Raw genomic sequence first — 106,028 nt, 5'->3', positions numbered from 1 at the left:
CCGTGCGCGCAGGCCGCCAATGTCCACGCCGTGTCCGGCCGCGCAGGCGATCGCGCGGCGGTCCGGCGGCTCGCCCACGTGCCAGTCGCCCGTACCGGCCGAATCGACCTGCACCCGCCCGGCCAGCGGCGAGGCATCCAGGCGTGCGCGCAGCGCCCCTTCGGCCATCGGCGAACGGCAGATGTTGCCGAGGCAGACGACCAGCAGCCTCATCGCGCGGCCATCGCCTGCAGCAGCCCCTCGGCGCGCTCCAGGTCCTCGGGCGTATCGATGCCCGGCGGGAACGGCTCGGGCGAGATCGCCACGCTGATCGGGTAGCCCGCTTCCAGCACGCGCAGCTGCTCCAGCGATTCGACCTGCTCCAGCTGGCCCGGCGGCATCGCCGCGAACTGCTGCAGGAAGCCGGCGCGATAGCCATAGATGCCGATGTGGCGCAGCCAGTGGTGGCCGTCCGGCAGCGTGTCGCGGCTGCGTGCGAAGCCGTCGCGGTGCCAGGCGATCGGCGCGCGGCTGAAGTACATCGCCTCGTTGCGCACGTTGCGCACCAGCTTCACGACGTTCGCGTCGAACAGGGTGTGCGCGTCCTCGACGGTCGTGGCGAGAGTCGACATCGGCGCAGTGCCAGCGACCAACGCATCTGCCACCGCGCGAATGCCGGTCGCCGGCGCGAACGGTTCGTCGCCCTGCAGGTTGACCACCACCGTGTCATCGGCCCAGCCGGCAATGCGTGCGCACTCGGCCAGGCGATCGGTGCCCGAGGCATGCGTGGTCGCGGTCATCGCCACCTTCACCTCGGCCAACCCGGACAGTGCATCGGAAATGCGTGGGTCGTCGGTCGCCACCCAGACCTCGCGGGCACCGGCCTGCAGCGCGCGGCGCGCCACATGCAGCACCAGCGGCTCACCGCCCAGCGGGCGCAACGGCTTGCCCGGCAGCCGCGAGGCGGCAAAGCGGGCCGGAATGGCGACGACGAATTCGGTCATGCGGGCGGTTCTCGGCAGGCTCGTTACAACGGGAATGCGGCCAGCGGCGCGTGAATGCAAGCGCCGCGGCGCCGCTCAGTTCGGTCGCAGCTTGTCCAGGCGATCGGTCAGCGCCACCCAGAACGCGGCGGGCAACTCGGCGCGCAGCGGAACCGCGTAGTGCCAGTCGTTGCCGAACGCCCGGCATTTCACCGCATCCTTTTCGGTCATCAGTACCGGCAGCTGGCTGCCGAAGGACAAGTCCTGCGGCTGGTAGGCCTGGTGGTCGGCGAATGCATGCGGCACCACGCCGATCCCGCGCGCGCGCAGCATGTCGAAGAAGCGCTGTGGATGGGCGATGCCGGCCACCGCGTGCACGCGCTGGCCCTTGAAGTACGCCAGCGGGCGCGCGCGGCCACCGGCCAGCGGCTGCGCACTGTCGATGTGCAGGGCCATTGGCCACTGGCCGAAGCCACAGGCCTGCGCCGCAGTCTCCTCATCGGCCTGGCCGAGGTTGACCACGCGGAAATCGCACTCGCTGGCGCGGCTGACCGGCTCGCGCAACGGCCCGGCCGGAATCATCCGGCCATTGCCATAGCGACGCTGGGCATCGACCACTTCGATCTCGATGTCGCGCGCCAGCCGGTAGTGCTGCAAACCGTCGTCGCAGACGATCACATCGCAGCCGGCCTCGATCAGCGCCTTGCCCGCAGCAACCCGATCACTGTCCACGCGCACCGGTACGCCGGTCTTCCAGGCGATCAGCACCGGTTCGTCACCGCCCTTCGCGGTTGGCGTATCGGCCTGCACCCACAGCGGCTTGTCGGCGTCTTCGCGACCATAGCCGCGGCTGGCCACGCCCGGCTTCCAGCCGGCCGCACGCAGGCGTTCGACCAGCGCAATGGTCAGCGGCGTCTTGCCGGTACCGCCAGCCGTGATATTGCCGACCACGATGACCGGCACCGGCAGCGAATGGCGCTTGCGCCAGCCACGGCGATAGGCGCGCCGGCGCAGCGCGGTGACACCTGCGTACAGCGGCGCCAGCAGGCGCATCGCCCACGGAACCGGGGTGCCGTCATACCAGTACGGCGGGGTCTGGGTGCCCTTGCCGGCCATCAGTCCTGCCTTTCGCGGAACTGCATGCTGTGCAGATGCTGGTACAGACCGCCCAGTTCGAGCAGCTCCTTGTGCGTGCCGCGTTCAACGATGCGGCCATGATCCATGACCAGTACCTGGTCGGCATGCTCGATGGTCGACAGCCGGTGCGCAATGACCAGCGTGGTGCGTTCGGGCATCAGGCGCTGCAGCGCGTCCTGCACCAGGCGCTCGGATTCGTTGTCCAGCGCCGCAGTGGCTTCGTCGAGGATCAGGATCGGGGCGTCGCGCAGGATCGCGCGGGCAATGGCCAGGCGCTGGCGCTGGCCACCGGACAGCAGCGCGCCGTTCTCGCCCACCGGCGTCTGCAGCTGCTGCGGCATGCGTGCGATGAACTCCCACGCGTTGGCGGCTTCGGCCGCCGCGCGGATCTGCTCGTCGGTCGCTTCCATGCCATAGGCGATGTTGGCAGCGATGGTGTCATCGAACAGCATGACCTTCTGCCCGACCATTGCCACCTGCCGGCGCAGGTCGGCCAGCGGGTAGTCGTCCAGTGCCACGCCGTCGAGGGTGATGACACCGCCGCTGGGCTCGTAGAAGCGTGGCACCAGCCGGATCAGGCTGGTCTTGCCACTGCCGGAACGGCCGACAATGGCCGTCACCGTGCCTGGCCTGGCAGCGAAGCTGATGTCGTCCAGGGCGATGCCGCTGTCCTCGCGGTAACGCAGCATGACGTGGTCGAACGCCAGTTCGCCCCGCACGCGCTGCACGCGTCGCTGCCCCTGGTCGCGCTCCACTGGCATGTCGAGGATGCCGAACAGGCGCTCGGCAGCGGACACACCGCGCGAAATCGAGGTTTGTACGCTGGTCAGGCGGCGCAGCGATGGAATGATGGCCATCATCGATGTCATCAGGCCCATGAACTGGCCGGCATTGAGCCGGCCGGCCAGGGCTTCGCGGGTCGACACCCAGACGATCACCGCCAGCGCCAGTGCGGCCAGGAACTGCACCACGCTGGAGGCGGCGGCGCGGGTGACCTCGACCTTCATGTTCAGCGCCAGCATGCGGTTGGCCAGGCGCGAGTAGCGCGAGATCTCATGTTGCTGGGTGCCGTGCACCTTCACTTCCTGCTGCGCGGCCAGCGACTGCTCGGCAGTCTGCGCCATGGTGCCCATGCCGTCCTGGATGCCACGGCTGATGCGGCGGTAGCGCTTGCCCACGTAGGACACGATGCCACCGATCAGCGGCACCACCAGCAGCATCGCCAGCGTGACCTTGACACTCATCTGCAGCATCACCGCCAGCATCGCGACGATGGTGAGGGTATCGGCCACCACGGTCTTCAGCGCGTCGGCGCTGGCCTGGGTGACCTGCTCGGTATCGAAGTTCAGGCGGCTGACCATCACCGGCGTCGCTTCGGTATCGAAGTGCGACGACGGCAGGTGCAGGTACTTCTGCAGCACCTGCTCACGCAGGTCGCGGACCACGCTGCGGCCGGTCTTGGCCAGCGTGTAGTCACTGACCCAGGTGGCCACGCTGCGCATCAGGAACAGTCCGAGGATGGTGAGCGGCAGCACCACGGCCGCGCGCGGCTGCGGGTCGACGAAACCTTCGTTGACCAGCGGCTCCATCAGCTTGGTGAAGTGGTAGCCGGCCAGGGCCTCGACCACCATGGCGATGACCGCGCCCACCATGAACACCCAGTAGGTGCGGGTGTAGCCCAGCAGACGTTTGTAGATCGGCCACACCGGCGCGTGATGGGAACTCATGGACGCACCTCTGGCGCAGTTGCAATGGCGATACGACGGAAACCGAGTTGACCGAGCGCGTCCTGCGCGGTCACCACGGCCTGGTAGGGAGTGCGTGCGTCGGCGCGCAGCAGCACGGGCTGGCTGCGGTCACTGCCGGCCACGGACGCGATGGTCTGCTTGACCGACTCGACGTCGCTGCGCAGCACTTCCTGGTCATTGATGAAATAACGGCCTTCGGCGTTGATCAGCACGCTGAGCGAACGCGGCGGCTCGTTGTTGGGCTGCTGGCTGGCGGTAGGCAGCTGCACCTGCAGCGTCGAGCGCGCATCGAAAGTGGTGGTGACCACGAAGAAGATGATCAGCACCAGGATGACGTCGATCAGCGGGACCAGATCGATATGCGGTTCATCCTGGGAGCGGTCATTGCCGATACGCATCGATCAGGCCTTCGCCGCAGCGGCGTTGGCCGGTCGCGCCGGCGCGACCGGGTTCATCACCCCGGGGCGACCGTCGAGCGTGTCCAGCAGGGCACTGGCTTCCTGCTCCATTTCCACCACGTAGCCGTGGATGCGGCCCTTGAAGTAGCGATGGAACATCAGTGCCGGAATGGCCACGATCATGCCCGTGGCGGTGCACACCAGCGCCTTGCCGATACCGCCGGCCAGCTGGTTCACGTCGCCCACCCCATGGTCGAGGATGCCCAGGAACATCTGGATCATGCCGATCACGGTGCCCAGCAGGCCCAGCAGCGGGCCGGCCGAGGCAATGGTGCCCAGCGCGTTGAGGAAACGTTCCATGCGGTGCACCAGGTGGCGGCCGGTGTCCTCGATGCGCTCGCGGATCTGGTCGCGCGGACGATTGCGGGCTTCCAGCGCGGCCGCCAGCAATGCCCCCAGCGGCGAGTTGGCACGCAGGGTCTGCAGGTGCGCCGGGTCAAGCTTGCCGCGTGCGGCCCAGTTGCGCACTTCCTGGCCGAGGCCGGGCGGCAGCACTTCAGTCCGCCGCAGGGACCAGAAACGCTCCAGGATGATCGCCAAAGCCAGTACGCCCAACAGCAGCAGCGGCACCATCGGCCAGCCACCGGCCTTGACCAGTTCCCACACGTTTCAACCCTCCGGCCCAACGGCCGCTTGTTTGATCGGCGATAGGATAACAGCCGACCGCGCCCGCCCAGCGGCATCCCACCACCGGGATGCATGGATACGCTGTTCACGCAGCTGCAGCCCTTGTGCGCCAAGCCATACGCGGATCGCCCCGGACTCCGCAGTGGACACCACCTCGGCTCCCTGCGCCTGCCAGCGCCGGACCACGTCCCGGCGCGGGTGGCCGAAGCGGTTCTGGTGCCCTGCCGAAACCAGCGCCAGCCGGGCTGACACCGCCGCCACCCAGGGCGCGCTGGAGCTGCCGCCGCTGCCATGGTGCGGCACCAGCACCACATCCGCCTTCAGCGCCGCCGGAGACGCCCGCAGCAGCGCCTGTTCGGCCGGGCGGCCGATGTCCCCGGGCAACAGGACCCCACCATGCGCGCTGGCCACGCGCAGCACGCAGCTGTCCTCGTTTCCAGCCCGCTGGCTGCCGGCATCGGGGTGCAGCACCTGGAAGTCGACGCCGTCCCAGCGCCAGCGCAGGCCGCGCTGGCAGCGCCCGGCCCCGGCGATCGCGCTGCCCGGCGGCGCCAACAGGGGCAGCTCCGGCAACTGAAGGCGCAGGCTCGGCAGGTTGCCGGCATGATCGAGATCGTCGTGACTGATCAGCACGCGGTCGGGCCGTGCCTGCCCCAGCGCGCGCAATGACGGAACCAGGACCCGCTCACTGCCCTCACCCCCGATCGGCGGTCCCACGTCGTACCAGAGCGCATGCCGCGCGGTGCGCAGCAACACCGCCGTGCCCTGCCCGACGTCGTGTACCAGCAGTTCCAGCTCCCCCTCGGCCGGCCGCTCGCGCAATGGCCACAGCAGCGGCAGGCACAGCAGGAGGCCAGCCAGCCCGCCCCCGGCACCACGTGGCAGCAGCCACCAGAACACGCCCAGCAGCGCCGCCGGCACTGCCCAGGCCGGTGCCTCGGCCAACCACCACATCGCCTGTGGATGCGCCGCCAGTGGCTGCAGGGCCTGCCAGCTGGTTTCGAACAACCACGCCGCTGCACGCCACGCCCAGCACCCGGCGCCGTCATGCAGCACCTGCAGGGCGGTGCCCAGCAGCGACAAGGGCACCACCAGCAATGTCCACCACGGGATGACCGGCAGGTTCACCAGCGGCCCCAGCCAGGCGGTGCCACCGAACAAAGCGATGCCCAGCGGCAACAGGCCGACGCTGGCCACCCCCTGTGCGGCCAGGAACCCGCGCAGGTTGGCGACCACCCCACGCGGACGTCCCTGCGGCAGGCACCAGACCAGCCACAGGACGCCGCCGAAGCTGAGCCAGAAGCCCGCGGACAGCACTGACAGGGGCGCCGGCAGCAGCAGCGCCAGCGCCGCCAGGGCAAGCCCCTGCACGAGACCCAGTGGGCGCCGCCCGCTACGCGCCAGCGCCACCAGCCCGATCATCAGTGCGGTGCGCACGGTCGGCAATTCACCGCCGGCCAGCACCGCATAGCCCGCTGCGGACAGGGCGGCAGCGCAGGCCGCCGCCTGGGGGCGTGGCCAATGCCGGGCCAGCAGCGGACACAGCCACCACAGCCCTCGGCACAGCAACGCCCCCAGTCCCGCCACCACCCCGACATGGAACCCGGAAATGGCCACCAGATGGGTCAGGCCCAGCGCCCGCAACTGATCCCAATCGGCGTCGGACAGGCCACGCGTATCGCCCAGGGCAAGCGCCTGCACGAAGCGCGCAGCTGGATGGGCCACCTGCGCGGCGATGGCGGCGCTGGTGCGTTCACGCCATGCCGGCAGGCCATGCGCGGCCTGAAGCTCACGCGCGCTAGCCGGCGCCCGCACCGTGCCGTTGCCGGACACGCCGCGCAGCAGCGCATGGCGTTCACCGTCGAAACCACCGGGATTGATCCGCGAACGCGGCGCACGCACGCGCAGGGCCAGATGCCACTGCGCGCCGGCCAGGACCTGATGGCGCCCACGCCCGGCGTCGGTGCCATCAGCGGCACGCCAGGCATCGTTCCACGTGACCTGCAGGCGCTTGCCGCGCAGCGATGGCAGTTCGCTGCTTTCGCTGACCTGCAGCAGGAAGCGGGTGTGCGCGGCTCCATGGTCCGGCAGATCGATGACCCGTCCACTGACCACCACATCCCGTGCTGGCTGGCCTGGCGGTAGCTGTTCCTGCATTGCCCAGTGCCCGTGCATCGCCGTCCATCCGGCGCCCAGCAGCACGACCGCGGGCAGGCGCCCCCGCCAACGCAGGCCCCACCCCGCCATGCCAAGCACGATCATCACCATGCAGCCCCACAGCGGCGGCAGCTGTGGCAGCTGCACGCAGGCCAGCGCCCCCAGTGTCAGCGCCGCAGCGGCGCCACTGCCCAGCAAGGGAGAAGGGGAACGCTCGACGGCCATGGGTCCAGCCTGCCGCTACCGGCGGCAGGTTGCCTATCGGGACTTGCCCCGCAAACGCGTCAGCGCCGGACGCTGCCGCGATGGAAATTGACCCGGAAGCTTGCGCCGCCTCCCGCAGCCTCACCGACACTGACCGAGCCACCGTGGTGCTGCACGATCTCCTTCACCAGGTGCAGGCCCAGGCCACTGCCGCTGCCCGCCGCGCGCAGGCGATGGAACGGCTCGAAGATCGCCTCGCGGTCGCCCACTGGAATGCCCGCGCCCTGATCGCTGACCTCCAGCAAGCCGCGCGCATCCAACCGCACGCAGATGGTGCCACGGCCACCACCATGCACGATCGCGTTGTGCACCAGGTTGGCAATCACCCGCCCCAGCGCCAGACTGTCGCCGTGGATCCACACCGGCGATTCCGGCGCGTCCACTTCGAATCCATAGCCGGCGCCGACCACCAACGGCGCCAGGTCCGCGGCGGCCTCACGCACCAGCAGCGCCAGGTCCAGCTGCTGCAATGCGCCGACATTGCGGTCAAGGCGCTGCAGATCGAGCAGGTGCTCGGCAACATTGCCCAGCCGCGCCACGTCGGTCAGCAACTGCGATTTCAACTCACCCTGTGGCAGCTGCGCCAGGCGCGCCTGCACCACGGCGATCGGCACGCGCAGCTCGTGCGCCGCGTCGGCGAGGAACTTGTCGCGCGCGGCGTAGCCCTGCTGCACCTTGTCGATGGCATCGTTGAACGCTTCCACCAGCGGCGCCACTTCCGTGGAGACCAGCCGCGCATCCAGCCGAGCACCGGGCTGGCCGATGTCCAGTTCCTTGGCCTGCTGCGCAGAACGGCGCACACCGCGCATGGCACGGTGGATCACAGTCGGCATCACCAGCAGGGTGACCACGATCAGTGGCAGGAAGAACCACAGGCCGATCAGGCGCAGCACCATCAGCGCGCCATCCAGCAGCCCGCCCTTGGGCGCGCCACCGACCATCACGGTGATGCGGCGCCCGTCCTCGTTGCGGATCATCACCCGCGCCACGTCCAGGTAAGGGGGCACCAGCGAGCCCAGTTCCGTGGCGCCCACGGTCGGCAGCCGCGCCAGCATCGGCGCGTGGATCGCTGGGATGGTGCCGCGCTCCAGCCACATGCCCTTGTCATCCACCGCGGCGAACCAGAGATTTCCCCCGGCGTTGGCATCGAGCTTGTCCCAGCGCGCCTGGTCCAGCACCAGGCGGCCGCCTTCGCTGTGCACCGCCTTGGCCACCGCCTCGGCAACGAACATGTCCATGCCCCAGGAGTCCTTGTCACCCCAGGTCAGGATCAACGCGACCACCGCGAACAGTACGGTGAAGGCCTGTGCCAGGAACAGGCGCCAAGCCAGGCCAAGGGTGATCGAACGGATCGGACGGGCCATCTCAGGCCTCCGCCAGCAGGTAGCCGACGCCGCGGATCACGTGGATCTCCACCCCCGCCCCGGCCTGCTGCAGCGCTTTGCGCAGCTTGGAGATATGCGCATCGAGCGCATTGGACTGGATCTCATCATCGAACCCGTACACTGCAGCCTCCAGGGCACTGCGGGTCACCGTGCGGCCCTGCCGCATCGCCAACGCCTGCAGCACCAGCACCTGCCGACGTGGCAATGCCAGGGGCTGGCCCTCCACCTGTGCCTGCAGCGATTCGAAATCGAACTCGAGCCGCCCCAGCCGCAGGCTCGGCGTCACCATCGCCGAAGGCCTGCGCGATACCGCGCGGATGCGTGCCATCAGTTCCTCGATCGCCACCGGCTTGACCAGATAGTCATCGGCGCCGACGTCCAGGCCTTCGACCTTGTCCGACAGCGTCCCCTTGGCGGTGAGCATGATCACCGCCAGGTTCGGCCGCAGCGCACGCGCCGACGCGACGAATCCAGCACCATCGCCATCGGGCAACTGTCGATCGAGCAGCAGCAGCTGGTGCACCGGTTCGCGCAACGCGAGCGCGGCCTCGGCCAGGCTGCCGACCACGTCGGCGACCACGCCCTGCCGCTCCAGGCCCGATTGCAGGGCGCGGGACAGATCAGGATCGTCTTCGACCAGGAGGATGCGCATCAGGGACTCGTCAACCGGAAACGCTGCCGATCATAGTGCCTGGGGCATGGTTTTGCGCCCATGCATGCCAGCGGTTGCAGGCGCAATGTTCTGACAATGTTGCCCCTTCAGCATGCGCAGCCATCACCCGCAATGTGGCCGAACGATGCTGTCGCTGCCCCTGACAAGGACCCCCATGGCCTCCGTCTCCCCCACCGCAGAAGCCCACGCGATCCTGCGTGCACCGGACCTGGACAGCGCAGAACGCGCCTATCTGGGACTGATGCCCGACCTTGAACATGTGAATGCACTGGCCCGCCGTGCAGTGAGCCTGTCACGCGTTGCCGACGCGGCACGCGGCTATGCGTTGTCGATGACTCTGGTCGGACTGCGCCTGCAGGAGCTGGAAATGGGCGAGCCAACGGCCAGGGAACATCGCCAGGCCACCCTGCGCAGCCTGCGCCAGGCCTTCAGCGCCTGACAGCACCCGCACAGGCACTGCCGCCGCACCGGCGGCAGCGGGAGTGATCGGGTCAGCAGGACCCGCCACCCGGCAGGCCTGGCGCGGCAGCGTCATTCAGCGCAGCGTGGTCCACGCCAGCAGCGCGCTCAGGATTGCGACCCAGATCACTGCCTTGAACGTGCCTTCCAGCATGTTGCCGCCGAACAGGCGTTCCAGGAGCGGATTGGGCCTGGACACCGGGACGTGATCACTCATGCGGCAGCTCCTTGCAGTAATGGCGCGTTTGCGCAGCAGCGCCGAGTCTACGCCTGCGCGGCCCGGATTCATCGCCATCTGCCTGCCTTTGGCGGCCCAATTCCCGCCTTCGTCGCAGGCCGGCTGCGATGCCCGGCCGACCCTGCCAGCCTGCACGCACTTTCCCGCTGGAGCACCGTGCCATGCCGATGCTTGCCCTGATCCTGCTGTTCTCCAGCCTGTTCGGCGACGGCTGCGGGCCCACCGAGGATGCCCTGCGCAGCCAGATCCTGCGCACCGAGAATCGGCAGGCCATGCATGAAGCGCAGCCCCTTCAGCTCTATCACCTGCGCCAGGACCGCGTGCTGCGGCTGGGCAGCCAGCAATCGCCAGACGACACTGGCGCCAGCCCTCATCCGGCACGGGCCCCGGTACGTGTGGCGCAGCTGTGGGAACGCGTCGACGGCCAGTGGCGCATCCAGCGTTCGATCAGCATTACCCACTGATTTCATGCCAATGAACCGGCACGGATGCAGCTTCGCGGGAACGCCAGGCTCGCCGGAACGAAAAAAGCCGGCCCCGGGGCCGGCTTTCATCGTTTCCACCGCTTCACCGGCAACGCCGGGAGCAGGTGGTGGGCGGTACAGGGTTCGAACCTGTGACCCCTACCATGTCAAGGTAGTGCTCTACCGCTGAGCTAACCGCCCATCTTGTTCTTGCCGCCCGAAGGCTGGCCTTGCTACGTAAAAACCCGGCGCCAGGGCCGGGCTTTGCAGTTCACGACAACCCTCTTCCGAGGGTTTCGTGGTGGGCGGTACAGGGTTCGAACCTGTGACCCCTACCATGTCAAGGTAGTGCTCTACCGCTGAGCTAACCGCCCGTTTTGCTTCTGCATTTCTGCGATTGCGTCGGTGCAGGCCGCGTATATTACGGATGCGGGCCGTGAAGCGCAATACTTTTGTGAAGATGATGCTGCACTGCCACGTTCAGCCCAGGCTGGCTTCCTTCAGCTGCCGGATCTGGTCACGCACCCGTGCGGCATCCTCGAATTCCAGGTCCTTGGCGTGCTGGTACATCTGCTGTTCCAGCGCCTTGAGACGGGTCGCCAGCTGCGCCGGAGACAGCGAACGATAGTCGGCCGCTTCTTCGGCCACACCCGCCCGGCCCTTGCCCTTACCCTTCTTGGCTTCCTTCTCGGCGGCATCCGAACGCGCGCCTTCAAGGACATCGACGATCGGGCGCGCCACCGAGCGCGGCACGATGCCATGTTCTTCGTTGTACTCGACCTGCTTGGCACGGCGCCGGTCGGTCTCATCGATCGCCGCCTGCATCGAGCGGGTGATCTTGTCGGCGTACAGGATCGCCTTGCCGCGCACGTTGCGTGCGGCGCGGCCGATGGTCTGGATCAGCGAGCCGGTGGAGCGCAGGAAGCCTTCCTTGTCGGCATCGAGGATCGCCACCAGCGATACCTCGGGCATGTCCAGGCCCTCGCGCAGCAGGTTGATGCCGACCAGCACGTCGAACTTGCCCAGGCGCAGGTCGCGGATGATCTCCACGCGCTCGACCGTATCCACGTCCGAGTGCAGGTAGCGCACGCGGATACCGTGTTCGGTGAGGTACTCGGTGAGGTTTTCAGCCATGCGCTTGGTCAGCGTGGTGACCAGCACGCGGTCGCCCGCCTTGATGCGCGCGTTGGCCTCGCTCATCAGGTCGTCGACCTGGGTGCCGACCGGCCGGATCTCCACCACCGGGTCGATCAGGCCAGTCGGGCGCACCACCAGTTCGGTGATCTCGTCACCGGCTTCACGCAGTTCATAGGGCCCGGGCGTGGCCGACACGTAGATGCTGCGCGGGCACCGCTCCTCCCATTCCTCGAAGCGCAGCGGGCGGTTGTCCAGCGCCGACGGCAGGCGGAAACCGAACTCAACCAGGGTTTCCTTGCGCGAGCGGTCACCCTTGAACATGGCGCCGATCTGCGGAATGGTCACATGCGATTCGTCGATCACCAGCAGCGCATCCGGCGGCAGGTAGTCGAACAGGGTCGGTGGCGGCTCGCCGGCATTCTTGCCGGTCAGGTGCCGGGAGTAGTTCTCGATGCCGTTGCAGTAACCGACCTCGGCCATCATTTCCAGGTCGAACTGCGTGCGCTGCGCCAGGCGCTGCGCCTCCACCAGCTTGTTCTGCGCGTAGAGCTGCTCCAGCCGCTCCTTCAGCTCTACCTTGATCGTCTCGATCGCCGCCAGCACGCGCTCGCGCGTGGTCGCATAGTGGGTCTTCGGGTAGACCGTGAAGCGCTGCATGTTGCGCAGCGTCTCGCCGGTGAGCGGATCGAACAGGGTGATCTTCTCGACCTCGCCATCGAACAGTTCAAGGCGCAGTGCTTCGCTGTCCGACTCGGCCGGGAACACGTCGATCACTTCGCCGCGCACGCGGAAGGTACCGCGCTGCAGCTCGTACTCATTGCGCGTGTACTGCAGCTGGGTCAGGTGGTTGATCAGGTCGCGCTGGTCGATGCGCTCGCCCTTGGACAGGATCAGGCGCAGTGAAAGGTAGTCTTCCGGCGCACCCAGGCCATAGATCGCGGACACCGTGGCCACCACGATCGCGTCCGGGCGCGACAGCAGGGTCTTGGTCGCGGCCAGCCGCATCTGCTCGATGTGTTCGTTGATCGAACTGTCCTTCTCGATGAAGGTGTCCGACGACGGCACGTAGGCTTCGGGCTGGTAGTAGTCGTAATAGCTGACGAAATACTCCACCGCGTTGTGCGGGAAGAACGCCTTGAATTCGCCATACAGCTGCGCCGCCAGCGTCTTGTTCGGCGCCATGATCAGCGTCGGCTTCTGAATGTTCTGGATGACGTTGGCGATGGTGTAGGTCTTGCCCGAGCCGGTCACGCCCAGCAGGGTCTGCTTGGCGATGCCGGCCTCGAAGTTGCTGGTCAGCTTCGCGATGGCGTTGGGCTGGTCGCCCGCCGGCGAATACGGCGAGACAAGTTCAAAACTGTCGCTCATGGTGTTGCCAGTTCCCGGGAAGGGTGAGTATACGGGGCGAGGAGTGACGGCCGGCTGAGGGGTTGCCGGGCAGACCGCTACGGGGATTCCCGATGGCGGCCGCACAGCCGGGCGCGGAGGCTGGATGCATGCGCACTCACCGCTCTTCCGGTTGCGCCGCGTCGCGCGGCATGCACCTGATCGAAATCCTGGTCGTCACGGCGGTACTGGCCGTGCTGCTGGCCGCCGGCTGGCCCTCGCTGCAGGCGCTGCTGCTGCACCAGCGCGCGGAAGCCACCCGGTTCAGCCTGCAGGCCGCCCTGGCAACGGCACGCACCCAGGCCATCATGCGTCGCGAACTGATCGGCCTCTGCGCCAGCGCGGACGGCCAGCGCTGCGGGGACGACTGGAGCCAGGGCTGGATTGCCTACCGGGCCGCAGGCGCATGGCAGCCCCCATCCACGGCCGATGCCATTGTCCTGCATCAGGGCGGCCGTCCGGACGTCACGATCAATGCCGCCAGCAACAGCGGGCGACCGCAACTCTATTTCCAGCCGGATGGCCGCAGCCCCGGCAGCAACCTGACGCTGCGCGTCTGCGTGAGGGGGCGCGAGCACGCGCGGATCATTGTCAGCAACAGTGGGCGGATGCGTTCGTCCACCACGCGGACTGGACAAGCCTGTTGAAACGACGCCCCTGCGCTCTCAAGCAGGCAACAAAAAAGACCTGCGAAAGTCCGCAAGCCTTTGATGTGTAACGTCTGGCGCCCGAAGTTGGACTCGAACCAACGACCCCCTGATTAACAGTCAAGTGCTCTAACCGGCTGAGCTATTCGGGCGGGGACGCGCATTGTAATCACGTCGAACAGGGAGTGCAACACTCCCGTTCACATGCTTGCATTCTCTGTTTGCGGCAGTGTCACCAGCACTCGGACAGCGTCGTCTTGGCGGTCTTCACGTTGGCCTGGTTGAGCGTCAGGTTTCCACACTTGTCCTTCGCCTGCGCGTTGACCGCGGTGGCGGTGAAGGTGAATGTCGACTGCGCGGTCTGCATGGACAGAGTGTAGGCCGCCGTGCCGCCCTCGCGCGGGGAGTTGATCGAATCGGCGTTGCCCGGGAACTTGAAACCGACATAGGTGTTGTTGACCGTGTGGAAGCGCTCGGCCAACTGTGCGTATTCGACCAGGTCGGCCTTAGCCTGGGCCCGTCGCGACTTGCGCACATGTTCGCTGTAGTTCGGGTAGGCGATCGCGGCGAGGATTGCCACGACCGCCACCACGATCATCAGCTCGATCAGGGTGAAACCGCGGGCCAGGCGACCCGCCGCGAAAGATTGGCGCATTGCACGGGCTCCTGCTGCCGGGGAAGGATGGACGCCGGTCACTGGATCTGCCTCCAGGACTGGCGGCCACAGGGGTATGGCAGGTACATCGGATCAGCACCGGCCACCGAGATCTGCATCAGGCACGCCTCACCGGGCGGCTGCGGCGGCGGATTGCCGGGAGTGCTGTCCGGCGGCGCCAAGCGCGGCACCACCGACGTCGTCACGTCCCTCACCGGCGCGTTGCCGCCCGTGTTGAGAGCAACGCCGGCCGTACCCGCCCCCGGCGATCGGCCGTCGGGGGCTCCGAAGCGCACCTGCGACATCGCGGCCTGGCCGGTGCTGGCCTGCAGGCCGAGCAGCCAGTTCGCACCGTCCACCGAGCAACCCTGAGCGTCGGACGGAATATAGGTCGGGAAGAACACCACGCCGGACACGATCCTCGGATTACCGACCGCACGCTCCTTGTTGGCCAGCACCACGGTCCAGCCGCGGCTGACCGTAGGCACGGTCCCGCCACGCAATGTCCGCACGCCGGAACCAATCTCGGCCGTATACGAGCTCAGGTTTGCCGAGGTCAGCGTCGTCGTCGGCTGGCCCGCTGCGGTGTCGTTGATACCGTACAACGCCTGCACCGCCGTATCGTTCTCGTCACCGTAGTAGGAGAAGCTGCCGGTGCCGAAGATCAGCATCACGCCACCGGACGGCCCGGTGGTCACCGTCATGCCACCGGTGATCGGCTGGCGGTAGGTCCGGCGGTCGGCGGGATCGACATGGGTATTGGTGGTGAACAACGGTACGGTTGGCGCGGTAGTCCCGCGCAGGTCGAACTTCCAGATAACGCCACGCTTGTCGGCGCCATAGACCGTATCGGCCAGGCCATCGCGCACCCGCGCGTTCTGCCCGGTTCCACCCCAGCGATCAACCACCACGATGTTGCCCAGCCCGTTGCTGCCCGACGGCAGGTTGGTACCCGACTCGATCGCCTCGATCATGCGGATGGTCGGCGTGCGGCCTGCCACCATGTCAACCACGAACAGTACCGCCTTGCCACTCCTACTCTCGTAGCCGTTACCGAAGATCGCCTTGAAGCCCACCGAACCGTCGGCGTTCTTCACCGGCACGATCACCGGCTTGCCCAGCACATGGCCGATGTTGGCGCGCACAGCATCGTCAAGCGAAGCGTCGAGGTCACTGATCTCCCACAGCAGGGAGCCGGTGGCGCCGAAGTTGCCCGGATCGGACACATTCAGCGCGAACACACTGCGGCCGCCGGCACCGGCCGTGCCCACCAGTGACGTGGTCCACCCGTTGCTGCCGTAGGTGTCGCTGATCGTCACCGGGCCATCGACGTAGTAACGGTGCTGGAAACGCTGGGCGTTCTGGTTGGTGGGGTCGTTAGGCAGCAACAGGTTGCCCATGTGGCCCAACGCGGTCGAGGGAATGTAGGCGAACCGCTCCTTGCCACCGTCGGCGTCCATCTGGCCGTCGGCGCCCATGCCACCATCGAAGGCATGCAACATGCCGTCGTTGGCGCCGGCGTAGACCATGTAGCGGCGACCATTGCGCTTGGTGGTCATGTAGGCGGCGTAACTGCTGCCCATCGTGCCCGGAAGGCGGCCAAACCCATAGTCATCCAGAGGCGAACTCAGCACCGGGGTGGAGGTGATGATGTCGCCAAGTACCGTGCTGCGATCACGCAGCTTGCCGCCGTTGCGCTTCTCGCTGGAGGTTTCACCACGCAGGTAGGCCACGGCCGTGGCGGAATCGGTGGCTAGGCCAGCCAGCTCGGACGCGCTGCAGATCAGGATGCCCGGATACAGCGTCGACGACTTGGTGCACAGATTGGCCAGGCTGACATTGCTGCCGGTGAAGTCTTCCAGCGCGCCGTTGCGCCAGAACCGGATGCGGCGTGATGCAGGCGCCGGCATCTTCGCAGATGCTTCCCAGGCCTCTTCCGAAACGATCTTGCGGGTGGACGGCTCGACGCTCAGCTTGAAGGCGCGCAACTTGCTGTACCAGTCGGTGCCGTTGTTGGTGGCCTCGTAGAACGGCTCCACCGACAACGAGCCGACGCCGATGCGTGCGCCGGTCAGCGAACGCGAGCCGGACGGCGTGGCGCCCTGGGCGACGTTGCTGATGATACGGCGCATGGCTGCGGTGATTTCGGCCGGGCGCGTGGCGTTGACCATTTCGCCACGGGTGTCATAGACCGCGTTCCACAGCTCATCAACGGCCTCGGGCTTGAGGTCCTGCGTCGTCGTCGGGAAGTTGGGCTTGACGACGTACGGGTCCGGGCTGAGCACCCACGGGCGCAGTGGATCCGGCAGGTACCGGACGCCGAACTCCTTGCCCTGCGTGCCCAGCGTCACGCCGTAGAAATTCATGTGCAGGTGGGTCTTGCAATCCAGCGACGGATTTGGATTCGGCCCCTTGCACTCGGCCGGCACCGGCACGGAATTGGTCTCCTTGCCCGGCACGAGAGAACTGTTGTAGTACGGCGCTACGAGATCCTTCATCAGCGTCGTGTTGCCGGACTCATTGATATAGCCATCGGTGAACAGCATGCCCGCATTCTTCTGGCATGACAGGAGCACCGGCGCGTTCTGATCCGTGCGCTGGAATTGTTCGCCAAGGTACTGTGCGGCGGAACGATTGGGCGTACTGCTGCTGGCACGCATTTCGCCGATGATCTGGCTGAGCAGCTGCTGCTTCTCCGGCTCGTTGGTCATGTTGAACATGGTCACCGCGCGGCGGCCATTGATACGGAACCAGCCCACGCGCAGATTAGTCGTGTCGTACAGCGCATTCGTAGCCGCACCGATCAGCGCTTCGCGTCGCGTCCGGTACAGGCTGAACCAGTTGGCGAAGCTCTGCATGGCAGCGTTGTACTTCGCTTGATTGTTGCCGAAGTTCGCAAGCTTGATTTCGTACTTGTACAACGTACCCGGCCGGCCGCCCGGAGGATTTGCAACGGCAACAGGAGCCGCGGTGTACCCATATTCCGCCGGCAGCGTAGACGGATCTGCCAGGAAGAACGTAGCCGGATAGAAGCCGACGGCAGCATCGCAGCTTGAGCTGCTGATGGTAGTCTGGCGCGTCACGTTGTCGAACGAGCCTTCCTGCCGGACAGCCCCCCCGCTCAGGTTGCATCGCCCACGCTCAATACGGGTTCCGACCGGCAGCGTCATGCCGGAACGGAAGCGGAAGCGCCAGTTCGCGCCGGTCCGCCCGCCGGTGTCCATGCTGGTCAGCAGCGAGTCCACAGTCAGGTCCAGCGCGCCAGCGATCTTGTTCGGTGCATTGCCCGGACGCGGGTCCAGCGGCGCGCTGGACGCCCTGATGTCCAGATAGTTGGCAAGGGCTGTATCGGACAAGCCGGTCTTCCAGCCAGGATAGATCTCACGCGGGTCGTAGTAGGACGGGTTGACGTCCGGTGATCGGGCGAAACCGAAGCTGTCGAGCGGCGGGATGGCCGCCTGGTCGTCGCGTCCATAGCTGGGGAAGACGTACAGGTAGCGCTGCCCAGACCCATCGTAGCCGTTGACGGCACCCTGGTTGTAGAAGCCACTGCCATCCCAGCGGTACACGCCATCGCGCGTGTTGTTCAATGTTTCCCACAGCATCGAGCCGGAATCATCCAGCGCCATCAGGAAGGCCGGCGGCGTCTGCACCTGGATGTTCAGCGGCGCCTGCGCCAGCGTGCCCTGGGCCTGGGCCGCCATCAGGCTGTAGATGACATAGCCGCCCCCGAGCGCCAGTGCGGCGCCGCCTGCGGCCATGAAACGGAATTTGCGCGAAGCCATGGCCTGCGTCCTCAGAGTTTGAATACGGTATCGATGACCACCGACGACGAGCTCGCATCGGCATCGTCGGTCGCGAAGCCGGTGATCTGGTAGATCGGCGTGACGTCTTCCAGCGGACGGCCCATGTCGAGCGACGATTCGCCCATCACACAGCTGTCAATCTGGCGGACATTGACCGCAGGACGCGTCTGGTTGCGGCGGCTTTCGGCCCAGATGGCCGGATCGAAGCCGTCATCGCAGACCCGCGACAGAGTGCTGGACTGCACCAGGCTGTCGTTCCCCACATCCTGACGGTTGGCGATTTTCTCCACCGAGCGTTCGGCCGCACGCACCACGCCCTCCGAGTTCTGGAAGGCCCGGTTGGCGGCGCGGTAGTTCGCTGCCATCTTCTCCTGCATGCCGGCCACCTGCATGCCCGCAATGCCGAGCAGCGCCAGCAGGATGAGCATGATCAACGCGACATAGAGCACGGCGCCGCGCTGGGTGCGAGCGGAGGCGGGCCTGAACGAACGTGAGAAGGTCGTCATGATCAGTTCCCGAACAGGCGATTGCGCAGTGCAATCGAGACTTCATAGCTGGAGCGGTAGCGGCCGTCAGGCTTGTCACTGCTGGCAAAGCCAACGCCGAGTACCGACAGCGGGTTGGCCGGCGTGCTCGAAGACGACGGCGTCGGGCTGCGTGCCAGCAGCCCCACCTGCACCTGCCCCACCCGCAGCCACTGCGCGGCACCGGCAGCGTTAGCGTTGCTGCTGACGCCAGTCGCGGCGGCCAGGCGGGTGATGTTGCCGGCCGGCGGCGTGCCCAGGCTGATGTTGGCGGTACTGTCCAGGCCATACAGCAGCTGCAGGCTTTCGATGCCTTCCACAAGTTCTTCATTGACCGCATAGGCGCCAGCGCTGTTGGCGCGCGCACGACGCAGGCCCGGCTGACCGGTCTCCGGATTGATGCCGACGTAATAGACCATCGACTCGGCGCGATAGAGCATCGTCTGCCCGGTCGGCTGCGCGGCATAGCGCGACAGGTCCAGCGAGGGCGCGGTCACACGTGCCGCACTCAACGTACCGGCGAAGATGTCCGCATGGGCACAGTCGGCGATGCCGAACAAGGTCGGTGCCGCCACGCCCCCCGAGGTGAGCCTGGCCACCCGGGTGCTGTCCATGTCCAGTAGCGCATTGCCGCCGCTGGACGAAATGCCGGTCACCGGCACCCCCTCAGGGGCCAGGTAGCGCAGTACCAGCACATCGCTTCCGCCTGCCGGCGCAGGGCTGAGCCGGGTGATCGCTGCCGGCAACGCTGACGGTGCGGACCATGTCGCCCCGAGTGCGAGCCTCCCGCCCGGCGCGGTTCCCGGTGCATCGAAGCCCTGGATGGAAACGCTGAAATCAAGCGGGCTGCCATCGCCCGAGGATGCACCCAGATGCGATACCGGATCGCCTTGGTTCTTCACCACGTGGGCCTGGTCGTTCACGCAGCCCATGTGCCCGGCCATGCGGATGTCTCGCTCAAGGAAATCCAGCGCGAAACGGGCGTTCTCCTGCACGCGCGAGGCCCCCTCGGACAGTCGCGAGGCAGCCTGCGAGGCCATGAAGACCTGCACCACCCCCAGCATCAGCACCAGGCTGATTACCAGGGCGATCATCAGTTCCACCAGCGACAGGCCGGCCATGGTGGCACGTCGGTTCAGGCGCATGCTCACAGCTCCGTAGCCAATGCAAAGGTGGTGGCCTTGTCCGGGTCATCCGGATCCCAGCGCTGGTCGCCCCAGGTGATCGCCACATTGACCACGCCGCCATTGAAGGTGACATTGGCGCCTGCATCGTCGCCCAGCGCCTTCACCACCTGGCATTGCCAGCGCGCGATCTTCTTTTCAATGGAGACGTCGCCGGTATCGCTGGTGCACGCGGTGGCGGCGGTCTTGCTGCCTGCCGCGAACGACGCGCCGGTGTACCAGGCCGCCTGGAAGCGGTTGCTGCGCATCTGCTCGGTCAGGTCGTACGCAAGGTTGGTGGCCTGGGTTCGATAATTGGCGCTCTGCACGAATCGGACGTTCATGGTCTGCAAGAGAGCAAAACCCAGCAGGCCGAACGCCAACACGATGATGGCGATCAGTACTTCAAGCAGGGTGAAGCCCCCGGCCTGGCGCGCACGGAAGGTACGGGTGGTCATGGACAGGCTTCCTTGGTGCTGCGGATCTGCCCGGAGGCGTTCACCGTCAGTGTGCGCTTGTGCAGTGCGCCCTTGCTGCAGACGTCCGGCTCCAGCCGTACATCCTGCTCGGCGCTGGCGCGGCGACGGCCGCGCCCGTCAAAGGCGATCTCCGTGGCCGGCCCAGTGATCTTCAGCTTGGGATTGCCACTGACGAAGCGCAGGACGGTTTCACCTGCCGACAGCGCACCGTCGCCATTGGCATCGGCAAAGGCCAGCATGCCGCCCGACCAGCCACCATCACAGCTGGCACCGTCGCTGCTTCCACAGACGCCGCCACCGCGGTTGCTGCGGATCGCCTCGCTGCGGGCAAGACTGAGCAGGCCCAGGACCTCGTTGTTGGTCGAGCTCACCCGGCTCGAACGGATCGTGCTCTGGAAACTTGGAAAGGCGATCGCAGCCAGGATCGCCACCACGGCGATGGTGATCATCAGTTCAACCAGCGTGAAGCCGTTTTGCCGGCGCAAAGACATTGGACGCTCCCCAGCGTGTTGGTGGCCACGATGGGCCATCGCCCCGCCACCGGCAAGCGGCGGCAGGATGAACGGTCAATCCGGGGCGACGGGCGTCAAAGGCTTGACGACCCGCCCTTCCCTGCCAGTGCCGGCGCGATCCCCATCGCGCCGGCCCGGGTTCAGGCCAGCACCTGGTAGCAGGGCTGGTACTCGCCGGAGATCTTCATCCGGCGCTGTTCGACGAAAGCGCGCAGCAGCGCATCCAGCGCCTGCATCATGTCCGGGTCGCCGTGAATCTGGAACGGCCCGAACTGCTCGATGCGGCGCATGCCGTCTTCCTTCACGTTGCCGGCGACGATGCCCGAGAACGCGCGGCGCAGGTCGGCCGCCAGCGCGTGCGGGGCACGCCCGTGGTGCAGGTCCAACGCCGCCATCGCTTCGTGGGTGGGTACGAACGGCTGCTGGTACTCCCACGGAATCTCGATCGACCAGTTGAAGAAGAACGAGTCCTTCTGCGCCAGGCGGTGCTCGCGCACGCGCTTGATGCCAGTGGCCATCTTCTTCGCAACCGCCACCGGGTCGCCGATGATGATCTCGTAGCGCTCGGCAGCCGCATCGCCCAGGGTCAGGCGGATGAAGCGATCAATCTGCTCGAAGTACGGTGCCGCTACCGTCGGGCCGGTCAGGATCAGCGGGAACGGCAGGTCCTTGTTCTCCTCGCGCAGCAGGATGCCGAGCAGGTACAGGATCTCTTCGGCGGTACCGACGCCACCGGCGAACACGATGATGCCGTGGCCGATGCGGACGAAGGCCTCAAGGCGCTTCTCGATGTCCGGCATGATCACCAGGTGGTTGACGATCGGGTTCGGCGACTCGGCGGCGATGATGCCCGGCTCGGTCAGGCCGATGTAACGCGTCACGGTACGGCGCTGCTTGGCGTGGGCGATGGTGGCACCCTTCATCGGGCCCTTCATCGCACCCGGGCCACAGCCGGTGCAGATGTCCAGGCCGCGCAGGCCCAGTTCATAGCCCACCTGCTTGGTGTACAGGTATTCGTCGCGCGAGATCGAGTGTCCGCCCCAGCACACCACCAGGTTCGGATCACCCGGATTGAGGATGCGCGCGTTGCGCAGCAGGCCGAACACCGCGTTGGTGATGCCCTCGGATGACTCCAGCTCGGCCGCGTAGGCCGGGCCCATTTCGATGGCCATGTAGGCCAGGTCGCGCACGACGGCGAACAGCAGTTCGGCGACACCGCGGATGATCTCGCCGTCGACGAAGGCCATCGCCGGTGCGTTGACCAGATCGATGCGCACGCCGCGATCCTGCTGCGCTACCTGGATGTCGAAATCAGGGTAGAGATCGCGCGCGGCGCGCGGATCGTCCGAGGCGCTGCCGCTGGTCAGCACGGCCAGCGCGCAGCGGCGCAGCAGCTCATGCATGCCGCCGGCGGAGGCATCGCGCAGGCGTGCCACCTCGGCCCGCGACAGCACATCCAGCCCACCGCGCGGGTAGATCCGGGCATCCTGCACCGGCAGTGCACGGGCCGATTTTTCGTTCGTGGTCATATCCAATTTTTCGCTTCCTTCAAGGTTTCCGACTGTACTGCCGCCCCCTTAAAAAGCAAAACGGCCGGGAAGCCCGACCGTTGGATGTGTGCCGCCCGCGTCCGCCATTCCGGGACCGCATCGGCGGCGTTGGCACCGCGCACATTTCTGGATGCTACGCCGTTGCCCCACGCCCTGCAAGGACTTTCGCCTGAACGGAAAACGGCCGGGTTTCCCCGGCCGTTTCCACTTACCACTTCAAGCGCTGATGGATCAGAACTTGTACTTCAGGGTCAGCTGCATCGACCAACGCGACACGGCGGTGTTGCCCTTGTCGTTGTTGTTTTCCTGCACCGACGGGTTGTCGGTCGAACCAGTGAAGGAGTACACGTACTTGCCGGTGGCCGGATCGATACCTGCGTAGTTGGCAACGCGACGGGTCGAGTAGAAGCCGTAGTCGTCGATCAGGCCCCACTTCTTGTTCAGCAGGTTGCCGACATTCATGATGTCCAGAGCGACTTCACCCTTGTGCCCCTTCATGAAGCCCGGGAATTCCTGGCTGACGCGGACGTCGAAGCTGTTGACCCACGAGGCGCGGTGGCGGTTGGCCGGGACCACGCTGCCACGGTAGGCATCGAGTTCCGGGTTCTGCGCCAGCCAGTCGAAGAACTGCTTCTCCATCGCGGCACCGCCGGTGAACAGCACGTCGCCCGGACCCTTCGGCACGTAGAACAGGTCGTTGGTGGTAGCACCGTCGCCGTTGGCATCGTTGTAGAAGATGTAGCTGTACGGACGGCCCGAACGGCCTTCGTAGAACAGGCCGACGCGGGTAGCGTTGTCACCGAAGAAGTTGTGCTTCCACTCCAGGGTGCCGGTGACGCGGTCCTTCATCGCATAACGCGAGTTGTAGGCCACGTTCTCGTTGGCATTGAAGATCAGCGTGTTGTTCCAGTTCGAGGTGTTCTGCGAGCTGGACAGCGGGCTGACTTCGGTGGACTTGGTGTAGGTGTAACCCAGCGACCAGCCCCAGTTCTCGGTCAACGGCTTGGCCAGCGAGAAGGTGGCCTGGGTGCCGCGGCCCTTGTCGGTGTTGCGCAGGACCAGAACGTCGCCGATGTCCTTCGGACGGTTGAAACGATCAACTGCATTTTTGGTACCGGTGGAGATGCCGTAGTCGACACCCTTATCGATGCGAGTGTTCGCCGAGTTGCGTCCAGCATCGTTCCAGTAGATCGCGCGGCCGTCCTGACCGAAGGCGGTCGGCGCCGACACGTCCAGGCGGTCGAAGTAGATGCCGTCCTTGACCTTGGTGAACAGCACTTCGGCCGACGCCACGATGCCGTACCACGGCAGCTCATGGTCGAACGCCAGGTTGGCCTTCCACACCGACGGCAGGCGGGTGCCCGGCGCGATGATGTCAACGTTCTGACGGGCCGAAGCCGGGCCACCGGCCGGGATGTACGGGTTGTTGCCGTCCGGGGTGAAGGCACCGGCCGGGATGCTGCGCTCGTCGTACTCGATGTAGTTCAGGCCGGTGTTCTGGTAGGCACCTGCCAGCCACACGTTCGGGGCGGCGCCGCCGAACAGGCCCACGCCACCGCGCAGCTGGGTCGGGCGATCGCTGTCGAAGGTGTAGTTGAAGCCGACGCGCGGCTGCACCAGGTTCTTGTCGACCAGCTTGGTGTTGTTGAAGCCGTACAGCTGCTCGATGCGCGGGTTGTACAGGCGCTGGGTGCTGAAGTCAGGCATGTCGATGCGCACGCCGAACATCAGGTTCAGGTTGTAGTTGATCGCCCAGGTGTCCTGCACGAACACGCCGGTGTTCTTCAGGGTGAAGTCGGCCGGGATGTCGCTGCGGCTGCCATCGGCGCGCGGAGCACGCAGCTGGTAGCGCGAAGCCTTGCCCGCCAGGAAATCGTTGACGCTGTTGAATTCGTACACGCCGTTGAGGTTGCGGCCGTAGAAGTTCATCAGGTCATTCTTCGAGTAATCGAAGCCGAACTTGACGGTGTGGTCACCGATGTACCAGGTACCGGCACCAAAGGCGCTCAGTTCCTTCGACTCGACGATGTTGACGTGGGTGTTCTGTTCGGTACCGACGTACAGCGAATCGTTGCCCGACTTGATGCGGATCTGCGGCATGTCGACCAGCGGGACGCGGTTGGCCGAGTAATCCTTGTGCGAGACCTTGAACTCGGTCGAGAAGTTCTCGGACCAGTCACTGAACAGTTCGCCCATCCAGGTTTCGTACTGGGTCGGCTGCTGGTACCAGAAGTTGCTCAGCGAGATGGCGCTGCTGCTGACCTGCGGGAAGCGAACGACGTTCTGCTCCATCTTGTTGTAGCGCAGGGCCGCACGGTGGTTCTCGTTGATGTTCCAGTCCAGCTTGACCGCATACTCTTCGATCTCGGTCTTGCTGTTCGGCGCCGTCAGGCTGCCCGGGTCGTAGCCCAGCTTGCCCAGGAAGTTCTGGACGTCGGTGATCTGCTGCTGGGTGATGGTGCCACGGCCGATCGGCGTGTCGCTCAGGGCGACGCCGGCAGCCGAGCGCTCGTACTTTTCATAGTTGGTGAAGAAGAACAGCTTGTCCTTGACGATCGGGCCGCCGAAGGTCATGCCGTAGGTCTTCTCGTCCTCGAAGCCGTTGAAGTCCTGCTTGTCACCTTCCAGGCGCGAGCGGACCATGTCCTTGTCGCGGTACGAACCGTACACGGTGCCGTGGAATTCATTGGTACCCGACTTGGTCACGGCGTTGATCACCGCGCCGGTGCCACCGGCGATGGTGGTGTCGTAGTTGGCCAGGTCGATATTGATTTCCTGGATGGCGTCCATCGACACCGGCTGACGCTCGGTCGGCAGGTTGTTGGAACCCAGGCCGAACGGATCGGAGGCGCTGATGCCGTCGATGCGGATGGCGTTGTAACGGGTGTTCTGGCCGCCAGCCGAGATCGCGCCGTCCGCCTTGCTGACCTGCGAGATGCGCGGGTCGAGACGGACGTAGTCCTGGATGTTGCGGCTGGCCGACGGCAGCGCATCCATCGTTTCGCGGGTCACGTTGGTGCCGGTGCCCATCTTGTTGGCACTGAACAGGTCCAGGCCGCCGGCGGTGGCAACAACGTTCACCGCGTCCAGGTTGGTCGCAGCCAGATCACCGCCCAGGTTGGCGTTGACGGTGTTGACCTGGTTCAGGTTCAGGTAGACACCTTCCTCGGTCTTGGTGCCTTCACCGGACTTGGTGATGGTGATGGTGTACGGACCACCCACGCGCAGGCCGCGCGCGTTGTATCGGCCCGACGCATCGGTGGTGGCACGCGAAACAGTGCCCGACTCGGTGTGCGTGATGGTGACTTCAGCGCCGGCGACAGGCTGGCCTGCAGCGGACATCACCTGGCCGCCGACACCGGCGGAGGTGCTGCTCTGGGCGAAGGCGGGAGCGGCAGCAAGTGCAGCCACGAGACCAAGGGTAAGCTTGGACATCCGGAGTGGGTGGGTCATTTTTCGGTAGCCTCGATGCGAGTTGGCGATGGCGGAAAAAAAGCGCATCCAAGCAGCCCTGCGGGTGGCTGATCGGAGAGTTATCTGGGGTTCCCTACCGCTCGGCTGAAGGCAGCCCTAACGGTTAACACTAGATTAACACGCTACGCCATCGATGTGACGGTTGTGCGACAAACGGCACCGGTTCGCAACGCAATCGTGACGGGTTCTTCACTCCGTCTTCCCACGGGGCTCACCTTTCCCGAGGCGTCTCACTGGCATCGAGAATCTGCCCGCGCCAGGCGCTCCCAGCGGCGGACAGCAGGGTCACCGCAGCGGCCGCCGCGGCTTCCGGGCCTTGCGCAGCCGGGTCCTGGTCCACGGAATAGGCGCGGGCCCGAAGCGCCGTGCGCAGGGGGCCGGGGTACAGGCCGCTGACCCGGATGGGACTGCGGCGCAGTTCATCGTGCAGGCTGGCGATCAGGCCACGCAGGCCGTGCTGGGCCACGCCATACCCCCCCCAGTAGGCCTGTCCGACCCGTTCGGGAGCATCGACCGCGAACACCAGAGCGGCATCCTCGCGTTGCCGCAGCAGCGGCAGGCAGGCCTGGGCCAGCCAGGCCGGCGCGGTCAGGGTGACATGGACCGCACGGGCGAAACTGGCCGGGTCAGCCAGTTCAAACGGAGTCAGCCCGGGGAAATGCGCGGCGCAGACGAGTAGTCCATCCAGCCGCCCCAGCTCGCGCTGCAGGGCCTGGGCCAGTTCGGCATAGTCATCGGGGCTGGCGCCTTCCAGGTCCAACGGGTACAGAAGCGGTTCCGGACCGACCGCCTGGACCTGGGCATAGACCCGGTCCAGCCGGCGCGGCTTGCGTCCCAGCAGGACCACGGTGGCACCGGCTGCGGCTGCGGCGACCGCCGCGGCACTGCCCAGCCCTCCCCCGGCGCCGGCGACCAGTACGACGCGATCCTGCAACGGGCGGCCATCGATCGCCCCGTCAGTCGGTGACGTCGACGGCCAGGCACTCATCCCTGGGTCGCCTCTTCGACGATGCGCTTGAGCTCGCCGGATTCAAACAGTTCCATGACGATGTCGCAGCCGCCGATCAACTCACCGTTGATGAACAGCTGCGGGAAGGTCGGCAGATTGGAAAAGCGCGGCAGGTTCGCGCGGATCTCCGGCTCTTCGAGCACGTTGACAGTGCGCAGGGTGACGGCGCCGGCTGCCATCAACGCCTGCACGGCGCGACTGGAAAAGCCGCACATCGGGTATTGCGGGGTGCCCTTCATGAACAGCACGAGCGGGTAACGATCGACCTCGGCCTGGATTTGCTGCATTACCGCCACAACCACACTCCTTGCTTCGCCGGACAAACCGACCGTGATGGTCGGCTAGACTGCCCACGGTAGCCGCCATTGTAAGCAGATGGAACAGGCTACCGCCGTCCCCTGGCCACGAACCTGTCCATGCCCGTCGAATTGCCTGCCCTGCCCTACCTCCCCGGCTCCCTGCAGCCCCACCTGTCCGCGCAGACCGTTGAGTTGCATCACGGCCGCCACCACCGCGCCTACGTTGACGCGGTCAACGCCGGCACTCTCGGCACCGAGTGGGAGGAGGCGTCACTGGAAGAGATCGTGCGCCATGCCCAGGGCACGCTGTTCGATGCGGCCGCCCAGGCCTGGAACCACGGCTTCTATTGGCAGTGCCTGCGCCCGCGCGGCGGCGGCGAGCCGCAGGGCCGGCTGGGCGAGCTGGTCAAGCGCCAGTTCGGTGATGCGCAGCGCCTGCGTGAGGAATTCAACCGCACCGCGCTGGGCCTGTTCGGCTCGGGCTGGGTGTGGCTGGTGCAGCACCCCGGTGGCCAGCTCGGCATCCAGGCCACCCGCAACGCCGGCACGCCACTGACCGGCGAAAGCACCCCGCTGCTGTGCTGCGATGTCTGGGAGCACGCCTACTACACCGATTACCAGAATGATCGCGCGCGTTACCTGGATGCCTTCTGGCAGATGGTCAACTGGGAATTCGCAGAAAGCCAGCTGCGCTGAGGCAGCGGCTCGGTCACGGGGTAGTGCCGGCCGCTGGCCGGCGACCCACTGGATGTACAAGGATGCCGGGGTTGCCGGCCAGCGGCCGGCACTACCGAAATGCAGAGCGGAGCGTCACGCGTTCTCGTGCGCAGCCACCGCGTCCATCACCCGCGCCGAGTACACCAGCGCCGCGCCGGCATTGAGCGACACCGCCACGCCCAGTGCTTCGGCGATTTCCTCGCGACTGGCGCCCTGCTTCAGCGCAGCGTCCACGTGCACGGTGATGCAGCCGTCGCAGCGGGTGGTCACCGCCACCGCCAATGCGATCAGCTCACGGGTCTTGGCATCCAGGTGGTTGGTCTGGGCACCGGCATTGGCCAGGGTGGCGTAGCCCTTGACCGTGTCCGGCGAGAGCTTGCCGATCTCGCCGATGCGGCCCTTCAGTTCCTTGCGGTAGGCATTCCAGTCAAGCATGGTCGTGACTCCTGTGAAAGGAGCTCCACGCTACCACCGGCAATAGTGCGCCGATGCCTGCACCGGCGCGCCACACCGTTGCAGGCATACAGGGTTGTGCCGGCCATTGGCCGGCACGCCCGGGCTCAGCGGTTGCGCAGCGCGTGCACTGCCGGCGCCACCTGGGCCTGGCGGTCCAGCTCCAGGCCGACCTGGTCCAGCGCATCGGCCAATGCAGCGGCATCATCGTCGCGCAACGTGGCGTGGCCGACCTTGCGACCTTCGCGCGGCTCCTTGCCGTAATCGTGCCAATGGCCACTGGCCTGACCCAGCACCGGCGCCGGATCGGGCATCGCGCCCAGCCAGTTCAGCATGCAGGCATGGCCGAGCATGCGGGTGCTGCCCAGTGGCAGGCCCAGCACGGCACGCAGGTGGTTCTCGAACTGCGAGGTCTCGCTGCCTTCGATGGTCCAGTGCCCGGAGTTGTGCACGCGCGGTGCCATCTCGTTGGCCAGCAGTTCGCCGTCGCGACAGAACAGCTCCAGTGCGAACACGCCCACATACTGCAGGTGCTCGGCGACGCGGCGGGCATAGCCGATCGCTGCCTGCCGCTCGGCGTCGGACAGCACCGCTGGTGCCACGCTGGCCGACAGCACGCCGTCGACATGCCAGTTGCCGGTGACCGGCCAGGCTTCGAAGCTGCCATCGCGGCCACGCACGGCCACCACGCTGACCTCGCGTTGGAAGGCCACGAAGCCCTCCAGGATCAGTCCGGTGCGCTCCACCTGGGCACCGAGCGCATCCCATGCGGCGTCGATGTCGGCTTCGCTGCGCAGGCGGAACTGACCCTTGCCGTCGTAGCCGAGGCGGCGGGTCTTGAGGATGCACGGCAGGCCGAACTCAGCCGCCTTCGCCGCCAGCTCGTCGCGGTTACGGATGTCGGCGAAGGCCGGCAGCGGAATACCCAGCTGCTGGAACAGGGTCTTCTCGCTCAACCGGTCCTGGGCCACCGCCAGCGCGGCCGGCGGCGGATAGACCGGCACGCGGTCGGCCAGGAACTGTGCACTGTCGGCAGGTACGTTCTCGAAATCGAAGGTGACCACATCGACCTTGGCGGCGAAGTCCGCCAGGGCCTGGCGGTCATCGAAGGCGCCCACGGTGAGCGGCGCCAGCGGGCCGCTGCAGGCGTCGGCGGCCGGGTCGTACAGTTCGAAGCGAAGCCCCAGCGGCGCACCGGCCAGGACCATCATGCGGGCGAGCTGGCCGCCGCCCAGGATGCCGACGGTCAGGCTCATTGGCGCGGATCGTCGTGGGCCATCACGTCTTCGGTCTGGCGTGCACGGAAGGCATCGAGCGCCTGGCCGATCGCCGGCTGGTCGCTGGCCAGCATCGCCGCCGCGAACAGCGCGGCGTTGGAGGCGCCGGCGTTGCCGATGGCGAAGGTGGCGACCGGGATGCCGGCCGGCATCTGCACGATCGACAGCAGGGAATCCATGCCGTTGAGGGCTTTGGACTGCACCGGCACACCCAGCACCGGTACGGCGGTCTTGGCCGCGATCATGCCTGGCAGGTGCGCGGCCCCGCCGGCACCGGCGATGATCGCGCGCAGGCCACGCGGGCCCGCCTGCTCGGCGTAACTGAACAACACATCCGGCGTCCGATGCGCGGACACCACCTTCACTTCGAACGGAACACCCAGGGCTTCAAGCTTCTGGGCGGCGTGCTGCATGGTTTCCCAGTCGGAACGGGAACCCATGACGATGCCGACAAGCGGCGCGATCGGGTTGGGGGTCATTGGCCGTCACCTGCCTTAAAGACGTATTCTAGCCGTCTTCCACGCAAGACGAAGAACCATGGATCGCAAGCTGCTCGACCTGCTGGTGTCCCCGGACACCCGCCAGCCCCTGTCCCTGCTGGATGGCAAGGGCCTGGAAGCCCTCAACAAGGCCATTTCCGCCGGTACGTTGACCAAGGCCGATGGCAACCCGCTGGCGCAGCCGCTGCGCGAGGCGCTGGTCACCCGTGACCGCAAGCAGGTGTTCCGCGTCGACGACGGCATCCCGGTGCTGCTGGCCGAGGAAGCCATTCCGACCGCCCAGATCGCCGACTTCCCGACCGCATGAGCACGCTGCCGACGCCGGATGCGGCCGTTGTCGCCGCCGATGTCGCGCGCGCGCTGGCCGAGGACCTGGGCAGCGGTGACGTCACCGCCGCCCTGCTCCCCGACCAGGCCGACAGCGCCTACCTGCTGTGCAAGCAGGATGCGGTGATCGCCGGGCGCCCCTGGTTCGACGCCACCCATCGCGCGCTCGACCCTGAAGTGCGCATTGAATGGCACATCGCCGAAGGCGATGCCGTCACCGCCGGCACCGTGCTGGCCCTGCTGCACGGGCGCAGCCGCAGCCTGGTCAGTGCCGAGCGCACATCGCTGAACTTCCTGCAGACGCTGTCCGGCACCGCGACCACCACTGCCCGCTACGTGGCTGCGGTGGCCGGTACCGGTACCCGCATCCTCGACACCCGCAAGACCCTGCCCGGCCTGCGCCTGGCACAGAAGTACGCGGTGCGCTGCGGCGGCGGCGAGAACCATCGCTTCGGCCTGTACGACACGGTGATGCTGAAGGAGAACCACATCCGTGCTGCCGGTTCGCTGGCCGCGGCGGTGGCCGCCGCACGCCGGCAGTGGCCTGCGCTGCCACTGGTGGTCGAGGTCGAAGACCTGGCACAGCTGCGCCAGGCGCTCGAAGCCGGTTGCGAACGCATCCTGCTGGATGACTTCAGTCCCGACCTGCGCCGCGAGGCGGTGCGCATCACGGCCGGGCGCATTCCGCTGGAAGTCTCCGGCAGCGTCGGCCTGGGCGGCCTGCGTTCGATCGCCGAGGATGGCGTCGATTGCATCTCCATCGGCGGGCTGACCAAGCATGTGCAGGCCATCGATCTGTCGTTGAAGCTGGGCCCGCCGCCGGCTTGAGGCCTACGCGACCTTGTGGAGCCGAGCGTAGGCTCGCCTCTACACGACCCGGGCGCCTTCACGGCTCGGCTACGCCAGCCTCTGCGACGCTGCGGGCATCCCCCCCACAGGAGCCGCGCATGCGCCGGATGCTCTTGCCTGCCTGTCTGCTGCTCGCGGCAGCCCCCTTGTCCGCCGCAGCCGCTGAAGCCTGCGATGTCCCTCCCCGCTTCGGCCTGAGCCCATTGGCGGTGGCCATCCGCAATACCGCCTGCAATGAACACCGGCTCTGGTTCCGGCCCTTCATCGATCGCGATGGCCGCGCGGCGAGTCTGAGTGTCACCGAGGCCGAGAACGAACACCTGGCCGACAACGGGCTGATTGCCTGGCAGCGCGTGGCCGGCTACTGGCGCAACAGCGGCACGCTCAACGCGATGGGCAGCATCGCCGGTGCCAGCAGCTGCGTGGCACCGCTGGGTACGCGCTACACCGACAGCGACTGCCGCGCCTTCCTGATCGACAATCCGTGGTCGGCCGCTTTCATTTCCTGGGTGATGGTGCAGGCCGGCGTTCCCGGCTTCAACACGTCGCCGCGCCACATCGACTACATCCGTGCCGCGTACCAGGGCGGCCCCTCGGGCGTGCCGTACCGGCTGGTCGATCCCGCGACCGCAAAGCCCGCACCGGGCGATCTGTTGTGCTTCCTGCGCGACCGCAGCACGACGCTCAGCTACAGCGGGCTGGTGCAGGCGCTGGGCAACGGTTCGGTAGGCCACTGGAAATCGCATTGCGAAGTGGTGGTGGCTGCCAACCTGGGGGGCGACCAGACCCTGTACCTGGTCGGTGGCAACGTGATGAACACCGTGGCAATGCGCCTGCTGCCGCTGGACCGTACCGGATTGATCAAGCTGCCCCCGGCACGCGAACGCAACAGCACCGGCATCGAACCCAGCTGCACGCCGGGCCGCGAGGACGAATGCAGCTTCAACCGCCAGGACTGGGCGGCCCTGCTGCAGTTGACCGCGACCGCGCCATTGGTGATGCCGTCACCCTCCGCAGCGCCGATGCAGGCCGTACCGGCCAACGCGCCCGCAGCACCGATGACGGGCCAGCCACCGCCGAGCCGGTGATACCCGTGCTTGATCCAGCGCGCGTTCGCCGCCATCTTTGCCGGATCGACCTCTGACGGCTGACGCCATGCCTACCCTGCTGCTGTTGCTGATTGCCGGCGGAATCATCTACTTCTTCTGGAACGCCGCACGCTCGGCCGCCGAGCGCGCGGTCGAGCTGGGACGCAATGCCTGCCGCGCCGCCGACGTGCAGTGGCTGGACCAGGCGGTGCACGCCACCGGCCTGCGACTGTCGCGTGGCGAGGATGGCCGGCTCGGTTTCGAGCGCACCTTCAAGTTCGAGTATTCCTACGATGGCATCGATCGCCACGTGGGCCGCATGGTGCTGCGTGGCGACCAGCTGATTTCGTTCACCGGCCCCGGTGCCGCGCGGATCAGCCAGATCCGGCCGGATGCGGAGGATGCCGAGGATGCCTAGGGTTTGAAGATGTGCCGGCCAACGGTCGGCACCCACCGCCAAACGGGCAAAGAAAAACGCCGCCCATCGGGCGGCGTCAGAATGGTTACTTGACCACGCGCAGGTTCGGGCGGCCCTTCGGTGGCGGACTGGCCGGCGGCGTGTCGTCCGGCGGCGTGCCTTCCTCGTGCAGCAGCTCATCGCTGGTCGGTGCGGTTTCGTTGCCCGGAATGTCATCCGGCAATGCCATGCCCTGCCCGGTCTCGCGGGCGTAGACCGCCAGCACGGCGCTGATCGGCACCTGCACCGGGTAGCTGGTTCCGGAGAAGCGGGCCGAGAAGCTCACCATTTCGTTGTCGATCATCAGCCGCACGACAGCACGTTCGGCGATGTTGAGCACGACCCGGCCATCCTTGACCGCCGAAGGCGGGACCTGCACGCCGGGGACGCCGGCGTCGACCAGGATGTGCGGGGTCAGCTGGTTGTCGTTGATCCATTCCACCAGCGCCCGCAGCAGGTACGGGCGGTGGCTGGTCATGTGGAAGAAGTCTTCGGTCATGCGTGAAGTGTACGCGCCCGGCGCCCCGCCGGGGCGGATCGTCTGCACGCCGGTCGGCCTGCAGACGGGTAACGCGGGGACGGATCAGACCGGCAGATCGCGCAGTTTCTTTTCCTGCTCGGTCAGGCTGCGGACAAATCCGGGATGGCGGAAGATGCGGTTGCCGTAGTCCTCGATCGCCTTGCCATCCTTCGGCAGCGGCACATCCAGCGACTGCAGGCGCCAGATGATCGGCGCCATCGCGCAGTCGGCCAGGCTCATTTCCGGATTGAGGAAGAATTTGCTGGCCTTGAACAGCGGCAGCGAGGCGGTCAGCAGTTCCTTCAGGCGCTTGCGCCCGGCCTCGGCCTGGGTCTTGTTGCCCAGCTGGATGGCCTGCACCTGCGGCACCCAGTCGTGCTCGATGCGCAGCATGGCCAGGCGGATGCGCGCACGCGACAGCGGGTCGACCGGCATCAGTGGCGGATGCGGGTAGCGCTCATCCAGGTATTCGCTGACCACCGATGCGGCGTACAGCACCAGCTCGCGTTCGACCAGGGTCGGCACCGAGTGGTACGGATTGAGGTCGATCAGGTCTTCAGGCGGGTTCTGCGGATCGACCGGAACGAAGTCGAAGGTGACGCCCTTGGCCGCCAGGACCAGGCGTACACGGTGGCACAGTACGTCGTCGTTCGAGGAAAACAGCGTCAGTGTATTGCGCATGCGTACGCTCGCCGCCATCAAAGGCTCTCCCACGACAGGAGACCGCCTGCCGCATCGGCGCCGCCGGCACCGTGCCAGCGGTCGACTCCTCCCCGAGTGTGCAACCGACCATCACAAAAGCCAATAGGCCCACGCGATGGCCGGCGCCAGAATCAGTGAACGTCCTTCCAGTATTCCTTCTTCAGCAGATACAGCAGGAAGGTCAGCAGGGCCAGGAACAGGATCACCCACACGCCCAGCTGCTGGCGCTTGAGTGCGGCCGGTTCGCCGGCGTATTCGAGGAAGTTGGTGATGTCCCGCACGGCCTGGTCGTACTGCCCGGCATCGACCGATCCCGGCGTTTCAATCTTCAGGCCGGTCACCGGCGGGTCCATGCCGGGCGCTTCCGCCTTGCCGTGCACCGCATGCTGCAGCCCCTGCATCTCCCACAGCGGGTTGGGCATGGAGGCGTTGGCGAACAGCGCGTTGTTCCAGCCCAGCGGGCGGCTGCTGTCCAGATAGAACGACTTGAGATAGGTGTAAACCCAGTCACTGCCCCGCACGCGCGAGATCAGGCTGAGATCGGGCGGCATCTTGCCGAACCACTTCTCCGCGTTCTCCTTGGGCATCGCCACCGGGATCGGGTCGCCGATCGCCGAGCCGGTGAAGTTGAGGTTGTTCATCACCTCTTCTTCGGTCAGGCCCAGGTCCTGCGCCATCCGCGAGTAGCGCAGGTACTTCAGCGCATGGCAGCCGGAGCAGTAGTTCATGTACAGCTGCGCACCCCGCTGCAGCGAGGCGCGGTCACCGAGGTCGTTGCCGGCCTGCAGCAGCTTGGTGCCGCCCTCGGCGGCGGAGGCCAGGAAACTGCCCAGCATCAGGGTGGCCGTCAGGGCCAGCCGGACAATCCAGCGCTCAGTCATGCGTGGTCACCCTCTCCGGTACCGGCTTGGTCTTGTCCAACCTTGTCCATAGCGGCATGGTGATGAAGAACGCGAAGTACAGGAAGGTCAGCACCCGCCCGATGTAGGTTTCATGCACGTCGGTGCCCGGGCCGGAGCCGATCACGCCCAGCCACACGAAGCACACCGCCAGCACGCCCAGCATCACCTTCGAGATCCAGCCGCGGTAGCGCACCGACTTTACCCTGGCCTTGTCCAGCCACGGCACCAGGAACAGGATCGCAATGGCCGAGAACATGACCAGCACGCCACCGAGCTTGTTCGGTACCACGCGCAACATCGCGTAGTACGGCGTGTAGTACCAGACCGGCTTGATGTGTTCGGGGGTCACCAGGCGGTTGGCCTCGGTGAAGTTGTCGTGTTCCAGGAACAGGCCGCCGAAGCCCGGTGCGAAGAAGATGATGAAGGCGGCGATGATCAGCAGGAAGCCGGCGCCGACACCATCCTTGAGCGTGTAGTACGGGTGGAACGGAATACCGTCGGCCGGCGCATTCGGCGACCAGCGGTTGCCCTTCGGTCCTTTCTTGATCTCCACGCCATCGGGGTTGTTCGACCCCACTTCGTGCAGCGCGCCCAGATGCAGCACCACCAGCAACAGCAGCACCAGCGGCAGTGCGATGACGTGCAATGCGAAGAAGCGGTTGAGCGTGGCGTCACTGGGCAGGTAATCGCCCATGATCCATTCGGTCAGGCCGTTGCCGATCACCGGTATCGCGCCGAACAGCGAGATGATCACCTTGGCGCCCCAGAACGACATCTGGCCCCACGGCAGCACATAGCCCATGAAGGCTTCGGCCATCAGCACCAGGTAGATCAGCATGCCCAGGATCCACACCAGCTCGCGCGGCTTCTGGTAGCTGCCGTACAGCAGGCCGCGGAACATGTGCAGGTAGACCACGATGAAGAACAGCGAGGCGCCGGTGGAGTGCATGTAGCGGATCAGCCAGCCCCACTCCACATCACGCATGATGTATTCGATGGAGCCGAACGCCTCCGCGGCGCTGGTCTTGTAGTGCATCGTCAGGAAGATGCCGGTGACGATCTGGTTGACCAGCACCAGCAGTGCCAGCGAGCCGAAGTAGTACCAGATGTTGAAGTTCTTCGGCGCGTAGTACTCGCTGACGTGCTTGCGATAGACCGGCATCAGGCCCGGCGCGCGGGCATTGACCCAGTCGGCGACGCCGCTGGCGGTACGGCTGAGGATATTGGCCATCAGGCAGCCCCCTGCGGATCGACACCGATGATGATGGTGTTGTCGTCCTGGTAGTGGTGCGCGGGCACCTTCAGGTTGATCGGCGCCGGCACATCCTTGAAGACGCGGCCGGACATGTCGAAGCGCGACTTGTGGCAGGGGCAGAAGTAGCCCCCCTTCCACTGCGGGTCATAGGGCTCGGGCCGGATCTCGGCGACCATTTCCGGCGAGCAGCCCAGGTGCGTGCACAGGCCGACCAGCACGGAGATGTCCGGCTTGATCGAGCGCAGCTCGGGGTTCTGCTTCAGCACGTAGTCCGGCTGCTGGTCCTTCTCGCCGGACTCGGGGTCCTTGAGGCGGCCATCCAGCCCGTGCAGTGCATCCAGGATCGCCTTGGACCGCTTGACGATCCAGATCGGCTGGCCACGCCACTCCACGATCAGGCGTTGGCCTTCCTGCAGGGCGCTGATGTCGGCCACGACCGGTGCACCGGCAAGCTTGGCGCGGGCACTGGGGTTCCAGGATTTGATGAAAGGAACGGCGGTGAATCCGACGCCGACGGCGCCAACCACAGCAGTGGTGGCAGAAAGAAAACGCCGACGTCCGGTGTTGACTGGATCGTGTACCCCATCGTTGGCCATCCGGCACTCCGATATTGATTAGGTAGCTTTAAGGCTGCCAGCGGATCCGGTGGGGGCCAGAGCCGCATTGAATCATGGGCGAGTGTAGCGGAACCGTCGCGCGCCACACAACGCATTGCAACAACATTGATTACGGGGTTGCCGGCCAGCGGCCGGCACTACCTTTCAAAGGAGTGCCGACCAACGGTCGGCACCTACTGGTGACTCAGGGCGGTGCGGTAACGCTCGGCCAGCTGCCCAACCCGGCGCACGTAGTACTGGGTCTCGCTGTAGGGCGGCACGCCACCGTGGCGGTCGACCGCGCCTTCGCCGGCGTTGTAGCCGGCCGCGGCCAGGGTCAGGTCGCCATTGAAGCGCTTCAGCAACCACGCAAGATACTGCACGCCACCACGGATGTTCTGCCCCGCATCATAGGAATCGCTGACCCCGAAGCGCGCGGCTGTCGGCGGCATCAGCTGCATCAGCCCCTGCGCGCCGGCGCGGCTGAGCGCGGTCGGGTTGTAGGCCGATTCGGCGTGGATGATGGCACGCACCACGGCCTCCTCGACGCCGAACTCGCGTGCCGCCGAGGTGATCTCGGCCTGGAACGCGGTGGTGTTCAGGCGCACCGAACCGAAGTCCACGCGCGGGTTGACGCCGCACGCGTAGCAGCGCTCCATGAAACTGTAGCGGATGGTGCGCACCGGACCGAGGTTGGCCACCTGGGTCGGCCGCGCACTGGTGTAGTGGCGCACCCCATCCTTCATGAAGGAATAGACGTGGCCGCTGACCATCCGCCCGGCCCGCGAGGCCGTCGGTGCCGCGGCAGGCGCGGGTGCAGCAGGCGTCGGCGCGACCGCAGCGGGCGCAGCAGCGCTGGCCGCCACAGCGACCGGATTGCGTTCGATGCTGGCCACCGAGGTCGGCGCAGGCTTCGGTGCGGCCACCACGGGGCGCGGTGCCGGGCGGGTATCGCGGCTGTAGCTGATGCTGCTGCAGCGCGCGCCGGCCACTCGCTTGCTCACGTAGCTGGTGACCCCGTCGGCGCCCTGGCACTTGTACAGGGTGCCGGCGCTGGCCGGCGCAGCGGTCAGCGCAGCGATGATGATCGCCGTTGTCCCCAGTATCCCCTTCATGCCGCGAGTGTCCCAGCTTCGCCGGGGCTTGCCAAGCGACGCGGCTCAGCCTGTGACCGGCGGCACAGCCAGCACCTGGCCCAATCCGGCCAAACGCTGTGCCAGCTCATCGCGCAGGCCCGGCGGTGTGGTCCACAACGCCACCGGCACCCGGTCCAGGCTGAGGATCTGCGCCAGCATCATGCCGCCGCTCTCGGCGCCCATGCGCAACAGGCAATGGTCGGCGCCATCAGCCTCCAGCACCCCACACCACGGCGGGATGCGCCCTTCCAGCTCGGTGCGGCTGCCGGCCAGGCGGACGATGGCCTGCAGCGCGAAGGGCGCCTGGCTGACCGCCTGCCGCACCATCACGTCCGGGGGCGCGGGCGTGCGTCGATGCATGCCCGGCCCGGCGCATTCGCGCACCGCGCCCATCCGGTCCACGCGCAGGGTGCGCCAGTCCTGCCGGCCCAGATCCCAGGCCAGCAGGTACCAGCGCCGCCCATAGTTGACCAGGTGCTGCGCCTCGACCTCGCGCTGGGTCACCGCCTCCTGCGCACTGCGGTACTCGAAGGCCAGCCGTGACGCCTGCCGGCAATGCTGGGCCAGCCGTCCCAGCAGGCGTGCGTCGGTGGAGGGAAGGTCGGACAGGGTGGCCGTCGCCGCATGCACCTCGCCGGCCTGCTGGCGGCGACGGGTCGGCACCAGCGGGTCGAGCTTGGACAACAGGCCCCGGGCGGTGTCGTCGATGCCAGCGACGGTCGCGGACGCGGCCCGCAGCGCGATCGCCAGGGTGGTCGCCTCTTCCTCGTCCAGCAGCATCGGCAGTACCGGTGCCCCGGCCCCCAGCTGATAGCCGCCACCGACCCCCGACGAGGCCCGGACCGGATAGCCCAGTTCGCGCAGCCGCTCGATATCACGCCGGATGCTGCGCCGGTCCACGCCCATGCGCTCGGCCAGCTCAGCCCCGGACCACTGGCGGCGGGCCTGCAGCAGGGCGATCAGGCGCAGCAGTCGATGGGCGGTATGGCGCATGAAGAATCGAGGACAGAAGTCGTCCGCAATGGTGCCCCAGGATGGCTTCCAGTTCACCACCCACCGCAAGGAGCAATGCCATGACCTCACGCCAGATCACCCTTTATCACGCCGCCCGATCCCGCTCGAGCGGCGCCGTGGCCCTGCTCGAAGCGCTGGGTGCCGACTACCGCATGCAGGTGCTGGACCTGAAGGCCGGCGCCAACCTGGCCCCGGCCTATCTGGCCATCAACCCGATGGGCAAGGTGCCGGCCATCGTCCACAACGGCGCGCTGGTGACCGAACAGGTGGCCATTTATCTGTACCTGGCCGACCTGTATCCGGAAGCCGGGCTGGCGCCGCCGATCGGCGATGCCCTGCGCGGGCCCTACCTGCGCTGGATGGCCTTCTACGGTGCCTGTTTCGAGCCGGCGATGATCGACAAGGCGATGCACCGCGAGCCGCCGCCGCGCATGATGTCGCCGTACAACGACGCCGAGACCGTGCTGCAGGTGGTCGAGGCCCAGCTGGCACAGGGTCGCTACCTGCTCGGCGAGACGATGAGTGCCGCCGACGTGCTGTGGGGCAATGCGCTGGCCTGGACCACGGCCTTCGGTCTGGTGCAGCCTGCGCCGGCCACGGCTGATTACATCGCACGGATGAGCGCGATGACCGCCTTCGACCGTTCGCGGCAGATCGATGCGGAGCTGGCGGCGGCATAAGCAGCGCCGGCTGGCTTTCCTTGTAGAGCCGAGCCCACGCTCGGCTGGCTTCAGTAGAGCCAGGCCATGCCAGGCTGCCCCATGGGAAGCGGGAAGAGCAGCCGAGCGTGGGCTCGGCTCTACAAGGGCGCGGCGGCTGGCGCGGGATGCGGGTAGAATTGCCCGCTTTCCCGCCACCCGAATGGATTAAGCGCCATGACCGGGACGCCAGACGTCTTTCCGCCCGCCACCCCGGGCGGTACCCCGCTCGTTGCCCTGCCCGCTGGTCCGCGCAAGCCCGACCAGGTCAAGGGCAAGCTGTACATCAAGACCCACGGTTGCCAGATGAACGAGTACGACTCGGCCAAGATGGCTGACGTGCTTGCCGCCAGCGATGGCCTGGAACTGACCGACAGCCCGGACGACGCCGACGTCATCCTGGTCAACACCTGCTCCATCCGCGAGAAGGCGCAGGAGAAGGTGTTCAGCCAACTCGGCGTGTGGAAGGGCCTGAAGAACAAGGGCCGCGAGGTCATCATCGGCGTGGGCGGCTGCGTTGCCTCGCAGGAAGGCGAAGCGATCATCAAGCGCGCCCCGTTCGTGGACCTTGTGTTCGGCCCGCAGACCCTGCATCGCCTGCCGGAACTGATCCGCGCGCGGCGCGAGCAGAAGCGCCCGCAGGTGGACATCAGCTTCCCCGAGATCGAGAAGTTCGACCGCCTGCCCGAGCCACGCGCCGAAGGTGCCTCGGCGTTCGTGTCGATCATGGAAGGCTGTTCCAAGTACTGCTCGTTCTGCGTGGTGCCCTACACCCGCGGCACCGAAGTCAGCCGCCCGTTCGAGGACGTGGTGGTGGAAGTGGCGCAGCTCGCCGCGCAGGGCGTGCGCGAGATCAACCTGCTCGGCCAGAACGTCAACGCCTATCGCGGCCCATATGGAGACGGTGAGTTTGCCGACCTCGGCCTGCTGATCCGCACCATCGCCGAGATCGATGGGGTCGGCCGCATCCGCTTCACCACCTCGCACCCGCTCGAGTTCAGCGATTCGCTGATCGACGCGTTCCGCGACGTTCCGCAGCTGGCCAACTTCCTGCACCTGCCGGTGCAGGCCGGCAGCGACCGCGTGCTGTCGGCGATGAAGCGCGGCTACACCGCGCTGGAATTCAAGTCGAAGATCCGCAAGCTGCGCGCGGTGCGCCCGGACATTTCCATCAGCTCGGACTTCATCGTCGGCTTCCCCGGCGAGACCGATGCCGACTTCGAGAAGACCATGAAGCTGATCGAGGACATCGGCTTCGACCACAGTTTCTCCTTCATCTATTCGCGTCGACCGGGTACACCGGCGGCCGATCTGGAGGACACGATCAGCGATGCCGAGAAGCACGCTCGCCTGTCGCGCCTGCAGGAGCGCATCAATGCGCACGCCGCCAGCATCTCGCAGAAGATGGTCGGTACCGTGCAGACCGTGCTGGTGGAAGGGCCGTCGCGCAAGAACCCGAACGAACTGACCGGCAAGACCGAGAACATGCGGTCGGTGAATTTCCCGGCGCCTGCGCGGTTGATCGGCCAGTTCGTGGATGTGCTGATCACCGAAGCGCTTACCAACTCGCTGCGTGGGCGCGTGGTGGCGGAATAAGGCTAGGGTGTGCCGACCAACGGTCGGCACCCACCGGAAATGATGCCGGCCAGCGGCCGGCACTACCGAATGACAGGCCTCAATCCAGGCGCTTGCGGAAACGCAGGATCGCCAGCGTCATCATCACCACGATGAAGGCCAGCAGCGCCAGCGCGTCGTGCCACAGCTCCCATAGCGAGGCGCCGCGCAGCATGATGCCGCGCACCAGACGCAGGAAGTGGGTCAGCGGCAGCACTTCGGCCAGCCACTGCACCGGCCGCGGCATGCCGGCGAACGGGAACATGAAACCCGACAACAGGATCGACGGCAGGAACAGGAACAGCGTCATCTGCATCGCCTGGAACTGCGAACGCGCGCGCGTGGAGATCAGCAGGCCCAGCGCCAGGTTGGCCAGCACCAGCAGCACTGCGGCCAGGTAGATGTCGAGCAGGCTGCCGCGGATCGGCACCTGGAACAGCCAGGTGCCCAGCACCAGCACCAGCGTGGTCTGCAGCAGGCCGATGGCTGCATAGGGCAGCACCTTGCCGACCATCAGTTCGCTGCGCGATACCGGCGTGGCGATCAGCAGTTCCATGTTGCCGCGCTCGCGCTCGCGTACCACCGCCACCGCCGTGAACATCACCAGGGTCATGGTCAGGATCACCCCGATCAGGCCGGGCACGATGTTCACCGCCGAGCGCCGTTGCGGGTTGTAGAAACTGGTCACGCTGACCTGGCCACCGGCAATGCTGCCTTCGCGCAGCGGCCGCGTATTGCTGGTCGGGCGCGTATCCAGTGGCACCTGCGCCAGCTGGATCGCCGCACTCTGCACCACGGTGTCGCTGCCATCGACCAGCACCTGTACCGCTTCGCGTCCATCGAAGCGGCGACGCTCGAAGTCCGCCGGCACCACGATGCCGACGCTGATCTCGCCGCGGCGCAGCGCCTGCATCAGCTGGTCCGGCGTGTAGGCCTCGCTGCGTGGCGTGATCACGCCGGTGGCGACCATGTCCTGCACCAGCGCGCGTGAGGCGGCGCTGTTGGCCTGGTCGGCGATACCCGCATCGAGGTGGCGCAGGTTGAGGTTGATCGCATACCCGAACAGCAGCAGCTGCATCACCGGAATGCCGACGATCATCGCCAGCGTGATGCGGTCGCGGCGCAGCTGCCGCAGCTCCTTGAGCATGATCGCCCACAGCCTGCGCAGGTTCATGCCGCTGGCTCCCTGCCACGGCCACGGGTGGCGGCCACGAACACGTCCTCCAGGTTCGGCGCCACGATTTCGATATGCGCTTGCGGGTCGGCGCTGGCCAGCGCGCGCCGCAGCGCCGCGACATCCGCTGCGCCTTCGTTGCACAGCACGCGCAGATGGGTGCCGATCTGCGCCACGCTCAGCACGCCGGGCAGCTCGGCCAGCACGCGGCTGGCCTGGCGTGGCTGCGATGACGTGACCTGCAGCGTTCGTCCTTGCAGCCGTGAACAGAGCTCGGCCGGCGTGCCGTCGGCCACCAGTGCGCCGCGATCAAGGATCGCCAGGCGATGGCAGCGCTCGGCTTCGTCCATGTAATGGGTCGACACCAGCACCGTGGTTCCCGCGTCGGCCAGTTCAAACAGGGCCTCCCAGAAATCGCGGCGCGACTCGGGATCGACCGCGCTGGTCGGCTCGTCCAGGAACAGCAGTTCGGGCGAATGCACCACGGCGCCGGCCAGGGCCAGGCGCTGCTTCTGCCCGCCGCTGAGCGTACCGGCCAGCTGCGGCTGCCGGTCCTGCAACCGGTACTGCTGCAGCAGCGCATCGACCCGTTGCCGGGCCTGGTTGCGCGGCAAGTCCTGGATGGCGGCGAGGAATTCCAGGTTCTCGCGTACCGACAGGTCTTCGTACAGCGAGAAGCGCTGGGTCATGTAGCCGATGCGCCGGCGCAGTGCTTCGGCCTGCTCGGGAACCGCCAGGCCCAGCACCTCGATCTGCCCCGCACTGGGTTCCAGCAGGCCGCACAGCATGCGGATGGTGGTCGACTTGCCTGACCCGTTCGGGCCCAGGAAGCCGTACACCTGCCCGCGCGGGACGGTCAGGTCGACCTTGTCCACGGCCAGCAGTTCACCGAAGCGGCGGGTCAGGCCCTGCGCATGCACCGCGATGTCCGCACCGGTGTTCAGAAGCGCACCTGCACCGGCAGTCCGGCCGGAAGCTTCTGCATGTCGCTGGCTGCATCCACGTCGATCTCGGCGAGGTAGCTCAGGCGCTCGACGTCATCGCCGGTCAGTGCGTAGTACGGGGTGAATGAAGGCTCGCTGCGGATCGCGCGCACATGGCCCTTCAGTACGGTGCTTCCTCCCTCCAGCTGTATCTGCGCCGGCTGACCGACCTTGACCTGCAGGCGCAGCGGCTGCGGCAGGTAGACGCGCGCATAGGGGCGCTCGCCGACCAGCATCACCGCCAGCGGCGCCCCGATCGGTGCCTGGTCACCCTGCCGGTAGGGCAAGGCATCGATCACGCCATCGCGCGGTGCGCGCAGCTGCAGCTTCTGCAGGTTGACGCCCTGCACCACCTGCTGCGCCTGTGCGGCGTCGGCGGCCGCCTGGCCCTGGGCGATGTCCTGCGCGCGACTGCCGTGCACCCGTTCCAGCCAGGCCTGCTCGGCGGCACGCACGCTGGCCGCGGCATTGCCGGCGGCCGCTCGTGCACGGTCCAGCTCGGCGGCGGCGATCAGGCGCTGGCGTGCCAATGGTTGCACCCGACGATAGTAGGCAGTGGCCTCAGCAGACTGCGCGCGCAACGCGGCCAGTTGTGCCTGGGCCTGTGCGATCTGTTCCTGGCGCGGGCCAAGCTTCAGCTCTTCCAGCTGGGCCTGCGCGCGCGCCGTGTCGGCCTGCGCCGCCGCGAACTGCGCGTCGCCGCGGGCGGGGTCGAGCTGCATCAGCACGGCCCCGGCCTTGACCCGCTGGCCCTCGCGCACCTCCACCGTGGCGATCACCTCGGCCGCCGGCGCCGGCACCGTGATCCGGTCCCACTCCAGCGTGCCCAGCGCCGTTGGCGTTGACTGCCCACAGCCCGCCAGCAGGCCGATGCCCACCAGCCCGAGTCCACGCATCCCGTTGCCGATGCCCATGCCATTCCCTCCTGCGACGGCGACACGGTGCCACCTGCCCCGTGCACCCTCAATGATTCCGATCAGCCCTGACGGTTTTTTCGCCACGCGCGGACAGGCCTTTTGCTGCAAGGTTCCTCGCCACCTATCCACAGCTTGATTCAGCATCATTCCACAGCCGGTGTGGAGAACCGGACGGGGGCAGCCGTACTGGGTGCCTGGCAGCGGAAGATGCGCTGCCGTCACAGGCGCCGGCCGACCGTGACGGTTTTTTCACCACCACCTCATCCGCCTTGTGGCACAAGCACTGCGAAGGCCTATCCACAGCTTTTCGCGCCCCCCGTCCACACCGGGTGTGGAAAACCGCGTATCGGCCCGCCGCTGGCCGCATGCCCGGTACGCGCGTAACCTTGTCACCCCGAGTCCATCGCGGTGGACGGCGACCCCGCCCCACCCCAAGCAATGAAAAGCATCGATCATCGAGACTTCACCCTGTCGCCGGAAGACAACGAGCGACTGGCCAACCTGTGCGGCCCCTTCGATGGGCACCTGCGCCAGATCGAGCTGAAGCTCGGCGTGGAGATCGCCAATCGTGGCTTCGTGTTCCGCATCAGCGGGCCCAACGAAGCCATCGTGGAGGCGCAGAAGCTGGTTGAAGCGCTGTACGCCGAAGCCGGCGAAACCACCTTCGACAACCACGCCATCCACCTGCGCCTGGCGCAGGCCAACGTCGAGCAGATCGCCGAGCGCTCCTACGAAGCGCAGGACGTGGCGATCAAGGTCAAGCGTGGCACGGTACGCGGCCGCGGCGCCAACCAGGGCCGCTACCTGCACCAGATCGCCACGCATGACATCAACTTCGGCATCGGCCCGGCGGGAACCGGCAAGACCTTCCTGGCCGTGGCCAGCGCGGTCGAAGCACTGAACGAGTCGCGGGTGCAGCGCCTGATCCTGGTGCGCCCGGCGGTGGAAGCCGGCGAGAAGCTGGGCTTCCTGCCCGGCGACCTGAGCCAGAAGGTCGACCCCTATCTGCGACCGCTGTACGACGCCCTGTACGAGATGATGGGCGTGGAAAAGGTGGTCAAGCTGCTGGAGAAGAACGTCATCGAGATCGCGCCGCTGGCCTACATGCGCGGCCGCACGCTCAACGATGCGTTCGTGATCCTGGACGAGGCGCAGAACACCACCATCGAGCAGATGAAGATGTTCCTGACCCGCCTGGGCTACGGCTCCACCGCGGTGGTCACCGGTGACCTGACCCAGACCGACCTGCCCAAGCACGTGAAGTCCGGCCTGCGCGACGCCATCGATGTGCTGCGCGAGGTCGAGGGCGTCAGCTTCACCTTCTTCGAATCCCGCGACGTGGTCCGGCATCCGCTGGTGGCGCGCATCGTCAGCGCCTACGACCGCCGCGACCTGCATCAGATCCAGCCTGGAGCGACGCCATGACCCGTGGTCCCGTGCGACTGGACGTCGCCGTCAGTTATGCCCTGCCGCGTACCGGGCTGCCGGCGGCAGTGAGCTTCCGCAAGTGGGTGGCCGCTGCGTTGAAGGGCCGCATCCGCGAGGCCGACCTGGCCATCCGCGTGGTCGATGCCAAGGAAGGCCAGTCGCTGAACCGCCATTACCGTGGCAAGGACTACGCCACCAACGTGCTCAGCTTCCCGGCCGAAGTGCCCGAAGGTCTGCCCAAGGGCGTCAAGTTCCCGCTGCTGGGTGACCTGGTGATCTGCGCACCGGTGGTGGCGCGTGAAGCCGACGAACAGGGCAAGGCGCTCAATGCCCACTACGCGCACCTGACCGTGCACGGCGTGCTGCACCTGCTTGGCTGGGACCACGAGGACGACAAGGAGGCCGAGGCGATGGAACAGCTGGAGCGCGAGATCCTGGCCGAGCTGGGCATTGACGACCCGTACGCGGGCGAGCGCTAAGGCCTATACAGCCGCGCCTACGCTCGGCTCCAACGCATCGCCCCCCGCAAACCTGACCGAAATGCAGCCGAGCATGGGCTCGGCTCTACAACGGGAATTTCTTTGTGCTGCTGCGTATTGCCCTGCCCCTGCTGCTCGTCGCGTCCGCCCCGGCCGCTGCCTTGGATCTGCCGGCGCTGATCGAATGCCGCCAGGGCGTGGCCGAGCAGACAGCGCTGGCGCCGCTGCTGGCCGATCCGCTGAAGGCCGTGGCCCGGGGCCTGCAGCCGCTGCCGCAGGGCAACCAGTTCATGAGCGAGTACCGGCTGGCCAGCCCGATCACCGTCTTCGGCCAACAGACCGAGCGGGTAGCGGTGGCCGGCGCCAGCATCATGGCCGTCCTCGACCAGGCCGACCCTCGGCCTCTGGCCAAGCGCCTGGCGCTGGAGATCGGCTACGACCAGGACGGCAAGTTCATGGCCGGTCGCGAGCTGGTCAGCCGCGACGTGACCGACCCGAAGACCGGCGAGTCTCAGATCGAGTCGATCATCCTCAGCGTCTCCACCGTGGCCTCCCACCCGGGCAAGACCCTGGCCGGCTGTACCTACAGCCTGGACCTGCCTGAAGAAGAAGCCCCTGCCCGGCCTGAACTGGCCCCGCCGCCGATCACCGGACCGGGCAGCGACGGTCACTGACAGGCCGCCACATCCTGCTAGACTTGGGCCAACGCCCGGCCTGCCGGGTGCCTTTTTTCCAGAGATGTCAGAAGACGACAGTAGTAGCTCCCCTTCGGAGCACAGTGAAAAGAAGCGCGGTTGGCTTGAACGCCTGACCTCGGCCTTCTCCGGCGAACCCCACACCCGCGACGAGCTGGTCGCTGTCCTGCACACCGCGCAGGAAGAGGGTCTGATCGCCGCCGATACCCTGAAGATGATGGAAGGCGCCATTTCGGTGGCCGAGCTGACCGTGGGCGACGTGATGATCTCGCGCTCGCAGATGGTCTCGCTGCCGGTCGAAGCGCCCTTCCTGGAACTGATGAAGCAGGTGGTCGAATCGGGCCATTCGCGCTTCCCGGTGCACGGCGAGAACAAGGACGACATCCTTGGCATCCTGCTGGCCAAGGACCTGCTGCGCGGCGTGGTCGCCGACAACGGCCCGGCCAACGTGCGCGAGCTGCTGCGCCCGGCGGTGCTGATCCCGGAGGCGAAGAAGCTGAACGTGCTGCTGAAGGAGTTCCGCCTGTCGCGCAACCACATGGCCATCGTGGTCGACGAGTACGGCGGTGTCGCCGGCCTGGTCACCATCGAGGACGTGCTGGAGCAGATCGTCGGCGAGATCGACGACGAGCACGACGAGGCCGAGGATCCGTCCGCGCAGATCGCCATCCAGTCCGACGGCCAGTACGTGGTCGACGCGCTGACCCCGATCGGCGACTTCAACGAGCGCTTCGGCGCGACGTTCTCCGACGAGGACTACGACACCATCGGTGGCCTGGTCACCGAGGCCGTGGGCCATCTGCCGGAAGTCGGCGATGAGCTGGCGCTGGACCGCTTCATGTTCCGCGTGGCCCGCGCCGATGCGCGCCGGGTGCAGGCCTTCCACGTGACCGTGCTGCCGCCGGACGCGCAGGACGACGCTTGAAGCGCCGCGGTCTGATCCTGACGGCGTGGCTGGCACTGTGTGTGCTGGCCATGACCATGGCCCTGCCACTGGCCGCCTTCGCGCAGCCGGCGGCAGCCGTGCCCGCACCTGCCACCGCCAACGCCGAGGCCCCGGTCCCGCGTATCGGCGTGGTGACCATGCAGCCGGGCACCGTGTTCTTCGAACGCTTCGGCCATGATGCCATCGTGGTGATCGATCCGCTCAGCGGCCAAGCGACCTCATACAACTTCGGCTACTTCGATCCGTCCGAGGACGATTTCATCAGCCGCTTCGTGCGCGGCGACATGATGTATTACCTGGTGGCGCTACCGCTGCAGCAGGACCTGTCGTACTACGACGAGACCGGCCGCGGTGCCAGCGTGCAGTGGCTGGACCTGCGCCCCGACCAGGCGCGTGCCCTGGCCGCTGACCTGGCCGAGCGGGCCAAGCCGGAAAACGCGCGCTACCACTACGACTACTACACCGCCAACTGCGCCACGATGGTACGCGACACGGTGGACAAGGCGCTGGGCGGTGGCCTGCAGTCGCAGTTGTCGGGGCGTTCGCGCGGCAACACCTACCGCAGCGAGTCGGTGCGCTTGGCCTCGCCCGCCCCGTGGATGTGGCTGGGCTTCGATGTCGGCCTGGGGCCGTTTGCCGACCAGCCGCTGTCGCGCTGGCAGGAAGCGTTCGTGCCGATGCGCCTGGCCGATGCGCTGCGCCAGGCACGCAACAGTGATGGCCGGCCGCTGGTGCAGTCCGAACAGGAACTGCTGCCACACCGCATCGATCCGGAGCCGAAGGAATTCGCGCGTCGCTGGTGGCCGTGGCTGCTGCTTGGTCTGGCCGTGGCCGGCGGCGTGCTGGTGCTGCGCAACCGCCCGCGCCTGCTGGCCGGGCTGGCCCTGCCGTTCTGGCTGCTGTGCGCCATCGCCGGCAGCCTGCTGGTGTTCCTGTGGGGCTTCAGCATCCACTACGCCGCCTGGGCCAACCGCAACCTGCTGCTGCTTTCGCCGGTGGCCGTGCTGCTGCTGCCCGGAGCAATCAGCCTGCTGCGCCGGCGCGTGCCGGGCCGCATGTTCAGGGTCGTGCTGTGGCTGCTGGCAGTGCAGGCCGTGGCGGCGCTGGTGCTGCACTGGCTGAGCCTGCAGGCGCAGTACAACGTGCAGTGGATCGTGCTGCTGCTGCCCGTCCACGTCGCGCTGGCGTGGGTACTGGGGCGCCATCCTCACTTGTCCGAAACACGGCGCTGACGCACGATGGCGGGCATGTCATTGCCCGCCTCCGCTTCCGCCCCGGCTTCAGCCAACCCCGCCTGCGTCATCAACTGCGTCCACTACGATGACGAGGGCAAACGCCACGACATCACCCTGGACGCCATCAGCGATGTCATTGCCAGTGGCAATGGCTTTGTCTGGGTTGGCCTGTACGACCCCAACGACGATGTGCTGCTGAAACTGCAGGAGGAGTTCTGCCTGCACGACCTGGCCATCGAGGATGCGCGCAACGCCCACCAGCGGCCCAAGGTCGAGACCTACGGCAATTCAATGTTCGTGGTGGTGACCACCGCGCAGATGGTCGACGAGCGCATCCAGTATGGCGAAACCCATGCCTTCCTCGGCCCGCGCTTCCTGGTAACGGTGCGCCACGGCGCCTCGCTTTCCTACGCGCCGGTACGTGCTCGGGTCGAGCGTGAGCCGCAGCTGCTGAAGATGGGCCCGTCGTACTGCCTGTACGCGGTGACCGACTTCGTGGTCGACAATTACCTGCCGATCGTGCACCGCTTCCGCGACACCCTGGACCTGCTGGAAAAGGACATCTTCGCCGAGAACTACAAGCGCAGCACCGTGGTACGCCTGTACGAGCTCAAGCGCGAACTGAACAAGATGCGGATGGCGGTGGCGCCGCTGCAGGATGTGCTGGCCCAGCTGCGCCGTTACCAGGGCGAGCTGGTTCCGGACGAAGTGAAGCTCTACATCCGTGACGTGCACGACCACGCGGTACGCATCAGCGATGTGATCGACACCCTGCGCGAGATGCTGGGCACCGCGCTCAGCGTGAACCTGTCGCTGGTGACGCTGGCGCAGGGCGAGACGGTCAAGCGCCTCGGTGCGTGGGCCGCGCTGCTGGCGGCACCGACGCTGATCACCAGCTGGTACGGGATGAACTTCAGCCACATGCCGGAGCTGAGCCAACCGTGGGCCTACCCACTGATGATCGTTGGTGTGGGCGGCGTCTGCGTGGGCCTGTACCGGTTGTTCAAGCGCGCAAAGTGGTTGTGACCCGCTGGTGGTAGTGCCGGCCGCTGGCCGGCAACCAGGGCAATGCCGGCCAGCGGCCGGCATTGCCATTCGGCATCAAGCTACGTAAACGGTCTTGATGTTCATGAACTCATGGATGCCGTGGTCGGCCAGTTCCCGGCCAAACCCAGACTGCTTGCTGCCGCCGAACGGCAGCCGCGCATCGCTCTTGACGATCGCGTTGACGAACGCGGCGCCGCATTCCATGCGTTGTGCGAAAGCTTCGCCGCGCACCGGATCGCGCGTCCACACGCTGCCGCCGAGGCCGAAGCGGGTGTCGTTGGCCACGCGCAGTGCCTCGCTCTCATCAGCGACCCGGATCACCGCAGCCACCGGACCGAACAGTTCCTCGTCGTAGGCCGGCATGCCCGGGCCGACCTGGTCGAGCACCGTGGCCGGATAGCCGGCATGGGTGCCGGCAATCGGCTCGCCGCCTATCAGCACACGCGCCCCCTTGGCCACGCTGGCCTGTACCTGCTTGTGCAGTTCATCGCGCAGATCGGCACGGGCCATCGGCGCCAGCGTGGTGCCCCGCTCATCGGGGTCGCCGTACTGGCGCTCGGCCGCAGCTTCAACGAAGCGACGGGTGAATTCATCGGCTACCGCCTCGACCACGATGAACCGCTTGGCCGCGATGCAGGTCTGCCCGCTGTTGTCGAAGCGCGACTTCACCGCTGCCGCAACCGTCTTGTCGAGGTCGGCATCGTCGAGCACCACGAAGGCATCGCTGCCACCCAGCTCCATCACCGACTTCTTCAACTGGCTGCCGGCGTTGGAGGCGATCGAGCGCCCTGCCCGCTCGCTGCCGGTCAGCGTCACCGCCTTCACCCGTGCGTCGCGCAGCACGTCGGCGGCCTGGTCGTTGTCGATGTGCAGCACGTCGAACACGCCGTCCGGCAGGCCGCCATCACGGCACACCGCCAGGATCAGGTCGGCACACTGCGGCACGTTGCTGGCGTGCTTGAGCAGGGCCACGTTGCCGGCCATGAACGCCGGTGCGAGGAAGCGGAACACCTGCCAGATCGGAAAATTCCACGGCATCACCGCGAACACGCAGCCGATCGGCTCGTAGCGCACATAGCTGCGCTGCGCTTCGGTGTCGATCAGCTGCGGTTTGAGATAGTCGGCCGCATGGTCGGCGTAGTACTCGCAGGCCGCCGCGCACTTGTCGACCTCGGCCAGCGCTTCGGCCTTGAGCTTGCCCATCTCGTGGGTCATCGCCTGCTGCAGGTCGTCGCGGCGCGTGCGCAGCTGCGCCGCGATCTGGCGCAGGATCGCGCCGCGTTCCTGCAGCGAACGCTCGGCCCAGCCGGGGAACGCATCGGCGGCGGCCTGCAGGCGCTGCTCGATGTCGGCAGCGCCCATCAGTACATGGCGGTAGGTCACCTGGCCGGTGGCCGGGTCGACGATCTCGACGGTCATGGGGGATCTCCATCTGGAAGACCCCCATTGTGCGCCGCCGGCCGTGAGCCGGGTGTTGCCGGCACAGTGGACGGATCGTGTACTCAGCCGTTGTCCTGCCGCGCCAGCTGCAGGTCGCGCTGGCGCCGCTTCTCGGCACGGGCATTGATGTACCAGCCGATCACCGCGGCGATCGATACCGCCGACACCAGCAGCGTGGCCAGTGCATTGATCTTCGGGCTGATGCCCATGCGCACCGACGCGAACACCTTCATCGGCAGCGTGGTCGAGCCCGGCGTGGCGACGAAGCTGGCCACCACCACGTCATCCAGCGACAGGGTGAACGCCAACAGCCAGCCCGCCACCAGCGCCGGCGCGATGATCGGCAGGGTGATGCGGGTGAACACGGTCAGCCGGCTGGCCCCCAAGTCCATCGCCGCTTCTTCCAGCGACAGATCCATTTCCTGCAGCCGCGAAGACACCACCACGGTGACGAAGCACAGGGTGAAGGTGACGTGCGCGATCCAGATGGTGGCCAGGCCGCGCGCCGGGAAGCCCGGAATCGCGCCCATCGAGGCCAGCAGCGCCATCAGCGAGAAGCCCAGGATCACATCCGGCATCACCAGCGGCGCGGTGACCAGCGCACCGAACAGCGGCTTGCCACGGAAGCGCTTGAAGCGGGTCATCACCATCGCCGCCAGCGTGCCCAGCACGGTGGCGGTACAGGCGGTCCAGAACGCCACCACCAGGCTGGTCCACATCGCATCCATCAGCGCGCGGTCGGCGAACAGGTCACTGTAGGCGCGGGTGGAGAACCCGGCCCAGACCATCGCCAGCCGCGAGCTGTTGAACGAATAGAACATCAACAGCAGGATCGGCAGGTACAGGAAGGCGAAGCCGAGCAGCAGCACGCCCAGCCCCAGGCCCTTGGCGGTACGCGGGCTCATGCCTGCTTCCCTTCCAGCAGGCGCTGCTGGGATCGGTTGAACAGCAGGATCGGCACCAGCAGCAACAGGATCATCGCCACCGCCATCGCCGACGCGCCCGGCCAGTTGCGGTTGTTGAAGAACTCGTTCCACAGCTGGCGGCCGACCATCAGCGTCTCCGAGCCCCCCAGCATTTCCGGAATCACGAATTCCCCCACTGCCGGGATCATCACCAGCATGCAGCCGGCGATGATGCCGGCCTTCGACAGCGGCAGCGTGATGCGGAGGAAGGCCTGCCATGGCCTGGCACCCAGGTCGTAGGCCGCTTCCAGCAGGCGGTGGTCATGCTTGACCAGGTTGGCGTACAGCGGCAGCACCATGAACGGCAGGTAGCAGTAGACGATGCCGATGTAGGCGGCGGTCGGCGTATCGATCAACTGCAGTTTCGGCAGGCCCATCGACGTCATCAGCGTCTGCAGGCCGGTGAACTGCAGGAACTGGTCAAGCAGGCCGTTGCGGTCCAGGATCGCCTTCCACGCATACACGCGGATCAGGAACGAGGTCCACGACGGCAGCACCACCAGCATCATCGCCACGTTGCGTGCGGCCGGCGACAGGCGGGCGATGGCGTAGGCCATCGGGTAGCCGATCAGCAGGGTCAGGAAGGTGGAGATGGCCGCGATCCTGATCGAGCTCAGGAAGGCCTGCGCATAGATCGAATCGCGGAACAGCGCCAGGTAATTCTCCAGGTTCAGCTTCAGCGAGAACCCGCCGTCCCCGTACTGCAGCAGCCAGGTATACGGCGGCGAGCCGACCCGGCTGAGCGAGAAACTGATCATCAGCACGATCAGGAACGGCACTGCGAAGAACAGCAGCAGCCACAGGTACGGAATGCCGATCACCGTGGCACGCAGCCCCGGCAGCCAGCGCTTCAGGCCGGCGACGCTCATGAGGTGAGCACCACGCCGTCGTTGTCGCGCCAGTGCACCCACACCTCGTCGCCCCAGGTGAAGCCATCACTGGCCCAGCGCTGCGAGTTGGCGAAGTTGGCCAGCACCTTGGCGCCGCTGGGCAGGCGCACGTGATACACCGAGTGGCTGCCGAAGTAGGCGATGTCCTCGATCACGCCCTGCGCCTTGTTGGTGTGCCCTTCCGGCTCGTCCTTGCCGATCATCACCTTCTCCGGGCGCAGCGCGAATGCGACCGGCTGCCCTTCGTAACAGGTGATGCCATGGGCGATGTAGATCGGCGCCGGGAACAGCGGCGAGCGCACGGTCACGTACTCGGGCAGGTCCTCGTCGATCACCCCATCGAACAGGTTGACCGAACCGATGAACTCGGCGACGAAGCGGTTGGCCGGCTGCTCGTAGACCTCGTCCGGCTTGCCGACCTGCTGGATCCAGCCGGCATCCATCACCGCGATGCGGGTGGCCATGGTCATCGCTTCTTCCTGGTCGTGGGTGACCATCACGCAGGTCACGCCCGACGATTCGATAATGCTGACCAGTTCCAGCTGCATCTGCGAGCGCAGCTTCTTGTCCAGCGCGCCCATCGGTTCGTCCAGCAGCAGCAGCTTCGGCCCCTTGGCCAGCGACCGCGCCAGCGCCACGCGCTGCTGCTGGCCACCGGACAGCTGGTGCGGCTTGCGTTTGCCCAGGTGGCCCATCTGCACCAGGTCGAGCATTTCGCCGACGCGCTTGCTGATCGCGTCCTTGCCCAGGCCATCCTGCTTCAGGCCGAAGCCGATGTTCTGCTCGACCGTCATGTGCGGGAACAGGGCGTAGGACTGGAACATCATGTTGACCGGCCGCTGATACGGCGGCAGCGCGTCCAGGCGCTGGCCATCGACGGTGATGCTGCCCTTGGTGGGCGTCTCGAAGCCGCCCAGGCAGCGCAGCAGGGTCGACTTCCCACTGCCGGAGCCACCGAGCAGGGCAAAGATCTCGCCCTTGCGCACGTCCAGGTTGACGTCGTCGACGGCGACGAAACCGTCGAATTCCTTGCGCAGATCACGAATGGAGAGATAGCCGGGCGCACCGGTCGTGTCGACGACGGCGGCTACCGGCTGGGCTTCAACGGGCATGGGGGCTCCGGGAGCGGGCGGTGGACAGCGGCGGCCATTCTAACGGCCGGGGGCCGAAGGGGATATGACGGGAGTGGGTGGAAGCGGCCGCTGGCCCGCCCAGGGCCCCCGAGGGCGTGTCAGTTTTCCCCGCGATGGTGGCCTGTCCGCCCCAAGGCCCGGGCTCCCCTGGACGACCCTGCAGCCGTCCCGGCCAGACACTGCGGGCGGCAGCCCGATCTGCAACATTTTTCAGAACGGGATCCATTGAAAGCCCCGGACATTCCCCGCGCAATGTCCCGCATCTAGGCCTTGCATGGACCGCCCCTGGTGATTTCCCCGGACAGCCCCTCCCCTTTCCCGCCCCGCCTGCCGGGCTGCCTGCCTGCACGGCTGCCGCTGGTCATCATCGGCGCCGGCCAGGCCGGGTTGTCGCTCAGCGCGCTCCTGCAGGAGGCCCGCGTCGAGCATCGCGTGCTGGAGGCCGAAACCGTGGGCGCCAGTTGGCGGCGGCGCTGGGATTCGTTCCAGACCAACACCGCCAACGCGACGATGGCCCTGCATGGCCATGCCTATGCGGGGGATGACCCGGAAGGGTTCATGGGGGCCCCGGAAGTGATCCGACGGCTGCGCGACTATGCCGACGAGCGCGCGTTGCCGATCAGCGAGGGGTGCGTGGTCCATCGGGTCGGGCCGGAGTCCGGTGGCTATGCCATCGACAGCAGCCGGGGGCTGATCCATGCCCAGGCGGTGGTGGTCGCCACCGGTGAATACCGCCGGGCGCGGTTGCCCCGGGCCCCTTTCGCGCCCGCAGCAGGCCTCACCGTGCTGCACTCCAGCGACTACCGCAGTCCCGGCCAGCTACCCGCGGGCGCGGTGCTGGTCATCGGCGGCGGCCAGTCCGGCGCACAGATTGCCCAGGACCTGTGCGACGCTGGTCGCAGCGTGTACTGGTCATTGGCCGATCGTCATTCGCACACCCGTCGGCTGCGCGGCAAGGACTCGATGACCTGGTGGGACATGGCCGGGCGCATCCATCAACACGTAAGCCAATCGGCGGCCGTACTGGCAGGCGAGCCGGACGCGCTGCGCAAGGCCCGCACCGCAGAGTTCCCCCTGATTTCCGGCAAAGGAAGTGCCGGCCTGGGCAGTTCGATCAGCCTGCTGGCGATGCACCGCGCAGGGATCAGGTTGCTGGGACGGTTGCAGGAATTTAATGGAAACACCGCCCGCTTCGCCGATGTCCGCCCGCAACTTCGCACCGCGATCGAAGCGACGCGGGCCGAGTACGCCTATCTCGATTCGCTGGCCAGCGCGTACTACGCCACGCGGCCCGAACCGCGCACCGACGATGCCCGCTACATTCCCGAAGAGGTCTATCTGCACTGGGAGCCGGACATAGCCCCGGATGAACTGGATCTGCAGGCGGCAGGCATCCGCTCGGTGGTGCTGGCCACCGGTTTCGTCGCCGAATGGCCCTGGCTCGATGTGCAGGGCGCGCTGGATGCCCACGGCTATCCGCTGGGCGAGTTTGGCGTTTCCCCGCAACCGGGCTTGTTCTTCATCGGCATGCACAACCTGCAGCGGATGAGTTCGTCGTTCCTGTGCAACGGCGGCCGCGATGCACGCGACCTGCTGCCGGCCATCCTGAGGCACCTTGGCCAGGCCGACGGTACCGATTCCGGCACGGTGAAGCGGTGAAGCAAGGCTGCCGCCGGGCAAGGCCCGGCGGCGCCAGACCGGCTTAACGGCCGGTCTTCACCTCGGTCCACAGCCGGGTGTAGAGCTTGTCGGTCTCCGGCGTGTTGATCGAGTAGGTGAACATCTTATCGGCCACGTCGGCCGGCGGGTAGATCGTCGGGTCGGTGCGGATCGCCTCGTCCACCAGCGGTGTCGCGGCCGGGATCGGGTTGGCGTAGTGGATGAAGTTGGTGTTGGCCGCGGCGACCTTCGGTTCCAGCAGATAGTTGATGAACCTGTACGCCGCTTCCGGGTGCTTGGCGTCCTTCGGGATCGCCAGCATGTCGAACCACTGCGGCGCACCTTCCTTCGGGATCGAATAAGCCACGTGCACGCCATTGCTGGCTTCCTCGGCGCGGTCGCGGGCCTGGATGATGTCACCCGACCAGCCGACCACCAGGCAGGTGCCGCCATTGGCCAGCGAACCGACGTACTGCGAGGAGTGGAAGTTCTGCACGTACGGGCGGATCGACTTCAGCAGGTCGGCCGCCTTCTGCAGCTCGGCCGGGTCGCCGCTGTGCGGATCCAGGCCCAGGTAATGCAGCGCGATCGGGATCATGTCGGCCGGCGTGTCCAGGATGGTCACGCCGCAGTCCGTCATCTTGCTGATGTTCTCCGGTTTGAACACCAGGTCCCAGCTGTTGGCGATATCGGTGCTGCCGCCGAAGCGCTGCTTCAGCATGTCCACGTTGTAGCCGATGCCGGTGGTGCCGATCATGTACGGCACGCCGTACTGGTTGCCCGGATCCTGGGTGGCGATGCGCTTCATCACCGCCGGATCGAGGTTGGCCAGGTTCGGGATCTTGCTCTTGTCCAGCGGCAGGAACACGCCGGCCTGGATCTGGCGGCCGAAGAAGTTCAGGGTCGGCACCACCACGTCGTAGCCGCTGTTGCCAGCCAGCAGCTTGGTCTCGACCATCTCATCGCTGTCGAACACATCGTAGGTCACCTTGATGCCGCTCTCCTTCTCGAAGGTCGGAATGGTGTCCTCGGCGATGTAATCGCTGTAGTTGTAGACGTTCAGGACCTGGCTGTCCTGCGCGCCGCCGTTGCCACCGCCACAGGCGGCAAGCATGGCGGAGGCCAGGCCGAGCGTGAGGATACGCAGCTTCATCGGGTGCTCCAGAATGCGGGAAGGGGGGCCGGCGGGGCCGGCGACGGGTGCCAGCCTACCCCCCGGCGGCGGATTTTTCTATTCCAGATGCTCAGACGTTCAGCAGCAGGAACTCGCGCTCCCACGAGCTGATGACGCGGAAAAAGGTCTCGTATTCCTTGCGCTTGACCGAGATGTAGGCGCGGCAGAAACGCTCGCCCAGCAGGGCCTGGAGCTCGCTGCACTGCTCCAGCCCGTCCAGCGCCTCGCCCAGCGAGCGCGGCAGGTTGTAGCCCAGTTCCTTCGCGCTGCCGGTCACCGGCGCGTCCGGCGCCAGCCGCTCGCGGATGCCGAGCAGGCCGCAGGCCAGGGTCGCGGCCATCGCCAGGTAGGGGTTGGCGTCGGAGCCGGCGAAACGGCTCTCCACGCGCATGTTTTCCGGCGTATCCAGCGGCACGCGCAGGCCGCAGGTGCGGTTGTCGAAGCCCCAGTGCACGTTGCTCGGCGAGACTTCGCCGAACACCAGGCGCCGGTAGGAATTCACGTTCGGCGCGAAGAACGCCATCGCCTGCGGCGCGTACTTCTGCAGGCCGCCCAGGTAGTGGCCGAACACCGGGCTGAACTCGCCCTCAGCATCGGTCTCGCCAGCGAACACATTGCTGCCATCGCTCACCCGCACCAGGCTCTGGTGGATGTGCATGGCACTACCGGGCTCGTTTTCCATCGGCTTGGCCAGGAACGTGGCGTATACCCCGTGGCGCATCGCCGCCTCGCGCATGGTGCGCTTGAACAGGAACACCTGGTCGGCCAGGTCCATCGCATCGGCATGGGTGAAATTGACCTCCAGCTGTGCTGCGCCGGATTCGTGGATCAGCGTGTCCACATCCAGCTTCATCGCATCGGCGTAGTCGTACATCAGGTCGAGGATCGGGTCGAACTCGTTGACCGCGTCGATCGAGTACGACTGCCGCGCGGTCTCCGGGCGCCCCGAGCGACCGGCCGGTGGCAGCAGCGGGAAGTCCGGGTCGGTGTTCTTCTGCACCAGGAAGAACTCCAGCTCCGGCGCCACCACCGGGCGCAGGCCCAGTTCCGCATAAGCCGCCAGTACGCGGCGCAGCACGTTGCGCGGCGCAAGCTCGTGCGGTTCGCCGCTCTTGGTGTAGCAATCGTGGATGACCTGCGCGGTGGCATCGGCTGCCCACGGCACCATGCGCACCGTATCCGGGTCAGGGCGCAGCATCATGTCCGAGTCCGACGGCGAGGTCAGCTCGTAGTAGTCGTCAGGGAACTCGCCGGTGACGGTGGTGGCGAAGATGCCTTCCGGCAGGCGCGTGCCGTAGTCGTGCGAGAACTTGTCGGCAGGAATGATCTTGCCGCGGGCGTTGCCGGTGATGTCCGGCACCAAGCATTCCACCTCGGTGATGCGCCGCTCCTTCAGCCAGCGCAGCAGGCTGCTTTCCTGCGGTGCGGGGGGCGTGGCCGTCTTGCGCGGGCGCGTTCGGGAACTCATCGGGAATCCAGTCGGTTCTGTTGGTGCTGCCGGCAAGCTTGGCCGAACGCACGGAAAATAGCGTGATAGAACGGCGTCTGCGTGACACGCCACTCCGGATGCCACTGTACGCCGAGCACAAATCCATGGTGCAGGCTGCGCGCCGCCTCGACCAGTCCGTCATCGGCCATGGCCTCGACCTGCAGGCCCTGCGCGAGGCGGGCGATGCCCTGTCCGTGCACCGAATTGATCTGCGCGCGGCCACCGCCGTGCCACTGCGCCAGCCAGCCGTCGGCGGCCAGGGTCACCGCATGGGCCGGCCCATACTGCACGTCCACCGGCGCCCGCGGGTCTTCGCGATGGTCGGCCAGGCCGGGCACCGCATGCACCTGCGGATGCAGGCTGCCGCCCAGTGCGACGTTCAGCTCCTGGAAGCCCCGGCAGATCGCCAGCACTGGCAGGTCCAGCGCCAGCGCCTCGTGCAGCAGCGCGAAGGCATTGGCATCGCGGGCAGGGTCATGCGGATTGCCTGGCCAGCTGCGGCCGCCTTCGTAGTGCTGCGGTTCGATGTTGCTGACCGCGCCGGTCAACAGCAGGCCATCGAGCCCAAGCAGCCAGTCGCTGGCCGGCAACGGTGGCTGCAGGCTCGGCAACACCACCGGGGTCACCTCGGCCGCCTCGGCCAGCGCGCGCACATACTTCTCGCCGGCCACCGCGAAACGGTGGTGGCCGAGCACGGTGCTGTCGGTGGGCAGGCCCACCCAGGGCAGGCGGCGCATGGGAAGACTCCTTGGCGTGCCGACACGTTACCCGTCGCCTGGCAACGGCGGCAAGTCGCTGCCGTCACACCACAGCTGCCATGCATCGGCGAAACTACCGGGGTGAACGCTGATCGACCTGCCCTGCTCCGCCCGCCCGCACTGCACCCACGAGGCCTGCAGTGAGCGCCGCCTTTCCGCCCAGCTGGTATGCCTCCAGCCTGCCCGAACCGCCCGCACTGCCCGCGTTGCAGGGGCAGGTGCAGGCCGACGTTGCGGTGCTGGGCGCCGGCTATACCGGCCTGACCGCCGCACTGGAACTGGCCGTGCGTGGCCAACGCGTGGTGGTGCTGGACGCACAGCGGATCGGCTGGGGCGCGTCCGGCCGCAATGGTGGCCAGGCGCTGGTCGGCTATGGCTGCGAGGTGGACGAACTGGAGCGTCAGCTCGGCCGTAACGATGCGCGCCACCTGTTCGAATGGTCGCGCGACGCAGTACAGGCGATGCGCAGGCGCATCGACCGCCATGGTATCGACTGCCATTGGCTGGAGGGCCACGCCAGCGTCGCCATCCGCGAGCGCCATGAGCGCGACCTGCGCGCCAACTGCGAGCATCTTCAGCGCCACTACGACTACCCGATGCAGTGGTGGGACCGTGATGCGCTGCGCGCACAGCTGGACAGCCCGCGCTACCGCGCCGCGATGTTCGATCCGCACAGCGCGCACCTGCACCCGCTGGCCTATGCGCGTGGCCTGGCCGATGCGGCACGTGCGGCCGGCGTGGTGATCCACGAGAACTCCGCAGTGACCCGCGTGCAGCGCGGACCGCAGCCCACCCTGCATACCGCGCAGGGAAGCGTGCGCGCTGCGCATCTGGTGGTGGCCGGCAATGCCTGGCTGCAGGGCCTGCTGCCCGACCTGGAACGGCGGATCATGCCGGTCGGCACCTATATCGGCGCCAGCGCGCCGCTGGGGGCCGAGCGCGCCCGTGCCCTGATCGGCAACAACATGGCCGTGGCCGACACCGCGTGGGCACTGGACTATTTCCGCCTCAGCCACGACCACCGGCTGCTGTTCGGCGGCCGCGCCAGTTACTCGGCGTTGCCCCCACCCGGCCTGCACAGGGTGATGCAGCGGCGCATGCACCAGGTGTTTCCACAACTGGCCGACGTGCCGCTGGAGCAGGTCTGGGGCGGTTACGTGGACATCACCCGCAACCGCGCTCCGCATTGGGGCCGGCTGGACGGCAACCTGTACTTCGCGCAGGGGTTCTCCGGCCATGGGGTGGCCGCCGCCGGGCTGGCTGGCGAAGTCATCGCCGCCGCGATTGCCGGCCAGAGCGAGCGCCTGGACGTGTTCCAGCGCCTGCGGCATGCGCCTTTCCCCGGCGGCCGGCTGCTGCGCATGCCGCTGCTGGTGGCGGCGATGTCGTGGTACAAGCTGCGGGATGCATTGTGGTGAAGATTCCGCATCTCCTGGATTGAACGCTCTGACAGGCGCACCGCAGCGCTGATCGTGCTGCACACGTCACAGATTTTCACGCAACATCTGTGATGGATGGTTGGTCAACTCCCTAAATGCGCCGCTGTGCAATTGCATAATCGTTCGCAGACCGATAACGTCCTGAGAAACCGGGCCTCGCGGCGAATGGAAGCTGACAGGGGACACGTAGGAGAGGGGGACGTGCGATTGGACTGGTGGAAAGAAGGATTGTTGCTGAAGGTGCGCATTCGTCCGGCTGGCCTGATGCTTGCCTTGCTTTATGCAGTTGCCTATTGGGCAACCCGACAGCTGTCGCTGGATCAGTTCTATTTGCCAGCCGGCATCCGGGTGGCGGCCGTACTGTTGTGCCCGCCGCGCCTGTGGCCGTATCTGCTGCTGGGCGAATATGCGTACTTTGCACAGTCCCGCGTGCCAATGATCGAGAAGTACGGCCTGACATGGGTCATTGTTGCCTCCGCGTTCCTCATGCCCGCAGTGATGTTGATTGTGAAGCTGCAACGGCGACTGATGGCGGAGTCGCAGACGATCGGCCTTTTGTTGATTGCCGCCGCTTCCAGCGTCGTAGTTACGCTGCTGAACCTCAGCTTTTCCCATCTGCTCTGGCCAACACCCCCTTCCACGCCCTTCCTGACCAGTGCGGCGCGTTACAGCGTGGGCGACTTCATCGGCATTCTGACGGTGGCCCCCATCGCCATGCTGTGGGCGCGACAGGACCTGGGGCAGGAGTGGAACGCTGGACGAAAGACCCCGATGCTGGCGGCACTTTCATCGATGCTCCTGATCGGGATAGCAGCAACTCAACTGCCCGCAGACTGGGTTGCGCTGAAGGCAACGCTCCTGCTGCTGCTGGCACTCCCCGCGGCCGCACTTACCTGCCTGTATGGCTGGAAGGGTGCCGCCCTTGCAGTACCGGTGCTCAACATGGTCATCGGCCTGACCACGCCCAACACCCATCCCACCGCATTCGATCCCGCGGCCTTCATCACCCAGCAGATCATGGCGATCAGCGGCATCGTATTGCTGTTGCTCGGATCACGCATCACCCACTTCTACCATCGTTACAGGCTGCGCGAGATGGGGGAAAGGGACGCCATCCATCTTGCGAGGAGCTCGCAATTGGCCAGCGAGATGGAGCTGCGTGAGCGTGCCCTGCACCTTCGCAAGCTCGGCGACGGCATTGATACCTCACTGGTGGAGCTGGCCGACTGGCTCAAGGCCCAGGGACATCACGCAGTGGCCAGCAGCCTTCTGCATACTTCGAATGTACATTCGCGGCTCCTTCGCGAACAGACAAGCATGGTCTATCCCTCGGGTCTGGAGCATCTTGGGCTTTACGTGGCTTTGCAGGCTGGTGGCATCCGTGAGTCGTGGACGCTGACGGAGCGCGTTCTCCGCCCTGATCTGAAAGGCGACCCCTGCAACCTGAGCGTGGAACTGCAGTTGGCCGCTTACCGGACACTGATTGATGCAGTCTCCATTCTTCTCAAGCATGAAGGTGGACAGATTCGCATTCGTGCAAGATGCGGCGGAATGGGCTCCAGGCGCGGAATCCTCATGGTCGTGTCGCTGCTGGAGTCGCGTCGGCGCCTTTCCCAGCAGACAACCATGGCAGCGTTCGAGCGGCTGACCGGGCGAACCCTGCCCTATGACGGGACCGTTGACTGCTATCGCAACCGGGTCAGGATCCTGTTCCTCGATCGTGAAACAAAACTTGAGACACAGCCCAGTGCTCCATCACGGTACAGCTGCCCTGCACCCTCTGCGCTGCAGTAGCGCATTTCACAGTCAAGCGATCGGATCGAACCAACGCAGCGGTATCGCATGAACGTCCCGCTCATCCCGCTGGCCAAAGGCGTCATGGGCACCCGGCGAACATCCGGGTGCCCATGCAGTCTGACACTGGCGCTCTCCGATATCCCGGCAACAGGCGGTATCAGGGTGCCTCTACCGCCCACAAGACATCAGCTCCGCTTGCATATCTGACCAGCGTGAATGCGGGGGACCGATAGACAACCGTCCTGGTGGCTTTGGCGGGAACAGGCAGGCGCTGCTCAGGCAACGACACCTTCGCAGATGGGTCACCTGCCGGCAGTACCCAGAACGTGCCCGCAGCATTGCCGATCACGATGTGCACGTGGCCCGCGAGATCGTTTACCTGGAAATAATCCATACCATCGCGCTCGAACCCATAGACCAACCAGCCGGGATCCACGCTCAGGTCCTGTGCCTGCGGAATCGACTGGCCGAGTCCTTGGCCGGCCATCTTGATTCCATGGTCGTCACTTGGGGCAAAAGCAAGAACGGATACCGGCACCAACATCAACGCACCAGCAAATGCATGAATTCGGAAATTTCCCACACTAACCTCCAGGTTGGATGCAATACGGATCAAGCAGGATGCTACCCCCAATCGCATCAGCATATACCGGGCGGACTCCGTAAAGCCCATGGGACATAATCGACTGGATCGATGCAAACCCATGCCACGCCGATGCAGCGTCCGAAATCGCCAATACCCGTAGCGAAACCCGCCCACGGTGCGGGTCAGCTGCATCTGCGACAAATGACCTGGACAGGCGCGTGTAACAGCAGGACATTGTCGATTGCGCGATAGTGAACACAGTGGACAGCATCAACTGCCGAATGTAGCGGGTGCAACGGCTGCAACGTGATCGAACCGAGGACGCGCTGATTGTGGATGATTCACCGTCCGCTGGTGGCTATGCCGACGCACTGCTGACCGTGTAGGGCCACGAAGCGCAGGAAGCCGGCAATTGCAGCGCAAAGGGAGGCCAGACACCTCGATTGCGCCCTTCTCCGACTGTCGATAATGTCTACGGACGTGGCCAGTCATCATTGGCCGGGAGGCAAGAGGCGGGGCTTGGACCGATTCAAAGAAGCAATTGAACTGAGCTTCCGGATCCGACCCGTCGGAATCGCACTCGCGGCCGTCTACGCTTTGAGCTGCCTTGTCTCGCGTCAGTTCTCGCTGGATCAGTTCTTCCTGCCAGCGGGCATCCGGGCAGCGGCACTCCTGATCGTCCCGACCCGCCTGTGGCCCTACCTGCTGCTTGGCGAGTACACCTACTTCGCAACCCTGCGCATCCCCATGATCGACAGCTACGGCCTGGCCTGGGTCATCCTGGCCTCGACGCTGCTGATGCCGATGGCGATGCTGGTGGTCCACCTGCACCGCATGAGAATGCCATCGGAGTCCGCCGCCGGCCTCTGGCTGCTGTCGCTGACCTTCTGCACGGCGTTGTTCGTCCCGGTTCTCAATATGGGCATTTCATTCGCCCTGTGGTCGAACCCGCCGCCGAGCAATCTGCTTAGCGCAGTTGATCGCACGATCTTTGGCCACTTCGCCGCCATCATTACCCTCGTGCCACTGGCATTCCTCTGGTCGCGACGAGACGCGGCCCCCAATTGGACGCGCCGCTTTGCTGCACCTACGGTCACGGCCATCCTGGTGATGCTGGTCCTGGCCCTGTGCATGCAGCTTACGGCCATCAGCGCCCACACCACACGCACCCACCTGGTGCTGCTGTCCTCCCTACCGGCGATCGCCCTGACCTTCATGCATGGGTGGCGTGGCGCTGCCATCGCGATTCCGCTGTTGAACCTTCCACTCCATTTCGCCACTCCCAGCACCGGCCTACCGTCCTCGTTCGACCTGGGCACCTTCGCCACCCAGCAGAACATGGCCGTGATGAGTGTCGCACTGCTCGCCCTGGGATCCAGCATCAGCTATCACCACGAACGTGCACGGTCCCGTGGACTGGCTGAGGAAACCACATTGCGCTTGGCACGTAGTTCGCATCAGATCCGTGAGCGTGAACTTCGCGAGCGCGCCTCCCATCTCAGGCAACTCGGCGAAGGCATGGACAGCTCGCTCGGCGAGATGGTCAGCTGGCTGAAGGCGCAGGGGCATCATGCGGTGGCCAACAGCCTGCAGCACGCCTCATCCGTGCACTCGCGGCTGTTCCGTGAACAGGCCAGTCTGGTCTACCCCACGGGGCTGGAGCAGGTTGGGCTGTATATCGCGCTGCGCGTTGGCGGCGCGTGCGAGAACTGGGACAACTCCCATCGCGTGATACCGCCCCGGCTGGAGGGGAACCCCTGCATGCTGACTGTTGACCTGCAGCTCGCCATCTATCGCTCGCTGATCGAGGCGGTGTCGCTGCTGCTGGAGCTGGAGTCGGGACAGGTCAGCGTGCGCGCCCGGAGCGGCCAGGCTGGCGACCGCCGCGGCATTGTGGTGGTCGTGGGCCTGCTTGACCGCAGCTGCACGCTGTCGAGTGGGACCGTTCAGCAGGCCACGGAGCGTCTGGCCGGCCGGATAATGGCCTACGGCGGTACGGTGCATTGCCGTGGCAACCGGCTCCGGTTCGTCCTGCACGAATCCATTGCGGGCACAGCGGCGTCATTCACATCGCCCGCCTGATCGCCGAACGACACGCAGGGCATACTGCCCCGCTAAAGTTACACCCGAAACCGCCGCTATCCGTGCCGAGCCCCTCCCTCGTGAGCCACCGCATCATGCCCGTGCTGCCGCAGGCCGCCGTCGATGGCGACCTGGCCGATCCGCTGCCGCAGCGGATCCTGCTGGTCGAAAACTCCCGTGCGTTCACCGGCATGCTGCGCGAAGCCATCGAGCAGCGCCTGGAACTGCCGGTGGTGATCGCCTCCACCCTGGCCGAGGCCGACCGGCTGCTCAGCGAAGGCGGAGGCTGGTTCCTGGTGCTGACCGGACTGGTGCTGGCCGACGGCGACCGCGATGCAGTGGTCGAGTTCTTCCTCAAGCGCGACCTGCCGACGGTGGTGGTCAGCGGCGTTTACGACGAGGACCTGCGCAAGCGCGTACTACAGCAGCAGATCATCGACTACGTGCTGAAGAATACCCCGGGCAGCATCGACTACCTGGTGTGGCTGGTGCAGCGGCTGGAACGCAACCGGCGCATCGCCGCGCTGGTGGTGGACGATTCGCCGTCCGCGCGTGGCTATGCCGCCGCCCTGCTGCGGATGTATGGGCATGAGGTGCACGAAGCCGCCGACGGCAACGAGGGCCTGGCTGCTATCGAGGCACATCCGGCGATCCGCCTGGCGGTGGTCGACCAGGAAATGCCCGGCATGCAAGGCGTGGAATTCACCCGTCGCCTGCGCACCCTGCGCTCGCGCGACAAGGTGGCGGTGATCGGCATCTCCGGCAATACCGACGCCTCATTGATCCCGCGCTTCCTGAAGAACGGCGCCAACGATTTCCTGCGCAAGCCGTTCTCGCGCGAGGAGTTCTTCTGCCGCGTCTCGCAGAACGTGGACCAGCTGGAACTGATCGGCACCCTGCAGGACCTGGCCACCCGCGACTTCCTCACCGGGCTGCCCAACCGGCGCTTCTTCCTGGAGCAGAGCCAGCGCCAGCTGCCGCAGCTGCAGCTGCACGGCCAATGCGTGGCGGTGGCGATGATCGACATCGACCACTTCAAGCACATCAACGACACCCATGGCCACGAAGCAGGCGACGACGCGCTGCGCGCGGTGGCCGGCGCGGTGACCGCGCATGCACGCAGCCACGACCTGATCGCGCGCTTCGGCGGCGAGGAGTTCTGCCTGCTGGTGCCAGACATGGAACAGGACGAGGCGCTGCTGTACTTCGAGGAGCTGCGCCAGCGCATCGCCGCACTGGAGGTGGACATCGGCACCGCTACCCTGCGCATGACGGTCAGCATCGGCCTGTGCTGCCTGCGCCCGCAGCGCGATGCGCTGCACCGGCTGATCTCCGAGGCCGACCGCCAGCTGTACCTGGCCAAGGCCGGTGGCCGCAACCGGGTCAGCTGCACCACGGTGGCCAGCCCGCTGCGTCCACGCGAGCCTGCGCTGACCTGACCGGCTCGCTTTGATCCAGATCAACGCCGTTCCCGCACGGCAGCTCTACAGTCGGCCCCGACATACGCATGAAGGGGAGCCGGGGATGGCACTACTGGTCTGGCAGGACGATCTGAACATCGGCATCGATGTGATCGACCAACAACACCGCCGCATCATCGAGATGCTCAACCACCTGCACGTGGCGCAGACCAGCCTGCAGCGTGCAGCGGTGGGTGAAGTGATCGACGAAGTCGTCGACTACACCCTGTCGCACTTCGCGTTCGAGGAAGAGCTGATGGAGGAGGCGGGCTACCCGTTCTGTGCAGCGCACAAGCGCGTGCATGAGATCTTCATCAAGCGCGTGGCCGAGTACCGGTTGCGCTTCCAGGCCGGCGAGGACATCAGCGACGAACTGCGCACCATGCTCTCGCGCTGGTTGTTCAACCACATCCGCGGCGATGATCAGGCCTATGCCGAACAGGTCAAGGCGCACCTTAACCAGTTCACCCGCGAGCACCAGGGCGGTGGCTGGCTGGGACGCACGCTCAAGCGCTTCTTTGGCTGAACCGCAGCGCGCGCCGGTGCAGTGCCACCAGCGCGCACAGCGTCGCTGCCGCAGTCAGGCACAGGTAGTAGCCGACCGCGACCAGGCCGAAGCGTTCGGCCAGCCAGGTGGCCAGGTACGGCGCCGGTGCCGCACCCAGAATGCCGGCCAGGTTGAATGACAGCGATGCGCCGGTGTAGCGCACCTCCACCGGGTAGATCTCGGCCAGGAAGGTACCGCAGGGGCCATAGGTCAGGCCCATCAGGAACAGGCCCAGGCACAGGAAGGCGGTGACCATCCACGGGCTGTGCGGCTGGAACAGCGGCGCGAACAGCACGCCAAAACCGATGATCAGCACGCTGGCCACGATCATCGTGCGGCGCGTCCCCCAACGGTCGCCATAGCGCGCCGACAGCGGGATGCCCAGCGCGAAGAACAGCATGCCGGCCATCTGCATCAGCAGGAACTGCTCGCGGCTGTAACCCAGCACGGCCGTGCCGTGGCCGAGGCTGAACACGGTCATCAGGTAGAACAGCACGAAGGTGGCGAACGCGCCCAGGGTACCCAGCAGCATCGGCACCGGGTGGTCACGCAGCACCGTCCACATCGGCAGCCGCACCGGCGCCTTGCGCTCCAGCGCCTGCTTGAAGTCGGGGGTCTCGTGGATGTTCAACCGCACCCACAGGCCGAGGCCGACCAGCAGCGCGCTGGCCACGAAAGGAATGCGCCAGCCCCATTGCAGGAAGTCGGCCTGGCTCAGGCAACGGCCAAGCACCAGGAAGATGCCGGCCGACAGCAGGAAGCCGAGCGGTGCACCCAGCTGCGGGAACATGCCGTACCAGGCACGCTTGCCCGGCGGTGCGTTCTCGGTGGCCAGCAGCACTGCCCCGCCCCACTCCCCGCCCAGACCCAGGCCCTGGCCGAAACGGCACAGCGCCAGCAGCGCCGGCGCCCACAGCCCGATCTGTGCGTGCGTCGGCAGCAGGCCGATCAGCACCGTGGACAGCCCCATGGTCAGCAGCGCAGCCACCAGGGTGGCCTTGCGGCCGATGCGATCGCCGAAATGGCCGAACACTGCCGAGCCAACCGGGCGTGCGATGAAGGCCACCGCGAAGGTTGCCAGCGACTGCAGCAAGGCTGCCTGTTCGCTGCTGTCCGGGAAGAACAGGTGCGGGAACACCAGCACCGCGGCCGTGGCGTAGATGTAGAAGTCGAAGAACTCGATCGTGGTACCGATCAGGCTGGCCAGCAGAACACGACGGGGGGAATTCACGGGCGGCGCGGCAGCGGTGATCGTCGACATCGGCAACGTGGGAAATGGCAGATCGCCCGATTCTGCCACGGGCAGGCGGCGGTACGGCACGATGGTTTCAGCCGACACCGATGCCAACGAGGGGCCAGGCGCCTCTGTAACGTCGAGCCATGCTCGACGGTTCTTCTCTTCGCGAGATGCAGCCGAGCATGGCTCGGCTCTACAGAAGAACGAACGGCAGTCGAGCATCCCTCGACTCTACAGAGAGCGAACAGCCGTCCAGCAGTCGCGTCGTTACAACTGGATCCAGGTGGCCTTGATCTCGCTGTACTTGTCGAACGCATGCAGCGATTTGTCGCGCCCGTTGCCGGACTGCTTGTAGCCACCGAACGGAGCGGTCATGTCGCCGCCATCCCAGCCGTTCACCCATATGCTGCCGGCGCGCAGCTGGCGCGCGACGCGGTGGGCCCGCCCCAGGTCCCGTGTCCACAGGCCGGCGGCCAGGCCGTAGCGGCTGTCATTGGCCACGCGCACCGCTTCGGCCTCGTCTTCGAACCCCAGCACGGCCAGCACCGGCCCGAACACTTCCTCGCGCGCCAGTGCCTGCTCCGGACGCACCTGGTCGAACACGGTGGGCTGGACGTAGCTGCCGCCGGCTTCCACTTCGGCGCGCCGCCCACCCAGCAGCAACCGGGCGCCCTCGCCTTCGGCGCGCGCGATATCGTCCATCACCTTGTCCAGGTGCGCGGCATCCACCAGCGCACCCATCGGCGCATCGGGGTCCAATGGATGGCGGGGGTGCATGTGCTGGCCATAGGCAACCACCTGATGCACGAAATCCTCGCGGATCGAACGCTGTACCAGAAGCCGCGAACCTGCGGTACAGACCTCGCCCTGGTTGAAGAAGATACCCTGTGCCACCGCCTTCGCGGCGGCGTCCAGATCAGGGGCGTCGGCGAACACCACATGCGGGCTCTTGCCGCCACACTCCAGCCAGACCCGCTTGAGGTTGGATCGCCCGGAACACTGCAGCAGCTTCGCGCCCGTGGCGGTGGAGCCGGTGAAGGCGAGCACGTCCACATCCATGTGCAGGGCCAACGGCTCACCGACGCGCGCACCGTACCCCGGCAGCACGTTCAGCACGCCCTCTGGCAGGCCCGCTTCGGCGGCCAGCGCCGCCAGCCGCAACGCACTCAAGGGCGAGCGCTCGGACGGCTTGAGCACCACCGAGTTGCCCATGGCCAATGCAGGCGCGATCTTCCAGCAGGCCATCAGCAGCGGAAAGTTCCACGGAACGATCGCGGCCACGACCCCGGCGGCCTCGCGCGTGACCAGTCCCAGTTCGTGCGGGCCGGTCGGCGCGATCTCGCCGTACAGCTTGTCCACGGCCTCGGCGGTCCAGCGCAGGCAGCGCACCGCGCCTGGCAGGTCGATGCGGCGCGCATCACGCACCGGCTTGCCCATGTCCAGGGTTTCCAGCAGGGCCAGCTCGTCGGCGTGCTTTTCCACCAACGCCGCCAAGGCTAGCAGCACGCGCTTGCGATGGGACGGGCTTGCCTGCGACCAGTGCCCCGCCTCGAAGCTGCGCCGCGCGGCCAGTACCGCGCGCTCCACGTCCTGCGCGTCGCAGTCGGCGACCGCCCCCAGTACGCGACCGTCGATCGGGCTGACGCAGTCGAAACGGGCGCCGCTGGCTGCATCGACATAGCGGCCATCGATGAAGGCCTGGCCTGGCATCGACAGCTGGAGGGCCAGCGCCTGCCAATGGCTGCGGTCGGGAAAATCGGCCATGGGAAGCTCCAGCATTCAACGAGCCTTGGTTATACTGGGGTCACCGCGACTCCGCCGTGACGTGGCTGCGCTACATTCGTCGCATCGGACCCGACGGAGCTGGCATGAAGCGTCCCGGAAGCGACCTGCACGACCTGACCACACAGCGCCCCGAGTCACTGGACGCTTACTGGATGCCATTCACCGCCAACCGCCAGTACAAGGCGGCACCACGCATGCTGGTCCGCGCCGAAGGCATGCACTACGAAGACATCGATGGCCGACAGATCCTTGACGGCACCGCCGGCCTGTGGTGCTGCAACGCCGGCCACGCGCGACCGCGCATCGTCGAGGCCATCGCCGGGCAGGCACGCACGCTCGACTACTCGCCCGCTTTCCAGATGGGCTCGCCGCCGGCCTTCGCGCTTGCACAGCGGCTGGCCGCACTGGCTCCGGCCCCGCTCAACCATGTGTTCTTCACCAGCTCCGGCTCGGAGGCGGTGGATACCGCGATGAAGATCGTGCTGGCTTACCACCGCCAGCGTGGCGAGGGCCAGCGCACGCGCTTCATCAGCCGCGAGAAGGCGTATCACGGCGTCGGTTTCGGTGGCATGGCACTGGGCGGTCTGCCCAACAACCGCAGGGCGTTCGGCCTGCAGCTGGGGGGCGTGGACTATCTGCGCCACACCCTGGACCTGCAGCGCAACGCGTTCAGCAGGGGCCTGCCGCGCCAGGGCGCGGAGCTGGCCGACGACCTGGAACGGCTGATCGCGCTGCATGACGCCTCGACGATTGCCGCCGTCTTCGTCGAGCCCATCGCCGGCTCCGCCGGGGTGATCCTGCCCGCGCCCGGATACCTGCAGCGCCTGCGCGAATTGTGCGACCACCACGGCATCCTGCTGGTGTTCGATGAGGTCATCACCGGTTTCGGCCGGGTCGGCATGCCCTTCGCCGCACAGCGCTTCGGGGTCACCCCGGACCTGCTGACCTTTGCCAAGGCGGTCAGCAACGGCGCGGTTCCGCTGGGCGGCGTGCTGGCCAGCGACGCCGTGCATGCCACGCTGATGCAGGCCCCGCCACAGGCCATCGAGCTGTTCCACGGCTATACCTACTCGGGACACCCGCTGGCCTGCGCCGCAGCGCTGGCGACACTGGACGTCTACGCCGAGGAGCGCCTGTTCGAGCGCGCCATCGAACTGGGCGAGTACTGGCAGGAACGGCTGCACGCGCTGCAGGGCCTGCCCAACGTGATCGACATCCGCAACTTCGGCCTGGTCGGCGCGGTCGAGCTGGCGCCGCGCCGCGATGCACCTGGCAGCCGCGGCTACGAGGTGTTCCGGCGCTGCTTCCACGACGGCCGGCTGCTGGTGCGCTGTACCGGTGACATCATCGCGCTGTCGCCGCCGCTGATCGTGGACAAGGCACAGATCGACCAGATCACCGGCACGCTGGGCGAGATGATCGGGGCCACCGCCTGAGCCCGGGCCGGTGGTGGCGAGCGGGTACAATGGGCGGTTCCGCTCCTGCTCGCTGCCGTGCCCATGGATATCGTCGTCAAAGAAGAACTCAAGGCCTACATCGACCCGCTGACCGCGGACGAACATGACGCGCTGGAGCGCAGCATCCTGGCCGAAGGATGCCGCGATGCGCTGGTGCTGTGGGGTAATGTGCTGGTCGATGGTCACAACCGTTTCGGCATCTGCCAGAAGCATGGCCTGCCCTTCAACACCGTGCAGAACACGCGCTTCCAGAGCATGGAAGACGTGCACCTGTGGATGATCGAACAGCATCTGGGCCGTCGCAGCGTGTCCGATTTCCAGCGCGGCGTGCTGGCGCTGCGCAAGCGCGACATCCTGGCCGCCCGCAAGCAGGTCGAGCAGGCGCAGCTGCAGCGCGAGAGCGACGGTACCGCCGAAATCGCCGATGAGGCGGGCGAAGACAGCCCGCCGTGGGAGCCGGCACCGAAGCTCAGCCGCGCCGAGCTGGCCCGCGAAGCCAAGCTGAGTACCAGCCAGGTCGGCATGATCGAGCGGATCCACGCCCAGGCTGCACCCGAAGTGGTGGAGGCAGTGAAGGCCGGCGTGATCTCGATCAGCGCCGCTGCAGCCGTGGCCGACCTGCCCGAAGAGGAGCAGCGCGCCGCCGCCGCCGGTGGCAAGGACGAGCTGAAGCAGGCGGCCAAGCGCGTGCGCGAATCCAAGCGCAAGCCGCGCGCGCCGAAGCCGGACGCGGCCGAGATGGACTTCGAGGAGCCCAGCGAGGACGAGATCGTCAGCCGCGACGCCGAAGTGCTGTTGGCGCTGGAACAGCTGGGCGAGGATGCCCCGGCCCTGCGCCGCCGCGTGGTCGCGTTGACCCGCGAGAACGACACCCTGCGCGCGCAGCTGGCCGCGCTGCGCAAGCAACTGGAAGCGCTTTAAAAACGCGCGGATCTCTCATGTAGAGCCGAGCCCATGCCCGGCTGCGGTTTGCCGCGCGCAAGGCAGCCGAGCATGGGCTCGGCTCTACAGGCAGGCATCACCAGGCTGCGGTTAGACTCGTGCAATGACGCCTGCCCACGATCCGCGCCGCGCCCAGCTGCGGCGCCTGAAAGCCCTCGCACTGGGCCTGCTGCTGTTGATGCTGGCCGGATTCGCGGTCAGCCATTGGTACGGCGAACGCGGCATCTGGGCCTGGGTTTCGGCCTTCTGCGAGGCCGCTGCGGTCGGCGCGCTGGCCGACTGGTTCGCGGTCGTTGCGCTGTTCCGGCGGCCAATGGGCCTGCCGATTCCGCACACCGCGATCATCCCGCGCAGCAAGGAGCGCATCGGCGACAGCCTGGCGCTGTTCGTGCGCGACCAGTTCCTGGAACCCGGTGTGCTGCTGGCCAAGCTGCAGGTGTTCGATCCGGCCAGCCGTCTCGGCAGCTGGCTGTCCGACCCGGCACGCTCGCGGATGCTGGCCGACATGGCCCGCAGCTGGGCGCTGCAGGCACTGGATTTCTTCGACGAAACCGCGGTACGCCGGCAACTGCACGCCTTCGTGGTGCAGCAGCTGCGGCAGTGGAATGCCGCTGCCACCGCCGGTGAACTGCTGGCCCTGCTGACCGCCGATGGACGCCACCAGCGCGTGCTGGACGAGGGCCTGCAGCGGCTGGGGCGCTGGCTGGAGCAGCCGGAGGTGAAGGAACGCGCCTCGCAGCTGATCGTGCGCTACATCCAGCGCGAATGGCCGACGCTGTCGAGCACGGTGAACTGGGTCAAGCCGATCGACGAGATCGGCGACAGCCTGGCCGAGCGCCTGGCGCGGGCGGTACTGGAAGAACTGCAACAGGTGCTGGCCGAGCCGCAGCATCCGCTGCGCCAGGACTATGAGACCTGGCTGCAGAACTACGTGCAGCGCCTGCGCGAAGACCCGGCGCTGGCCGAGCGCATCGAACAGCTCAAGCAGGACATGATCGACCACCCCGCCCTGCAGGACTACGTGCAGGGGCTGTGGGCGCGCATCCATGCCAGCCTGCGCGCCGACCTGCAACGCGAGGACTCGGCACTGGTCGGCCACCTGCAGCGCAGCCTGGCGTCGCTGGGCAGCAGCCTGCAGGCCGACCCGGCCCTGCGCGAGGCCCTCAACCAGCACCTGCTGGAAGGTGCGCAGCGCCTGACCGGGCGCCTGCGCGAGGGCGTGACCACGCATATCGCGCAGACCGTGAAGGGCTGGGACGAGCGGCACCTGGTCGAGCAACTGGAACTGAGCGTGGGTCGCGACCTGCAGTTCATCCGCTTCAACGGCACCCTGGTGGGCGGGTTGATCGGCCTGCTGCTGCATGCGGCAACCGCGGTGTTCAGGTTCTAGCCCCGGCCAACGCCCACGATCAGCACGCTTGATTCATGAAATGCGAATACATATCATTTACTGATCGGTTGTACGCTTAGCCAAACGGGTACGAAAAACGTGCCCATCGCCCGTGTACTGCCCCGACTTCTGGGCTGCCCGTCTGCGCGGGCAGTGCTTCGTCGATGGGACACGCTGGGCGACATGCGCAGGGCGCAAGGGGGCCGCGGACGCGTTCCATCCCTTCTCCAACCTGCAGGAACGCCGTGGACCGCTCGCCCACCCCCGCCAGCCCCCGCACCTTGTTCTCCAACCCGCGCTGGGGCGTGCTGTCACGCGCTTTGGCCGCGATTTTCGGCGGCTATGCGCTGGCCTCGATGACCAGCGTGTTCTGCGCGGTGGCGTTGCCCGGCGCGCGCGGCCAGACCGTGCTGACCGGCATGCTGCTGGCCATTGTGGTGGCTGCCTGCGCGGCGCTGTGGGCCTTCGCCACCCGCAGCGCGCTGCGGGCCTGGGTCGGCATCCTCGCCCCCGCCCTGCTGATGGCGGCGGTCGCACGCCTGTTGGGAGCCTGGGCATGAAGAACGGATTCCGCCAGTCGATGGCCTGGCTGCATACCTGGACGGGCCTGCTGGTCGGCTGGTTGCTGCTGCTGATCTTCATGGCCGGCACGGCCAGCTACTACCGCGAGGAAATCAGTCGCTGGATGCGCCCGGAGCTGCCGTCCAGCAACGTCAGCATCGACGTGGCCGCGCAGCGCGCGGTGGACTACCTGCAGGCCAATGCGAGCCACGCCGAGAACTGGTTCGTCACCCTGCCGCAGCCGCGCAACCCGGCCATGCAGCTGTTCTGGCGGCTGCCACCGGAACTGGCTGACCCCAGTCGTGGCCGTCGCGGTGGCTTCGGCGACGCCACGCTCGACCCGAACACCGGCCAGGCATTGAAGGCGCGCGAGACCCGTGGCGGCGACTTCTTCTACCGCCTGCACTTCGACCTGCACTACATCCCGGTGTACTGGGCGCGCTATCTGGTCGGGTTCTGCGCGATGTTCATGCTGGTGGCGATCATCACCGGCGTCATCACCCACAAGAAAATCTTCAAGGACTTCTTCACCTTCCGCAAGGACAAGGGCCTGCGGTCCTGGCTGGATTTCCACAACGTCAGCGCGGTGATGGCCCTGCCGTACCACGCGATGATCACCTACACCGGCATCGTCACTCTGATGATCATGTACCTGCCGTGGGGGGTGAAAGTTGCCTACCCGCAGGACGAGGACAAGTTCTTCAGCGAAGCCTTCGGCGGCATGCCAGAGGTGACCGCGCCGGCACAAGGCCGCGCCACGCCGCTGCCGATCGCACAGCTGCTGGACAGCGCGCGTGCACACTGGCACGGCGTGGAAGTGGCCGGCTTCACCGTGTCCAACCCGGGCGCTGCCAATGCGGTGATCGACATCCGCCAACGCGACGGCAGGCGTTTGTCCACCGACACCCCAGCGCTGCGCTACAACATGGTCAACGGTGCGCTGCTGGAAGAGACGCCGCCGTCCGGCGGCGCCACCGCCACCCGTGGCGTGCTGTATGGCCTGCACCTGGCGCGCTTCGCCGACTGGGGCCTGCGCGCACTGTTCTTCCTGTCCGGCCTGGTCGGCTGCCTGATGGTCGCCAGCGGCGTGGTGCTGTGGGCGGTGAAGGAGCGTCCCAGGCATGCCAAGAACGGGCGTACCGGATTCGGCCTGCGCCTGGTCGATGCGCTGAACATCGGCACCGTGGCCGGCCTGCCGATCGCCTTCGCGGCGTACTTCTGGGGCAACCGCCTGCTGCCGCTGCAGATCGCCGAGCGCTCCAGTGCCGAGGCCAACGTGTTCTTCTACGCCTGGGGCGGCGCGCTGCTGGCCGCCTTCATCTGGCCGAAGCGGATGATGTGGGCGTGGCAGCTCTATCTGGGTGCGGCCGCGTTCGCACTGGTGCCGGTGGTCAATGCGCTGACCACGCACGCGCATCTGGGCATCACACTGCGCAGCGGCGACTGGGTACTGGCCGGCGTCGATCTTTCGATGATCGCGTTCGGCGCGATGCTGGCGCTGTGCGGCTGGCGCATGCAGCGCTGGACGCCACCGCTGAGTGCGGCCGAGAAGAAGAAACGTGCGGCCGCTGCGGCTGCACCGAAGGCATCGGTGAACACTGCGGAAGCGGCCGAAGCGGAGGCCAGCGCATGATGCTGCTGGCACTGGCGCTGTCGTTCTCTGCGTTCACCGCGCTGTCGCTGTCGATGGAAAAGCACCAGCACGACCTGCATGGCAAGGCCGCGGCCGCACCCGCACGGCGGATGCAGTGGCGGGTGCTGGGCTGGGCGCTGCTGGCGGCGGCGTTCGCACTGTGCGTGGCCGACCACGGCTGGGCGATGGGCCCGGTGCTGTGGCTGGGGGCAATGACCCTGGCCGGCGTGACGCTGTCGTTCGGGTTGTACCCGTATCGTCCAACATGGATTGCGCCGCTGGCGATCGCGCTGCCGGTGCTGGGGTTGGTGCTGGAATTGCTGTAGCCGCAGGACGGGGACAGCGGCATCCACGCATGGCGTGGATCTACAATGCCCGTATGGATAGCATGCTGCAGCGGATGTCTGGAATCGGCTTTTTTTCCCGGTTGGGTGAAACACTGCCCATAACGGCCGGCGTCGTCGCCGTTCGGTCGCTGGCCGAAGCACTGCGGACCATCGATACCGATGGTTTCGAATGGATGCCCACCACACTGGGCGATTCGGATCCGTTTCACGGCGCCCTGCCCCATCCCGCCGAACTCGCCGACGCCCGACGCGAACTCAACCGCACGTTGATGCGCGCGCTTTCGGCACTGGATCTGCCGGCACTGCGCTGTGGTGCACATGACCTGCAGCTGGTGGCGCGCGATGGGGCGATGTTCGCCTTCCGGCAACGCCTGCTGGAGATGCATCTCGGCCTGCCGGCACACTGGGAGCCTGTGCTTGCGCTGTACGAACAGGGCCATTGGCCCCTGGCCCATGCGCCGGGGCGATTGTTGGTGCTTTAGGCCGATCCACGCATGGCGTGGATCTACGGACCAGACGCGGTAATGCCGGCCGCTGGCCGGCATCCCGCGGACCTTCCACGGTTCTGACGCAGTTGCCGGCCAGCGGCCGGCACTACCGGGCGTACCCCAACCGCTTCAGTTCCCACGCGCGGTGGATGCGCGCGTTGCGCTCGAAATCCGGACCAATCGTGCGTGCGGTGATCTCGCGGCACTGGGCGAACTCGGCGATGGCGTTCTCTTCCAGCTTGAAGCGGCGGAAGTTGTTGGAGAAGTACAGCACGCCACCCGGTGCCAGCCGCGCCACCGCCGCACGCAGCAGCTTCAGTTGTTCGCGCTGCACGTCGAAGTCATCGGCGCGTGCGGAGTTGGAGAAAGTCGGCGGGTCACAGAAGATCACGTCGTACTGGCCACGGTCGCCTTCCAGCCACGCCATCGCGTCGGCCTGGACCAGCAGGTGCTGGTTGCCCCCCTGTCCGTTCAACGCCAGGTTGTCGTAGCACCATTGCAGGTAGGTAGCCGACAGGTCGACGCTGGTCGTGCTGGCGGCACCCGCCACGGCGGCCTGCACGCTGGCCACGCCGGTGTAGCAGAACAGGTTCAGGAAACGCTTGCCACGCACCTGCTCGGCCATCATCCGGCGCAGCGGGCGGTGGTCAAGGAACAGGCCGGTATCGAGGTAGTCGAACAGGTTCACCTGCAGCAGCGCGTTGTTCTCTCGCACCACGATGAACTCGTCGCGCTGCTCGAAGCGGCCGTACTTGCTGCCGCCCTTGCCGCGCTCGCGCGATTTCATCGACACCTGCTCCGGCGGCACGCCGAATACTTCGCGCGCGGCGGCCAGCAGCTCATTGCGGCGGCGGCGCACGTCGTTCTCGGGAATCGCCGCCGGTGCCGCATATTCCTGCACATGCAGGAAGGTACGCCGCCTGCCAGCCTCTTCCTCGTAGACGTCGATGGCCGCCGCGTACTCCGGCAGGTCGGCGTCGTAGGCGCGGAAGCAGGTGATGTCCTCGCGGGCACGCCAGCTCTTGAACTTCTTCAGGTTCTTGCGCAGGCGGTTGGCCACCATCTGCGCGCCTTCGCTCAGCTCGCGGGGCTGTGCCGGATCACGGCCCGGCACAGCGATCGGATCGCAGACGATCAGCGCGCATTCCAGCGCACCGTTGAACATCTGGTACTTCTTGCTGGCGCGCAGGCCGGTGGCAAAGGCCAGTTCGTCATTGCCACACAGCAGGCTGGCGCGCCACTGCGGCACCGCCTTCTGCAAGGCATTGCCCAGTGCACGATACAACGCTGGATCGGCGGCCAGGCGCTCGTCGTACGGCGGGTTGCAGACCACGGCACCGATCTCCTGTTCCGGCGCGGCCAGGTCGGCGACATCGGCGCGGGTGAAACGGATCGCGTGGGCGACGCCGGCGACCTCGGCATTCTCGCGGGCCGCCTGGATCGCAGCCGGGTCGATGTCGCTGCCGTGGATGACCGGCTTCAGCGCGGCCAGGCCGGCCGCTTCGCGCTCACGTGCTTCGCTCTGGATGGACTTCCAGGCCGCCTTGTCGAAGCCCAGCCAACGGCTCGGCGGCAGGCTGCCATGCCGCATCAGGCCTGGGGCAACGTCGGCGGCCATCAGCGCGCCTTCGATCAGCAGCGTGCCGCTGCCACACATCGGGTCCAGCAGCCCACCGCCGGCGGCATGCAGGCGCGGCCATTGCGCGCGCAGCAGCAGCGCGGCGGCCAGGTTTTCCTTCAGCGGCGCCTCGTGGGCGGCACCGCGCCAGCCGCGGCGATGCAGCGGGCCACCGCCGAGGTCGATCGACAGCGAGGCGCGGCCCTTGCGCAGCGAGAGGTTGACGCGCACGTCGGGCAGATCGGTATTGACCGAGGGCCGCTCCAGGCCTTCGTCGCGCATGCGGTCGACGATCGCATCCTTGATCCGCTGCGCGGCAAAGCGTGCATGGGTGATCTTGTCGCCGGACACGTGCGCATCCACCGCCAGGGTCATCTCCGGCGAGATGTGCTCGTGCCACGGCAGTGCACGCACGCCGTCATACAGGGCCTGCTCGTCCGGGCAGTCGAACTCGTCGATCGGCCACAGCACCCGGCTGGCCAGGCGCGACCACATCACGATCCGCAGCGCCTGCGCCAGTTCGCCGTCGGCGTTGACGCCGGCAATGGTGGCGGTGGCCTTGCCAAGGCCCAGGGCCGACAGTTCATCGGCAAGCAGGTATTCCAGGCCCTTGGCGCAGGAGACGAAGAATTTCACGGGATCGGTTCGCAGGTGGTCGGGCGCGGCACAGGGGCCGGGCCGGTCGGAAAGGAGGGCCGTAGGCACGGCCGGCAGGCCCGCGCCGGGGGCGGCGGGGCTGCCATTGTAGTCAATGCGGGCGGGCGCGCCGTGCGCCCTGGCTTCACAGTTGCCGCAGCAGGCGCTCGAAGGCCTGCGCGGAGGCCTCCACGTGGCGCTCCAGGCGGTGACCGTCGTCAACCAGCAGCAACTGCGCCGAACGCGCCTGCGCCCAGGCAATCACGCCGGCAGCCGGTACCACATCGTCATGCCAGGCCTGCACCACCGTGGTCGGCACCGCAGCGGCGTCCAGCGCCGGCATCGGGCCCATGGTGGTCGGTGGCACCATCAGGAACAGGCCGGCTACCGGCACCTGCAGCGAGGCGATGGCGGAGATGTAGGCGCCCAGGCTGGAGCCGGCCAGCACCACCGGCCCCTGACGGGCCGCGATGGCGGCGCGTTCAACCAGACGGCGCAGGCGGGTCGGCACGTCGCCCACCCGGCTGACCTCGCTCATCGCGTCCAGGTCGGTGTAGGCGGGGCGCTCGTGGGTCCAGCCCAGGCGTTGCGCCACCTCGGCCAGCGCGGTGACCTTGGTCGCCTCCGGGCCGCTCTCGAAGCCATGGGAGAGGATGCAGTGGCCGCGGCTCATGCGCGTGCTCCATGGGCGCGGGCCGGCGAGGAAAGGGAAGGCAGGTTCATGCCGCAATGCTAGCATCGCCGGATGCCCAACCCGCTCCTGCCCGGCCTGCAGCTGCAGCCCCTGCCCTATCACGACCGACTGCCGCTGCGGGATCCCGCCTCGCTGGAAATGGTAGTGATCCACTGCACCGAGCTGCCCGATCTGGCGATGGCCCGCGAGTACGGCGAGCGCGTGCTGTACGACAGCGGCGCCGGCAACAGCGGGCACTTCTACATCGACCGCGATGGCAGCGTGGTGCAGTACGTGGCGCCGGAACGCGTGGCCCATCACGTGCGCGGCATGAACGCGCATACGCTGGGCATCGAGCTGGTCAACCGCGGGCGCTATCCGGACTGGTTCGACAGCCGCCACCAGGCGATGGACGAGGCCTACACCGAGCCACAGCTGGAAGCGCTGGAGCGGCTGCTGCTGGCGCTGGTGGCGCGCTATCCGTCGCTGCGGCGGATTGCCGGGCACGACCAGCTGGATCTGGAGCAGGTGCCGGCCAGCGATGATCCGACGCTGAGGGTGGCACGCAAGCGCGATCCGGGGCCCTTGTTCCCGTGGGCACGGGTGCTGGCGAAGGTGCCGCTGCAGGGGTTGGAGTAAGCAGCAGGGCTGCGCCCTGCACCTGCAGAGGCAACGTCAACGTCAAGAGCTGGCATTCCGGGGGATGGCGGGGTGGATCCGATTGCGGGGGACGCCGTAAAGCCCCAGGCCGGCCCAGCCGCTGGCGGCTGTGCGTTCGGGCGCTTGCGAAGCAGTGCTTCGCAAGCAAAGCGCCCTCACCCATGGCGGCTTGGCCGCGGCATCCATGCCGCGGACACCCCCGCAACCGGACCCACCCCGCCTTCGACAGTTCTCCGCGATCCTTCGAATCGACACGGGGGCGGCTCCCGTTGGTACGCAACGGGCTCTGACCCCGATTTTCGGTTGATGGGGTCAGAGCCGTTCTCCGTTGGAAAACGGATCCGACCCCGCGCGGCTCAGGCGCCGGTCGCCACCGGGCGGCTGCTGTCGCTCACCCAACCACTCCAGGAATCGGCATAGATGCGTGCGCCGCTCAGGCCGGCCGTTTCCATCGCCAGCAGCAGGTGGCAGGCGGTCACGCCGGAACCGCACATCAGCACCACCTGCTGCGGATCGCGGTTGCCGATCACGCCCTGCAGTTCGGCGCGCAACTCCTGTGCGTCGCGCAGGCGGCCGTCGAGCACGTTCAATGCGAACGGGCGGTTGACCGCGCCCGGCACATGCCCGGCCACCGGGTCCAGCGGCTCCACTTCACCACGGAAGCGTTCACCCGCGCGCGCGTCGACCAGCCAGCCCGGCGCATGCTTCAGCCGCGCGGTGATTTCATCGGCGTTGGCGATCTGGGTGGTGTCGAAACGGCCTGGGTAATCAGGCAGCGCGTTCACCCCAGCCTGTCCGCTTTCCAACGCGTGGCCGGCGGCCTGCCACGCGGCGATGCCGCCGTCGAGTACGGCTACCCGGGTGTGACCGATCAGGCGCAGCAGCCACCACAGGCGCGAGGCGGCCATGCTGCCGTCGCTGCCATCGTAGACCACGACCTGGGTGTCGGGGCCGATGCCCCACTGCCCCAGCTTCGCAGCAAAGGCATCGCTGTCCGGCAATGGGTGGCGACCATGGCCGACGCGGCTGAGATCGGACAGATCACGGTTGAGATCGGCATGCACCGCAGTCGGTATGTGCCCTGCCAGGTACTGGCCGCCCGCAGCCTGCGGGTCGGCCAGCGAAGCACGCGCATCGACCACGCGCACGGCGGTACTGGCGGTGGCGCGCGCGTCGACCACCCGCACGCCGTCGCCCAGCGCAGCGGCAAGGGTGGCGACATCGACCAGGGTGGTCCACGGCGGATCGATCGGCTTCATTGCACTTGCTCCAGGCGGCGACGCAGGTTGTAGAGAATGGCGGCGGTCGCCCCCCAGATGCGCTGGCCCGGCCAGCCATACTCAAGGACGTGGCGAACCCGGCCGCGATGATTGATTTCGACCTGGCGCAGGCTGTCGGGCGCCATCAGGTAATCCAGTGGCACCTCGAATACCTCGGCCACTTCACTGGGCTGCGGGACCGGCACGAACTCCGGATCGACCACCGCCACCACCGGCGTGACCCGATAGCCGGTGATCGTCACGAAGGGATCGAGATAGCCCAGCGCCTGCACCTGGCCGGGCGCCAATGCGATTTCTTCCTGGCTCTCGCGCAGCGCGGCCGCCAGCGCGTCGCGGTCATCGGGTTCGGTGCGGCCACCGGGGAATCCGACCTGGCCACCATGGGTGCGCAGTGTTTCGGTGCGACGGGTGAGGATCACCTGTGCGCCGTTGGCGCGCGGCACGATGCCGGCCAGCACCGCCGCCTCCACCGGAGGCCCGGGCGGTAGCAGGTCGACCAGCTCACTGCGGTTCCAGCCGTCGCCCGCAGGTGGTTGGGCCAAGGGGTGCAGCGCGCGCATCAGTCGCTCGTGGTCGGCCAGCGAGCCACGCAGCGATTGCTGCAGTTGTTCGCGCAGGGGCTGCACGCGATGCAGGATGCGGCTGCGTTCCTCGTTGCTCATCGACGACCACCGCGCGATCTCATCGATATGCCGCCCGCAGCCGGTGCATTGCCGGTGCGGATCCAGCGTGCACACTCCGATGCAGGGACTTGCGACAACACGCGCCGTTTCTTCCATTGTTTGCACCCGCCAACAGTAGCGCGATCGGGCTGAATTTGCGCGGGACGATACGACGCCCATGGCGCAGCGCTACAGGTCGCGCACTGCGCAAACAAAAACGCGCCGGTGGGGTCACCGGCGCGTTTGGTTTGCTGCTTCGATTTACTTGACGCTGACCAGCTTGATCTCGAACTGCACAGCCACGTTCGGCGGGAACGGGGTGCGCGGATCGGCACCGTAGGCCTGGTCCGGCGGCAGGGTGACTTCCCACTTCGAGCCTGCCGGCATCTGCAGCAGGGTCTCGCGCATGGCCTTCATTTCGACTTCGCTGACCTTGATCGACGGGATCTGCTGGGCCGGGCGGGCTTCGGTCGGGCGCTGGCCGTACGGGAACGGACCGGCCACTTCCAGCTGCACGGTGCTGGCCTGGGTCGGCTTGGCGCCCTTGCCGGCCTCGATCACGCGGTACTGGACGCCGCTCGGCAGGGACTGCACGCCGGCCTTGGCCTTGTTCGCCGCGATGAACTGGTCGCTCTTGGTCTTGTTTTCGGCAGCCGCCTTTTCGTACTCGGCCTTGGCGGCCTGGGCACGGCCCTGCTCGCGCTTCTGGAACGCTTCAACGGCCGGCTTCAGCTGCTCGGCGGTGATCGCCGGCTGCTTCTTGGCGTAGGCATCCTGCAGGCCCTTCACCACCGAGTTGATGTCCAGCTGCTCACCACGACCGGTCAGCTCCGCCAGGTTGTTGCCGTAGTCGTAACCGAAGTAGTAGCTCAGCTTGCCCTTTTCGGACGAGACGTCCTGGGCGAAGGCATTGCCCGTCAGGGCCAGGGCCGCGACGGCGACCGCGATAGAACGCAACTTCATCAAACAGTTCTCCAGGGGTGGTAACTCAGGGACGTTCTGCGCCGCCCTGAGGCGACGGGTTAGGATAACGGGCGCAACGTGTAACCGCTACTCACGATGCAGGCTATGACCCGTCTGCGTTTCCAGAGTTCAATATCACTTTTTTTTAACGTTCCAGGAGTTTCCCCGTGGCCGATGCCCTGATCGCTGTCGCTGACGACGGCGCCATCCGCACCGTGACCGTCCAGCGCCCGGACAAGCTCAATGCCCTCAACGCCGCGACCCTGCAGGCCCTGGCCGATGCCTTCAGCGACGCCGCCGCCGATCCGGAGGTGCGCGTCGTGATATTGACCGGGGCGGGCCCCAAGGCGTTCGTGGCCGGTGCCGACATCGCGGAAATGAACACTCTCAGCGCCGTTCAGGGACGTGATTTCTCGCTGCTGGGCCAGGCCCTGATGCGCCAGATCGAACGCATGCCCAAACCGGTCATCGCACGCGTGAATGGTTTCGCACTGGGCGGTGGCCTGGAACTGGCGATGGCCTGCCACCTGCGCATCGCCGCAGATACCGCCAAGGTCGGCCAACCGGAAATCAACCTCGGCCTGATTCCCGGCTTCGGCGGCAGCCAGCGCCTGCTGCGCCTGTGCGGCCGCGCCGCCACCCTGGAGCTGTGCCTGCTGGGGGCGCCGATCAACGCCGCGCGTGCGCTGGAACTGGGCATCGTCAACGAAGTCGTGCCGGCCGACGCGCTGGACAACCGGGTGCAGGACGTCGCCCGCCAGCTGGCACGCTCGGCCCCGCTGGCCCTGCGTGGCCTGCTCGACGCGGTGCACGTGGGCGGCGAATGCAGCCTGGAGGCCGGGCTGGCATACGAAAGTGCGCAGTTCGGCCTGCTGTTCGCCACCGAGGACATGCGCGAAGGCACCAGCGCCTTCCTGCAACGCCGCGCGCCGGCCTTCCAGAACCGCTGACGCCATGGCATCCCGACCCAACCCCGCGCAGTTGTTCGCCCGGGTCCAGGCAGACGATCTCGATGGTGCCCTGCAGGCCGGGCTGATGGACTACATCGTCCGTGCCGGCGACGACCGGTTGCTGCCTGACCACCCCGACCTTCCGCAACGCCTGTGCCAGGCCCAGCAGCAACTGCGCGCGGCCTGGGCTGCACGCGAACGCTACCGCGCCCGTGCGGTGCGCCTGGCCCGCCGCGAGGCCGAGCGCGATGCACGCCGCACCCCGGCACCAGCCCCGGACGTGAAGCCTGCCCTGCCCGCTGCGGCAGCCGCGATTCTGGCCCGGGCCAAGGCCCGCGCCAGTGGCAAGGAACAGTAATGGCCACCACGAAAAAGACCGCACGCGCCCCGGCGCGGCGTGGCGGCACGATGCCACGCGCCGACGTGGTGGAGATGTTCACCCGCCTGCGCGAACTCAACCCGCACCCGAAGACCGAACTGGAGTACAGCTCGCCGTTCGAGCTGCTGGTGGCGGTGGCGTTGTCGGCGCAGGCCACCGACGTCGGCGTCAACAAGGCCACGCGCCGCCTGTTCCCGGTCGCCAACACGCCGGCGAAGATCCTTGCGCTCGGCGAGGATGGCTTGAAGCAGTACATCGCCACCATCGGGCTGTTCAACGCCAAGGCAAAGAACGTGATCGCCACCTGCGCGATCCTGCTGGAGAAGCATGGCGGTGAAGTGCCGCGTGATCGCGAAGCGCTGGAAGCGCTGCCGGGTGTCGGGCGCAAGACCGCCAACGTGGTGCTCAACACCGCGTTCGGCGAGCCGGTGATGGCGGTGGACACGCATATCTTCCGCGTCGCCAACCGCACAGGACTGGCGCCGGGCAGGAACGTGCGCGAAGTGGAAGACAAGCTGGTGAAGGTGATCCCGGCCGAGTTCCTGCTCGACGCGCATCACTGGCTGATCCTGCACGGGCGTTATGTGTGCAAGGCGCGCAAGCCGGATTGCCCGGGCTGCGTGATCGCCGACCTGTGCCGGTTCAAGGAAAAGACCACGGCCGAGTGACGGCAGCATCCACGCAGGGCGTGGCTCTACTGCAACCGGGTCGCAATCCGGGCGTCATACGCAAGCGGTTTCAATGGCAGGCCCTGCCGTGACGGGGCCTGCGGCGGATGTCTGCCGCGCGTGAACTGTCACATTTACGCAATCTTTACCTTCTAGCCTGCGCGCATCTTCCCACCTGCCTGCAAGGCTCCTCTCCATGAAACTGCATCACCAACTCCTGACGGTGGCCGTGGCTGCTGCGCTGTATGTGCCGGCTGCACACGCCGAAGTCGCCATCGACGTGATCGGCGGTTCGGAAATCACCTTCGAAGGCCTGGTCCAGGCCGACGGCAACTGGTTCCACAACGATGTGGTCGACCTCAACGGTGGCGACGCCGGCAACGGCAAGAACAGCGAATTCGAACTGCGTCGCGCCGAGCTGGTGCTGAAGGGAAAGGGCCCGGGCAACGTGGAGTGGGTGGTCGGCTATGACGCCAAGGCCGACAAGTTCCTCGACACCAACGTGAAGTACAAGCTGCTGGGCAACGCCAACCACTTCCTGCAGCTGGGCCAGTTCAAGCAGCCCAACAGCCTGGAAGAACTGTCCAGCACCAAGAACAACGATTTCATTTCCAAGGCAGCGGTCACCAATACCTATGCCATCGCCCGCCGCCTGGGCGGCGCGTACAGCTACGGCCAGGACAACTGGTCGGTGACCGCCAGCGCCTTCGGCCGCGAGCTGACCCGCAACCTGGCCCACGGCAGCGGCTACGGCGCGCGTGGCACCTGGGCCCCGATCAATGAAAAGGGCCAGGTCCTGCACTTCGGTCTGAGCTACGTCAACTACGACGCCGACGCCGACACCCTGCGCGTGCGTGCGCGTCCGAATGCCGACCTCGCCACTGCCCGCCTGGTTGACAGCGGCAACCTGACCGACACCGACCGCGTCAGCACCATCGGTGCCGAAGCGATGTACTTCCAGGGCCCGTTCAAGGCCCAGGCCGAGTACTACACCAGCAAGGCCAAGCGCTACGACCACGACAACTACACCAGCGACGGCTACTACATCAGCGGCGTGTGGAACGTCACCGGCGAGACCTGGAGCTACAAGGGCGGCACTCCGGGCACCGGCCTGCCGAACAACCCGGCCGGCGGCCAGTGGCAGCTGGGCGTGCGCTACGACCACATGGACCTCAATGACGGCAACCTCGCCGCCAATCCGGTCGCCGGTCGCCCGCCGATCGTCGATGGCGTGCTGGGTGGCAAGATGGACATCTGGACCGTGGGCGCCAACTGGTACCTGCGTTCCAACTTCAAGCTGATGCTCAACTACGTGATGGTCGACAGCAAGAAGTACAGCTCCACGGCGCGCGGTTTCGTCAACGACGATCCCAACATCCTGGAAGCCCGCGCGCAGTTCTTCTGGTAAGTCCAGCCACCTGCATTGAACCGCGAAGGCACGGCCCCGGCCGTGCCTTCGTCGTTGCAGAGGTACCCGTGCCGCCCTGCCGGCGCAGCGGACGTGACATCCCTCATGACGCGTGTCACGCCCGCGTCATATGACAGACGCGGACGTGTCACGCAACCGTTATGGAATGTGCACCGAAACGTCGGGCAACCGCCCTTCGACCACCACCCCAGGAGTCTCCCCGTGATCCACGCCTTCAAATCGCGCGCCGCTGTCGCCATCCTGGCTGCATCGTCCGTGTTCGCCGCCAACGCCGCCGACATCACCGGCGCGGGCGCATCGTTCATCTACCCGGTCATGTCCAAGTGGTCGGCCGACTACAGCGCCGCAACCGGCAACAAGGTCAACTACCAGTCCATCGGTTCCGGCGGCGGTATTGCCCAGATCAAGGCCAAGACCGTTGATTTCGGCTCTTCCGATGCGCCGCTGAAGCCGGAAGACCTGGCTGCTGCAGGCCTGGCGCAGTTCCCGTCGGTGATCGGCGGCGTGGTGCCGGTGGTCAACGTGGCCGGCATCGCGCCGGGCGCGCTGAAGCTGGACGGCGCCGTGCTGGCCAACATCTTCCTGGGCAAGATCAAGAGCTGGAACGACCCGGCCATCGCCGCACTGAACCCGGGCGTGACCCTGCCCAACGCCAAGGTCACCGTCGTGCATCGTTCGGACGGCTCGGGCACCACCTTCAACTTCGTCAACTACCTGTCCAAGGTCAGCCCGGAGTGGAAGAGCTCGGTCGGTGAAGGCACCTCGGTGCAGTGGCCGGCCGGCATCGGCGGCAAGGGCAACGAAGGTGTTGCCGCCTATGTGAAGCAGATCAAGGGCGGCATCGGCTATGTCGAACTGTCCTACGCGCTTCAGAACAAGCTCTCCTACACCGCGATGAAGAATGCCGCCGGCAAGTTCGTGCAGCCGAGCGACACCTCGTTCGCTGCCGCCGCTGCCAGCGCCGACTGGGCCAACGCCCGCGACTTCTACCTGGTGATGACCAATGCGCCGGGCGCCGAGTCCTGGCCGATCACCGCCACCAACTTCATCCTGGTGCAGAAGACGCCGAAGAATGCTGCCAATGGCAAGGCGACCCAGGAGTTCTTCCGCTGGGTCTACAAGAACGGCGACGCCCAGGCCCGCCAGCTGGACTACGTGCCGCTGCCGGACAGCCTGGTCCGCCAGATCGAGACCTACTGGTCGCAGAACCTGAAGTAAGCGCGTTCCCCTGCAGGAACGGGGGCGGCGGGTCCTCTCTCCCCCGCCGCTCCCACCCGGGCGCGAGATCCTCGAGATCTCGCGCTCTTCTTGTTTTCGGGGATGCACCTGCCTCTGTAGAGCCGAGCCGACGCTCGGCTGCGCTCTGGAGCGTGCGGACCAACGGTCCGCACCTACCGTGGGCAGGGAGCTGTCGCGCATTGACGCTGCAAGGACCAACCCGCCGTCATATCAGTGCGCAGATCCGGGGTTTCCGGGTCCCGGCCGGATCGGCGCCAACCCTGTGAAACCCTTGTCAGAACGCGATCCAGGACACCTCTGTCATGGTCGTAATACGGCTGTAACAAAAACATCATTTCATAGCCGCATCCGCCGACCACGTCGGCTCTTCCCCGCTATGGAGTGACCATGAAACTGCACTCGGCCGGCCTTGCCGCCCTTTCCCTGGCCATCGCCCTGGGCCTGTCGGCCTGCGGTGGCGACAAGCAGGCCGCGCAGCAGCCGGCTGCCGACGGTAACGCCGCTCCGGCCGCCGCCGGTGCCAAGGTGACCGCCGAAGTGTCCGGCGCGGGCGCGTCCTTCATCTTCCCGCTGGTCTCCAAGTGGTCGGCTGACTACAACGCCAGCACCGGCGCCAAGATCAACTACCAGTCGATCGGCTCCGGCGGCGGCATCGCCCAGATCAAGGCCGGGACCGTCGACTTCGGTTCGTCCGACAAGCCGCTGAGCAGCGAGGAGCTGGCCCAGGCCGGCCTGGCGCAGTTCCCGTCGGCCATCGGCGGCGTGGTGCCGGTGGTCAACATCGAAGGCCTGGAAGCCGGCAAGCTGCGCCTGAGCGGCGCCCTGCTGGCCGACATCTTCCTGGGCAAGGTCAAGACCTGGAACGACCCGGCGATCGTCGCCGCCAACCCGGGCGTGAAGCTGCCGGACGGCAAGATCACCCTGGTCCACCGTTCGGACGGTTCGGGCACCACCTTCAACTTCTCCAACTACCTGTCCAAGGTCAGCCCGGAGTGGAAGAGCAAGGTCGGCGAAGGCACCTCGGTGCAGTGGCCGGACGGCGTCGGTGGCAAGGGCAATGAAGGCGTTGCGTCCTACGTGAAGCAGATCAAGGGCTCGATCGGCTACGTCGAACTGGCCTATGCCCTGCAGAACGGCATGCCGTACACCGCCATGCAGAACGCCGCCGGCAACTGGGTCGAGCCGAGCGCGGAAACCTTCGCCGCTGCGGCCGCCAGCGCCGACTGGGCCAGCGCCAAGGACTTCAACCTGGTCATCACCAACGCCCCGGGCGAGCAGGCGTGGCCGATCACCGCCACCAACTTCATGCTGATGCAGAAGCAGCCGAAGGACGCCAAGCGCAACCAGGACACCCTGGCCTTCTTCAAGTGGGCCTTCGAGAACGGCCAGGCCCAGGCCAACGAGCTTCACTACGTGCCGCTGCCGGCCGAACTGGTCAAGCAGATCGAGGCCTACTGGGCGACCGACCTGAAGTGATGGACTCGACGGTGCCCGCCCCGCGCGGGCACCGCTTGTTCCACGCCGTGCCGCCCCGCCCCTTCCTGGCCCAGCCGTCCCCATGAATGCCATCGCCCAGCCTGTAGCCGCCCCGTCCACGCGTGATGCGCGTGATGCCCGCAACGACAAACTGTTCCGATGGGTGCTGGTCGGCACCGTCATCTTCGTACTGATCGCCCTGGCCTGCGCCGCGCTGTCGATGCTGTGGGGCGGTCGCCATGCCCTGCAGATGCAGGGGCTGAGCTTCTTCTTCTCCGCCGACTGGAATCCGGTCGAAAACAAGTTCGGCGCCCTGGCTCCGATCTACGGCACCCTGGTCACCGCCGTCATCGCGATGGTCATCGCCGTGCCGGTCAGCTTCGGCATCGCCTTCTTCCTCACCGAAGTCGCGCCGCGCTGGCTGCGTGGCCCGGTCGGTACCGCCATCGAACTGCTGGCCGGCATCCCCTCGATCATCTACGGCATGTGGGGCCTGTTCGTGCTGGTGCCAGTGATGACCGAGTACGTCACCCCGTTCCTCAACGAGACCCTGGGCGAATGGCCGGTCATCGGCCCGATGTTCCAGGGCCCGCCGCTGGGCATCGGCATGCTCACCGCCGGTTTCGTGCTGGCCATCATGGTCATTCCGTTCATTTCCTCGGTGATGCGCGAGGTGTTCCTGACCGTGCCCACCCGCCTGAAGGAATCGGCCTACGCGTTGGGCTCCACCAAGTGGGAAGTGAGCTGGGACATCGTCCTGCCCTACACCCGTTCGGCGGTCATCGGCGGCATCTTCCTCGGCCTGGGCCGCGCGCTGGGCGAAACGATGGCGGTGGCCTTCGTGATCGGCAACAGCGTGCGCCTGTCGCCGTCGCTGCTGGAACCGGGCACCACCATCGCCGCGCTGATCGCCAATGATTTCGGCGAAGCCACTGAAACCTACCGTTCGGCCCTGCTGCTGCTCGGCTTCGTCCTCTTCATCGTCACTTTCGTGGTGCTGGCCATCGCCCGCCTGATGCTGATGCGCCTGTCCCGCAAGGAGGGCAACTGATGTCCACCACCGCTGATTCGCTGTACCTGCGCCGCCGCATCGGCAACGTCGTTGCGATCACTGCGTCCTGCGCCACCGCCCTGTTCGGCCTGTTCTTTCTGGGCTGGATCCTGTTCACCCTGGCTGCCAAGGGCCTGGCCGGCATCAACTGGGATCTGTTCACCAAGATGACCCCGCCGCCGATGCAGGACGGCGGCCTCGCCAACGCCTTCTTCGGCAGTGCCGTGATGTGTGCACTGGCCATCGGCATCGGCACCCCGCTGGGCGTGCTGGCCGGTACCTGGCTGGCCGAGTATGGCAACGCCCGCAAGGCCGGCACCGTGGTCCGCTTCGTCAACGACATCCTGCTGTCGGCGCCGTCCATCGTGCTGGGCCTGTTCGTCTACACGCTGTACGTGATGCAGACCGGGGGCAACTTCTCGGCATTCGCCGGCGCCCTGTCGCTGGCCTTCATCGTGCTGCCGGTGGTGGTACGCACCACCGACGAAATGCTGCGCCTGGTGCCCTCGCAGATGCGCGAAGCGGCCCTGTCGCTGGGCATCCCGCAGTGGAAGGTGATCGTGCAGGTGCTGTACCGCAGTGCCTCGGCCGGCATCATCACCGGCATCCTGCTGGCGCTGGCCCGCATTTCCGGCGAGACCGCTCCGCTGCTGTTCACCGCCTTCGGCAACCAGTACTGGAACAACAACATCTTCCAGCCGATGGCTTCGGTGCCGGTGGTGATGAACCAGTTCGCCGGCAGCCCGTATGAATCCTGGCAGGTACTGGCCTGGGCCGGTGCCCTGGTGCTGACTGTCTTCGTGCTGCTGGTCAGCCTTGCCGCCCGCGGCATCCTGCTGCGCAACCGTATCTCCCATGACTGACCTTTCCGTGGATAACGCCATGAACGACCTTTCCAACGCCGTGCCGATGCAGCGCATCGCCGTGCCGTCCTCGCACGAGAGCCTGCACACCCCGGCTCCGGTCAAGCTTGCCGCGCGCGGACTGGACTTCTACTACGACAAGTTCCACGCCCTGAAGGGCATCAACCTGGAAATCCCGGAGAAGCGCGTGACCGCGCTGATCGGTCCTTCCGGTTGCGGCAAATCGACCCTGCTGCGCATCTTCAACCGCATCTACGCGCTGTACCCGAAGCTGGAAGCGCGCGGCGAGGTGCTGCTGGACGGCGAGAACATCCTGTCGCCGAAGTATCCGATGAACCGCCTGCGCAGCAAGGTCGGCATGGTGTTCCAGAAGCCGGTGCCGTTCCCGATGACCATCTTCGAGAACGTGGCCTACGGCATTCGCCACCATGAGAAGCTGAGCAAGGCCGACATGGCCGACCGCGTCGAGCAGGCGCTGCGCCAGGGCGCACTGTGGGACGAAGTGAAGGACAAGCTGGGGCAGAGCGCACTGGGCCTGTCCGGTGGCCAGCAGCAGCGCCTGTGCATCGCCCGTGCCGTGGCCCTGCGCCCGTCGGTGCTGCTGCTGGACGAGCCGACCTCGGCGCTGGATCCGATCTCGACCAGCCGCATCGAGCAGCTGGTGGAAGAGCTCAAGCACGAGTACACGATCGTGATCGTCACCCACAACATGCAGCAGGCTGCGCGCGTGTCCGACTACACCGCCTTCATGTACCTGGGCGACCTGATCGAGCACGACCGCACCGAAGTGATCTTCTCGCAGCCGTCGCAGCGGCAGACCGAGGACTACATCACCGGTCGCTTCGGCTGAAACCTCAGTCGAGCATGGCTCGACTCTACAGACAACGTCAGTCGAGCATGGCTCGACTCTACAGAGCGGAACAACCATGAACCTTCCCAACGACCACATCGTCAAGAGCTACGACGAGGAGCAGCAGCGCCTGGTGGCCGAAATCGTGCGCATGGGCGAGATGGCCGTCGCCCAGCTCGAAGCGGCGATGGACGTGATCGAGAAACGCGACGAGAACGCCGCCCATCGCATCATCGCCAACGACGAAGCGATCGACGCGCTTGAGCAGCAGATCAGCCACGACGTGATGCGCCTGGCGCTGCGTGGGCCGATGGCGCGCGACCTGCGCGAGATCCTCGCTGGCCTGCGCATCCCGGCCGACATCGAGCGCATCGGCGACTATGCAGCGAACGTGGCCAAGCGCTCGATCGCGCTGGGCAAGGTGCCGCCGCTGCCGCAGATCCAGGGCCTGCGCGCGCTGGGCCGCCTGGCCGCGCAGCAGGTGCGCCGTGCCATCGCCGCCTACCGCGACAACGATGCCGAGGCCGCATTGGCACTGCGCGAGGACGACGCCCGCCTGGACGCCCAGTACACGGCGCTGTTCCGCGAGCTGCTCACCTACATGATGGAAGACCCGCGCAACATCACCCCGTGCACCCACCTGCTGTTCATGGCCAAGAACCTGGAGCGCGTGGGCGACCACGCGACCAACATCGCCGAGAACGTGTGGTTCCTGGTGCACGGCGAGCAGCCGCTGCCACCGCGTGAGAAGCGTGACGAGACCTCCAGCACCGGCCAGCCCTGACGCTGCACTGCAACACCGGAGTCGACTCCAAGGTGGCCGCTGTCCTGTGACAGCGGCCTTCCTTTTTTGCGGTGTTCCGCCCGCGTTGTGGGCGCCGTGCTTGCCCGGCGCAGACCTTCCGGATGCTTCTGTAACAAATCTCACGAAAATTTGAGTTCTTGGCGAGGATTCGTTGAGTAGGATCGCTGCACCATCGTTTCACCCCGGGCACCTGCCCACCACCCAGGAGTAAGACCGATGAGCAGTTCCAACAAGACCCTGTCCCTGCTGACCGCTACCGCCCTGGCCGCCGGCCTGGGCATGACCGCCAGCGCCTCGGCGCTGAGCATGAGCGACCTCGCCCAGGGCTACCTTGTGGCCGGCCAGGCAGCCAAGGCCAGCACCGATGCCAAGGCCGCCGACACCAAGATGGCCGCTGACGCGACCAAGCACGCCGAAGGCAAGTGTGGTGCCGATGGCAAGAGCGGCGAAGGCAAGTGCGGTGCCGACAAGGGCAAGGCTGCCGGCGCAGCGGGCGCCAAGGCCAAGGCCGGCGACACGAAGTCGGCTGAAGGCAAGTGCGGCGAAGGCAAGTGCGGTGGCAAGCACTGACGTCCGCGCCAGCCTCGTCCACCCGCGGTCGCCGCTTCGTGCGGCGGCCGCCGGGTTGGGCCTGCGCCGGGCGCTGCTGCAGGACCTGCGTGACGCCCCGGAAGGCGACTTCGACTTCCTCGAATGCGCACCGGAGAACTGGATCCATGTCGGCGGCCCGGCCGGTGATGCCCTGGCTGAACTGGCGCAGCGCCATCCGCTGAGCTGCCACGGCCTGTCGCTGTCGCTGGGCGGCAGTGCACCGCTGGATACCCAGCTGCTGGAACAGGTCGGCCGGTTCCTGGAGAAGCACCGCGTGCCGCTGTACAGCGAGCACCTGAGCTACTGCAGCGACGACGGCCACCTGTACGACCTGCTGCCGATTCCCTTTACCGACGAAGCCGTGCGCCATACCGCCGCGCGCATCCGCACGGTGCAGGACCTGCTGGGCCGCCGTATCGCGGTGGAGAACGTGTCCTACTACCTGGCACCGGAACCGGCGATGGACGAGCTGGCGTTCACCAATGCGGTGCTCGCCGAAGCCGACTGCGACCTGCTGCTGGACGTCAACAACGTCTACGTCAACGCCTGCAACCACGGCTACGATGCCGATGCCTTCATCGCCGGCCTGCCTGCGCAGCGCATCGTCTGCCTGCATGTGGCCGGTCATCTGGATGAAGCCCCGGACCTGAAAATCGATACCCACGGCAGCGCGGTGATCGATCCGGTCTGGGCGCTGCTGGCACGTACCTATGCACGCATCGGCCCGCGCCCCACCCTGCTCGAACGCGATTTCAATTTCCCGCCTTATGCAGAACTGCAGGGCGAACTGCAGACCATCCGCCGCCTGCAGGCCACGCACGCCGGGATGGCACATGATTGATTCCGCCGACACCCTGCGCGCGCAGCAGCACGCGTTCACCGCACACCTGCGCGACCCGCAGGCGGTACCTGCGCCGGCCGGCCTGGATCCACGCCGGGTCGCGGTATACCGGCACCTGCTGTTCAACAACCTGCTCGGCCTGTTGAGCAACGGTTTCCCGGTCTGCGTGCGCCTGCTTGGCGAACCGGCCTGGAGCGCCCTGGTGCGCCACTACTTCGCCACGCATCGCTGCCAGACACCGCTGTTCACCGAATTGGCCGCTGAATTTGTGCAGTGGCTGCAGGCGCAGCCACAGCTGCCGCACCCGGCATTGGCCGAACTGGCGCACTACGAGTGGGTGGAAACCGCGCTGTACCAGCTGCAGGCCGAACCGCTTCCTGCGCCTGGCGATACTGATCCACTTCGGGTGCCGCTGCGGCGTTCGCCGCTGGCATGGCCGCTGCTGTACCAATGGCCGGTGCACCGTCTCGGTGCAGAGGATGCGCCGACCCAGCCCCTTCCAGAACCCACCGGCCTGCTGGTCCGCCGCGAAGCCGACGGTGAAGTGCGATTCGCCGCGCTCAGCCCGCTGGCGGTACACCTGCTGGCCAGCATCGGCGAACGGCCCGGCCTGGAAGGACAGACGTACCTGCAGCAGCTGGCCACCTCGCACGGCCTGGCCGAAGACGCACTGGCCGAGCCCGGTGCTGCACTGCTGCTGCAGTTCCTGCAGGCCGGCGTGATCGGCCCGCTCGCACCCCCGCCCTGACGCCTCTTCCACTGGAGATCCAACGATGAACCTGCCGCTCCTGGCCGCCGCGCGCGGCCGGCTGGACCGTCTCGCCCCTTGGGTGGCGCCGCTGGGCCTGCGCCTGCTGCTGGCCTGGGAATACTTCGAATCCGGCCGTGAGAAGCTGCACGGCCAGAACTGGTTCGCCGACCTGCAGGACGCCTTCCCGTTCCCGTTCAACCAACTGCCTGCTGCCCTGAACTGGCAGCTGGCCACCTGGTTCGAACTGGTTGGCGCGGCCTGCCTGCTGTTTGGTTTCGGTACCCGCTTCGCCGCCGCCAGCCTGCTGGTGCTGACCGTGGTGGCGACCTATGCGGTGCATTGGCCGATGCAATGGAATTCGCTGGGTGACCTCGCGATGGGGTATGCCATCAGCGACCAGGGCTACGGCAACTTCAAGCTGCCGGTGCTGTTCATGGCCATGCTGCTGCCGCTGATCTTCACTGGCGCCGGCAAGCTGAGCGTGGACGCCTGGTTGGCCCGGTGGCAGCTATCGGTCACGACGGCACGGCCTGCGGTGCGCTAGATGCCGGCCATGATCGGTGCGCCGTGTGCCAACCAAGGTTGGCACCGGAATCCTGAGCGTGCGGTGCCCGGTAGGTGTCGACCTTGGTCGACACACGCCCACGCAGGGAACCCATGCGCAGAAGGCTGGCCGGGCGCTCAGGGTCGCTCTGCTAGAATTCACGCATGACTGACTCCCCCTCCGCACCTGCCGCCGCTCCCGATTCCGCAGTACCCCAGGCGCAGCGCGCGATGTCACAACGCTTCCGCGGCTTCCTGCCGGTGGTGGTGGATGTGGAAACCGGTGGCTTCGACAGCCAGCGCAATGCGCTGCTGGAAATCGCTGCGGTGCCGATCGAGATGGACGAGAACGGCCTGCTCTACCCCGGCCAGACCGCCAGTGCCCACGTGGTCCCAGCCGAGGGCCTGGAAATCGATCCGAAGTCGCTGGAAGTGACCGGCATCATCCTCGACCACCCGTTCCGGCTGGCCAAGGAAGAAAAAGCGGCGTTGGACCACATCTTCACTCCGGTGCGTGCGGCGATGAAGAAGTACGGCTGCCAGCGCGCGATCCTGGTGGGCCACAACGCGCATTTCGACCTCGGCTTCGTCAACGCGGCCGTGGCCCGCACCGGCCACAAGCGCAACCCGTTCCATCCGTTCAGCGTGTTCGACACGGTCACCCTGGCCGGTATCGCCTACGGCCAGACCGTGCTGGCGCGTGCGGCCACCGCCGCCGGGCTGGGTTGGGATGCCAACGAGGCACACAGCGCGGTGTATGACACCGAGCAGACCGCGCGGCTGTTCTGCACCATCGCCAACGCCTGGCCGCGGTGAAGCGGCCAACGGCGGAGCCCCTCGTGGCGTGAAGCGAATCATCAGTTGGGCCGGGCGGGTGGACTGCGCAGGGGACGCTGCAAGTACGTCCATGTAAGCTCGGTCGCCGCATCCATGCGGCTCACGCCCCTGCGCAGCCCACCCGTCCGGCCACGGACACGTTGCTGGGTGCCACGGAAAGATCAGAAAGCAGGAGCAACAGCGGATCGCTGCGCTCGTTGGGGCTGCCGACGACCTCTGTGGTGGGTACTCCTTTGGTGGGTGCCGACCATTGGTCGGCACCGCCGGTTGGTGCGGCACTCCAGTAGATCCACGCCATGCGTGGATGCGATCAACCGATGCTCGTGCGATCGCGGCCGTCGCTCTTGGCGCGGTACAGCGCGCGGTCGGCGCGCTGGTACAGCAGTGCCGGGGTGCGGTCGTCGGCATCCAGCTCTACCAGGCCCGCGCTGAAGGTGACACGCAGGCCCGCCACGCCGCCCCAATCGGGATGATCATGGAACAGGCCACGCAGGCGCGCGCACAGCTGTGCGGCTTCCTCCAGGCGGGTGTCGTTGAGCAGCAGCGCGAACTCTTCGCCGCCGGTGCGCGCCGGCAGGTCGGAGTCGCGGCAGGCCGCTGCGATCAATGACGCCACCTGCACCAGCACGGCATCGCCGATGCTGTGGCTGTGGCGGTCGTTGACCTCCTTGAAGTGATCGATGTCGAGCACCACCAGGCACAACGGATGACCACTGCGCTGTGACCGGGCGAAGTCACGCGCCAGCGTTTCGTCGAAGGCGCGGCGATTGGCCAGGCCGGTCAGGGCATCCTCGCGGGCCTGCCGCTCGAAGGCTTCGGCCTGGCGCGCCAGGCGCTCGGCCAGTTCGGTCTTTTCCTGGTTCAGCGCCTGCAGGTGCACCGTCTTGGCCTGCAGGTCGAAGGTCGCTTCGTCCACCCGCCGTGCCAGGCGCAGATTGCTGGCCTTCAGCTGCTGCAGCAGCAGCCGGTACAGGGCCACAAGGCCAGCCAGCAGCAGCATCCCCGCCAGCACCTGCACGCTGCGGCGCTGCCACCAGAACGGCTCCACGGTGAAGCTCCACACCGCCTCCTGTTGGCCCCAGCTGCCGCCGGGATGGGCGGCCGCCACATGCAGGGTGTAGTCGCCCGGCGGCAGTCCGACGAACTCGACGCTGCGCTGCGGGCCGCGCTCGACCCAGCCGGCATCCAGCCCGTCCAGCCGCGTGCGGTAGCGGATCCGGTCAGACATCAGGTAGCTCAGGCCGACATAACTCACCGCCAACCGGCGCCCCCCGGGAATATGGTTGCGATCCGGCCCTTCCCAATGCACCGGCGCGCCATCCACCTGCACGCTCTCGATCGCGGCTGGCGGCGATGGCCGCTCGCGGAAACGCTGCAGGCGCTGCGGGTCGACCGTGCTCAGGCCGCCTGCGGTGACCACCCAGAACGTGCCGTCCTGGCGCAGGATCGCCGATGGGCTGGAGCTGCCGTTGGCCTGTGCATTGACCATGCCGTCGATCTCGTTGTAACGCTCCACCGCCACCCGCGGCGTGCGGCCATCGGCCACGGCGTTGAGGGTGGCCATATCGGTGCGCAACACGCCGCGATTACTGCTGATCCACACATTGCCAAGGCGATCCGGCACCAGCTGGAACACCGCATCCACCGGCATGCCCTGCTCCAGGCCGACCCGTGCCAGCCTGCCATTGCGCCAGCGGTAAAGGCCGCGATCACTGCTGATCCACATCGCGTCGCCCAGCTGGTGGAAGCCGAACACGCTGCGGCCACCGCCCAGCGGCGCCAGATCGATCGACTGCACGTGGTCGCCGCGCAGCACGCGGATGCCTTCGATGGTGCCGATCCACAGGTTGCCCTGATGGTCATGCTCAAGCGCGGTGATCAGGCCGCCGGGCATGCCCGGCACGTTCGAGACCTGCACATGGTCGCCGTCGATGCGCACCACGCCCTTCTGCGTGCCGGCCCAGACCACGCCCTGGGAATCAACGCTGATCGCACGGATGTTGCCACCCGGCATGCCGTCGGCTGCCGCGTAGTTGTGGCGCAGGTGGCCGTCGCGGCCGAGCCGGTAGACCCCATCGCCGAAGGTGCCCACCCACAGATCACCATCCGGCCCCTGCGCCAGGCTCAGGACGGACGGTGCCTTGCCACCGCGGTTGCGCAGCGGCACGGCACGGAACCGGCCATCCGGCGTCTGCAGGTCCAAGCCACTGGCGCTGCCGACCCACAGCTGGCGATCTCGATCCTCGAATACCGTGCGCACGTAGTCGCCACTGAGCCCATCGCGCTCGGTGTAGCTGCTGAACAGTGTTTCGCGCAGGCGATAGAGCCCGCCGTTGGCGCCCACCCAGATGCTGCCTTCGGCATCCTCGCGCAGGCTGACCACGCGTCCGCCCGGCAGGTTCAGGCCGGCCGGCAGTCGCTCCAGGCCATGTGCGGAGATGCGCAGCAGGCCCTGGTTCTCGGTGCCCAGCCACAGGTCACCGTGCCGGTCCTGCAGCATCGAGGTCATGTGCAGCTGGCCCGGCAGGCGGTGCACCAGCACCAGCTGGTCGTCCTCCACCCGGTACAGGCGCTCACCGGCGACGATCCACAACGCGCCATCCGGCGCACGGTAGGGCCACGACAGGCCACTGCCGGCACCCAGCCCCCATGCGGCGGGGGCGCGCTTGAGCACGCCATCGTTGTCGCGCAGCACCAGCCCGTCCAGCGTACCGACCCAGACCCGGTCCTGCGCGTCGACCACCAGCCTGGTGAAGCTCATCGCCATCGGCAGGTCCGCCGCCGGCGCCTGGTAGACAATGCCGCTGTCCGGCGTCAGGTAGCCGATGCCCTTGCCTTCGTACAGCAGCCACAGCCGGCCCTGGCTGTCCATCTGCATGGACTGGATCAACACCTGCGGCGTATCGGCCTGGTGCTCCCAGACCCGCCATTGGCCATCACTGCCACGGTGGCTGACGTTGCCGCGTGAATCGCTGATCCACAGTCCGCCCTGGCGGTCGACGAACAGAGCACCGATGCCGTTGTCGCGCAGGCCCGGGCGCGTGCTGCGGTCGAACACGGTGAAATCCAGGCCGTTGTAGCGCACCAGCCCTTCCCAGGTGGCGAACCACAGATGGCCTTCCGGTGTCTGCGCAATGTCGCGCAGCGAGTTGTGCGGCAGGCCATTGCGCGAGGTCCATACATCAATGGCGTAGTCGCGCAGCGGGGGCGCGCCTTCCTGCGCAGCCAACGGCAGCGCGAGGGCCAGCAGCAGCCACAACAGGCCCTGCCGCAGTGCCCGCCTGAATCCTGATGCGCGGCGCTCCACCCAGCGCCTCTTGTCCCCCTGCCCGCCCATCACCGCAGCGGCGGCGGCCAGGTGCGGCTGCAGGACGCGGCAGCGTGCGGGAACGGCCGGGCAGCGTGCAATGGCATGCCGGCAGGAACGGGCTGGCTCATCGGGGGGAGACTGGGGAGATGCGCAGATGATAGGCCAAACCCCGGCCCCGGCGTCACCGTCCGCAGCGCGCCGACTCAGCCGGCGCGGCCGGGCGCCACCACCTGGGCACTGGCCGGCCACTGCACCACCGCCTCCAGGCCACCTTCGGCCCGGTTGCGCAGCCACAGCCGGGCGCCGTCCTTCTCGGCCAGGGCGCGCGCGATGGTCAGGCCCAGGCCGGCCCCGCCGGTTTCGCGCGAACGCGAGGTCTCCACCCGCACGAACGGATCGAACACCGCCTCCAGCTGCTCTTCGGCCAGGCCCGGGCCGTCATCGGCCACCACCACGGTAATTGCACCGCCGCTCCGCTCAACCCGCACCCGTGCCCGCTGCGCGTACATCACCGCGTTGTCCACCAGGTTGGAGAACAGCCGGTGCATGGCCAACGGACGCAACATCAGCACCGAACCACTGCCCCCTTCGAAGACCACATCACCGCCGCCTTCGGCGGCGTCCTCAACAATGCTCTCCAGCAGCGAATCCAGGTCCAGTGCGGCGCGCTGCTCGGCACTCTCGGCGCTGCGCGCCAGTTCCAGGCCCTCGCGCACCAGCGCCTGCATCGCCGCCAGGTCGCCGATCAGGCGCTCACGCAGGGCCTCGTCGCTGACATTCTCCAGGCGCAGGCGCAGCCGCGTCAGCGGCGTCTGCAGGTCGTGGGTGATCGCCGCCAGCATCTGCGTGCGTTCGGCCAGGTGCCGCTGCAGGCGGTGCTGCATGGCGTTGAAGGCTTCGGCGGCACGCTGCACTTCGCGCGGCCCGCGCAGTGGCAACGGGTCGCGCTGCAGGTCATCGCCAAGGTCTTCTGCGGCTGCGGCCAGTTCCTGCAGCGGCGCGCTGGCCATGCGCGCGACGATATAGGCCAGCACGGCAATCGCCAGCACCAGCAGGGTCAGGAACCATGGGTCCACGGCGAGGATGCCGTTGTGCGCCACCGCCGGCGAGTCCAGTGCCAGCTTCAGCAGCGTGCCGTCGTTGAGGGTCACGTCCACTGCACGGCATCTGGGCGGGATGAACGCGGGGTCGCGTTCGCGCGGCGGCCGCCGGTGGCCCGGCGGCGGCGGCGGCAGCAGCTCCTGCAGTTTGGGAATGCAGGAGCGGAACGAAGCGAAGTGCACGTGCGCGCGCGACACCGGCCCGGGGCGGTCTTCCAGTACTTCCATCAGCGCCGTGTCGGCACGCCCCAGGCGTGCGCCCGGCTGCAGCGCGCGCACGCTCGGCCCGCCGATCGCCAGCAGGCGCTCGCGCAGCTCCGGATTGCCGTCCAGCAGGTTGACGTAGCCCTGCAGGCGGTCGGCGATGCGGTTCAGGTTCTGCCGCTCGAACTCCTGCTGGCGCTTGGAGGTGGCCAGCATGGTCGCGCCGATCGCAGCCACCGCCATGCCCAGCAGCAGGATCACGAACAACCGCCCGACCATCGAGGACAGGAAATGGCGCAGGCGCTTCATCGCGGATTATTCCAGGTTGACCGACGAGGCCAGCACGTAGCCTTCGTTGCGCACGGTCTTGATCAGTCCATCCGGGCCACCATCGTCGCCCAGCTTGTTGCGCAGGCGGCTGACCTGCAGGTCGATCGCGCGGTCCTGAGCCTCGTAGTTGCGGCCACTGCTGAGCGCGACCAGCTGCTCGCGCGACAGCACCTTGTTGGCGTGGGCGATGAACACCCGCAGCAGGCGGAACTCGGCGCCGGACAGCACCACCACGCGGCCATCCGGATCGACCAGGTGGCGATGCTCCAGGTCGAATACCCAGCGCGAGAAACGCGCGCGGCGTACCGCCAGCGGTTCCAGGTTGGCCGGCAGCGCCTCGGTCCGGCGCAGCACGTTGCGGATGCGCGCCAGCAGCTCGCGCGGCTCGAACGGCTTGGCCAGGTAGTCGTCGGCGCCCATTTCCAGGCCCAGCACGCGGTCGATCGGCTCGGCGCGCGCGGTCAGCATGATCACCGGCGTGTTCGAACGCGCACGCAGGTCACGGCACAGGGTCAGACCATCCTCGCGCGGCAGGTTGAGGTCCAGCACGATCAGGTCCACGTGCTCGCGGTCCAGCAGCTGGCGCATGGCGGTGCCATCGGCCGCAGTGCTCACCTGGTAGCCGGCGCGGCCGAGCTGCTCGGCCAGCAGCGTGCGGATGTCGTTGTCGTCGTCGACGATCAGCAGTCGATGCATCGGGTTTTCAGTCTCCATGTCGCGATCATCCCGTGTCGGCAGCTGAACCGCATCCGGGGCAATGCGTACCAGTGTATCCACCCGCGGGCGGGATACCTGTGGTTACGCCTGTTCACCGACAGTGTTACATACAGACATACCCCGAGGATTGAGCCGTCCATCGCCCGGTCTTCACAATGCCCATCAACGCCGCCTTCGCGGCCTCGAGAGTGAAGCCACGACGTGACGTTCCGCCTGCTGCCAGCGACCCACCGGAGTCGCCTGATGCTGATCGCCCTGCTCGCCCTGATCGTCGCCGCGACCGCCTGGTGGCTGCTGCGCAAGCCCGCCGCCCCGGCGGTGGCAACCTCGCCGGTCAGCCGCGGTGACATTGAACAAACGGTGGATGCCACCGGCGTGATCGACGCCTACAAGCTGGTCAGCGTCGGCGCGCAGGCCTCGGGCCAGATCAAATCGCTGAAGGTACAGCTGGGCGACACCGTGAAGGAAGGCGACCTGATCGCCGAGATCGATGCCACCACCCAGCAGAACCAGGTGCTCAACGCGCAGGCCTCGCTGGACCAGGTCACTGCCCAGCGCGCGGTGCAGCAAGCCACCCTGCGCCAGGCCGAACTGGAGTTCGCGCGCCAGCAGCAGATGCTGGCCGCCGAGGCCACCTCGCGCCAGGAATACGATGCCGCCGAGGCACAGCTGAAGACCGCCCGCGCCCAACTGCAGTCCTACGAGGCGCAGATCAAGGGCCGCGAAACCGAGCTGGGCACCGCCCGCGCCAACCTGGCCTACACCCGCATCACCGCACCGATGGACGGCACCGTGGTCGCGGTGGTGGCCGAAGAAGGCCGTACCGTGAACGCCAACCAGACCGCACCGACCATCGTCATGCTGGCGCGGCTGGACGTGGTCACCGTCAATGCCGAGATCTCCGAGGCCGACGTGGTCAAGATCAAGCCCGGCATGCCGGTGTACTTCACCACCCTGGGCGACCCGGACCGCAAGTATCACGCCACGCTGCGCCAGATCAATCCGGCGCCGGCCTCGATCGCCAACGAAAGCTCCTCCAGCTCCAGCAGTTCGTCCAGTTCCAGTTCCAGCAGCGCGGTCTACTACAACGCGCTGTTTGATGTGGAAAACCCGGACGGTACGCTGCGCATCGACATGACCGCGCAGGTCTCGGTACTGCTCAAGCAGGCCAAGGGCGTGCTGATGGTGCCGGCGGTGGCACTGGGACCGAAGCGCCGTGGCGATGAGCGGATGGTGCGGGTGCTGGACGACGAGGGCCAACCGCAGCCGCGCAAGGTCACCGTGGGCATCAACAACGGCGCCTCGGCCGAGATCCTGTCCGGCTTGAAGGAAGGCGAGCGCGTGGTGGTCGGCGAAGCCGGTGCGGCCGGTGCCAGCACCGGCGGCAACCGCGGCGGCATGCAGATGCGGGTCGGTGGCCCGGGCATGGGGCGCCGATGAGCACGACGGCGCCGCTGCTGCGCCTGCGCGACCTGCGACGTGAATTCCCGGCCGGCGACGATGTGATCGCCGTACTGCGCGACGTCCATCTCGACATCCACGCCGGCGAGATGGTCGCCATCGTTGGCCAGTCCGGCTCGGGCAAGTCGACGCTGATGAACATCCTCGGCTGCCTTGACCGTCCCACTCGCGGCAGCTACCAGGTGGCCGGCCGCGAAACCGGAAAGATGGAGCCGGACGAACTGGCCGAACTGCGCCGCGAGCATTTTGGTTTCATCTTCCAGCGCTACCACCTGCTCGGCGACCTCGACGCGCGCGGCAATGTGGAAGTGCCGGCCGTTTACGCCGGCAGTCCCGGGCCGGTGCGCAACGCGCGTGCCGAGCAACTGCTGCGGCGGCTGGGGCTGGGCGACCGCATGCATCACAAGCCAGGCCAGCTTTCCGGTGGCCAGCAGCAGCGCGTGTCGATCGCACGCGCCCTGATGAACGGCGGCGAGGTGATCCTGGCCGACGAACCAACAGGCGCGCTCGATACGAAATCCGGTGAGGAAGTGATGGCGATCCTCGGCGAACTGCATGCCGAAGGCCACACCATCATCATCGTCACCCACGACATGAGCGTGGCCCAGCACGCGCAGCGCATCATCGAGATCCGCGATGGCGAGATCATTGCCGACCGCGCCAATCCGGATGCGCCGAGTTACCGCGCCCAGCGCGAAGCCAGTACCGGCGTCGCCCACGGCAACAGCTGGCGGGCGGCCCGCGACCGCTTCACCGAAGCGTTCCGCATGGCGCTGCTGGCGATGAACGCCCATCGCCTGCGCACCTTCCTGACCATGCTCGGCATCATCATCGGCATCGCCTCGGTGGTCTCGGTGGTGGCGCTGGGCAATGGCTCGCAGCAGCAGATCCTGCAGAACATCAGCGCGCTCGGCACCAACACCATCGACGTCTATCCAGGCCGTGGATTCGGCGACATGCGGTCGGCGCGGGTACAGACGCTCAAGGCCAGCGATGCCGATGCACTGGCAAAGCAGAGCTACGTGGACAGCGCCACGCCCAGCGTGTCGACCTCGGTCACCGCGCGTTACCGCAACCAGTCGTCCACCGCCCAGGTCAGCGGCGTCGGCGAGCAGTTCTTCCGGGTCAAGGGCGTGACTCTGCTCAGTGGCAGCTTCTTCGATGCCGATGCAGTCAAGGGCCTGGGCCAGGTGGCGGTGATCGACGAGAACACCCAGACCCAGTTCTTCCCCGATGTCGACCCGGTCGGACAGGTGATCCTGCTCGGCAACGTGCCGGCACGCGTGGTCGGCGTGGCCAAGCGCCAGAGTTTCGGCTTCGGTGGCAGCACCAGCCTCAGCGTGTGGGTGCCCTACACCACGGTGATGTCGCGCATGCTCGGCCAGAGCCATGTCTCCAGCATCACCGTGCGCGTGGACGACAACACACCGATGGATGCCGCTCAGGAAGCGATCACCCGCCTGCTGACGATGCGCCACGGCACCGAGGATTTCTTCCTCAGCAACAGCGCGGAGATCCGCGACACCATCGAACAGACCACGCGCACGATGACCCTGCTGATCGGCGCCATCGCCGCCATCGCGCTGCTGGTCGGCGGCATCGGCGTGATGAACATCATGCTGGTGTCGGTGACCGAGCGCACCCGAGAGATCGGGGTGCG

At 66.9% G+C, this 106,028-nt stretch carries 99 protein-coding genes and 3 tRNA genes (1 of these 102 cut by a window edge); 47 read left to right on the top strand and 55 right to left on the bottom strand.

The window, feature by feature from the left end:
• The 9 genes from ACUDTM_RS19625 to ACUDTM_RS19585 all read right to left on the bottom strand — a co-directional run.
• Positions 1-213 (bottom strand): arsenate reductase/protein-tyrosine-phosphatase family protein (locus ACUDTM_RS19625; protein ID WP_445391460.1); only part of this gene is annotated, 213 nt, incomplete at its 3' end.
• Entirely contained in the window at positions 210-983 is a 774-nt protein-coding gene (gene kdsB / locus ACUDTM_RS19620; RefSeq protein WP_445391459.1) for a 3-deoxy-manno-octulosonate cytidylyltransferase, read from the bottom strand. The genes kdsB and ACUDTM_RS19625, both read right to left, overlap by 4 nt.
• A 75-nt stretch (positions 984-1,058) precedes the next feature.
• Positions 1,059-2,078: a tetraacyldisaccharide 4'-kinase gene (lpxK, locus tag ACUDTM_RS19615; protein ID WP_072166738.1), complete on the bottom strand. Its 1,020-nt coding sequence runs from the start codon at positions 2,076-2,078 to the stop codon at positions 1,059-1,061.
• Positions 2,078-3,826, bottom strand: coding sequence for a lipid A export permease/ATP-binding protein MsbA (gene msbA, locus ACUDTM_RS19610; protein WP_445391458.1), 1,749 nt, complete (start codon positions 3,824-3,826; stop codon positions 2,078-2,080). Before msbA ends, lpxK begins: the two co-directional genes overlap by 1 nt.
• A complete protein-coding gene (locus tag ACUDTM_RS19605) occupies positions 3,823-4,245 on the bottom strand; it encodes an ExbD/TolR family protein (protein ID WP_005415977.1) in 423 nt (140 codons plus the stop codon). The genes msbA and ACUDTM_RS19605 overlap by 4 nt, the downstream gene beginning before the upstream one ends.
• Before the next feature lie 3 nt (positions 4,246-4,248).
• Positions 4,249-4,911 carry a MotA/TolQ/ExbB proton channel family protein gene (locus ACUDTM_RS19600; protein ID WP_061478482.1) on the bottom strand — a complete coding sequence of 221 codons (663 nt, stop codon included), beginning with the start codon at positions 4,909-4,911 and terminating at the stop codon, positions 4,249-4,251.
• Positions 4,912-4,914: 3 nt separating this feature from the next.
• Positions 4,915-7,314, bottom strand: coding sequence for a DNA internalization-related competence protein ComEC/Rec2 (locus ACUDTM_RS19595; protein WP_227837358.1), 2,400 nt, complete (start codon positions 7,312-7,314; stop codon positions 4,915-4,917).
• A 59-nt stretch (positions 7,315-7,373) separates the two neighbouring features.
• Positions 7,374-8,717, bottom strand: coding sequence for a sensor histidine kinase (locus ACUDTM_RS19590; protein ID WP_072166740.1), 1,344 nt, complete (start codon positions 8,715-8,717; stop codon positions 7,374-7,376).
• Between the two features lies 1 nt (position 8,718).
• Positions 8,719-9,390, bottom strand: coding sequence for a response regulator transcription factor (locus tag ACUDTM_RS19585; RefSeq protein ID WP_049415866.1), 672 nt, complete (start codon positions 9,388-9,390; stop codon positions 8,719-8,721).
• 175 nt (positions 9,391-9,565) lie between these two features.
• On the opposite strand from ACUDTM_RS19585, the gene ACUDTM_RS19580 reads away from it, so the two are divergent.
• A complete protein-coding gene (locus tag ACUDTM_RS19580) occupies positions 9,566-9,850 on the top strand; it encodes a hypothetical protein (RefSeq protein ID WP_111007592.1) in 285 nt (94 codons plus the stop codon).
• Positions 9,851-9,946: 96 nt separating this feature from the next.
• On the opposite strand, the gene ACUDTM_RS19575 is transcribed toward ACUDTM_RS19580, so the two are convergent.
• Positions 9,947-10,087 (bottom strand): hypothetical protein, encoded by a 141-nt coding sequence (locus tag ACUDTM_RS19575; protein ID WP_005415970.1) that lies wholly within the window; start codon positions 10,085-10,087, stop codon positions 9,947-9,949.
• A 182-nt stretch (positions 10,088-10,269) separates the two neighbouring features.
• Here ACUDTM_RS19575 and ACUDTM_RS19570 point away from each other — a divergent pair, with 182 nt between their 5' ends.
• Positions 10,270-10,572 (top strand): hypothetical protein, encoded by a 303-nt coding sequence (locus ACUDTM_RS19570; RefSeq protein ID WP_088497720.1) that lies wholly within the window; start codon positions 10,270-10,272, stop codon positions 10,570-10,572.
• A gap of 126 nt (positions 10,573-10,698) precedes the next feature.
• On the opposite strand, the gene ACUDTM_RS19565 is transcribed toward ACUDTM_RS19570, so the two are convergent.
• The 3 genes from ACUDTM_RS19565 to uvrB form a co-directional block, all read right to left on the bottom strand.
• A tRNA-Val gene (locus tag ACUDTM_RS19565) sits at positions 10,699-10,773 on the bottom strand.
• Positions 10,774-10,871: 98 nt separating this feature from the next.
• Positions 10,872-10,946: transfer RNA gene (locus ACUDTM_RS19560), tRNA-Val, on the bottom strand.
• Positions 10,947-11,052: 106 nt separating this feature from the next.
• Positions 11,053-13,077: an excinuclease ABC subunit UvrB gene (gene uvrB / locus ACUDTM_RS19555; protein WP_072166743.1), complete on the bottom strand. Its 2,025-nt coding sequence runs from the start codon at positions 13,075-13,077 to the stop codon at positions 11,053-11,055.
• A gap of 92 nt (positions 13,078-13,169) precedes the next feature.
• Between uvrB and ACUDTM_RS19550 the strand changes: the two genes are divergently transcribed.
• Positions 13,170-13,742, top strand: a complete 573-nt coding sequence (locus ACUDTM_RS19550; RefSeq protein ID WP_306341169.1) for a GspH/FimT family pseudopilin — start codon at positions 13,170-13,172, stop codon at positions 13,740-13,742.
• 75 nt (positions 13,743-13,817) lie between these two features.
• On the opposite strand, the gene ACUDTM_RS19545 is transcribed toward ACUDTM_RS19550, so the two are convergent.
• The 11 genes from ACUDTM_RS19545 to grxD form a co-directional block, all read right to left on the bottom strand.
• A tRNA-Asn gene (locus ACUDTM_RS19545) sits at positions 13,818-13,894 on the bottom strand.
• An 80-nt stretch (positions 13,895-13,974) separates the two neighbouring features.
• Positions 13,975-14,397 (bottom strand): type IV pilin protein, encoded by a 423-nt coding sequence (locus ACUDTM_RS19540; protein ID WP_061478489.1) that lies wholly within the window; start codon positions 14,395-14,397, stop codon positions 13,975-13,977.
• A 38-nt stretch (positions 14,398-14,435) separates the two neighbouring features.
• Positions 14,436-18,182: a pilus assembly protein gene (locus ACUDTM_RS19535; protein ID WP_072166744.1), complete on the bottom strand. Its 3,747-nt coding sequence runs from the start codon at positions 18,180-18,182 to the stop codon at positions 14,436-14,438.
• 11 nt (positions 18,183-18,193) lie between these two features.
• A complete protein-coding gene (locus ACUDTM_RS19530; RefSeq protein WP_072166745.1) occupies positions 18,194-18,709 on the bottom strand; it encodes a pilus assembly PilX family protein in 516 nt (171 codons plus the stop codon).
• 2 nt (positions 18,710-18,711) lie between these two features.
• The gene (locus ACUDTM_RS19525) at positions 18,712-19,872 is read right to left on the bottom strand and encodes a PilW family protein (protein WP_061478492.1); all 1,161 of its coding nucleotides are present in this window, start codon (positions 19,870-19,872) and stop codon (positions 18,712-18,714) included.
• Positions 19,873-19,874: 2 nt separating this feature from the next.
• Positions 19,875-20,348 (bottom strand): type IV pilus modification protein PilV, encoded by a 474-nt coding sequence (pilV, locus tag ACUDTM_RS19520; RefSeq protein WP_061478493.1) that lies wholly within the window; start codon positions 20,346-20,348, stop codon positions 19,875-19,877.
• Entirely contained in the window at positions 20,345-20,860 is a 516-nt protein-coding gene (locus ACUDTM_RS19515; protein WP_061478494.1) for a GspH/FimT family pseudopilin, read from the bottom strand. The genes pilV and ACUDTM_RS19515 overlap by 4 nt, the downstream gene beginning before the upstream one ends.
• 161 nt (positions 20,861-21,021) lie before the next feature.
• Positions 21,022-22,410: a nucleotide 5'-monophosphate nucleosidase PpnN gene (gene ppnN / locus ACUDTM_RS19510; protein ID WP_019659018.1), complete on the bottom strand. Its 1,389-nt coding sequence runs from the start codon at positions 22,408-22,410 to the stop codon at positions 21,022-21,024.
• Between the two features lie 252 nt (positions 22,411-22,662).
• On the bottom strand, positions 22,663-25,884 hold the full coding sequence (locus tag ACUDTM_RS19505; RefSeq protein ID WP_154350506.1) for a TonB-dependent receptor: 3,222 nt from the start codon (positions 25,882-25,884) through the stop codon (positions 22,663-22,665).
• A gap of 232 nt (positions 25,885-26,116) precedes the next feature.
• Positions 26,117-26,893, bottom strand: coding sequence for an SDR family NAD(P)-dependent oxidoreductase (locus tag ACUDTM_RS19500; protein ID WP_423172837.1), 777 nt, complete (start codon positions 26,891-26,893; stop codon positions 26,117-26,119).
• Positions 26,890-27,210, bottom strand: a complete 321-nt coding sequence (grxD, locus tag ACUDTM_RS19495; protein ID WP_005415957.1) for a Grx4 family monothiol glutaredoxin — start codon at positions 27,208-27,210, stop codon at positions 26,890-26,892. The genes ACUDTM_RS19500 and grxD overlap by 4 nt, the downstream gene beginning before the upstream one ends.
• Before the next feature lie 120 nt (positions 27,211-27,330).
• Here grxD and ACUDTM_RS19490 point away from each other — a divergent pair, with 120 nt between their 5' ends.
• Positions 27,331-27,909: a superoxide dismutase gene (locus tag ACUDTM_RS19490; protein ID WP_032954072.1), complete on the top strand. Its 579-nt coding sequence runs from the start codon at positions 27,331-27,333 to the stop codon at positions 27,907-27,909.
• A 114-nt stretch (positions 27,910-28,023) separates the two neighbouring features.
• Here the strand turns inward: ACUDTM_RS19490 and ACUDTM_RS19485 are convergent, their stop codons facing one another.
• The 3 genes from ACUDTM_RS19485 to purE all read right to left on the bottom strand — a co-directional run bounded on the left by ACUDTM_RS19485 (position 28,024) and on the right by purE (position 30,139).
• Positions 28,024-28,365, bottom strand: a complete 342-nt coding sequence (locus ACUDTM_RS19485; protein ID WP_088497714.1) for a carboxymuconolactone decarboxylase family protein — start codon at positions 28,363-28,365, stop codon at positions 28,024-28,026.
• A 125-nt stretch (positions 28,366-28,490) separates the two neighbouring features.
• Positions 28,491-29,639, bottom strand: coding sequence for a 5-(carboxyamino)imidazole ribonucleotide synthase (locus tag ACUDTM_RS19480; RefSeq protein WP_061478498.1), 1,149 nt, complete (start codon positions 29,637-29,639; stop codon positions 28,491-28,493).
• Complete coding sequence (purE, locus tag ACUDTM_RS19475; protein WP_005412808.1) at positions 29,636-30,139, bottom strand: 5-(carboxyamino)imidazole ribonucleotide mutase; 504 nt, start codon at positions 30,137-30,139, stop codon at positions 29,636-29,638. Before purE ends, ACUDTM_RS19480 begins: the two co-directional genes overlap by 4 nt.
• 58 nt (positions 30,140-30,197) lie before the next feature.
• On the opposite strand from purE, the gene ACUDTM_RS19470 reads away from it, so the two are divergent.
• The 4 genes from ACUDTM_RS19470 (at position 30,198) to ACUDTM_RS19455 (ending at position 32,842) form a co-directional block, all read left to right on the top strand.
• Positions 30,198-30,467 carry a Trm112 family protein gene (locus ACUDTM_RS19470; RefSeq protein WP_072166750.1) on the top strand — a complete coding sequence of 90 codons (270 nt, stop codon included), beginning with the start codon at positions 30,198-30,200 and terminating at the stop codon, positions 30,465-30,467.
• A complete protein-coding gene (gene nadC / locus ACUDTM_RS19465) occupies positions 30,464-31,315 on the top strand; it encodes a carboxylating nicotinate-nucleotide diphosphorylase (protein ID WP_353080194.1) in 852 nt (283 codons plus the stop codon). The genes ACUDTM_RS19470 and nadC overlap by 4 nt, the downstream gene beginning before the upstream one ends.
• 119 nt (positions 31,316-31,434) lie before the next feature.
• Entirely contained in the window at positions 31,435-32,424 is a 990-nt protein-coding gene (locus tag ACUDTM_RS19460) for a DUF2272 domain-containing protein (protein ID WP_353080193.1), read from the top strand.
• A 67-nt stretch (positions 32,425-32,491) separates the two neighbouring features.
• Positions 32,492-32,842, top strand: a complete 351-nt coding sequence (locus ACUDTM_RS19455) for a DUF3301 domain-containing protein (RefSeq protein ID WP_072166752.1) — start codon at positions 32,492-32,494, stop codon at positions 32,840-32,842.
• Between the two features lie 85 nt (positions 32,843-32,927).
• On the opposite strand, the gene ACUDTM_RS19450 is transcribed toward ACUDTM_RS19455, so the two are convergent.
• The 7 genes from ACUDTM_RS19450 to ACUDTM_RS19420 form a co-directional block, all read right to left on the bottom strand.
• The gene (locus tag ACUDTM_RS19450) at positions 32,928-33,380 is read right to left on the bottom strand and encodes a ClpXP protease specificity-enhancing factor (RefSeq protein ID WP_005412806.1); all 453 of its coding nucleotides are present in this window, start codon (positions 33,378-33,380) and stop codon (positions 32,928-32,930) included.
• Between the two features lie 84 nt (positions 33,381-33,464).
• On the bottom strand, positions 33,465-34,100 hold the full coding sequence (locus ACUDTM_RS19445; protein WP_005415948.1) for a glutathione S-transferase N-terminal domain-containing protein: 636 nt from the start codon (positions 34,098-34,100) through the stop codon (positions 33,465-33,467).
• A 134-nt stretch (positions 34,101-34,234) separates the two neighbouring features.
• Positions 34,235-34,984 (bottom strand): cytochrome c1, encoded by a 750-nt coding sequence (locus ACUDTM_RS19440; protein ID WP_088497709.1) that lies wholly within the window; start codon positions 34,982-34,984, stop codon positions 34,235-34,237.
• On the bottom strand, positions 34,977-36,236 hold the full coding sequence (locus ACUDTM_RS19435; RefSeq protein WP_005408840.1) for a cytochrome b: 1,260 nt from the start codon (positions 36,234-36,236) through the stop codon (positions 34,977-34,979). The genes ACUDTM_RS19440 and ACUDTM_RS19435 overlap by 8 nt, the downstream gene beginning before the upstream one ends.
• Complete coding sequence (petA, locus tag ACUDTM_RS19430) at positions 36,236-36,856, bottom strand: ubiquinol-cytochrome c reductase iron-sulfur subunit (protein WP_004151998.1); 621 nt, start codon at positions 36,854-36,856, stop codon at positions 36,236-36,238. The genes ACUDTM_RS19435 and petA overlap by 1 nt, the downstream gene beginning before the upstream one ends.
• A gap of 194 nt (positions 36,857-37,050) precedes the next feature.
• Positions 37,051-37,971: a lytic transglycosylase domain-containing protein gene (locus ACUDTM_RS19425; protein WP_088497708.1), complete on the bottom strand. Its 921-nt coding sequence runs from the start codon at positions 37,969-37,971 to the stop codon at positions 37,051-37,053.
• Positions 37,972-38,016: 45 nt separating this feature from the next.
• On the bottom strand, positions 38,017-38,985 hold the full coding sequence (locus ACUDTM_RS19420; RefSeq protein WP_072166755.1) for a helix-turn-helix transcriptional regulator: 969 nt from the start codon (positions 38,983-38,985) through the stop codon (positions 38,017-38,019).
• An 80-nt stretch (positions 38,986-39,065) separates the two neighbouring features.
• Here ACUDTM_RS19420 and ACUDTM_RS19415 point away from each other — a divergent pair, with 80 nt between their 5' ends.
• Together ACUDTM_RS19415 and miaB are read left to right on the top strand one after the other, a co-directional pair.
• Entirely contained in the window at positions 39,066-39,686 is a 621-nt protein-coding gene (locus ACUDTM_RS19415; RefSeq protein WP_088497707.1) for a glutathione S-transferase family protein, read from the top strand.
• A gap of 195 nt (positions 39,687-39,881) precedes the next feature.
• Entirely contained in the window at positions 39,882-41,300 is a 1,419-nt protein-coding gene (miaB, locus tag ACUDTM_RS19410; protein WP_072166757.1) for a tRNA (N6-isopentenyl adenosine(37)-C2)-methylthiotransferase MiaB, read from the top strand.
• A 79-nt stretch (positions 41,301-41,379) separates the two neighbouring features.
• On the opposite strand, the gene ACUDTM_RS19405 is transcribed toward miaB, so the two are convergent.
• From ACUDTM_RS19405 to ACUDTM_RS19395, 3 genes are read right to left on the bottom strand one after another with little or no spacing between them, the layout of a single operon-like run.
• A complete protein-coding gene (locus ACUDTM_RS19405; protein WP_171958405.1) occupies positions 41,380-42,492 on the bottom strand; it encodes an ABC transporter permease in 1,113 nt (370 codons plus the stop codon).
• A complete protein-coding gene (locus ACUDTM_RS19400) occupies positions 42,489-43,412 on the bottom strand; it encodes an ABC transporter ATP-binding protein (protein WP_065177389.1) in 924 nt (307 codons plus the stop codon). Before ACUDTM_RS19400 ends, ACUDTM_RS19405 begins: the two co-directional genes overlap by 4 nt.
• Before the next feature lie 20 nt (positions 43,413-43,432).
• The gene (locus ACUDTM_RS19395; RefSeq protein ID WP_072166759.1) at positions 43,433-44,389 is read right to left on the bottom strand and encodes an HlyD family secretion protein; all 957 of its coding nucleotides are present in this window, start codon (positions 44,387-44,389) and stop codon (positions 43,433-43,435) included.
• A 441-nt stretch (positions 44,390-44,830) separates the two neighbouring features.
• On the opposite strand from ACUDTM_RS19395, the gene ACUDTM_RS19390 reads away from it, so the two are divergent.
• From ACUDTM_RS19390 to ACUDTM_RS19365, 6 genes are all read left to right on the top strand, one after another.
• A complete protein-coding gene (locus ACUDTM_RS19390; protein WP_005415936.1) occupies positions 44,831-45,817 on the top strand; it encodes a PhoH family protein in 987 nt (328 codons plus the stop codon).
• Positions 45,814-46,299 (top strand): rRNA maturation RNase YbeY, encoded by a 486-nt coding sequence (gene ybeY, locus ACUDTM_RS19385; RefSeq protein WP_072166760.1) that lies wholly within the window; start codon positions 45,814-45,816, stop codon positions 46,297-46,299. The genes ACUDTM_RS19390 and ybeY overlap by 4 nt, the downstream gene beginning before the upstream one ends.
• Positions 46,300-46,406: 107 nt before the next feature.
• A complete protein-coding gene (locus tag ACUDTM_RS19380; protein ID WP_270067132.1) occupies positions 46,407-46,973 on the top strand; it encodes a hypothetical protein in 567 nt (188 codons plus the stop codon).
• Between the two features lie 64 nt (positions 46,974-47,037).
• Positions 47,038-47,919 (top strand): HlyC/CorC family transporter, encoded by an 882-nt coding sequence (locus ACUDTM_RS19375; RefSeq protein WP_088497702.1) that lies wholly within the window; start codon positions 47,038-47,040, stop codon positions 47,917-47,919.
• Positions 47,916-49,172 carry a lipoprotein N-acyltransferase Lnb domain-containing protein gene (locus ACUDTM_RS19370; protein ID WP_072166762.1) on the top strand — a complete coding sequence of 419 codons (1,257 nt, stop codon included), beginning with the start codon at positions 47,916-47,918 and terminating at the stop codon, positions 49,170-49,172. The genes ACUDTM_RS19375 and ACUDTM_RS19370 overlap by 4 nt, the downstream gene beginning before the upstream one ends.
• A 6-nt stretch (positions 49,173-49,178) precedes the next feature.
• A complete protein-coding gene (locus ACUDTM_RS19365; protein WP_065195776.1) occupies positions 49,179-50,201 on the top strand; it encodes a magnesium and cobalt transport protein CorA in 1,023 nt (340 codons plus the stop codon).
• A 75-nt stretch (positions 50,202-50,276) separates the two neighbouring features.
• Here ACUDTM_RS19365 and ACUDTM_RS19360 read toward each other — a convergent pair whose 3' ends face one another.
• The 4 genes from ACUDTM_RS19360 to ACUDTM_RS19345 form a co-directional block, all read right to left on the bottom strand.
• The gene (locus tag ACUDTM_RS19360) at positions 50,277-51,641 is read right to left on the bottom strand and encodes an NAD-dependent succinate-semialdehyde dehydrogenase (RefSeq protein ID WP_353080192.1); all 1,365 of its coding nucleotides are present in this window, start codon (positions 51,639-51,641) and stop codon (positions 50,277-50,279) included.
• An 83-nt stretch (positions 51,642-51,724) separates the two neighbouring features.
• Positions 51,725-52,567 carry an ABC transporter permease subunit gene (locus ACUDTM_RS19355; RefSeq protein WP_005415928.1) on the bottom strand — a complete coding sequence of 281 codons (843 nt, stop codon included), beginning with the start codon at positions 52,565-52,567 and terminating at the stop codon, positions 51,725-51,727.
• A complete protein-coding gene (locus ACUDTM_RS19350; protein ID WP_069137955.1) occupies positions 52,564-53,496 on the bottom strand; it encodes an ABC transporter permease subunit in 933 nt (310 codons plus the stop codon). The genes ACUDTM_RS19355 and ACUDTM_RS19350 overlap by 4 nt, the downstream gene beginning before the upstream one ends.
• Positions 53,493-54,629 (bottom strand): ABC transporter ATP-binding protein, encoded by a 1,137-nt coding sequence (locus ACUDTM_RS19345; protein ID WP_072166765.1) that lies wholly within the window; start codon positions 54,627-54,629, stop codon positions 53,493-53,495. Before ACUDTM_RS19345 ends, ACUDTM_RS19350 begins: the two co-directional genes overlap by 4 nt.
• 291 nt (positions 54,630-54,920) lie before the next feature.
• On the opposite strand from ACUDTM_RS19345, the gene ACUDTM_RS19340 reads away from it, so the two are divergent.
• Entirely contained in the window at positions 54,921-56,309 is a 1,389-nt protein-coding gene (locus ACUDTM_RS19340; RefSeq protein ID WP_242015857.1) for a flavin-containing monooxygenase, read from the top strand.
• A 43-nt stretch (positions 56,310-56,352) separates the two neighbouring features.
• Here the strand turns inward: ACUDTM_RS19340 and ACUDTM_RS19335 are convergent, their stop codons facing one another.
• From ACUDTM_RS19335 to ACUDTM_RS19325, 3 genes are all read right to left on the bottom strand, one after another.
• Positions 56,353-57,462 carry a polyamine ABC transporter substrate-binding protein gene (locus tag ACUDTM_RS19335; protein WP_353080191.1) on the bottom strand — a complete coding sequence of 370 codons (1,110 nt, stop codon included), beginning with the start codon at positions 57,460-57,462 and terminating at the stop codon, positions 56,353-56,355.
• Positions 57,463-57,553: 91 nt separating this feature from the next.
• Positions 57,554-58,951: a glutamine synthetase family protein gene (locus ACUDTM_RS19330; protein WP_049416306.1), complete on the bottom strand. Its 1,398-nt coding sequence runs from the start codon at positions 58,949-58,951 to the stop codon at positions 57,554-57,556.
• Positions 58,948-59,709, bottom strand: a complete 762-nt coding sequence (locus tag ACUDTM_RS19325; protein ID WP_353080190.1) for a gamma-glutamyl-gamma-aminobutyrate hydrolase family protein — start codon at positions 59,707-59,709, stop codon at positions 58,948-58,950. The genes ACUDTM_RS19330 and ACUDTM_RS19325 overlap by 4 nt, the downstream gene beginning before the upstream one ends.
• 161 nt (positions 59,710-59,870) lie before the next feature.
• Between ACUDTM_RS19325 and ACUDTM_RS19320 the strand changes: the two genes are divergently transcribed.
• Entirely contained in the window at positions 59,871-61,148 is a 1,278-nt protein-coding gene (locus ACUDTM_RS19320; RefSeq protein ID WP_434556927.1) for an NAD(P)/FAD-dependent oxidoreductase, read from the top strand.
• 222 nt (positions 61,149-61,370) lie between these two features.
• Entirely contained in the window at positions 61,371-62,963 is a 1,593-nt protein-coding gene (locus ACUDTM_RS19315) for an MASE1 domain-containing protein (RefSeq protein WP_072166938.1), read from the top strand.
• 160 nt (positions 62,964-63,123) lie between these two features.
• On the opposite strand, the gene ACUDTM_RS19310 is transcribed toward ACUDTM_RS19315, so the two are convergent.
• Positions 63,124-63,612, bottom strand: coding sequence for a hypothetical protein (locus ACUDTM_RS19310; RefSeq protein ID WP_070489551.1), 489 nt, complete (start codon positions 63,610-63,612; stop codon positions 63,124-63,126).
• A 459-nt stretch (positions 63,613-64,071) separates the two neighbouring features.
• Here ACUDTM_RS19310 and ACUDTM_RS19305 point away from each other — a divergent pair, with 459 nt between their 5' ends.
• The 3 genes from ACUDTM_RS19305 (at position 64,072) to ACUDTM_RS19295 (ending at position 67,620) form a co-directional block, all read left to right on the top strand.
• Entirely contained in the window at positions 64,072-65,634 is a 1,563-nt protein-coding gene (locus tag ACUDTM_RS19305) for an MASE1 domain-containing protein (protein ID WP_227837375.1), read from the top strand.
• A 95-nt stretch (positions 65,635-65,729) separates the two neighbouring features.
• Positions 65,730-67,073 (top strand): diguanylate cyclase, encoded by a 1,344-nt coding sequence (locus tag ACUDTM_RS19300; protein ID WP_049416322.1) that lies wholly within the window; start codon positions 65,730-65,732, stop codon positions 67,071-67,073.
• A gap of 85 nt (positions 67,074-67,158) precedes the next feature.
• Complete coding sequence (locus ACUDTM_RS19295) at positions 67,159-67,620, top strand: bacteriohemerythrin (RefSeq protein WP_188241124.1); 462 nt, start codon at positions 67,159-67,161, stop codon at positions 67,618-67,620.
• Here the strand turns inward: ACUDTM_RS19295 and ACUDTM_RS19290 are convergent.
• Together ACUDTM_RS19290 and ACUDTM_RS19285 are read right to left on the bottom strand one after the other, a co-directional pair.
• Positions 67,601-68,902: an MFS transporter gene (locus ACUDTM_RS19290; protein WP_072166939.1), complete on the bottom strand. Its 1,302-nt coding sequence runs from the start codon at positions 68,900-68,902 to the stop codon at positions 67,601-67,603. The genes ACUDTM_RS19295 and ACUDTM_RS19290 overlap by 20 nt on opposite strands.
• A 243-nt stretch (positions 68,903-69,145) precedes the next feature.
• Positions 69,146-70,642, bottom strand: coding sequence for an aldehyde dehydrogenase (locus ACUDTM_RS19285; protein ID WP_072166770.1), 1,497 nt, complete (start codon positions 70,640-70,642; stop codon positions 69,146-69,148).
• 104 nt (positions 70,643-70,746) lie between these two features.
• On the opposite strand from ACUDTM_RS19285, the gene ACUDTM_RS19280 reads away from it, so the two are divergent.
• The 7 genes from ACUDTM_RS19280 to ACUDTM_RS19250 all read left to right on the top strand — a co-directional run bounded on the left by ACUDTM_RS19280 (position 70,747) and on the right by ACUDTM_RS19250 (position 77,475).
• Entirely contained in the window at positions 70,747-72,099 is a 1,353-nt protein-coding gene (locus ACUDTM_RS19280) for an aspartate aminotransferase family protein (RefSeq protein ID WP_072166771.1), read from the top strand.
• Between the two features lie 63 nt (positions 72,100-72,162).
• Positions 72,163-73,041, top strand: coding sequence for a plasmid replication/partition related protein (locus ACUDTM_RS19275; RefSeq protein ID WP_072166772.1), 879 nt, complete (start codon positions 72,163-72,165; stop codon positions 73,039-73,041).
• Between the two features lie 124 nt (positions 73,042-73,165).
• Positions 73,166-74,452 (top strand): DUF445 domain-containing protein, encoded by a 1,287-nt coding sequence (locus tag ACUDTM_RS19270; RefSeq protein WP_353080189.1) that lies wholly within the window; start codon positions 73,166-73,168, stop codon positions 74,450-74,452.
• A 245-nt stretch (positions 74,453-74,697) separates the two neighbouring features.
• Positions 74,698-75,012 carry a DUF3649 domain-containing protein gene (locus ACUDTM_RS19265; RefSeq protein WP_053498676.1) on the top strand — a complete coding sequence of 105 codons (315 nt, stop codon included), beginning with the start codon at positions 74,698-74,700 and terminating at the stop codon, positions 75,010-75,012.
• The gene (locus ACUDTM_RS19260) at positions 75,009-76,646 is read left to right on the top strand and encodes a PepSY-associated TM helix domain-containing protein (RefSeq protein ID WP_072166774.1); all 1,638 of its coding nucleotides are present in this window, start codon (positions 75,009-75,011) and stop codon (positions 76,644-76,646) included. Before ACUDTM_RS19265 ends, ACUDTM_RS19260 begins: the two co-directional genes overlap by 4 nt.
• Positions 76,643-76,972: a DUF3325 domain-containing protein gene (locus ACUDTM_RS19255; protein ID WP_005415908.1), complete on the top strand. Its 330-nt coding sequence runs from the start codon at positions 76,643-76,645 to the stop codon at positions 76,970-76,972. The genes ACUDTM_RS19260 and ACUDTM_RS19255 overlap by 4 nt, the downstream gene beginning before the upstream one ends.
• Before the next feature lie 29 nt (positions 76,973-77,001).
• Positions 77,002-77,475: a hypothetical protein gene (locus ACUDTM_RS19250; protein WP_061478529.1), complete on the top strand. Its 474-nt coding sequence runs from the start codon at positions 77,002-77,004 to the stop codon at positions 77,473-77,475.
• Between the two features lie 112 nt (positions 77,476-77,587).
• On the opposite strand, the gene rlmKL is transcribed toward ACUDTM_RS19250, so the two are convergent.
• Both rlmKL and ACUDTM_RS19240 read right to left on the bottom strand, forming a co-directional pair.
• Positions 77,588-79,735, bottom strand: coding sequence for a bifunctional 23S rRNA (guanine(2069)-N(7))-methyltransferase RlmK/23S rRNA (guanine(2445)-N(2))-methyltransferase RlmL (gene rlmKL, locus ACUDTM_RS19245; RefSeq protein WP_252745312.1), 2,148 nt, complete (start codon positions 79,733-79,735; stop codon positions 77,588-77,590).
• Positions 79,736-79,880: 145 nt separating this feature from the next.
• Positions 79,881-80,408 (bottom strand): hypothetical protein, encoded by a 528-nt coding sequence (locus tag ACUDTM_RS19240; RefSeq protein ID WP_353080188.1) that lies wholly within the window; start codon positions 80,406-80,408, stop codon positions 79,881-79,883.
• 72 nt (positions 80,409-80,480) lie between these two features.
• On the opposite strand from ACUDTM_RS19240, the gene ACUDTM_RS19235 reads away from it, so the two are divergent.
• Positions 80,481-81,047 (top strand): N-acetylmuramoyl-L-alanine amidase, encoded by a 567-nt coding sequence (locus ACUDTM_RS19235; RefSeq protein ID WP_111007601.1) that lies wholly within the window; start codon positions 80,481-80,483, stop codon positions 81,045-81,047.
• A 377-nt stretch (positions 81,048-81,424) separates the two neighbouring features.
• Here the strand turns inward: ACUDTM_RS19235 and ACUDTM_RS19230 are convergent, their stop codons facing one another.
• From ACUDTM_RS19230 to ACUDTM_RS19220, 3 genes are all read right to left on the bottom strand, one after another.
• The gene (locus ACUDTM_RS19230) at positions 81,425-82,327 is read right to left on the bottom strand and encodes a sulfurtransferase (RefSeq protein WP_072166777.1); all 903 of its coding nucleotides are present in this window, start codon (positions 82,325-82,327) and stop codon (positions 81,425-81,427) included.
• Entirely contained in the window at positions 82,324-83,127 is an 804-nt protein-coding gene (locus tag ACUDTM_RS19225) for a CoA pyrophosphatase (protein WP_088497690.1), read from the bottom strand. The genes ACUDTM_RS19230 and ACUDTM_RS19225 overlap by 4 nt, the downstream gene beginning before the upstream one ends.
• 144 nt (positions 83,128-83,271) lie before the next feature.
• The gene (locus tag ACUDTM_RS19220; protein WP_005408797.1) at positions 83,272-83,973 is read right to left on the bottom strand and encodes an FKBP-type peptidyl-prolyl cis-trans isomerase N-terminal domain-containing protein; all 702 of its coding nucleotides are present in this window, start codon (positions 83,971-83,973) and stop codon (positions 83,272-83,274) included.
• Between the two features lie 167 nt (positions 83,974-84,140).
• On the opposite strand from ACUDTM_RS19220, the gene ACUDTM_RS19215 reads away from it, so the two are divergent.
• The 15 genes from ACUDTM_RS19215 (at position 84,141) to rnt (ending at position 97,225) form a co-directional block, all read left to right on the top strand.
• Positions 84,141-84,923, top strand: a complete 783-nt coding sequence (locus tag ACUDTM_RS19215; RefSeq protein ID WP_088497689.1) for an enoyl-CoA hydratase-related protein — start codon at positions 84,141-84,143, stop codon at positions 84,921-84,923.
• Between the two features lie 4 nt (positions 84,924-84,927).
• A complete protein-coding gene (locus tag ACUDTM_RS19210) occupies positions 84,928-85,281 on the top strand; it encodes a hypothetical protein (RefSeq protein WP_005415900.1) in 354 nt (117 codons plus the stop codon).
• The gene (gene nth, locus ACUDTM_RS19205; RefSeq protein ID WP_053501078.1) at positions 85,281-85,970 is read left to right on the top strand and encodes an endonuclease III; all 690 of its coding nucleotides are present in this window, start codon (positions 85,281-85,283) and stop codon (positions 85,968-85,970) included. The genes ACUDTM_RS19210 and nth overlap by 1 nt, the downstream gene beginning before the upstream one ends.
• A gap of 196 nt (positions 85,971-86,166) precedes the next feature.
• Entirely contained in the window at positions 86,167-87,378 is a 1,212-nt protein-coding gene (locus ACUDTM_RS19200) for an OprO/OprP family phosphate-selective porin (RefSeq protein WP_049411264.1), read from the top strand.
• 222 nt (positions 87,379-87,600) lie between these two features.
• Positions 87,601-88,617, top strand: a complete 1,017-nt coding sequence (gene pstS / locus ACUDTM_RS19195) for a phosphate ABC transporter substrate-binding protein PstS (protein ID WP_072166779.1) — start codon at positions 87,601-87,603, stop codon at positions 88,615-88,617.
• A gap of 408 nt (positions 88,618-89,025) precedes the next feature.
• Positions 89,026-90,114: a phosphate ABC transporter substrate-binding protein PstS gene (gene pstS, locus ACUDTM_RS19190; protein ID WP_072166780.1), complete on the top strand. Its 1,089-nt coding sequence runs from the start codon at positions 89,026-89,028 to the stop codon at positions 90,112-90,114.
• Between the two features lie 82 nt (positions 90,115-90,196).
• Positions 90,197-91,165, top strand: a complete 969-nt coding sequence (gene pstC, locus ACUDTM_RS19185) for a phosphate ABC transporter permease subunit PstC (protein ID WP_012479635.1) — start codon at positions 90,197-90,199, stop codon at positions 91,163-91,165.
• On the top strand, positions 91,165-92,028 hold the full coding sequence (gene pstA, locus ACUDTM_RS19180) for a phosphate ABC transporter permease PstA (protein WP_005415894.1): 864 nt from the start codon (positions 91,165-91,167) through the stop codon (positions 92,026-92,028). Before pstC ends, pstA begins: the two co-directional genes overlap by 1 nt.
• A 19-nt stretch (positions 92,029-92,047) precedes the next feature.
• Entirely contained in the window at positions 92,048-92,878 is an 831-nt protein-coding gene (gene pstB, locus ACUDTM_RS19175; RefSeq protein WP_049411272.1) for a phosphate ABC transporter ATP-binding protein PstB, read from the top strand.
• Positions 92,879-92,954: 76 nt separating this feature from the next.
• Entirely contained in the window at positions 92,955-93,662 is a 708-nt protein-coding gene (gene phoU / locus ACUDTM_RS19170) for a phosphate signaling complex protein PhoU (RefSeq protein WP_005415893.1), read from the top strand.
• A gap of 237 nt (positions 93,663-93,899) precedes the next feature.
• On the top strand, positions 93,900-94,253 hold the full coding sequence (locus ACUDTM_RS19165; protein WP_069137970.1) for a hypothetical protein: 354 nt from the start codon (positions 93,900-93,902) through the stop codon (positions 94,251-94,253).
• On the top strand, positions 94,240-95,115 hold the full coding sequence (locus ACUDTM_RS19160) for an HvfB family MNIO-type RiPP peptide maturase (RefSeq protein WP_072166781.1): 876 nt from the start codon (positions 94,240-94,242) through the stop codon (positions 95,113-95,115). Before ACUDTM_RS19165 ends, ACUDTM_RS19160 begins: the two co-directional genes overlap by 14 nt.
• Positions 95,108-95,863, top strand: a complete 756-nt coding sequence (locus ACUDTM_RS19155; protein ID WP_072166782.1) for an HvfC family RiPP maturation protein — start codon at positions 95,108-95,110, stop codon at positions 95,861-95,863. The genes ACUDTM_RS19160 and ACUDTM_RS19155 overlap by 8 nt, the downstream gene beginning before the upstream one ends.
• Before the next feature lie 25 nt (positions 95,864-95,888).
• Positions 95,889-96,410 carry an HvfX family Cu-binding RiPP maturation protein gene (locus ACUDTM_RS19150; protein WP_072166783.1) on the top strand — a complete coding sequence of 174 codons (522 nt, stop codon included), beginning with the start codon at positions 95,889-95,891 and terminating at the stop codon, positions 96,408-96,410.
• A 230-nt stretch (positions 96,411-96,640) separates the two neighbouring features.
• The gene (gene rnt / locus ACUDTM_RS19145) at positions 96,641-97,225 is read left to right on the top strand and encodes a ribonuclease T (protein WP_005408782.1); all 585 of its coding nucleotides are present in this window, start codon (positions 96,641-96,643) and stop codon (positions 97,223-97,225) included.
• 331 nt (positions 97,226-97,556) lie between these two features.
• Here the strand turns inward: rnt and ACUDTM_RS19140 are convergent, their stop codons facing one another.
• The 3 genes from ACUDTM_RS19140 to ACUDTM_RS19130 all read right to left on the bottom strand — a co-directional run bounded on the left by ACUDTM_RS19140 (position 97,557) and on the right by ACUDTM_RS19130 (position 102,904).
• Entirely contained in the window at positions 97,557-100,583 is a 3,027-nt protein-coding gene (locus ACUDTM_RS19140) for a two-component regulator propeller domain-containing protein (protein WP_445391457.1), read from the bottom strand.
• 176 nt (positions 100,584-100,759) lie between these two features.
• On the bottom strand, positions 100,760-102,169 hold the full coding sequence (locus ACUDTM_RS19135; RefSeq protein ID WP_072166784.1) for an ATP-binding protein: 1,410 nt from the start codon (positions 102,167-102,169) through the stop codon (positions 100,760-100,762).
• Positions 102,170-102,175: 6 nt separating this feature from the next.
• Positions 102,176-102,904 carry a response regulator gene (locus ACUDTM_RS19130; RefSeq protein WP_005415886.1) on the bottom strand — a complete coding sequence of 243 codons (729 nt, stop codon included), beginning with the start codon at positions 102,902-102,904 and terminating at the stop codon, positions 102,176-102,178.
• Positions 102,905-103,108: 204 nt separating this feature from the next.
• Between ACUDTM_RS19130 and ACUDTM_RS19125 the strand changes: the two genes are divergently transcribed.
• On the top strand, positions 103,109-104,347 hold the full coding sequence (locus ACUDTM_RS19125) for an efflux RND transporter periplasmic adaptor subunit (RefSeq protein ID WP_111007605.1): 1,239 nt from the start codon (positions 103,109-103,111) through the stop codon (positions 104,345-104,347).
• Positions 104,344-106,028, top strand: partial view of a MacB family efflux pump subunit gene (locus ACUDTM_RS19120; protein WP_227838069.1) — the 5' portion only. Its footprint extends 274 nt past the window's final position; the window shows 1,685 of its 1,959 coding nt (coding positions 1-1,685); its start codon is at positions 104,344-104,346; the stop codon falls past the right edge of the window. Before ACUDTM_RS19125 ends, ACUDTM_RS19120 begins: the two co-directional genes overlap by 4 nt.

The sequence above is a fragment of the Stenotrophomonas maltophilia group sp. vghtpe118 genome (assembly GCF_052605195.1).
Note: the sequence above shows the minus strand (reverse complement) of the source record. Positions and strands in the feature narration are given on the sequence as shown.

Coding starts and splice junctions, on each gene's coding strand:
- ACUDTM_RS19415 (WP_088497707.1), top strand. CDS start 39,066: ATGACCTCACGCCAGATCACCCTTTATCACGCCGCCCGATCCCGCTCG.
- ACUDTM_RS19540 (WP_061478489.1), bottom strand. CDS start 14,397: ATGCGCCAATCTTTCGCGGCGGGTCGCCTGGCCCGCGGTTTCACCCTG.
- ACUDTM_RS19375 (WP_088497702.1), top strand. CDS start 47,038: ATGTCAGAAGACGACAGTAGTAGCTCCCCTTCGGAGCACAGTGAAAAG.
- ppnN (WP_019659018.1), bottom strand. CDS start 22,410: ATGACCACGAACGAAAAATCGGCCCGTGCACTGCCGGTGCAGGATGCC.
- pstA (WP_005415894.1), top strand. CDS start 91,165: ATGTCCACCACCGCTGATTCGCTGTACCTGCGCCGCCGCATCGGCAAC.
- ACUDTM_RS19580 (WP_111007592.1), top strand. CDS start 9,566: ATGGCCTCCGTCTCCCCCACCGCAGAAGCCCACGCGATCCTGCGTGCA.
- ACUDTM_RS19210 (WP_005415900.1), top strand. CDS start 84,928: ATGGCATCCCGACCCAACCCCGCGCAGTTGTTCGCCCGGGTCCAGGCA.
- ACUDTM_RS19130 (WP_005415886.1), bottom strand. CDS start 102,904: ATGGAGACTGAAAACCCGATGCATCGACTGCTGATCGTCGACGACGAC.
- ACUDTM_RS19335 (WP_353080191.1), bottom strand. CDS start 57,462: ATGAAGCTGCGTATCCTCACGCTCGGCCTGGCCTCCGCCATGCTTGCC.
- ACUDTM_RS19405 (WP_171958405.1), bottom strand. CDS start 42,492: ATGAACCTGCGCAGGCTGTGGGCGATCATGCTCAAGGAGCTGCGGCAG.
- ACUDTM_RS19460 (WP_353080193.1), top strand. CDS start 31,435: ATGCGCCGGATGCTCTTGCCTGCCTGTCTGCTGCTCGCGGCAGCCCCC.
- ACUDTM_RS19595 (WP_227837358.1), bottom strand. CDS start 7,314: ATGGCCGTCGAGCGTTCCCCTTCTCCCTTGCTGGGCAGTGGCGCCGCT.
- ACUDTM_RS19500 (WP_423172837.1), bottom strand. CDS start 26,893: ATGAGTGCCTGGCCGTCGACGTCACCGACTGACGGGGCGATCGATGGC.
- ACUDTM_RS19290 (WP_072166939.1), bottom strand. CDS start 68,902: ATGTCGACGATCACCGCTGCCGCGCCGCCCGTGAATTCCCCCCGTCGT.
- lpxK (WP_072166738.1), bottom strand. CDS start 2,078: ATGGCCGGCAAGGGCACCCAGACCCCGCCGTACTGGTATGACGGCACC.
- ACUDTM_RS19575 (WP_005415970.1), bottom strand. CDS start 10,087: ATGAGTGATCACGTCCCGGTGTCCAGGCCCAATCCGCTCCTGGAACGC.
- ACUDTM_RS19590 (WP_072166740.1), bottom strand. CDS start 8,717: ATGGCCCGTCCGATCCGTTCGATCACCCTTGGCCTGGCTTGGCGCCTG.
- ACUDTM_RS19325 (WP_353080190.1), bottom strand. CDS start 59,709: ATGCGCCGCCTGCCCTGGGTGGGCCTGCCCACCGACAGCACCGTGCTC.
- ACUDTM_RS19390 (WP_005415936.1), top strand. CDS start 44,831: ATGAAAAGCATCGATCATCGAGACTTCACCCTGTCGCCGGAAGACAAC.
- ACUDTM_RS19155 (WP_072166782.1), top strand. CDS start 95,108: ATGATTGATTCCGCCGACACCCTGCGCGCGCAGCAGCACGCGTTCACC.
- purE (WP_005412808.1), bottom strand. CDS start 30,139: ATGACCCCCAACCCGATCGCGCCGCTTGTCGGCATCGTCATGGGTTCC.
- ACUDTM_RS19450 (WP_005412806.1), bottom strand. CDS start 33,380: ATGACCGAAGACTTCTTCCACATGACCAGCCACCGCCCGTACCTGCTG.
- nth (WP_053501078.1), top strand. CDS start 85,281: ATGGCCACCACGAAAAAGACCGCACGCGCCCCGGCGCGGCGTGGCGGC.
- ACUDTM_RS19350 (WP_069137955.1), bottom strand. CDS start 53,496: ATGAGCGTCGCCGGCCTGAAGCGCTGGCTGCCGGGGCTGCGTGCCACG.
- ACUDTM_RS19235 (WP_111007601.1), top strand. CDS start 80,481: ATGCCCAACCCGCTCCTGCCCGGCCTGCAGCTGCAGCCCCTGCCCTAT.
- ACUDTM_RS19585 (WP_049415866.1), bottom strand. CDS start 9,390: ATGCGCATCCTCCTGGTCGAAGACGATCCTGATCTGTCCCGCGCCCTG.
- ACUDTM_RS19275 (WP_072166772.1), top strand. CDS start 72,163: ATGGATATCGTCGTCAAAGAAGAACTCAAGGCCTACATCGACCCGCTG.
- ACUDTM_RS19440 (WP_088497709.1), bottom strand. CDS start 34,984: ATGACTGAGCGCTGGATTGTCCGGCTGGCCCTGACGGCCACCCTGATG.
- ACUDTM_RS19455 (WP_072166752.1), top strand. CDS start 32,492: ATGCCTACCCTGCTGCTGTTGCTGATTGCCGGCGGAATCATCTACTTC.
- ACUDTM_RS19395 (WP_072166759.1), bottom strand. CDS start 44,389: ATGGGCATCGGCAACGGGATGCGTGGACTCGGGCTGGTGGGCATCGGC.
- ACUDTM_RS19470 (WP_072166750.1), top strand. CDS start 30,198: ATGGATCGCAAGCTGCTCGACCTGCTGGTGTCCCCGGACACCCGCCAG.
- ACUDTM_RS19535 (WP_072166744.1), bottom strand. CDS start 18,182: ATGGCTTCGCGCAAATTCCGTTTCATGGCCGCAGGCGGCGCCGCACTG.
- ACUDTM_RS19605 (WP_005415977.1), bottom strand. CDS start 4,245: ATGCGTATCGGCAATGACCGCTCCCAGGATGAACCGCATATCGATCTG.
- ACUDTM_RS19140 (WP_445391457.1), bottom strand. CDS start 100,583: ATGGGCGGGCAGGGGGACAAGAGGCGCTGGGTGGAGCGCCGCGCATCA.
- ACUDTM_RS19550 (WP_306341169.1), top strand. CDS start 13,170: ATGGCGGCCGCACAGCCGGGCGCGGAGGCTGGATGCATGCGCACTCAC.
- ACUDTM_RS19570 (WP_088497720.1), top strand. CDS start 10,270: ATGCCGATGCTTGCCCTGATCCTGCTGTTCTCCAGCCTGTTCGGCGAC.
- ACUDTM_RS19295 (WP_188241124.1), top strand. CDS start 67,159: ATGGCACTACTGGTCTGGCAGGACGATCTGAACATCGGCATCGATGTG.
- ACUDTM_RS19420 (WP_072166755.1), bottom strand. CDS start 38,985: ATGCGCCATACCGCCCATCGACTGCTGCGCCTGATCGCCCTGCTGCAG.
- ACUDTM_RS19250 (WP_061478529.1), top strand. CDS start 77,002: ATGGCGTGGATCTACAATGCCCGTATGGATAGCATGCTGCAGCGGATG.
- nadC (WP_353080194.1), top strand. CDS start 30,464: ATGAGCACGCTGCCGACGCCGGATGCGGCCGTTGTCGCCGCCGATGTC.
- rnt (WP_005408782.1), top strand. CDS start 96,641: ATGTCACAACGCTTCCGCGGCTTCCTGCCGGTGGTGGTGGATGTGGAA.
- ACUDTM_RS19285 (WP_072166770.1), bottom strand. CDS start 70,642: ATGGCCGATTTTCCCGACCGCAGCCATTGGCAGGCGCTGGCCCTCCAG.
- ACUDTM_RS19360 (WP_353080192.1), bottom strand. CDS start 51,641: ATGACCGTCGAGATCGTCGACCCGGCCACCGGCCAGGTGACCTACCGC.
- ACUDTM_RS19270 (WP_353080189.1), top strand. CDS start 73,166: ATGACGCCTGCCCACGATCCGCGCCGCGCCCAGCTGCGGCGCCTGAAA.
- ACUDTM_RS19515 (WP_061478494.1), bottom strand. CDS start 20,860: ATGTCTTTGCGCCGGCAAAACGGCTTCACGCTGGTTGAACTGATGATC.
- ACUDTM_RS19230 (WP_072166777.1), bottom strand. CDS start 82,327: ATGAAGCCGATCGATCCGCCGTGGACCACCCTGGTCGATGTCGCCACC.
- uvrB (WP_072166743.1), bottom strand. CDS start 13,077: ATGAGCGACAGTTTTGAACTTGTCTCGCCGTATTCGCCGGCGGGCGAC.
- pstS (WP_072166780.1), top strand. CDS start 89,026: ATGAAACTGCACTCGGCCGGCCTTGCCGCCCTTTCCCTGGCCATCGCC.
- ACUDTM_RS19505 (WP_154350506.1), bottom strand. CDS start 25,884: ATGACCCACCCACTCCGGATGTCCAAGCTTACCCTTGGTCTCGTGGCT.
- ACUDTM_RS19165 (WP_069137970.1), top strand. CDS start 93,900: ATGAGCAGTTCCAACAAGACCCTGTCCCTGCTGACCGCTACCGCCCTG.
- ACUDTM_RS19300 (WP_049416322.1), top strand. CDS start 65,730: ATGCCCGTGCTGCCGCAGGCCGCCGTCGATGGCGACCTGGCCGATCCG.
- ACUDTM_RS19220 (WP_005408797.1), bottom strand. CDS start 83,973: ATGAAGTTGCGTTCTATCGCGGTCGCCGTCGCGGCCCTGGCCCTGACG.
- ACUDTM_RS19225 (WP_088497690.1), bottom strand. CDS start 83,127: ATGGAAGAAACGGCGCGTGTTGTCGCAAGTCCCTGCATCGGAGTGTGC.
- ACUDTM_RS19425 (WP_088497708.1), bottom strand. CDS start 37,971: ATGAAGGGGATACTGGGGACAACGGCGATCATCATCGCTGCGCTGACC.
- kdsB (WP_445391459.1), bottom strand. CDS start 983: ATGACCGAATTCGTCGTCGCCATTCCGGCCCGCTTTGCCGCCTCGCGG.
- ACUDTM_RS19330 (WP_049416306.1), bottom strand. CDS start 58,951: ATGAGTTCCCGAACGCGCCCGCGCAAGACGGCCACGCCCCCCGCACCG.
- petA (WP_004151998.1), bottom strand. CDS start 36,856: ATGGCCAACGATGGGGTACACGATCCAGTCAACACCGGACGTCGGCGT.
- ACUDTM_RS19365 (WP_065195776.1), top strand. CDS start 49,179: ATGGCGGGCATGTCATTGCCCGCCTCCGCTTCCGCCCCGGCTTCAGCC.
- pstC (WP_012479635.1), top strand. CDS start 90,197: ATGAATGCCATCGCCCAGCCTGTAGCCGCCCCGTCCACGCGTGATGCG.
- ACUDTM_RS19255 (WP_005415908.1), top strand. CDS start 76,643: ATGATGCTGCTGGCACTGGCGCTGTCGTTCTCTGCGTTCACCGCGCTG.
- ACUDTM_RS19355 (WP_005415928.1), bottom strand. CDS start 52,567: ATGAGCCCGCGTACCGCCAAGGGCCTGGGGCTGGGCGTGCTGCTGCTC.
- pilV (WP_061478493.1), bottom strand. CDS start 20,348: ATGACCACCCGTACCTTCCGTGCGCGCCAGGCCGGGGGCTTCACCCTG.
- ACUDTM_RS19150 (WP_072166783.1), top strand. CDS start 95,889: ATGAACCTGCCGCTCCTGGCCGCCGCGCGCGGCCGGCTGGACCGTCTC.
- ACUDTM_RS19260 (WP_072166774.1), top strand. CDS start 75,009: ATGAAGAACGGATTCCGCCAGTCGATGGCCTGGCTGCATACCTGGACG.
- ybeY (WP_072166760.1), top strand. CDS start 45,814: ATGACCCGTGGTCCCGTGCGACTGGACGTCGCCGTCAGTTATGCCCTG.
- ACUDTM_RS19445 (WP_005415948.1), bottom strand. CDS start 34,100: ATGGCGGCGAGCGTACGCATGCGCAATACACTGACGCTGTTTTCCTCG.
- pstB (WP_049411272.1), top strand. CDS start 92,048: ATGAACGACCTTTCCAACGCCGTGCCGATGCAGCGCATCGCCGTGCCG.
- miaB (WP_072166757.1), top strand. CDS start 39,882: ATGACCGGGACGCCAGACGTCTTTCCGCCCGCCACCCCGGGCGGTACC.
- ACUDTM_RS19345 (WP_072166765.1), bottom strand. CDS start 54,629: ATGCCCGTTGAAGCCCAGCCGGTAGCCGCCGTCGTCGACACGACCGGT.
- msbA (WP_445391458.1), bottom strand. CDS start 3,826: ATGAGTTCCCATCACGCGCCGGTGTGGCCGATCTACAAACGTCTGCTG.
- ACUDTM_RS19135 (WP_072166784.1), bottom strand. CDS start 102,169: ATGAAGCGCCTGCGCCATTTCCTGTCCTCGATGGTCGGGCGGTTGTTC.
- ACUDTM_RS19485 (WP_088497714.1), bottom strand. CDS start 28,365: ATGCTTGACTGGAATGCCTACCGCAAGGAACTGAAGGGCCGCATCGGC.
- ACUDTM_RS19200 (WP_049411264.1), top strand. CDS start 86,167: ATGAAACTGCATCACCAACTCCTGACGGTGGCCGTGGCTGCTGCGCTG.
- ACUDTM_RS19525 (WP_061478492.1), bottom strand. CDS start 19,872: ATGCGCCTGAACCGACGTGCCACCATGGCCGGCCTGTCGCTGGTGGAA.
- ACUDTM_RS19480 (WP_061478498.1), bottom strand. CDS start 29,639: ATGAGCCTGACCGTCGGCATCCTGGGCGGCGGCCAGCTCGCCCGCATG.
- ACUDTM_RS19240 (WP_353080188.1), bottom strand. CDS start 80,408: ATGAGCCGCGGCCACTGCATCCTCTCCCATGGCTTCGAGAGCGGCCCG.
- phoU (WP_005415893.1), top strand. CDS start 92,955: ATGAACCTTCCCAACGACCACATCGTCAAGAGCTACGACGAGGAGCAG.
- ACUDTM_RS19530 (WP_072166745.1), bottom strand. CDS start 18,709: ATGACGACCTTCTCACGTTCGTTCAGGCCCGCCTCCGCTCGCACCCAG.
- ACUDTM_RS19435 (WP_005408840.1), bottom strand. CDS start 36,236: ATGGCCAATATCCTCAGCCGTACCGCCAGCGGCGTCGCCGACTGGGTC.
- ACUDTM_RS19490 (WP_032954072.1), top strand. CDS start 27,331: ATGCCCGTCGAATTGCCTGCCCTGCCCTACCTCCCCGGCTCCCTGCAG.
- ACUDTM_RS19310 (WP_070489551.1), bottom strand. CDS start 63,612: ATGCTGATGCGATTGGGGGTAGCATCCTGCTTGATCCGTATTGCATCC.
- ACUDTM_RS19280 (WP_072166771.1), top strand. CDS start 70,747: ATGAAGCGTCCCGGAAGCGACCTGCACGACCTGACCACACAGCGCCCC.